A 93,738-nucleotide genomic window follows, 5' to 3' on the forward strand; every position below is an offset into this window, starting at 1 on the left:
GGGATTTGTTCAATCGCCGCCTTGTTCCTGAAAGCGGGTGCAAAGGTAAGGACTTTACCGGATAACTTCCAAATGTTTTTGGAAGTTTTTTCATTTTTCTTTTTAAAGGAGGACGTTTCGGATGAAACTGCTCATTTATGGAAGAAAAATGAAAGGCTTCTTACACCGTTTCTGTCAGAATGTCAATTCAACGCTGCCTCCGTTCCCGAAAGCGGATGCAAAAGTAGGGCTTTTGGGAATATGAACCAAATATACGGGAAGGTTTTTTACTTTATTTCCTGAAGGTTTTCCGTAAAAGGTTGATTGATAGGCATATCAGAGGGGATATTTTTTAAGGGGAAGGAAGGGCGGCGGTGGAGGGTACACATTATAGTATATAAAGGCGCACATGGAGGGCGCGAGCACGCGTTTCCATGTGCGGACGGGTAAAGGTGGGCGTCCGTACAAATCCGAAGGCGGACGGTGGCGCGGAGGTGTATGCAGGTATAGGCAATGGAGACACCCGGAGGGGAAAGGCAGGAGGGGAACAGGCGGAAAGAAGGAGGGGATGAGGAGGCATACGCTCTGCGGAAAAAAGGAATGACCGGAAAATAAGAAAGGGATGACGCTACGACTGGGATGCAATTGGAAGGCTTATAATAGGGGATTAAAAGCCTTTTAATACCATATTAGAAGCCTTTTAAGTATAAGACGACGTAGGAAAGAGGAGCGTTAAGAAAACAGGGAAAGGTACATGAAAAAGGAGGATTATCTGTCAAGGTACAAGCAACGCCGGGCAGGGCGAGGAAAGGATATGTCGGTTAAAGCATAACGGAAATGATATCCGGATAAAACATACCATAAAATGGACAGAGAATTACCCCCAAAAACGGAGAAGGGAGCAAAAAGGAGTGCCGGAATAAGATTTTACAATCATCCCGGCACTCCTGAAATCAATTCCGAAGGCAAATTCAGAACTTTATTCTATTACAAAACTTCCATGCTGCAAGTCCTGTTCTTGCGAACTTCTTCCCACCATAACATCGTACTTGCCTGCACAGACACGCATGGTATTGCTTTGGGTATCCCACCATTCCAATTCTTTATCGTTCAGACTAAATTCAACATCGACACTCTTTCCGGCAGGAATATAGACACGTTTAAAAGCACGCAGGGTCTTGACCGGTCCTTCGGCATCTTCCTGCTTTTTAAGATAAACCTGTACAACTTCTTCGCCGCCACGCTGACCGCTATTAGTAACGTTGACAGTCAGTTTCAGAGGTTCTCCCGACTTAATCCGGTCGTTGGCCAATACTAATTTTCCATACTCAAAGGTGGTATAGCTCAATCCGTAGCCGAAGGGGAAAAGTGGTTGCTGAGTCATATAACGGTACGTTCTGCCGGTCATATTATAATCTTCAAAATCCGGAAGCTGGGACATATTGCGATAAAAAGTTACAGGTAACCGTCCCGCCGGGTTATAATCGCCGAACAGCACCTCTGCCACGGCAGTTCCGCCTGCCTGGCCGGGATACCAAGCCTGCAAGATAGCTTCGCAGTTCTTCGTTTCGGGTTCCAGGGCAATGGGCGAACCGGAGCAATTCACCAGGATTATCTTCTTACCGGCACGGTGTAGCGCATTAATCAATTCGCGCTGTACGGACGGCAATTCGATATCCGTCCTGTCTCCTCCCTTGAAACCGGGAAGATTGACACCCATTTCCTCTCCTTCCAGAACAGGAGATACGCCGCTGGCAAAAATCACGACATCGGCATCCTTCACACGAGCCACGGAAGCGTCGATATCTACTTTCTTCTTGAAGCCGATATCGAAATTCAATTGGGCATCGCTCCTGAAATATTCAAAGTCGAGCTCAATTTCATAAGGAGTACCCGCCTTTACCTGCAATGTATAATTCAACGACCTGCCGCCGTGCGTATTGAAGAAACGCTTCACCTCTTCGCCATTAATGCGCAGGCGACCGGAACCGTATGTATAAATCTCGAACACCACCTCGCCCGACTGTTGGGGAGTGAGCACACTATTGTAGGTCGCGGAAAAGTCCGTCAGATTGACTCCCGGTGCAAAGACCGTGGCTCCCGATGTACAGAAGCGGAAAGGAGTGGTGACCTGCGTGGTGGTAACCGGGTCGCCCTCGCGCTTCACGTTGTTCCAGTAACGCGCAGTAAACCCTTGTCCGGCAGCGGACTTGCATTGGTTGAACACGCTTTGAATCAGCGTTCTTTCCACCCAACTGCAACCTTGCTCGTAAATCAGCTTATCGTCTGCACCCAGTGCGTTGCGTATTCCGTCCAGAATAGTGACTGTGTGCGAAGGCATTCCGTTATAATTGCCCCACTGCATTACGGAGTCGTTGGCGTTGGGACCCATAACGGCTACGGTGAGTCCACCACGTTTCAAGGGCAGGATGTCGTCTTTGTTCTGGAGCAATGTCATGGATTTACGGGCTATATCCAGCGCCAGCGAGTCGTGTGCGGCCGAGGCAACGACTGAGAAAGGTATCTTTGTCCAGGACACCTGTTCCGGGTCGTCCATTTCCCCCAAAGCGAAACGGGCTTCCAGCAGGCGTACTACTGCCTTATCAATGTCTTGCTCGTCAATCTTACCCTCGCGGACTGCCTGCACCAGCGCCTTATAGCTGGAACCGCATTCCAAATCCGTTCCGCTCAGCACAGCGGCTGCCGAAGCAGACCCGGCATCGGGAGATACCTTATGCCCATGCTCGTTATAGAAATCGGCAATAGCGCCGCAATCGGAAAGGACGATGCCGTCGAAGCCCCACTCACCACGCAAAATCTGCATCAGCAAACGGTCGCTTCCGCAGCAAGGCTTACCTTCGAAGCGGTTATAGGCGCACATCACCTCTTTTACCCCGGCTTCCTTCACCAATGCTTCGAAAGGCGGCAGATAGGTTTCATACAAATCGCGTGCGCTGAGGTCTTCCACATTGAAAGAGTGGCGGTTCCATTCCGGCCCGGAGTGCACGGCAAAGTGCTTGGCGCAAGCATGCAATTTGTCGTACTTGCCGTCATTGGTTCCTTGCAACCCCTTCACTACCATAACGCCCATGCGGCTGGTGAGATAGGGGTCTTCGCCATAAGTTTCGATGCCCCGTCCCCAGCGAGGGTCGCGGTAGATATTCACCGTAGGCGTCCACATGGTAAGTCCCTGGTAGCGCTCGTAGCTTCCCTGGGATGCGTAGTGTGCATTTTTTGCACGCGCCTCATCCGATACGGCATCGAATACTTCGTACACCGTTTCCGGCGAGAAAGATGCCGCCATGCCTATCGGCTGCGGAAAAACCGTAGCCAGTCCAGCACGTGCCACGCCGTGCAACGCTTCGTTCCACCAGTTATAGGGTTTGATGCCCAGGCGCTCCACCGGCTGGGAGGAGTCCATCATCAATGCTACTTTTTCCTCTAAAGTAAGTTCTTTCAGCAGAAGTTCCGCCCGTTTTTCCGGAGCCAGAGAAGTAGTCCGGTAGGTAGGCTGGCTACACCCTATCAGCAGTAAAAGAGGTAACCAATAGATAAGTTCCCGTTTCATGATTGTTGTTGTTTTTAATGATAGTAATCAGATTTATTTGTCCCACAAAGATACGGGGTTGCCCGGTATACTATTGTGCCGGATGTTTCATAAACTTTACCGGATGTTTCATTCTCTCCCTTATCCGCGGTTTCCATACCGCAACGGCAGGCCGTCAGAACTGGAAATAGATAAACGGCTGTATCTCCGAGCTCTTCATCTGCACCACAAGGTAAATTACGGCGATGAGCAGCAGCGCCTTCCCGATAAGCGGAAGGCGGATAACCGCCTTACAGCAGGCATGCTCCCAACTGTCCGGCACGAAATGGAGGAAGAATCCGAGCGACATCAAAGCGAACACCTCCCAATAGCCCGCTACCAGTTGCGGAAAGAGTTGGGGGCGGAAAGCGGTGAATAGCTGGTTCAGCATATCCAGCGAGGTAGAGAAATCGGCATTACGGAAGAATATCCAGCAGAAGCAAACGAAGTGGAACGTGATTACAATACCGAAGAAACGGCGGATGCCGTGACTCCGTTCTCCCTTCTTCCTACCGGTAATGCTCATCCAGAGTTTATGGGCTGCCAGAGCCACTCCGTGCAGCACTCCCCAGAAAACGAAATTCCAGGACGCGCCATGCCACAAACCGCCCAGAAACATGGTGATAATGAGGTTGGCATACTGGCGTATCTTCCCTTTGCGGTTGCCACCCAGGGAGATATAGAGGTAATCGCGCAGCCAGGTGGAGAGCGAGATGTGCCAACGCCGCCAGAATTCCGTTATGGATGCCGACTTATAGGGGGAATCGAAATTCATATTGAAGTGGAAGCCCAGCAGCAAGGCGATACCGATAGCCATATCGCTATAACCGGAGAAGTCGCAATAGATTTGCAACGCATAGCCGTAAATGCCCATAAGGTTTTCCACTCCCGAATACAAGGTGGGGTTATCGAAGATGCGCTCTACAAAATTGATGCTGATATAGTCCGAGATAACCGCTTTCTTGAAAAGCCCGCTTACAATCAGGAAGATGCCTCTTCCGAACATCTCGCCGGAAACGAACAGCGGACGGCGGATTTGCGGAATGAAGTCGCGTGCCCGCACGATAGGCCCCGCCACCAACTGCGGAAAGAAGGATACGTAGAACGCATAATCCAACAGATTGGTAAGGGGTGTTATCTCCTTACGGTACACATCGATTGTATAACTGAGCGACTGGAAGGTGAAAAACGATATGCCTACGGGGAGGAAGATATCTACTGCCGTGAACGTGCCGCCTGTAAGCGAAGCAAAGAAGCCGCCGAGGAAATTCGTATATTTAAAGTAGCACAGCATCCCCAGGTTTATCGCCAGGCTGGCTACGACCCACGCCTTACGCCGCCAGCGCACAGCGGTACGCTCCATGAACCGGGCGATGAAGAAATCGCTTACCGTAACAGCGGCAAGCAGGAAGAAATAAGTGCCGCTGCTTTTATAATAAAAATAGTAGGAGAACAGGGTGACGAACAACAGACGGGCGGTAGTGCGACGTTGCAGCAGCAGGTAGACCGCGATAAAAGCGGTGAACAGCCACAGGAAAATGCCGCTGCTGAATATCATCGGTGCGTGCGGGTCGTACACGAACAGTTCGTGCAGGCGGGTAAGGTCTATATTAAGTTTGTCCAGGAGTTCGTCAATAGTCCACATCGGTCGGTTTACGGTTTAATCGGATATGTGTATGTTCGGTTTATATCGCCAAGCAATCCGGAAGATATGCCGGCTGCTCAATTACCGGCTGCAATAGTCATTGTATGCCTTCAGCAGGGCGCAGTAGAACATCTCTCCCTGCAACGCATAGCCTTCCGGAAGATAGTGTATATGGTCGGGGCGCATCAGCCCTGCCGCCTGCCAGTTGAGACAGGCACGGCGGACGCCGCCGAAAACCTCGTACATATCCCACACCGCCAGTCCGTTGGCATCGGCGAAACGGCGGATAGACTGCACGGTGACGGAGGTATGGGGATTGACCTTATACGTGCGCCGGCGTCGCCGCTGGCGGAAGCTCTCGTACGAACCGGGCGGAGTGGTCATCAGTACCGGAACGCCGGGCAGCTTGCTGCGGAGCATACGCAACAGCTCGTTCATCTGCCGGTAGTGCAACAAGGGGTTGTATCTTCTGTTATGGCTCTCGTTCGTTCCGAAAGACAGGATGACGAGGTCGGGATGCAGGGCGGCAATCGCCGCCACACGCTCCGGACGGGTAAAGGTGGAGCAGAAAGCACCGTTTATCCCCATATCCGTATAAGACAGCGCACCGAAGGTCTGCCGGAGCAGCCCGCCCGTGGTTCTCGGAAAGACATGTCCGCGGATATGGCTGTCGCCCACATGCACGATACGTACCGTATCGGTGGCAGCGCCCAGGCGCAACATACGCATCTTTTCCCAAAAGGGATTCAGAATACCGACACTGTCTATCAGCTCGTTTTCTCCGATTTGCCGGAAGGCTTCCGGCAGGACGATGCAAGGAACGGGCAAGGTATCCGTACGCTGTCCGTAGACGATAAGGGTGTCGTAATCGGCCGATACTTCCTGAAGCCGGGGGCAACCGGGAAGCACGTCTTGGGCGCAGAGTCCCTGCACCGGATAGAATGAAAAGAAAAGCAGTACGGACAACGCGCAGCCAATCGTACACTGCAAGCCGTACGAGCCTGCCCTATGGTTCCGCCTCATAAGCCCGCCTCCTGTCGTATTGTTCCTTGCCATAAACCAATGCCTCATAAAGTAATCCCGCCAGGTGTTTACCTCCGCGGAAGTTGATATGCGTATAATCATAATTGGCTAAAGAGGGTTTGGCATGTACCATATCGGCCATACTGCCCTCGCCGCCCATTGCTTCGAACATGTTCCAGAAAGCCACGCCGCTCTCGGCCGCCAGGTTCTGCTGGTAGCGGACGAGGTTCTTAATGCCGGGCATGGTCAGCAAGTCGCCGGTTTCGGTCTTGTACTCGCGGTCGCCTACACCGACTATGAGGATGCCTGCCTGCGGAAAGGCTTTTTTCAGGTGGGCAATGGTTTCCAACATCCCGTCACGGTAGCGGTCGTAGTTCCGTCCGCGCTCCGTGGCGACGTTCAGTCCGTACTGGAGGACTATCAAGTCGTAAGGTCGCTGTTCGTTGAACTCGCGCAGCATCCGGAGGGGAAGGGAACGCAACGAAAGGCCGGAGCTGCCGCGCAGCGAGAAGTTATCGAGGACGATACCCTGCGTACCGTCCATAGCCAGCCCGTAGAATAAGGTGGAATCGGCACTTTCCACATCCCAGCGTACGGAACCGATATGCCCCGTTACCGCCATTTCTTGCAGTCCGCCGGTAGGAGGGAAAGTTTCGGTGTGCGCCTCGCCTTTGTTTACGGATGCCGAGAGGGTGACTTCGCCTTTGTTATAAAAGAAAATGGATGCCTGCCCGCAGGTGTCGAGCCGGGATGCATAGTTTTTCTGCCCGCGAAGCTCTACGTAAGCCCCGGAATGCGGAACGAAATAGTGCCCCGAGATGCCCAGCTTGCTGCGGTCGAAGTACACGGTGTCCAGTAGGGAATGGCTTTGCCAGCCGTTGAAACGATGCCGTACCGTAGGGCGGTAGCCGCTGGTCATGGATGTTATGGTTACGAAGCCTACCCCGCAACCGCCATACCGGTTTTGCAACATCGCACGCAGGTCGGCCGTAAGAATATCCGCTTCGATGAAGGAATCGCCGAAATAGGCGATACGCACCAGGCGGGGCTTTGCTGCCAGCCGGTCCAGCGCACGGTAGAAAGGTGTCATGCCCCGCAGGGTGGAGTCGCTGTAATCTTCGATACAGGTCATCCCGCTACGGCAGGTATCTACAAAGGCCGGTTTCACTTTTGGAGGGGGAAGCGGCAGGCTGTCCGGCTCGCTCACCACGTCCGGGGAGGGGCGCACATCGCCCAGTATGTCTACCTTCCTCAACACATAACCGCCTATCGTAACTCCCGGCAACAAACTCATCAGCAGAAGTACGGCCACTACGATAAGCATTAGCCAACCCGTATATTTCAAAACACTTTTTTCCATAATCAATCCGGGCGCTAAGATAGAGACAATCTCTGTATCTTCATAAAACAACCGGCCGTTTTCTACCCGTTTTCTGCGATATTACTGTCGGGAATCGTCTTTTTGCGATATTCGCGGATGAATGCTTCCAGCTCATGCGCCCCTTTCTCCGTAGAGATGCCCCGCAGAAAAGTAAACATGATAGATTCGTACACCTCGAGAAAAGAGTATTCCTTGCAGATGTCCGTATTCATCAGCAGGTCAATCTGCTCCCTTACCAGCAGATTGATTATGGCAAAGTTCACATCATCGCGGAAAATACCTTGCTTCACCCCTTCCTTAAAGAAGTTCACCGTTTCTTCCGAATCGCGGTTGTGCCGGCTCGTCATCAGCCCGTAGGCCTTGGGGTATTTCTTGAGGTCTTCGAAAAACTTCTTGTTGGTAGCATGGAATTTCTCGATACTGCGCTGGTAGCACTTCAGCAGGACTTCCAATACATTGCCGGAGGTGGCAAGTACGTTCTTCAGGAATTCGTCTCCCTCCCTCTGGCCTTTCAGGATGCACTCCTCCAGCAAGGTTTCCTTATCGGAAAAAACTTCATAAAGAGTACGCTTGGAAATACCCAATGAAGTGGCGATATCGTCCATTGTAATGCTCTTAATACCGTGCGTAGAAAATGCTTTTACGGCAGTCTCGATAATCCGTTCTCTAAGTTCCGGACGAGGAACAAAGTGCCTGGTATATTCGCTCATTGCTTTTCCTTTTAAAATTCAAAACTCTTAATTATCCATTTTTCGGAATAAAACAAAGCAAATATAGAAAGAAAACTTAATGAAATGATTAAGTTTTCTTTCTTTTATCGAACGGTTAATAAAAATTAGGGTTATGGTAGATTTTCCGGACAGTTTTCTTAATAATCGAACTTGGTACGGCTAAGGAATGCCACGGTTTTATGAATTTCCTTGTACATCACGATGTCGTCTTTCACGAAAGGAACTTCTTTACGGTACTCGTGCAGGAAACGTTCCAGAATGGGCGAGGTTTTCTGCGGACGGCGGAAATCGATGCCCTGCGCAGCATTCATCAGCTCGATAGCCAGGATGTGTTCCAGGTTGTCCATGATGCGGTAGAGCTTCGTGGCGGCATTGGCGCCCATGCTTACGTGGTCTTCCTGCCCGTTGCTGGATACAATGGAATCACTGCTGGCGGCATAACAATACATCTTGTTCTGGCTTACCATAGAGGCGGCAGCGTATTGGGGAATCATGAATCCCGAGTTCAGGCCGGGATTGGCAACCAGGAACTCCGGCAACCCGCGCAACCCCATAATGAGCTGGGCAACGCGGCGCTCGGAAATATTTCCCAACTCGGCAAGGGCGATGCCCAGGAAATCGTACGAAATGGCAAGCGGCTGCCCGTGGAAGTTTCCGCCGGAGATAATGAGGTCTTCGTCCGGAAAGATAGTGGGATTGTCCGTTACGGAATTGATTTCCGTCAGCAAGACCGAAGATACATAACGGATAGCATCCTTCGTTGCGCCATGCACCTGCGGCACACAGCGGAAAGAGTACGGGTCTTGCACATGCTTGCCGGGACGGGCGATGAGTTCGCTGCCTTCCAGCAGCTTGCGGAAGTTCTCTCCCGTCTCGATTTGTCCTTTGTGGGGACGGATTTGCTGGATGCAGTCCATGAAAGGGTCGATACGGCCGTCAAACGCTTCCAGGGAAAGGGCGGCTATCAAGTCGGCTTTCTTGGAGAGGCGGAATGCCTTGAGAATGGCAAAGACACCGTTGGCGCTCATAAACTGCGTACCGTTCAGCAAGGCAAGTCCTTCTTTACTCATCAGCTTAACGGGTTCCCAGCCAAACTCGTCGAGTACGCTGATTGCCTCGCGCTTCTGCCCTTTGTAATAGACATCGCCCACACCGATAAGAGGCAGGAAAAGGTTGGCAAGCGGCGCAAGGTCGCCCGAAGCGCCCAACGAGCCGCGGTCGTAGACGATAGGCATCACGTCGTTATTGAAGAAGTCGAGGATACGCTGTACGGTAATGACCTGCACACCGCTATGTCCCAGGGAGAGCGCATGCGCCTTAAGCAACATCATCAGCTTGATGATGACGGGGCGGATTTCTTCGCCCACACTGCAAGCATGGCTCTTGATGAGGTTCTCTTGTAGGGTTCCCAGCTCGTCCGGCGAGATGTTTTTGCTGCACAGGGAGCCGAAACCGGTGGTTATCCCGTATAGGGGCTCTGCGGACTCGGCCGTTTTCTTATCCAGGTAGTCGCGGCATTTCTGTATGCGTTCTTTGGCTTCAGGAGCCAACTCGAGTTTCAGATTCTCGTTGATGATGCGTTCGATAAGGTCGAAGGTCAACTCGCCCGAACCGACATAATAGACATTTTTCATACGCTGAGCTCCCTATTGATTTCGTCCAACAATTCTTTCTCTTTGGCGCAGGCAAGGCGTTCCAACTCGTCGGCCTCAGCTCGAAGTCCGGCTACGAATTCCTTGTCTTTCAGTGAGCCGAGGTTGATACGCACATTCATTAACGCCCCCAACACGGCCGAACGGGCGGACATCATCGCTACGCAAGCATCGGTCACGGCATTACGGTTGCCCAGGCGGGCTACATCTGCAATGACGGTCATCAGCCCGTAAGCGTTGCGGGCTACCTGCATGGGTACAAGGGCGGCAAACTTGGTGGCCTCCTGAATGGCGGCGCTGCGGGCAGCCTTTTCTTCATCGGTAGCCTTCGGCATCTTGAAGCAGGCGAACACGCTGTCGTATGCTTCGGAGTCGCGGTCGATATCCGCGATAAAGGTCTTGCCCTCCTGCAAAGCCATTTCAGAGATACGCTGCATCAGCTCCTCATGGGCTTCATAGCCTTTCTTGCCGACTGTGAGATTGGCAACCATTGCTGCCAAAGCCGAAGCAATGGCTCCATTCAATGCGGCGATGCTTCCGCCGCCGGGGACGGGCTCGCTGCCCGCCACTTTATTCAAAAACTCTTTGACTGTTAAATCGACTAACATGGAATTAAAATATTAGGTATTAAATATCAGGTTATCTGTTCTCTGTTAAAGCACCGGATAGAGCACACCTTCCTTCACCGTGGTATGTACGCAGTTCATGCCTACGTAATAGGGCAGGAAATGATAATTGTCCGTATTCAGCACGACGAAATCTCCTTTTTTCCCCACTTCGATACTGCCGATACTGCCGGCACGGTTCAGGGCGGCAGCCCCATTCAGCGTAAGGGCGGTAATGGCTTCTTCGATGCTCATCTTCATATAGATACATGCCAATGCAAAGGTCAACGGGATAGAGCCGGAGAAACAACTGCCGGGATTGAGGTCGGTAGCCAATGCCACGGCACAACCCGCATCAATCATTTCGCGCCCACGGGCATAGGGTTCTTTCAGTGCAAAAGCCGTAAGAGGGAGCAAGGTGGCAACCACTCCCCTATCCGCCATAGCACGAATGCCGGCATCGGAAGCGTGCAGCAGGTGGTCGGCAGAGACGGCGGAGAGTTCCGCAGCCAGTTCCGCACCGCCCAACGGTACGATTTCGTCGGCATGGAGTTTCGGCGCCAGCCCCATTTCACGGGCAGCGGCGAGCAAGCGGCGGGACTGTTCGACAGAGAACACGCCCTGCTCGCAAAAAACATCGCAAAATTCCGCCAGGCGGTTCTGGACGACGGCAGGCATTACCTCGCGGATAAGAAAATCGACATAATCGTCCGTACGCCCGTTGTACTCCGGCGGCACTGCATGCGCACCGAGAAAGGTGGAAACGATGTCCACCCGCTTGTGCTCGTCATGGTTCAGGCTGCGCATCACACGGAGTTGCAGCAGTTCGGTTTCTTTGTCCAGCCCGTAACCGCTTTTACCTTCGACGGTGGTGACGCCCATGATGCTCATTTGCCTCAAGAAGCCTTCCGCCTTGCCCCGCAACCGGATGAAATTGCAATCACGGGTAGCCTTCACCGTACTGGCGATACCACCGCCGCGCTCCATGATAGACATATAGCTTTCGCCCTTCAGACGCCAGGAAAACTCTTCGGCACGCTCCCCGCCAAAGACGAAATGGGTGTGCGAATCGACAAAACCGGGCAAAAGGCATTTGCCGCGGGCATTGTAATGCCAGTAATGCTGGTAATAGCCGTCGCGCTCCTCTCCCCGGTTGGTTCCGACATAGGTAATGATGCCGTCGGTAACTTCCACCGTAGCATTGTCCATGATGCAAAGCTCCCCCATTTCCCTGCCGCGGCGGGCGGAAAAACCGACAGGGGTTACTACACGGGCATTGAAAATGATAAGATTCTCCGTCATATTTATTGATTTCAGGATGAAAGGTCGGCTATAAAATCACTCCATTATCCTGGCTTCCAATACCTGCTGCATCGAGAAGTTCTCCAGCCCGAGGTAGTAGGAAGCCGTATCAATCAGCGCTTCCATAGGTACAAGCCCGATAATCTCACTGCCTACGATGCTGACACCGTAACGGCGCGCCTCGATGCGTACCAGCTCGAAAGCACGGTAAAGCGCCGTGCGGGTATAATCGGTCATATTGATAGACACCTGGGTAATCCCCCGGTCTTTCAGCTCTACCCCCATAGCCTTGCAGTAACGCAGGCCGCCGCCGATAAAGCGTATCTTCTTGGCGATATCGTGTGCAATCTCCAGGCTCGGCGTATTCAGGTTGATATTGTAGGCAACCAGCGGCATACGTGCGCCAACAGCTACCGTTCCCGCAGTAGGATGACGTTCGGCAGGGCCGAAATCGGGCTGCCATTCGGGAAGTTTTATTTTCTCTGCCATACCCTCGAACTCACCTTTACGGACAGCAGCAAGGTTCTCCCGGTGAGGGGCGGAAGCGGACTTCTCGTAAAGGAATACAGGTACGTTATAACGCTTCGCCACTTCCTCGCCCACTTCTTTGGAGAGCGCAACGGCTTCTTCCATTGTTACATTCTTAATAGGTATGAAAGGCACAACGTCCACAGCCCCCATACGGGGATGCTGCCCCTGGTGTCCGTTCAGGTCGATAAGCTGTACTGCTATACCGACCGCTTCGAGAACGGCATCGCGAAGCGGTTCGGGTTCGCCCACCACAGTAACTACCAGGCGGTTATGGTCTTCGTCGTTACTGTAATCCAGTAACTTTACACCTTGTTTGCCCCGGAACGGAGCTACAATCTTATCTATTTTCTGCAAGTCGCGCCCCTCGCTGAAATTGGGAACGCATTCTACGATTCGGTTCATAATGGTTATGTTTTTTAGTTCACCACGGAGGACACAGAGTTTTTCTTTTATATTATTTGCGGACGGATATATTATTCTTCGTGTTTTCAGGTATTCTTATGTTTTCAGCCAGAAGAACATAAAGACATAAACTATGCAGGCGGATGCCTACCGGACATTATGTGCAACTGTTAGATTAAGTCTTGACTAATTCGCATTATAAACGAATTTATTCTTTTAATATCAGACCTTTATGCCTTTTCGTCCTTATGCTCTTTTACCTTTTGTTCTTTTATCTTTATGGCTTTTCTGTTCTTTTGTTCTTATGTCTAAAAAACGAATTACATCCTATATCCAAACTCTTTACGCCTCTGTGTCTGCTGCGATGAGCCTGTTATTACTATTTTATATATTTATCAACCAGTTCTTCATCCGCCACGTAAGGCATCGTAATATGATAGCCTTCCGAATGGGTGCGGTTAAATTCTGCGCTGGTTTCCATGGCATGCTCGTTTCGTGCCCACGAACGGCGTGCCACACCGCCCATAACATCCCAAAGCATGGCGGAACGCAGGATTTCGTCTACCCGCTCGGAGCCGTCGCACACCATGCCGAAACCGCCGTTAATGGCTTTGCCGATACCCACTCCGCCGCCGTTGTGCAATGCCACAAGGCTCATGCCCCGCGCACAGTTGCCGGCAAAACATTGTACCGCCATATCCGCCATTACGTTACTGCCGTCCTTGATATTGGACGTTTCGCGGAAAGGAGAGTCCGTACCGCTGACATCGTGGTGGTCGCGTCCCAGCATAATAGGGCCTACCTCGCCGCGGCGTACCATTTCATTGAAACGCAGCGCAATCTTCATCCGTCCTTCGGCATCCTGATAGAGGATACGCGCCTGCGTGCCTACCACTAAGTTATTCTTCTCGGCATCGCGTATCCAATTGTAATTGTCCAAATCCTGGCCGCGACGGGTAGGGTCGATACATTCCATGGCGGCGCGGTCTGTCTTTACCAAATCCTCGTGCTTGCCACTGAGACATACCCAGCGGAACGGCCCGTAACCGTAGTCGAAAAGCTCCGGCCCCATAATATCCTCTACGTAACTGGGGAAGATGAAACCGTTCTTATCACTGCCGTCGCGCGCGATTTCGGGGACCCCGGCATCGTAAACGGCTTTCATAAAGGAATTGCCGTAGTCGAAGAAGTACGTACCCCCGCCTACGAGCTCTTTTATGGCAAGGAAATGGCGTTTCAGCGTAGCATCCACTTTACGGCGGAATTCTGCCGGATTCTCATGCAGCATCCGGGTACGCTCCTCGAAAGTCAGCCCCACGGGGCAGTAACCACCGTCGTACGCTGCATGGCAGGAGGTCTGGTCGGACAGCAAATCGATATGTATCTGTTCCTTTACGGCATATTCCAAAAGGTCTACCACATTACCGTGATAGGCGACAGAAATCGGCGTGTGGCTGTTCATCGCCTCTTTTGCCAATGCGAAAGCCTGCGGCAGTGAGTCCGTTACGTGTCCCACCCAACCCTGGCGATGCCGGGTTTCGATACGTGAGGCGTCCACCTCGGCTATGATAGCGGCTGCTCCCGACATCTCGGCGGCTTTGGGCTGGGCACCGCTCATGCCTCCCAAACCGGAGGAAACAAAAAGCCGCCCGCGCAAATCGCCGTCCTGGGGAATGCCGAGTTTCAGCCGTCCGGCATTCAGGAGGGTATTGAAAGTACCGTGCACGATACCCTGCGGACCGATATACATCCAGCCGCCGGCAGTCATCTGGCCGTAATTGGCAACGCCCATTTGCATCGCCGTATGCCAGTCCTGCTGGTTATCGTAAAGCCCTACCATTATCGCGTTCGTAATGATGACGCGCGGCGCTTCGGGCTTCGACTTGAAAAACCCCAGCGGATGCCCGCTCTCGATAACGAGCGTCTGGTCGCGGGTAAGGACTTCGAGATATTGTTTTATCAACCGGTATTGCATCCAGTTTTGGCATACCTGCCCCGTTTCGCCGTAAGTGACGAGCTCGTAGGGATAGAGGGCGATGTCGAAACATAGGTTATTGTCTATCATCACCTGAAAGGCTTTGCCCTCGATGCAGCACCCTTTGTACTCGTCAATGGGTTTTGCCTTGAGGTCGCCTTGCGGACGATAACGGTAACCGTAAATGCGTCCGCGCGTGCGGAGCTCTTCCATAAACTCCGGAGCAAGCGTTTCGTGCAGTTCTTTAGGGATGTAGCGCAGGGCATTCTTCAATGCCGTGGCGGTTTGTGCCGGGTCGAGGGTGTAACCGCGGTCGGGTGCCCGCCGGATACCTTCTACGAAGGTAGGATAAGGGGGCAGTGTTTTGCTTAAAGTAATCTCCATAGTATATTAAGGTGAATAGTTACAAATTGTCAGGATACACAGGCTTATATCTGCCGCAATATAAAAATAAATCCCGATATTCGCAATAGGACACCGGGAATTTTATCATTTAGTAAAGTTAGATAGTATATAGCTTATTCTCGATTACGGATTTTCATTTTAGTAACATCATTGCGATAATCCGGTATAACCCCGTACAAGATTAATCTTTCCGCTTCTTTTTCCAAAAAATCTTCTCGAAAACGATAGAGAGCGCCAAAGCGATAAGAGCAGCCCACCACCAATCCAAGTATTGCCCCAGCAGAAAAAAAGGACAGGCACAATAAGCGCCACCCACCCAAAGCTCAACCTTCGGATGCTCATAAAAGTACTGACGTACTCTTTTATTGAAGATTCCGACAACAAGCAGCAATACGAGCAATGCCGAAACAGTCCACAGGAATACTATCCCGCCGGCCCCTATCACCAAATCCATATTTCCCGTCATAAGCCTATATATTCAGAATTAATTTTCCGGTAAAGGCAGAATACGCCCCTTGAAACTGAAATTCCCTGCCATGTAAACTTTACTTGCCTGCACAGCCCCCCTTTAACCAGAATATTCTTCATGGCATAAAATTGAAGGGCTAATAACATCGTTTACAATATAAGAATAAACCCCGACACTCACAATAGAATACCGGGATTTCTTCCTCAAAGCGGCACTATCTTTCATAAAAAACCTATTATCGACATATTATCAGTAATATAATAGGTAGTATGGTACTATATAGTAGAAGCATAACATAAAACTTAACCGTCATACCCCGAAACGGCTAACTCCTTTCGCAGAAAATGTCATCACCAAAATCTCCGTTCTTTTTCACTTTATCTGCTACCGGCAGTAAGAAAACAAAAATATATCATTATTTTCGTAAAACAATCGACAAAGAACCTATGGAAACAAAATCATATAATTCATTCAGATTTTTTCGGGCATACTTCAATATTCCCCAAAGAATCAAGCTCGAATGGTGCATTATCAAAGAATGCCCAAGGAAAGAAAGGGCAGAGATACGCTTAGGCATAGCCCTGAACGAAAGACTGTACATCGATGTTGCAAACCGCCGTTTTTTCACTTGCCTGGATGCACCCTATCTGCAACGCAGCATTTATCCTGCCGACCGGATAAATGAAAAAGACCGTTATCGCTACCAATCGCGCGAGAACGGTATTTGTCTAACCTTGCCTAAAACTTTCATAGAGGATATTTATCGTTCATCTTGGTTCGATTCTGCTTTCATGCAGAGAGAACGGCTATACTGACAAAAGGCAACTCCAACAGTCTAAAGAGAAACTTTAGCCGTCTAAAGGGCAGCTTCAGCTCCCTAAAGAGCCACTTCAGCAAACTAAAGAGTTACTCTTCTTCATCGGCTTACCCTGGCTCGGGCTGATTCGGTGGAACAAGCCGGTTCAAGACCTTAGTTGCCTCAGATACTTTCCGATGACCTCCGCCGACTCGCTCGTTTCTTTTTCAAAAGCCTCTTTCAGTTCCGGATAGTCCGCCAGTAACTCCAGCATCTTATCCCTGCCCACAAACTCCGAGCGCCCCGTTTCCGGGTTCAGTTCATAATACACACGCGCAAAGACCAGTCCCGAAGCATTAATGGCATCCCCCACTTCACCACCCAGCTTCGCTGCATCGGGCGGAGTTGCAGTGCTCGCAGCAGCCTGCCCAACAGGTTGCGCGCAGAAGTAAATCTTTCCCTTCACCCACATGGCAGGTGCATACCAACCGCCGAAACGGTAACGTTTGTAACGCATCTTCTTGCAGTTGACGTAGAGCGATGTATCTATCTGTACGGCATAACAGCGGGATTTCAAATAACGGCACAGCCCGGGGTTATCTTCAGCCTCTATACGGTAATCCGCCCCGCCCATCAGATAAATCTGGTTCTTGGAACGCTTCTCCACTTTCAATATAGTAACCGTATCCCCGCGGTCTTCCACCAATTCTTTCAAGTTGGAATACATTATCTGCTGCGCCGGGCACGGCAAAGCCAATAATGCCAATATCCCTAACACCCAACTTCTTTTCATATCGCTATCCTTTCTTTTTGGAACTTTGCTTTCTTGAGCTAAAGGTACATTTTTTATCATTATCCGACAAATAAAAGGAGAAAATAATAAAACCGGAAGGTAGGTATTCCCCTAAAAACGCACCGGCGGATTACATTTCATTTACCGTTGCTCCTTCTTCTGTATGCCATTGGAGGAATGCCCTTGTGCTTCTTGAAGAACTTGCAGAATGCCGCCTGGTCCGAAAAGCGCAGCTCCTCCGCAATTTGCGATACCGGAATGCTGTCATCCTCGAGCATAACCATAGCCTGGTGAATCAGCTCGTTGCAAATGACCGTATGCGGCGTTTTACCCGTCATCTCCTTAACAACGCGCGTAAGGTGCTTTGCCGAGATACACAGGGACTCCGCATAAAACTCGATAGCATGCTCCTCCATGAAATGCCTGGACACAAGCTTCATAAAATTCAACGTGATGAAATCCCTCTTACTTATATAAGGTAAAGCGTCGTCGATGTTCTCCTCGTGGATAAACATGATATTTCCCAGCTCAAGGCTGAAACTCCTGAAATAAGTTTCCAGAAGCTCCTGCCGGTAATAATGCTTCGGATTGCCGAGAGTCTCTTTCAGCAGAAGCAGTTGCCTTTCAAGTACATCGCTTTCCTCCTGCGCAAGGTTCCATACGGGAAGGTACAGCCGTTCCAGCAAATGGTTCAGAGGGCCGGGACGGAGATTTTTCAGGGACTCGCTGGCAAACTCGAACGTAGTGAACAAGCACCACGCCCGCACCTCCGGAGCAATCCTGCTTATCCGGAACGTAACGGTATCCATGGCATCGAGCAGGGAGGGACCTTTCATTTCGTACGGTTTCCCGTTCAGCTCCAGTTCCAGCGTACCGGTACATACGAGCATCTGAAAACGGCTTTTCTCAATAATATTCCCTTCCAGCTTGCCAAACCGGTCGGGGGAGACAAGCAAAATCGAGCCGTCTCTATAAAAATCAGGAGGGAACAAAAGGGATAATTCTTTCTGTGTCATTTCAAATCCGTCGGTTTACATGCCGGTACAAAAGTATGGAAAAATGTCCCGGCCGAACAATTTCATGCGTCAAATAGACATACAATTTGCTAATGTTCTTTAATGCGGGGCAATCGGAACAAATCTCTGCACCATTTGTACAAATAAGACCGGCAATACCTCGTTTACTTTGCGGCGTAAAATAACAAAATTAACTAAAAATGAAGGTAAGAAGTCTTTTTGTATCGAGTTTATGCTGCATATCCCTGCTGTCCGGTTGCCGGCAGGATGCAAAGTTGCAGAATGAAGGAGAAAGTTATCCCCTTATGACACTGAAACCGGAAGACCGGCAACTCTCCGTCAAGTACTCCGCAGTGATAGAGGGAAAGCAGGATGTGGAAATACGTCCGCAAGTTTCAGGAACAATCACACAAGTATGTGTGGAAGAAGGAGCCCATGTCCGCAAAGGACAAGTGCTGTTCATCATAGACCAGATACCCTACAAAGCCGCCGTACAAAAGGCGGAAGCTGCCGTGGCAACGGCAGAAGCCAACGAAGCGATTGCCAGGCAGACGTTGGAAGGCAAGCAGTCCTTGTTTAAAGACAAGGTAATCTCGGAGTTCGAACTGCGCACCGCCCGCAACAACTACAAAAGCGCCCAGGCCGCCCTGTTGCAGGCACAAGCCGAAATGACGGACGCACGGAACAACCTCTCCTACACAGAAGTGAAAAGCCCCGTAGACGGATATGCCGGCATGACGCCCTACCGTATCGGAGCCCTGGTTAGCCCGTCCATGACAGATGCCCTTATCGACGTCTCGGACAATTCCGAAATGTATGTCTACTTCTCCCTGACGGAGAAACAAGTACTCTCGCTGACAGCCCGGTACGGCTCGCTGGACAAGGCACTGCAATCCTTCCCGGAAGTATCGCTGGAGCTGAACGACGGCACGGTGTACGAACAGAAAGGGAAAGTAGACGTTATCAGCGGTATTATCGACAAAACAACCGGAACGGTAAGCATGCGCGCCGTATTCGAAAACAAGGACAAACGCCTGATGAGCGGCGGGCAGGCCAACATCGTCATCCCCTACGACCGCCCGCACTGCATCGTCATCCCCCAGGAAGCCACTTATGAAATCCAGAACCGCATCTTCGCCTACAAAGTGGTAGACGGCAAGGCAACCTCCACCCCTATCAAAGTATTCGAAATCAACGACGGGGCAGAATACATCGTAGAAGAAGGATTGCAGGAAGGCGACGTAATCGTGTCCGAGGGTGCCGGCCTGCTGAAAGACGGCACAACCATATCCGCCGAAACAGAAAAACAGGAGGAATAGCGTATGAAACTGCAAAGATTTATAGACAGACCCATTCTTTCAATCGTTATCTCGGTCGTTATCCTGGTAGCCGGATTAATCGGGCTATACGCATTGTCCGTAGAGCAATATCCGGACATCGCCCCTCCTACTATCCGCGTTTCGACCACTTACAGCGGAGCCAATGCGGAAGCCGTGCAGAAAAGCGTTATCGTGCCGCTGGAAGAAGCTATCAACGGAGTAGAGAACATGACCTACATGACATCCACCGCCAGCAACACCGGCAGCGCCGAAATCACGGTTTACTTCAAGCAAGGCAGCGACCCGGACATGGCGGCGGTAAACGTCCAGAACAAAGTATCGACTGCCACCTCCCTGCTGCCGGCGGAAGTAACCAAAGTAGGCGTTACCACCATGAAGCGCCAGAGCAGCATGCTGAAGATTTTCGGCCTTTACAGTCCGAACGGTACATACGACGAAACGTTCCTCACCAACTACCTGACTATCAACGTAAAGCCACAGATACAACGCATCTCCGGCGTGGGTGAGGTTAACGTCATGGGAGGAGATTATGCGATGCGTATCTGGCTGAAACCGGATGTAATGGCACAATACGAACTGGAACCGGGCGATGTGGAGGCGGCATTGTCGAGCCAGAACATAGAAGCCTCCACCGGCTCTATCGGCGAAGATTCCGAGAACGTGTACCAATACACCCTGAAATACCGCGGGCGCCTGGAAACGGAACAGGAATTCGAGGAAATCGTTATCAAAGCTTATAGCGACGGCCGTGTCCTGAAACTGAAAGATATCGCCACCGTAGAGTTGGGAGCGCAAAGCTACTCCTACACCGGTACGGTAAACGGCGCTCCGGGAAGCACCTGCATGATTAACCAGACGGCCGGAACGAACGCCAACGAAATCATCACGAACATAGACGCATACCTGGACGAGCTGAAGGAAAACCTGCCGGAAGATATGGAAATCGTGGAGCTGATGAGCACCAAGAACTTCCTCGACGCCTCTATCGACGAGGTTATCAAGACACTGTTCGAGGCTATCGTACTGGTAATACTGGTGGTGTACGTATTCCTCCAGAACCCGCGCTCCACGCTGATTCCCACTATCAGCATCTTCGTATCCCTGATAGGCACGTTCGCCGCCCTCTACCTCGCAGGGTTCAGCATCAACCTGCTAACGCTTTTCGCCCTGGTACTCGCTATCGGCACGATAGTAGACGATGCCATTATCGTGGTCGAAGCAGTACAGACCCGCTTCGACGAGGGCTACCGTTCGCCCTACAAAGCATCCGTCGATGCCACGAACGGCATTTCATCAGCCATTGTCACATCCACGCTGGTCTTTATGGCGGTGTTCGTACCCGTATCCTTCATGGGCGGTACATCGGGCATCTTCTATACCCAGTTCGGCGTTACAATGGCGGTAGCCGTAGGCATATCGGCAGTTAACGCACTGACCCTCTCGCCCGCCTTGTGCGCCCTGATACTGCGTCCCAACGAGCTGTTGGTGGAAGGAAAGAAGCCGGAATTCTCCACCCGTTTCCGCATGGCATTCGACTCGGCATTCAGGCGCATCGTGCTGAAATACAAGACAGGAGCCAAGTTCTTCATCAAGCGCAAATGGCTGGCATGGGCATCGCTGGGACTGGCTACCGTGCTGCTGTGCTACCTGATGACTACTACCAAGACCGGCCTCGTGCCCTCGGAGGACACCGGCTCCATATTCGTCAGCCTAGATGCCCCCGCCGGAAGCACGTTAGCGGAGACGGCAAGCATCATGGACAAAGTGGAGAAAGAGCTGAAAGAGATTCCGCAAATAGACAACTTCAACAAGGTAGCCGGGTTCGGCATGAGCTCCGGCAGCGGTTCCTCGCACGGCATGTTCATCATCAAGCTGAAACATTGGGACGAACGGCAGGAAAAGGAAAGCAGCGTAGACGCCATTTCCGAGGAAATCTACCGGCGCACGGCACACATCAAGGATGCCAGCATCTTCGTTTTCTCGCCGCCCATGATTTCGGGATACGGCACGGGAAACAGTTTCGAGCTTTACATCCAAGACCGCGGCGGCAGGGGTGTCGAAGCCTTGAGCAAAGTAACCGGCGACTTTCTTGCAGAGCTGAACAAACGCCCGGAAATACAAATGGCCTATACATCGTTCAGCGCCGACTTCCCGCAGTACCGCGTGGATGTGGACGAGGCGCAATGCCAGCGCGCCGGCACTACCACCGATGAAGTGCTCAACGTGCTGTCCGGGTATTTCGGGAGCATCTACGCCTCCAACTTCAACCGCTTCACAAAGCTCTACCGCGTCATCATCCAGGCGCCGTCGGACAGCCGCAAAAGCATGCAGTCGCTGGACAATATCTTCGTGAAAACCAGCGGGGGAATGGCGCCAGTCAGCCAGTTCGTGAAGCTGACCAAGACCTACGGTGCGGAATCGCTGACACGCTTCAATATGTTCTCCTCTATCAACGTGCAGGGTATGCCTGCCGACGGTTACAGCTCGGGAGACGTCATCGCCGCCGTAACGGAAGTCGCCGCACAGACCCTCCCTACCGGCTACGGCTACGAATACTCCGGCATGACACGTGAAGAAGAGCAAATGGCGGGCTCGCACGACACCGTCATCATCTACGGCGTCTGCATCCTGTTCATCTACCTGATACTCTGCGCACTCTACGAGAGCGTGTTTATCCCCATGGCGGTTATCCTCTCCGTACCTTTCGGCCTAATGGGAAGCTTCCTTTTCGCCCGTATGTGGGGTATCGAGAACAATATCTACCTGCAAACAGGACTCATCATGCTGATAGGGCTGCTCTCGAAAACCGCTATCCTGATGACGGAATATGCAACCGAGCGCCGCCAAGCAGGTATGTCGCTAACGCAGGCCGCCATGAGCGCAGCCGCCGTCCGCTTCCGCCCTATCCTGATGACGGCGCTCACCATGATTTTCGGTATGCTTCCGCTGATGTTCGCCTCCGGGGTAGGAGCCAACGGCAACCGCTCCCTGGGCGTAGGCACAGTGGGCGGGCTGATTATCGGAACCATAGCTTTATTATTTGTAACACCCGCTTTCTTCATCGTATTCCAGTACATCGAAGAACGGGTAATGGGTAAACGAAAACAAGACAGACAATTATGAGAAAGATAATATACTTGCTGATGTCCGCCATTGCCCTGTGCAGTTGCCACATCTACACCGATTACCGGCGCCCCGCCGGACTGCCGGCAGACAGCCTTTACCGGGAAACGGGCGGCAACCGCACGGACGACTCCCTGACACTGGGCGACCTTCCCTGGCAGGAGATATTCCGGGACACCTTGCTACAAGAGCTCATCCGCTACGGGCTGGAGCACAATACCGACATGCAGACAGCCCTGCTGCGCGTAGACCAGGCAAAAGCGCAACTGAAAGCCGCCCGCCTGTCGTTCCTGCCGTCGCTCACCCTGTCTCCGCAGGGCGCGTTAACCGGTACGGACGGAAGCAAAACGGTAAAGACCTACGAGCTGCCCGTGCAGGCAAGCTGGGAGATAGACCTTTTCGGCAATCTGCGCAACGCCAAGAAAGGCGTCCAAAGCACCTTATTGCAGCAGAAAGCCTACCAGCAAGCCGTGCGCTCGGAGCTGATAGCGACCATTGCCAACGATTACTACTCGCTCCTGATGCTGGATGAGCAACTGGAAATCAGCCGGGCTACTCTGGAAGTATGGAGCGAGCAGATACGGACTATCGAATCGAAATTCAAGGTGGGTGAGGAAACGGAGAATGCCGTAACCCAGGCGCGTGCCAGCCTGTACGAGCTGGAAGCCTCGCACAACGACCTACTGCGGCAACAGCGCGAAGCGGAGAATGCGCTCTGCACCCTGCTGGGAATGACCTCGCGTACTATTCCCCGCGGCTCGCTGGCAGCGCAATACCTGCCGGAAAAGATAAATGCCGGCGTTCCCCTGCGGCTGCTGTCCAGGCGTCCGGACGTGGTGCAAGCTGAAATGGCACTTGCCAATGCCTATTATACAACGAACCAGGCGCGTTCCGCCTTCTACCCTAACCTTACGCTGGCCGGAAGCGCCGGCTGGACGAACTCCCTGGGGCAGGCGGTAACCAATCCCGGCGGCTGGATACTTTCGGCTGTCGCATCTCTGACGCAACCCATTTTCAACAGAGGGAAGCTCATATCCAACCTGCGCGTATCCAAAGACGACGAACAGATAGCGCTGCTCAACTACAAACAAGCCTTGCTGGATGCCGGGCAGGAGGTGAACGATGCCTTGTATGCCACGGAGTCGGTGCAGAGGAGCCTCGACAGCCACCAGCAACAGTGCAGGGAGCTGGAACGTACCGTACAGACTTCGGAAGCTCTGTACCGCACGGGCAATGCCACTTACCTGGAACTGCTCACGGCACGGCAGTCGCTACTGAACGCCCGGCTGAACGTGGTTTCTGACCGGTTTGCCCGCTGCCAGGCTGTTATCAACTTATATAATGCGTTGGGAGGAGGGTGCGAATGAAAACACTGGAACTGAAAGCAAGCTCTTATAGAATATTCCTATTGGTTTTCCTGGGGTTGCTCACGGCATTCGGCCCGTTTGCCACCGACATATACCTGCCGGCACTGCCGTCTATGGCAGAGCAGTTCGGCACTACCGCCTCAATGGTGCAGTTCAGCTTGACTTCCTGCATGGTCGGTCTGGCTGTGGGGCAGTTGCTATTCGGCCCCATGAGCGACCGGTATGGCAGAAAGCCGGTGCTGCTGTGGACTCTGTTGTTGTTTATCCTTTCCACCCTGCTCTGTCTGTTCTCCGCCGGCATCTGCCAGTTCGTCGTATTCCGCCTGTTCCAGGGGATTGCTGCGGCCGGCAGCATTGTCATCGCCCGTTCCGTATCGACGGATATGTTTTCCGGGCGGGAGCTTGCCGGAATCCTTGCCATTGTAGGCTCGATTAACGGTATAGCCCCGGTGCTGGCTCCCGTAATAGGAGGAAGCATGACCGAGGCGGGCGGCTGGGAAGGTATCTTCGCCGTCCTGTTGTTCATCGGCATGCTGTTGTCGGCAGCCAGCCTGTTCTTTCGTGAATCCTTACCCGTGGAAAGACGTGTTCCGTCCAGTCTCTTACGTTTACCGTCATACTTCATACCTTTATTGAGGAACCGTCCTTACACGGGTTATATGTTGCAGCTTGGGTTCGCCCAGGCTGCACTTTTCGCCAATATCGCGTCCGCACCGTTCATCATGCAGCAGCATTACGGCTTCACCCCGTTCCAGTTCAGCATGTGTTTCGGCATGAACGCGCTCGCCGTAGTGGTGTCGGCAGCCCTTGCCGCCAAGTTCAGGCGCATAGAGAACGGGACGTTGCTGGGAAGCGCCGGTCTGCTCGTTTTCTCGGTATGCGAGGCGGTGGCATTGTTTGCCGGTTGCGGCTTTCTTCTCTACGAGGGCTTTATGCTCGGCATCCTTTTCTCGCTGGGGCTTTGCTTCACCTCTTCCACGACGCTTGCCATGGACAAGGGAAGGGAGTCGTCCGGAAGCGCTTCCGCCTTGTTGGGAGCCGTTTCATTTGCGTTCGGAGGAGCCGTTTCGCCGCTGGTAGGTATCGGAAATACGCTGCAAGCCACGGGAATCGTGTTCGTGGTGTGCGCCGTATGCTCTCTCGCCTGTGTGTACATGGCGGGGGAAGGCGGTTTCCGCCGCAAGAGCCGCCGGCTCGTAAAGGCAGACCAATCAAGCGAAAGCCTCGACTGATATTATAGGAAAGGGGGATATTTATAGTTCCACCCTATCGGAACAAAGTGTTTCCATAGGGTGGAACAGTTTGTTTTACCTTAATGAAACAGTTTGTTCTCCCTTAACAAAACAGATTGTTTTTCCCTAGCGAAACAGTTTGTTTTCTCTTAACTAAACAGTTTGTTTTCCCTTAACTAAACAGTTTGTTTTTCCTTAGCGAAACAGTTTGTTCTTCCTTAGCGAAACAGTTTGTTTTTCCTTAACGAAACAGTTTGTTTTTCCTTAGCGAAACAGTTTGTTTTCCCTTAACTAAACAGTTTGTTTTCCCTTAACTAAACAGTTTGTTTTTCCCTAACGAAACAGTTTGTTTTTCCCTTAACAAAACAGTTTGTTCTCCCTTAGCAAAACAGTTTGTTCTCCCTTAGCAAAACAGTTTGTTCTCCCTTAGCAAAACAGTTTGTTCTCCCTTAGCAAAACAGTTTGTTCTCCCTTAGCGAAACAGTTTGTTCTCCGCGGTGAAACAGTTTGTTCTGCTCGTCGGAACAGTTTGTTTAACCCGGTAAAACAGTTTGTTTCGATGCACGGAACTGAAAGTTCCTAAGGGGAAACGGGTATTTGGTTATCTTTTTTGTTATCTTTGCAACAAAAGCGAAGATAAGCTGCACCTCGGCATAAAAAATGAACAAGTTCATTTTATTCCGCTCTCGGTTTGCATTATCTTTGCCCCCGACATAAAAACGTGGAGACAAATGGAGAATATCGAGCACATAAGCCAGACCTACCGGGATATTGCGGACGGGGCGCAGCAAGAGTTGAATAAAGTACAGAAACAGATTTACCGCATCGGCACGTTGCGGCTGGCGCTGTTCGTTGCCGGGGTAGCGGGAATTATTTATTTCTATACGGAAGGCTGGGCGGTACTGGCAGGAATTGCATTCGTTACCCTTCTGCCGTTCATTCTCCTGATAAAGTATCATAACCGTTTGTTCTACCGTAAGGATTACCTGGAAAAAAAGATAGAAATCAACCGGCAGGAACTGGCGGCGTTGGATTATGATTTTTCCTGCTTCGACGGCGGGGAGGAATTTACCGACCCGGCGCATCTGTATGCTTACGACTTGGATGTATTCGGCGCCCGCTCCTTATTCCAATATATCAACCGGACTTGTACCGAGCCGGGAAAGCGCCTGCTGGCCAGCTGGTTGGGGAAGCATCTCGAAAAGAAGGAGGATATACTGGAACGCCAGGAGGCTGTACGCTGCCTGGCGCCCGAACTGCACTTCCGTCAGCGCTTCCGCATCCTCGGCTTGTTGCACAAGGGAAAGGCGGCCGATGAAGCGGAACTGAAAGCGTGGGCGGCAAGCCCTTCCGTATTCCGTTGCAACCGGTTGCTGCGTGCTTTGCCGGCAATCATCACGGGTGTCAATATCTTATGCCTGCTCTCGGTTGCGGCAGGTTACTTGTCCGCGACTGCCTGGGGAGTACTATGGACGTGTTTCGTAACTGCCGGCTTTGCCTTTACCGGAAAGATTAGCAAGATACAAACCGTATATGGAAAGAAGCTGCAAATTCTGGGTACATATGCCGGTATGCTCGAGCTTATGGAAGCCCAGCCCATGCAATGCGGCTTACTGGAGGGTATCAAGAAAGAAATCGGCGGCGAGCACCGGAAGGCTTCTCTTTCTATCAGCCGGCTGAGTAAGCTGATGAATGAGCTCGACCAGCGTAATAATGTGTTTATGTATATAATCCTCAACGGTTTGTTCTTCTGGGAACTGCGGCAAATCATGCGTATCGAAGCATGGAAGGAGCAGTATGCCGGCGAACTGCCTCGCTGGCTCAACGCTCTCGGGCAAATGGATGCTCTCAACTCATTGGCAACCTTTGCTTATAATCATCCCGGATATGCTTATCCGGTTTTGCTCGATAAGGCGGATATGCTTTCCGGTATGGAGAATACCGGCGGCGGCTCCCGTTTCGTGCTCCGCGCAAAGGCGTTAGGGCATCCGCTGATGCACCGCGACCGTTGTGTCCGCAACGATATCGACATGCAGAAGCGTCCTTTCTTCATCATTATCACCGGCGCCAACATGGCGGGGAAAAGTACGTACCTGCGCACGATAGGCGTCAATTACCTGCTTGCCTGTACCGGTATGCCTGTCTGTGCGGACGAAATGGAAATATATCCGGCACGTCTCATCACCAGCCTGCGTACCAGCGACTCCCTGAGCGACAACGAGTCTTATTTCTTTGCCGAGCTCAAGCGTCTGAAGCTTATCATCGACAAGTTGCAAGCGGGCGAGGAGTTGTTCATCATCCTCGACGAGATTTTGAAGGGTACGAATTCCATGGACAAGCAGAAGGGGTCTTTCTCGCTTATCAAGCAGTTTATGGCTTTGCAGGCAAACGGTATCATCGCCACTCATGACTTATTACTGGGCACGCTTATCGACCTCTTTCCCGAAAATATCCGTAACTTCCGTTTCGAGGCGGATATTACCGGCGACGAGCTGACGTTTTCTTACCGCCTCCGCCCGGGGGTGGCGCAGAATATGAATGCTTGCTTCCTGATGAAGAAAATGGGGATTGCCGTTACCGACTAATCCCCTCTGAAAAGCTAAATTGATTGTATGTTTACGTAGGCTTATACTGCCTTGCATTTAGACAGGAAGGCCGAGACTGCCGCAGCCTGGCTGCCGGTAAAATAGTGTACGGAGGTTACTGGCGTATAGGTATAGGGCACGAACTGGAACAGTTGCAATGCGGCAAACTGATTGTCTTGCGAAATCAGGATGTCCATACGTACGTTACCGCTCGATTCGCTCTTTATCCCGGCTTCGCCGCCCAGCTTACCGTTTTCAATCATTTCGGTCAGCGTACCGATATGTTTCAAATCGAAGAACAGGCTGCGTTCTTTCGCCACGCTTCCCGTAGGAAGGTAGACTATTTCCCGCGATTTCCAGAACAAACGGAACACGCCCAGTAAAGCCAACGCCGTACCCAGCACCATTAGGAACATGCTGAGCGTGGAGGATTTGTCGTTCATCTCAAAGACAGAGAAAAACACAAGAATGCCTGCCGCCAGCATCACTGCCGAGATTATGAGTCCGGAAACACTGGTGCGTTTTGCTATATCGGGATGTGAAGACGCAAAAAGTGTTGCGCCGATAGTTTGAGTTGCCATAATATATATCGTTTTATGAATTAATAAAGTGTGAAATAGTGCATAGCGTATCTCCTCGTATATAAACGCACAGGTTCATATGCAAGGGAATAAGTCAGGAAAACGACAGGACACTAAATCAGAATTCGCCTTAGTGTGAAAATGTAGTACTCACACGCAGGCCGGCAACGACAGTAAGCGGTAACGTCGAAAAGTTTTTCTTTATGCAGGGACAGAACCGCTTCGCGCTGGGCAAGCTTTGCCACCCAGTCTTTTAATGAAAAGATATATTCAGTAATGTAAGAGCGTTGGACACGGGACATTACCAACGACTGTATGTGTCCGGTATTACTTGTCAGCTCTGCAACCGGCAGATAGGGCAATCGGGGGGAAGTGAAGCATGCCTCGTCCTGATGATGAACGGCGGTAGTCTGAATATCCGCAGCATCTCCTGTGCTTACCGAATTGCTGACGGTTGTATCATCCGAGGCTGGATTGCTTGACGGCGGGGTGGTTGACGTTGCATTTGGGTTGGTTAATGCTGCATCGCTTAATACCAGGGTGGTTGATGTTGCATTGGTTAACGACGGAGTACTTAGCGCAGCATTACTTAATACCGGGGTATTCAATACTGCATTGCTTAACGACGGAACACTCAGCGCAACATCACTTAATACCGGGGTATTCAATGCTACATTGCTTAATGACGAAGTGCTCAGCGCAGCATTACTTAATACTGGGGTATTCAATGCTGCATTGCTTAATGACGAACCGCTCAGCACAGCATTACTTAATACCGGGGTATTCAATGCTACATTGCTTAATGACGGAGTGCCCAGCACAGCATTACTTAATACCGGGGTATTCAATGCTGCATTGCTTAACGACGGAGTGCTCAGCACAGCATTACTTAATACCGGGGTATTCAATGCTACATTGCCTAATGACGGAGTGCTCAGCACAGCATTACTTAATACTGGGGTATTCAATGCTGCATTGCTTAATGACGAACTGCTCAGCGCAGCATTGCTTAACGTCATATCGCTTAACGCTGTGTTGCGCGATGCCGCATTACCTAACGCTGCACCATCCGGCGTTTGCCACAAGAACAACGCAAGTACCAGAAATCCTATAAGTTTTAGATATTTCCCCATAACTGTCTGCAAATATAACGGTTTATCCCATTGATTTGTTTTATACATACATCTTTTAATGTTTGTTCATGTAAATAAAAACATAAACAAAAAAGCCGCCCCAATCGCTGGGACGGCTTCCTATATATAAAAAGAATAGTTGAATTATTCAGCTTTTGCTTCTTCAGCAGCAGGAGTTTCGGCAACCGGTGCTGTTTCAGCAGCGGGAGCAGCTTCAGTAGTGGCAGCAGCCTTCTTTGAACGGCGGGTACGGGTAGCTTTCTTAGCAACTTTTTCCTTAGCCATGTTCTCGTTGTAGTCAACGAGTTCGATGAAACACATTTCTGCGTTGTCACCCAAACGGTTACCGGTCTTGATGATACGGGTATAACCGCCCGGACGGTCTGCAATCTTCACAGAGATTTCCTTGAACAACTCGGTTACAGCATACTTGTCTTGCAGATTGCTAAATACAACACGACGAGAGTTAGTCGTATCGTCTTTAGCTTTTGTAATCAAAGGCTCAACGAATTTCTTCAAAGCTTTAGCCTTTGCAACGGTCGTAGTGATTCTTTTGTGCTTAATCAAAGAACACGCCATATTAGCCAACATAGCGTTTCTATGAGAGGCAGTACGACCCAAATGGTTGAATTTCTTATTATGTCTCATTTTTTATTCTTTATCTAATTTATATTTAGAAATATCAGTTCCAAACGACAGATTCAGACTTTCCAGCAAATCATCAAGCTCGGTAAGCGATTTCTTTCCGAAATTTCTGAATTTCAGCAAATCCGTCTTGTTGAACTGTACCAAGTCGCCCAAAGTCTCTACATCGGCGGCCTTCAAACAGTTGAGGGCACGAACCGAGAGATCCATATCGACAAGCTTGGTCTTCAGCAACTGACGCATGTGCAATACTTCTTCATCAAACTCTTCATTGCCGTCTACATCGTTGCTTTCCAACGTAATCTTCTCGTCGGAGAAGAGCATGAAGTGATAAATCAGTATTTTTGCAGCTTCTTTCAGAGCTTCTTTCGGGTGAATGGAACCATCCGTAGTAATTTCAAGCACCAGTTTCTCGTAGTCTGTCTTCTGCTCAACACGGAAGTTCTCTACCTGGTACTTAACATTACGTATCGGAGTATAAATAGAATCGATAGGAATTACGTTCACGTCGGTGCAATATTCGCGGTTTTCGTCAGCAGGAACATAACCACGACCTTTGTTGATCGTAATATCTATCTGCATAGTTGATTTTGAATCTAAATGACAAATAACTAATTCAGGATTTAACACTTCAAATCCAGTCAAATACTTACCTATGTCACCTGCTTTAAATTCACTTGAGTTCTCGACCGTGATGCTTACTTTCTCGCTCTCGAATTCTTCAACTACTTGCTTGAACCTCACTTGTTTCAGATTCAAGATAATGTTAGTAACATCCTCTTTTACTCCCGGAACACTGGAAAATTCATGCTCAACACCTTCTATCTTGATAGTGGTGATAGCAAAACCTTCCAATGAAGAAAGCAGGATGCGGCGCAGTGCATTACCCACGGTAATACCGAAACCGGGCTCCAACGGACGAAATTCGAACTTTCCGAATTTAGAGTCCGCTTCCAACATTAATACTTTATCAGGTTTTTGAAATGCTAATATCGCCATGAAATTAATTATTATTTAGAATACAATTCTACAATCAAATGCTCTTTAATGTTTTCAGGAATGTCTGCTCTTTCAGGTACGTGCAACAACTTACCTACTTTAGCATTGTCATCCCATTCCAACCAAGGATATTTGCTGTGGTTAAAGCCTGCCAATGAGTTAGCGATAACTTCCAAAGATTTGGATTTTTCACGAACGCCAATTACCTGACCCGGTTTTACTGCATATGAAGGTATATTCACTACCTCGCCGTCTACAGTAATATGCTTGTGACTAACCAACTGACGGGCAGCGGCACGAGTCGGAGCAATACCCAGACGGAATACTACATTGTCGAGGCGGCCTTCCAGTAATTGGAGAAGTACCTCACCCGTAATACCTTTAGCTGTAGCTGCTTTCTCAAACAGATTGCGGAATTGTTTTTCCAAAACTCCATAGGTGTATTTGGCTTTCTGTTTCTCACGAAGTTGAACACCATATTCAGAAGTTTTTCTCTTTCTTGAATTACCGTGCTGTCCGGGAGGATAGTTCTTCTTTGACAATACTTTATCTGCTCCAAAGATACCTTCACCGAATTTACGGGCTATTCTTGATTTTGGTCCAGTATATCTAGCCATTTCTTTTTAAATATTTAATTGTTATTCATGAACTTAATTTGTTGCAGCCGCGATTGCAGAGAAGAATTTACAATCCAATAACAATATCAAGTTTCATTTTTATTAAAGGTAAATCTTAAACTCTACGTCTTTTCGGAGGACGACAACCATTATGTGGAAGCGGAGTCACATCGATAATTTCAGTGACTTCGATACCTGCACCGTGGATAGTTCTAATAGCAGACTCACGTCCGTTACCTGGACCTTTCACATATGCTTTTACCTTTCTCAAGCCAAGGTCGTATGCTACCTTAGCGCAGTCTTGAGCAGCCATTTGCGCTGCATAAGGAGTGTTCTTCTTAGAACCTCTAAATCCCATCTTTCCGGCAGAAGACCAAGAAATAATCTGACCTTCACTATTAGCCAGAGAAACAATAATGTTGTTGAAAGATGAATGAACATGCAACTGTCCATTAGCATCTACCTTTACATTTCTCTTTTTTGCTGCAACTGTTTTTTTTGCCATATCAACAATTATTATTTAGTAGCTTTTTTCTTATTAGCAACGGTTTTCTTTCTTCCCTTACGAGTACGGGCGTTGTTCTTTGTACTCTGGCCTCTAACAGGAAGACCGATACGGTGACGTACACCACGGTAGCAACCGATATCCATTAAACGCTTGATGTTCAATTGAACTTCAGAACGAAGATCACCTTCTACTTTATACTCTGCACCAATGATCTCACGAATCTTGGCAGCCTGTTCATCCGTCCAGTCTTTTACTTTCAGGTCTTTATCTACACCTGCTTTATCCAAAATCTTTGCTGAACTACTACGACCTATTCCATATACATAGGTCAACGCAACTTCACCTCTCTTGTTTTGAGGTAAATCGACACCAACTATTCTTATAGCCATATACTAAATTATTTTTTTTGCAAAAATAATAATATTATCCTTGACGTTGTTTATACTTAGGATTTTTCTTGTTAATAACATACAAACGGCCATTACGTCTAACGATTTTACACTCTGGCGTACGTTTCTTTAAGGATGCTCTTACTTTCATATCTTAATTTTATTTATATCTGAATACAATTCTTCCTTTCGATAAATCGTAAGGAGACATTTCAACTCTTACCTTATCACCCGGCAGGATTTTGATGTAGTGCATCCGCATCTTACCGGAAATATGTGCAGTAATCTCATGTCCGTTTTCTAATTCAACACGAAACATTGCATTAGACAATGCTTCAACTATAACTCCATCTTGTTCTATTGCAGATTGCTTTGCCATATTAACTTCTTAAATTGCTTTATCTCCTAATACTTCTTCAATGAATTCGAATGACGACAATATATCGGCTTCACCGTTTCTAACCGCTATGGTATGTTCAAAATGAGCAGCGCATTTACGGTCTTTGGTTCTAACCGTCCAGCCGTCGCGTTCCATTACTATCTGTCGGTTGCCTAAAGTAATCATCGGCTCGATTGCAATGCACACCCCCTGCTTCAACATCGTTCCGTAACCACGTTTACCGTAATTGGGAACCTGCGGGTCTTCATGCATCTCCTTACCGATACCATGACCGACAAACTCGCGCACTACTCCATAAGAATTAGACTCACAATGTTGTTGTATAGCATATCCTATATCACCCAACCGTTTGCCTTGGACTGCATTCTGTATTCCTATGTATAATGCTTCTTTAGTAACTTTCAGTAATTTGCGAACTTCCTCGTCAACTTCACCTACACAAAACGTATAAGCCGAATCGCCACAAAAGCCGTTCATGTATGTACCGCAATCAACCGAAACGATATCTCCTTCTTTCAGTACTACATCATCACCCGGGATACCGTGTACAACCTGTTCGTTTACAGAGGTACAGATCGAAGCCGGAAACGGATTACCGTATTGGTTGGGAAATCCCTTAAAAGTAGGAACAGCGCCATTATCTCTAATAAACTCTTCGGCTACTCTATCCAACTCCTTTGTAGTAACTCCCGGCTTTATAATCTTAGCTATCTCAGCCAACGTTTTTCCTACAAGCAAATTACTCTTACGGAGCAGTTCTATCTCATCTTCAGTCTTAAGAAATATCATTCTTCAAATAAGATTAATACGCAGCTACTGTACCGCTACGGCCTTTAATACGCCCGGATTTCAGCAAACCGTCATAGTGTCTCATCAACAAATGACTTTCAACCTGCTGGAGAGTATCGAGGACCACACCTACAAGAATTAACAAAGACGTACCACCGAAGAATTGAGCAAACTCGGCCTTTACACCGAATATACCGGCAAATGCCGGCATAATAGCCACCAAAGCCAAGAAGAAAGAACCCGGCAGAGTAATACGTGACATAATCACGTCAATGTACTCAGCGGTTTGCTTTCCCGGTTTGATACCCGGAATGAAGCCGTTATTTCTCTTCATATCTTCAGCCATCTGAGTCGGGTTAATGGTAATCGCAGTATAGAAATACGTAAACAGTATAATCAATACCGCAAAAATCAAATTATACCAAAAGCTTGTATGATCAGTTAACGCATGTATGAAACCGCTCGCATTATTTACATTCGAAAATCCTACGAGAGTAATAGGAATAAACATGATTGCCTGAGCAAAGATGATAGGCATCACGTTAGCTGCATTTACTTTCAAAGGAATGTACTGTCTTGCACCGCCGTACTGCTTGTTACCAACAATTTTCTTTGCATATTGAACAGGAATTTTTCTTGTACCCTGCACCAGAAGAATGGCAAATGCAATCACAAGCAACAAAACTACGAGTTCAATCAGGAACATTACCAAACCACCGGTCTTATCGGTCATACGGGAAATCAATTCCTGGAATAAGGACTGCGGCAAACGGGCAATAATACCCACCATAATAATCAAGGAGATACCATTACCGATTCCTTTGTCTGTAATTCTCTCACCAAGCCACAAAATAAACATACTTCCAGCCGCCAATATAATGGTAGAAGTAAGCATAAACAGAGTCCAATCTAATGAAGCATTTAAGGAAGGACCAGCCTGCATTTTAAGATTGAGCAAATAAGAAGGAGCCTGAACCAAAAGAATAATAATCGTTAAGTAACGAGTATACTGATTCATTTTTCTTCTGCCACTCTCACCTTCGCGCTGCAATTTCTGGAAATACGGTACCGCAATACCCAGCAACTGAATTACAATGGAAGCGGAGATATAAGGCATGATACCCAATGCAAAAATGGATGCATTAGAGAATGCTCCTCCAGAAAACATGTTTAACAAGGCTAAAAGACCCTCGCTTGTTTGTTGATGCAATTGTGTCAGCATCGACGGATTGATACCCGGCAATACAACATACGAACCGAAACGGTAAATTGCCACAAACAATATGGTAATGAGGATCCGTTGTCTCAGATCCTCAATTTTCCATATATTCTTTAATGTTTCAATAGCTTTTCTCATCGAATTAGAGTTTTACTACTTGTCCACCAGCAGCTTCGATGGCAGCAACAGCAGTCTTGGAGAATGCATGTGCTTGTACATCCAACTTAGCAGTCAAAGTTCCGTTACCTAATACTTTTACCAACTGGCTTGAAGAGATGAAACCAGCAGCGATAAAGTCATTGATACCTACAGTCTGCAGATTCTTAGCTTCAGCCAGTTTCTGAATCGTATCCAAGTTGATGGCCTTATACTCTACACGGTTGATATTTTTAAAGCCAAACTTAGGAACACGACGTTGAAGAGGCATCTGACCACCTTCAAAACCGATTTTCTTAGAGTATCCAGACCTTGATTTAGCTCCTTTATGACCTCTGGTAGAAGTACCTCCCAAGCCCGAACCCGGACCGCGTCCGATTCTCTTTCTTGTTTTAGTAGCCCCCTCTGCAGGTTTTAAATTACTTAAGTTCATATTGTAATTCGTTTTATATTCAACAAATAATTACTTAACAATGGTAACCAAGTGTTTAACCTTATCCACCATTCCAAGAATTGAAGGAGTGCATTCGTGTTCAACCACACGATTCAGCTTATGAAGTCCCAGTGCATCGAGAGTTCTTTTCTGATCAGCCGGAGCACCAATTCTACTTTTAACTTGTTTAATCTTTATAGTCGACATATTCTTCCTCCTTATCCTCTAAATACTTTTTCCATACTAACTCCTCTGTTCTGGGCAACCATACGGGCATCACGCATTTCGCTCAATGCCAAGATAGTAGCTTTCACCAGGTTGTGCGGGTTGGAAGAACCTTTTGACTTAGCCAAAACGTCCGTTACACCGACACTTTCAAGCACTGCACGCATTGCACCACCTGCCACAACACCAGTACCGTGAGAAGCCGGCTTGATGAATACTTCAGCACCGCCAAACTTAGCAGACTGTTCGTGAGGAACCGTGCCTTTCAAAACAGGCACTCTCGTCAGGTTTTTCTTTGCAGCTTCAACACCTTTAGCAATAGCTGCAGTTACTTCACCGGCTTTACCAAGTCCCCAGCCGATGATACCTTCTTCATTTCCTACTACCACAATAGCAGAGAAACTAAAAGTTCTACCACCTATGGTTACCTTAGTCACACGATTAATAGCAACCAGTCTGTCTTTCAGTTCTATATCGTTTGTAATTTTAACTCTATTATTAAGTCCTGCCATAATGATTAAAATTTAAGTCCACCGTTACGAGCAGCATCAGCCACCTCTTTTACTCTCCCATGATACAAGTAACCATTACGGTCGAAAACAACAGTAGTTATACCTGCTTCCTGAGCTTTCTTAGCAATCAGTTCACCTACCTTAGCAGCTTGCTCTTTCTTAGGCATCTTTTCAGTCATGCCCAAAGAAGAAGCGGCAGCTAAAGTCTTACCGGACAAATCGTCGATAATCTGAACATAAATCTGCTTGTTACTTCTAAACACACTCATACGCGGACATTCAGCTGTACCTGAAATCTTATTGCGTACTCTATATTTAATCTTAATACGTCTTTCTATTTTTGTTGTCATAATACTATCAATTTAAATGATTATTTAGCACCGGCCGATTTACCAGACTTTCTACGAATTTCTTCGCCAACAAACTTAATACCTTTACCTTTATACGGTTCAGGCTTACGGAAAGAACGTATTTTAGAGCAAACTTGACCGAGCAACTGCTTGTCGCAAGACTCCAAAATGATAAGAGGATTCTTATTTCTCTCAGACTTGGTTTCCACCTTGATTTCAGCAGGCAACTGAATAAAGATGCTGTGTGTATAACCCAAGTTCAATTCAATAATATTACCTTGATTGGAGGCACGGTAACCTACGCCGACAAGCTCCAATTCTTTCTTATATCCTTCTGATACACCAACAACCATGTTGTGAACCAATGAACGGTACAGGCCGTGAAACGCATGTTTCTGCTTCGGATTATCGAGCATTGCACTTTCATTCTCTGCCAAAACGACATGACCTTCTTCGATGGCAACATTGATAGCAGGATTTACATATTGGCTCATTTCGCCTTTGGGCCCCTTTACGGTAACCACATTATCCTTAAGAGTAACCGTTACTCCAGCGGGAATACTAATGGGTAATTTTCCTATTCTTGACATTGCTTATTCCTCCTATTAATATACATAACACAAAACTTCACCACCGATTTTCAAATCAGCGGCTTCTTTGTTGGTCATTACACCTTTGGAAGTAGATATTATAGCAATACCCAAACCATTAATAACTCGCGGCATATCTTTGTAACCGGTATATTTACGCATACCCGGAGAAGAAATTCTTTCCAGTTTCTTGATAGCGTTAACTTTGTTTACCGGGTCATACTTCAAGGCAACCTTAATAGTACCTTGAGGACCATCTTCTACAAACTTGTAATTAAGGATGTAGCCTTTCTCAAAAAGAATCTTAGTGATTTCTTTTTTCAAGTTTGAAGCGGGAACTTCAACCACTCTGTGCTTTGCTTGAATAGCGTTCCGCAACCTCGTCAAATAATCTGCTATTGGATCAGTCATATAAAAATAAATTAAATTAATCAGGACTGCCCTGACAATATTTAAAAAACAAAAATTACCAGCTTGCTTTCTTTACACCTGGAATAAGACCGTTGGATGCCATCTCACGGAACTGGATTCTGGAGATACCGAATTGACGGATATATCCTTTAGGACGACCTGTCAACTTACAACGATTATGCATACGAATCGGATTAGAATTCTTAGGCAACTCCTGCAATTTCTGTGCAGCTTCAAAAGCTTCGGCAGGGTCGCCTGTTCTAACGATTTGCTTCAATGCAGCTCTTTTCTCGGCATACTTGGCTACTAATTTGGCACGTCTTACTTCACGTGCTTTCATTGATTCCTTTGCCATATTATCAATCTTTTTTAGCGTTCTTAAACGGTAAACCGAATTCTTTCAACAAGGCATAACCTTCCTCATCTGTTTTCGCAGAGGTTACAAAGGTAATATTCATTCCGAGAATTCTGGTAATACTATCGATATTAATTTCAGGGAAAATGATTTGCTCCTGAATACCAAGGGTATAATTTCCTTTACCATCGAATTTACTTTCGATACCTTTGAAGTCGCGAATACGCGGCAGAGCTACACGAACCAACTTTTCAAGGAATTCGTACATTCTCTCGCGGCGTAAAGTTACCATAACACCAATCGGCATTTTCTTACGCAACTTAAAGTTAGCGATATCTTTACGAGAAATGGTTGCAACGGCTTTCTGGCCGGTAATAGCAGTCATCTCATTAATTGCCACTTCGATAATCTTCTTATCAGCAACGGCCATACCTAACCCCTGATTGATAACAATCTTCTTAAGTACGGGTACCTGCATTGAAGAAGAATACTGGAACTGTGATTTCAATGCAGGCGCAATACGCTCTGCATATTCTTTCTTAAGGCTAGCAGTATTACTCATTACTTAATCTCCTCTCCTGATTTTTTAGAATAACGCACTAAAGTGCCGTCAGCACTTAATTTTCTACCAACACGCGTTGCTTTGCCAGTTTTTGGGTCAACCGGGTTCAAGTTTGAAATGTGGATAGAAGCTTCCTGCTTCACGATACCACCTTGCGGGTTCTTTGCATTCGGTTTTGTGCTCTTAGACACCATGTTGATACCCTCAACGATTGCACGTTTTTTATCAACAAGAACCTTCAATACACGACCAGTCTTACCTTTGTCTTCACCAGAATTTACGTAAACTGTATCGCCTTTTTTAATATGTAATTTACTCATTACTTAAATCTTTTACAAAATTAAAGTACTTCAGGAGCGAGTGACACGACTTTCATGTTAGCAGCACGAAGTTCACGAGCTACCGGACCGAAAATACGACTACCTCTAATTTCACCTGCATTGTTCAGCAACACGCAAGCATTATCATCAAAACGTATATAAGAGCCGTCAGCACGACGGATTTCTTTCTTAGTACGTACAATCAAAGCCTTAGACACTGCACCTTTTTTAATATCACTTGAAGGGATAACGCTCTTTACAGAAACGACAATCACGTCCCCTACTGAAGCATAGCGACGACCTGTACCCCCTAAAACGCGGATACAAAGAGCCTCTTTTGCCCCACTATTATCACATACTGTAAGTCTGGATTCTACTTGTATCATAATTTCTTAGCTCTTTCAATTATTTCTACCAATCTCCATCTCTTAGTCTTGCTCAAAGGACGAGTTTCCATGATGTGTACAGTATCGCCGATATTGCACTCATTCTTTTCATCATGAGCATGGTATTTCTTCGTCTTACTAACGAACTTACCATATATGGGGTGTTTCTCCTTAAATTTAGCTGCAACGGTAATGGTCTTATCCATCTTATTGCTCAGCACAACCCCGGTTCTTTCTTTTCTTAAATTTCTTGCTTCCATCAAGCTCATCATTTATTGTTAAGTTCTCTTTGGCGTAATTCCGTTTTCATACGCGCAATAGTCCTGCGTAATTGTTTGATTTGAGCAGGATTATCCAAAGGAGAAATAGAATGATTTAAAACCATTTGGCTATAATTAGCCATTTCTGCTTCTACTCTCTCTACCAAGTCATTGGTAGTCATTTCTTTAATTTCTGCAATTTTCATACTTCTTACGCATTTTGATTTTGGATATCATAATCACGTCTAACCACAAACTTAGTTGTGATAGGAAGCTTCTGTGCAGCTAAGCGCAAAGCCTCTTTTGCGATTTCATAAGATACTCCTTCTGCTTCGATAATAATTCTACCCGGTGTAACAGGAGCAACGAATCCTTCCGGCGCACCCTTACCTTTACCCATACGTACATCAGCAGGTTTTCTTGTAATAGGTTTATCCGGAAAAATGCGAATCCAAATCTGTCCTTGACGTTGCATATATCTTGTCACTGCAATACGCGCAGCTTCAATCTGACGGCCTGTAATCCACTTCGTCTCCAAGGCCTTAATACCAAAAGAACCGAAAGCCAACTGGTTTCCTCTTTGGGCATTACCTTTTTGACGGCCTTTTTGTTGTCTTCTGAATTTTGTCTTTTTCGGTTGTAACATAATTCCTAAAAATCAAATTCGTTAGCGATTATTTTTCTTTCTTTTGAAGTTCTTTCCGCCATTGTTTCCGCTATTGCTTCCACGACCACTTTCTTTGCTTTGTGTAAAGTTCGGAGCCAACTCTCTCTTACCATAAACTTCACCTCTACAAATCCAAACTTTAATACCGAGAAGACCGACTTTAGTCAATGCTTCCGCATGACAATAGTCAATGTCTGCCCTGAAAGTGTGCAACGGAGTTCTTCCTTCCTTATACATTTCAGAACGGGCCATTTCCGCACCATTCAAACGTCCTGAAATTTGAATCTTAATTCCTTCCGCACCCATACGCATAGTATTGGCGATAGCCATTTTGATAGCGCGGCGGTAGGCGATTTTACCTTCTACCTGGCGAGCGATGTTATTAGCCACGATAACAGCATCCAACTCAGGTCTTTTCACTTCGAAGATATTAATCTGGATATCTTTATCGGTAACCTTCTTCAACTCTTCCTTCAACTTATCAACTTCCTGGCCACCCTTACCGATAATAATACCCGGACGTGCTGTACAAACGGTAATAGTCACGAGTTTCAGTGTACGTTCGATTACAATTCTTGAAACACTTGCTTTAGCAAGACGAGCGTTCAGATATTTACGAATCTTGCTATCTTCCAGCAAAGAGTCGCCGTAATTCTTTCCACCATACCAATTGGAATCCCATCCTCTGATAATTCCTAAACGGTTGCTTATTGGATTAACTTTTTGTCCCATTTACCTTAATTTTGATCTTCGTTATTACTTTTAGAACCAACGAACAACGTTACGTGGTTTGAACGTTTGCGGATTCTGTAACCTCTACCCTGCGGAGCCGGTCTCATTCTCTTGAGCGTAGCACCCCCATCAACAAAAATCTTGGTTACGAATAACTCGCCGCTTTCAGCTTTACGTTCGTTTTTCTGTTCCCAGTTAGCAATTGCAGAGCGCAGCAATTTTTCCACTCTGGCGGCAGCCTCCTTTGAGGAGAACTTCAAAACACCGAGTGCTCTGTTCACCTCCATCCCACGAATCATGTCAGCCACGAGACGCATTTTACGGGGGGAAGTAGGAACATTTTGCAATTTCGCAAAATACATGGTCTTAAGGGCTTCTTTTCTTTTTTCAGCCGATATTTTTTTTCTTGCTCCCATTATATTATTACTTTATTATTTCAGATAAATCCTGTTTTATTTCTTCTTGTTACCAGCGTGTCCTCTGAATGTACGAGTTGGGGCGAATTCGCCCAACTTGTGTCCTACCATATTTTCGGTAACATAAACAGGAATAAATTTATTTCCATTGTGAACTGCAACAGTATGGCCTACGAAATCAGGCGAAATCATTGAAGCTCTGGCCCAAGTCTTAACTACCACTTTCTTGCCCGATTCATTCATGGCAAGCACTTTTTTCTCAAGCTTAACGTTAATATACGGACCTTTTTTTAATGAACGACTCATAATTTACTCAATTAATCAGATTACTTCTTTCTTCTCTCAATAATATACTTAGACGATTGTTTCTTCGGAGCTCTTGTCTTAAGACCCTTAGCATACAATCCCTTACGAGATCTCGGGTGTCCTCCTGAAGCACGTCCTTCACCACCACCCATCGGATGGTCAACCGGGTTCATAACAACACCACGGTTACGCGGACGACGTCCTAACCAACGAGAACGTCCAGCCTTACCTGAACTTTCCAATCCATGATCTGAGTTACCAACGCTACCGATAGTAGCCTTACATGTACTGAGAATCTGACGAACCTCACCAGAAGGCAACTTGATAACGCAGTATTTACCTTCTCTTGAAGTCAACTGAGCGAAATTACCGGCCGAACGAACCAAAGCAGCACCCTGGCCCGGACGTAATTCGATATTATGAATTACAGTACCGACCGGAATATTCTGAAGCGGAAGTGCATTACCGATTTCCGGAGCAGCATTTTCACCAGACATTAAAGTCGCACCAACTTGCAATCCATTGGGAGCAATAATATATCTTTTTTCACCATCTGCATAAAACAACAGAGCGATACGTGCCGAACGGTTCGGGTCGTATTCAATTGTTTTAACCACTGCAGGTACACCGTCTTTATTTCTCTTGAAGTCTACGATACGAATAACCTTCTTACTACCGCCACCGATGTAGCGCATGGTCATTTTACCGGTATTGTTACGACCACCGGTAGATTTCTTACCAAATACAAGAGACTTTTCTGGTACTCGTGCAGTAATCTCTTCGAAAGTACCAATAATTTTATGTCTTTGCCCCGGTGTTGTGGGCTTAAATTTACGTACTGCCATTTCTTTTAAATATTACTATAAAAATCAATAGTATCTCCTTCTTTCAACGTAACAACAGCTTTCTTATATGCATTTGTACGTCCATTGATGATACCTGCACGTGTATAACGGCTTTTGTTCTTGCCGGCATAACGAATTGTGTTCACATCAACTACGGTAACGTTGTAAAGGGCTTCAACTTCGTTCTTAATTTCCAGTTTATTAGCTTCAGGACGCACGATAAAGCCGAAACGATTGTTCGCCTTATCAGTAATTGCAGTCATTTTCTCTGTCACTAACGGTTTAATAATAATTCCCATTATTTAAGCCTCCTTTTTACATTAAGATATTGTCGATAGCAGGAAGTGCGCTTTCAGTAAACACAACAACTCCGGCGTCCAATACTCTGTAAGTATTTAACCCTGAGATAGTCTGCACATTAGCACCTTTCACGTTACGAGCCGACAAATATACGTTTTTATTTGCTTCCGGTAAAATCATAAGCAGCTTTTTATCAGAAACTTTAAGATTTTTTGTCATAGCAACAAAATCTTTCGTCTTAGGAGCTTCAAAATTGAAGTCCTCCACTACAACGATAGCATTATTCTGAGCCTTATATGCCAAAGCCGACTTACGTGCCAAAGCCTTTACTTTCTTATTCAGCTTGAAGTAATAATCTCTCGGTTTCGGACCGAATACGCGTCCACCACCTACAAGTACCGGTGAGTTCATGTCACCACGACGTGCACCGCCGCCGCCTTTCTGACGACCGATTTTACGAGTAGAACCGCTGATTTCACTTCTTTCCTTTGATTTATGTGTACCCTGACGCTGGTTAGCCATAAACTGTTTAACGTCCAAGTAGATAGCGTGGTCGTTGGGCTCAATTCCGAAGATAGACTCGTTTAACGTAATCTTTCTCCCAGTGTCTTCACCTTTAATGTTATATACGTTAACTTCCATTATTTCTCAATTATTACGATTGAACCTTTGCAACCAGGAACAGAACCTTTAATTAAAAGAAGATTGTGCTCCGCGATTACTTTTAATACTTGCAGGTTTTGAACAGTTACCCTGTCTCCGCCAAGCTGTCCACCCATACGCATACCTTTAAATACCTTTGCAGGGTAAGAACAAGCACCGATAGAACCCGGCTTACGAGCACGGTTGTGCTGACCGTGAGTAGTCTGACCTACACCACCGAAACCATGGCGTTTCACAACACCCTGGAAACCCTTACCTTTAGAAGTACCTACAACGTCGACAAAATCAACGCCTTCGAACAACTCTACGGTAACAGTATCACCCAGATTCAACTCTTTCTCAAATTCTTTGAACTCAGCCAAGTGTTTCTTGGGAGTTACTCCAGCTTTCTTGAAGTGCCCCATGAGAGGCTTTGTAGTGTGTTTTTCCTTTTTGTCCTGGAAACCCAACTGAACAGCTTCATAGCCGTCCTTTTCTACAGTTTTCACTTGAGTAACAACACAAGGACCTGCTTCGATAACAGTGCATGGTACATTCTTACCCTCGGCACTGAAAACGGATGTCATTCCGATTTTTTTTCCTAATAATCCTGGCATTTCACTTAATTTTTAATACTTACACTTTGATTTCTACTTCCACACCACTCGGTAACTCCAACTTCATCAGAGCGTCTACAGTCTTAGCTGTTGAGCTATAGATGTCAATCAGTCTCTTATAAGAAGAGAGCTCGAATTGTTCACGCGACTTCTTGTTAACGAAAGTCGAACGGTTTACGGTAAAGATACGCTTATGCGTAGGAAGAGGAATCGGACCGCTAACGATAGCGCCCGTTGTCTTCACCGTTCTTACAATCTTCTCAGCCGATTTGTCAACCAAGTTGTGGTCGTAAGATTTCAGTTTGATTCTAATTTTTTGACTCATTACTGTCTTAATTATTAATAGTGTTATTATATAAGATAAAGTTCCGTAGGTTAAGAGTCATTCGCTAACCTACGGACTTCAGTTATTTTATCAGATTAAGTCTGTACGACCTTTCACTTCTTCCAATACTGCCTTAGCAATAGAATTGGAAACCTGGGCATGGTGAGAGTACACCATTGAAGAAGTTGCACGACCGGAAGTGATAGTACGCAACGCCGTTACGTAGCCGAACATTTCTGCCAGCGGAACCATTGCCTTCACGATACGGGCACCGGAGCGGCTCGATTCCATACCTTCCACCTGACCGCGACGCTTATTCAAGTCACCGATAACATCACCCATGTTTTCCTCCGGAGTAACAACCTCCAGCTTCATGATAGGCTCCATAAGTACCGGACCTGCCTTAGCACAAGCATTCTTATATGCCTGGATAGCACAGATTTCGAATGACAACTGGTCAGAGTCAACCGGGTGGAAAGAACCGTCAATCAGAGTCACTTTCAGTGAATCCAGCGGATATCCTGCCAATACACCGTTCTTCATTGCAGTCGTAAAGCCTTTCTGCACAGACGGGATGAATTCCTTAGGGATGTTACCACCCTTCACTTCATCGACAAACTGCAAGCCGCCCTGAGTAAAGTCCTCATCGACCGGACCGATGTTCACGATAATATCTGCAAACTTACCACGACCACCAGACTGTTTCTTGTAAACTTCGCGCAAGTTAACAGTCTTCGTAATAGCCTCCTTATAGTTAACCTGCGGCTTACCCTGGTTACATTCAACCTTGAACTCACGTTTCAGACGGTCGATGATGATATCCAAATGAAGCTCACCCATACCGGAGATAACCGTCTGACCTGTCTGTTCGTCAGTCTTAACCGTAAACGTCGGGTCTTCTTCAGCCAATTTAGCCAAACCGTTGGACAGCTTATCCATATCCTTCTGAGTCTTAGGCTCAACTGCGATACCGATTACCGGTTCGGGGAAGTCCATAGATTCCAATACAATCGGTGCAGTCTCGTCACACAGCGTATCGCCCGTATGGATATCTTTGAAACCTACCCCTGCACCAATATCACCGGCTCCAATCACCTCAACAGGATTCTGCTTGTTCGAGTGCATCTGGAACAGACGGGAAACACGCTCTTTCTTACCGGAACGAGAGTTGTAAATATAAGAACCTGCTTCAATCTTACCGGAATAAACGCGGAAGAAAGTCAAACGGCCTACATACGGGTCGGTTGCAATCTTGAACGCCAAGGCAGCAGTTTTCTCATCATCATCCGGTCTGCGGTCCTCTTCAGCACCCGTCTCAGGATTAGTACCTATGATATTCGGAGTATCCAGCGGAGAAGGCAAGAATGCACAAACATAGTCGAGCAATGTCTGTACACCCTTATTCTTGAATGAAGAACCGCACAGCATCGGAACGACTGCCATTTGCACGGTAGCATTACGGAGAGCTCTCAAGATTTCCTCCTCTGTGATAGTAGAAGGGTCTTCGAAATATTTCTCCATTAAAGCGTCGTCGAACTCAGCAACTTTTTCGAGCATCTTATCTCTCCATTCATTTGCTTCGTCTACCAGATTAGCCGGGATTTCTTCCACAGAATAATCAGCACCCATAGTCTCATCATGCCAGTAGATAGCTTTCATTTTGATAAGGTCAACCAAACCCTTGAAAGTTTCTTCTGCGCCGATAGGTATAACGATAGGGCACGGATTAGCTCCCAAAACATCCTTCATCTGACGAACAACCTCGAAGAAGTCAGCACCCGAACGGTCCATTTTATTCACGTAACCGATACGCGGCACATTATATTTGTCAGCCTGACGCCAAACAGTTTCAGATTGCGGTTCAACACCACCTACTGCACAGTAGGTAGCCACAGCTCCGTCGAGGATACGCAGAGAACGTTCCACCTCGGCAGTAAAGTCAACGTGTCCCGGAGTGTCAATCAAGTTGATTTTATAAGTATTACCGGCATATTGCCAACGAGTGGTAGTAGCAGCAGAAGTAATAGTAATACCACGCTCCTGTTCCTGCTCCATCCAGTCCATTGTAGCGGCACCGTCGTGAACTTCACCGATTTTGTGGGTCAAACCCGTATAAAACAAAATACGTTCAGAGGTTGTCGTTTTTCCGGCATCGATATGAGCCATGATACCGATATTACGTGTTAAATGTAAATCATGCTTTGCCATTTTCTAATTCCTTTTACTTTAAGTTTTTAATCTTTGATTAGTCAGTCTCTTATAGTATTAGAATCTGAAATGAGCAAATGCGCGGTTGGCCTCTGCCATTCTGTGCATATCTTCTTTACGTTTGAAAGCACCGCCTTGTTCATTGAAAGCATCCATGATTTCAGCAGCCAGCTTATCAGCCATTGACTTACCACCACGTTTACGGGCAAAGATAATCAAGTTCTTCATAGAAATTGATTCCTTGCGGTCAGGACGGATTTCAGTAGGAACTTGGAAAGTAGCACCACCTACACGGCGAGACTTTACTTCCACTTGAGGAGTCACATTGTCCAAAGCTTTTTTCCAGATTTCAAGAGCTGATTTCTCTTCATTCTGCATTTTGTTCTTCACTGTTTCCAAAGCAGCATAGAAGATTTCATAAGAGGTATTCTTCTTTCCGTCGTACATCAAGTGGTTCACGAACTTGGAAACTTTCACATCGTTAAAAACGGGATCCGGAAGGATAATACGTTTTTTAGGTTTTGCTTTTCTCATTTGTCTGAAAGAATAATGTTTTTCGTTTTTGGCTGTTTACTTCTGTTTTCTTCAACTCCCCCTCCGGAGAATTTACTCAACCTTTAGCATTTCCAACAAACTAAAACGTAAGTTATTACTTTTAATTTTACAGTTTTCAGTTTAGCCGCTTAATTATTTCTTCTTAGCGGGAGCAGCTTGTCCCGGTTTCGGACGCTTAGCACCGTATTTAGAACGTCTTTGAGTACGGTTAGCAACACCGGCGGTATCCAAAGTACCACGAACGATGTGATAACGTACACCCGGAAGGTCTTTCACACGACCGCCGCGTACCAATACGATTGAGTGCTCCTGCAAGTTATGGCCTTCCCCCGGTATATAAGAGTTCACCTCTTTACCGTTAGTCAAACGTACACGAGCTACTTTACGCATAGCTGAATTCGGTTTGTTCGGAGTGGTAGTGTACACTCTCACGCAAACGCCACGTCTTTGAGGACAAGAATCCAAGGCGGGAGACTTACTTTTCTCTACCAAAACCTCGCGTCCTTTTCTTACTAATTGCTGAATTGTAGGCATTTTAATTGTTTTTAATTATATATTATTGTTTATATTAATTCAAAACTATACACTTTTGGGCTGCAAAGATACTAATAAGTTTTGAATAATCAATGCACTACAAGTTTTTTTTTGATTTTATGCTTCACCCTTAATGTTGGGCAACGGCGGAAGCGGTTGTTCGTCCGGCATGCGGATGGGCCCGAAAGCACGCTCATATTTAACGATATTCTCTTCGAGTGCACGCAGCAGACGTTTGGCATGTTCGGGCGCCAATACAATGCGCGACTGTACTCCGGCTTTGGGCATACCCGGCATTACCCTTACAAAATCCACGATAAACTCCGCACTGGAATGAGTGATAATGGCAAGATTGGCATACGTACCCTGCGCCACTTCTTCTTTCAGTTCTATTTGCAACTGTCCGTTATTATTTTCCTGATTTTCCATATATGCATCATATTATAATGTAGGAAGCAAATATACGCCTTTCATGCAGAACACGCAAAATACTCCCGGACAAAAACAAACGCATAAGACGAAGAAAAAGAACCGGAGCCTGCAAAACAAACCTCTGCATCGAATTGCAACATCCAAATCCCATACCTTCACCCTAATGAAACTTAGATATACAAGAAACAAAAAAAAGAAGAGAACCTTTAACAAAGTCCTCTTCTTCCATTATAAAATTCACTGATTGTATTAACGCAGCATAATATTATTCCTCTACTTTATCATCAACAGCATAGTCGAGCACCGTTTTCTTGTTGGCTAGCATACGGTCGTACTCCTCTTTCGAACCGACAATAATCTTATCAAATTCACGCTGTCCCGTACCGGCAGGAATCAGGTGACCGCAAATAACGTTCTCCTTCATACCTTCCAGACGGTCTACCTTACCGTTGATAGCAGCCTCGTTAAGCACCTTCGTCGTTTCCTGGAAGGAAGCGGCAGACATGAAGCTCGAAGTCTGCAAAGCAGCACGGGTAATACCCTGAAGAATCTGTGTAGAAGTAGCAGGAACCGCATCGCGTACCGTAACAGGCTTCAAGTCGCGGCGCTTCAACATAGAATTCTCGTCGCGCAACTTACGGGCGGTAACAATCTGCCCCGGTTGCAGGTTCTGAGAATCTCCGGCATCCACTACCACCTTCTTGCCCCAGATACGGTCATTCTCTTCCATGAACTCGAGCTTGTCCACTACCTGTTGTTCCAGGAAGCGGGTATCGCCCGGCTCGTCGATTTCGACCTTACGCATCATCTGGCGGACGATGATTTCGAAATGCTTATCGTTAATCTTCACACCCTGCAAGCGGTAAACATCCTGTACTTCGTTCACGATATATTCCTGTACGGCAGTAGGACCTTTAATGGCAAGGATGTCGGCAGGCGTAATAGCACCGTCGGACAAAGGCGTACCGGCGCGTACATAATCGTTCTCCTGTACCAGAATCTGCTTGGACAGCGGTACGAGATATTTCTTAACCTCACCGCCCTTGGAAGTTACGATGATTTCACGGTTACCGCGTTTCACCTTACCCATTGTAACCTCACCGTCGATTTCGGAAACCACAGCAGGGTTAGACGGATTACGTGCCTCGAACAACTCAGTAACACGAGGAAGACCACCCGTGATATCACCCGCCTTACCGACGGCACGCGGAATCTTCACGATTACTTCACCGGCTTTTACTTTCTGCCCGTCCTCTACCACCACGTGGCCACCCACAGGGAGGTTATAAGTACGGATAAGCTCGCCGTCTTCGGTCATAATGTGTGCGGTAGGCACTTTCGTCTTGTCCTTGGACTCGATGATGATAATTTCACGCAAACCAGTAGACTCATCGGACTCTACCTTATAAGTAACGTTCTCGATAACACCCTCAAACTCAATCTTACCGGTAGCTTCGGTAATGATAACCGCGTTGAACGGGTCCCAACGGGCAATGAGCTTGCCTTTCTCTACCACTTCGCCGTCGGCCGCATAAAGCGTAGAACCGTAAGGAACATTGTGCGTAGAAAGTACGATACCCGTATTGACGTCTACGAAACGTACTTCAGCCAAACGGCCTACCACTACTTTTGCAGGTTCGCCTGCTTCGTCGATAACATCTACCGTACGGAGTTCTTCGAATTCCAGGCGGGAAGGATTCTTGGCAACGATACTTGCATTGGCAGCGATGTTGGCTGCCGTACCACCGGCGTGGAATGTACGCAACGTCAACTGCGTACCCGGCTCACCGATAGACTGTGCAGCGATTACGCCGACAGCTTCGCCCTTCTGAACCATGCGGCTGGTAGCCAGGTTACGTCCGTAACACTTGGCACAGACACCTTTCTTGGATTCGCAAGTCAATACAGAACGGATTTCGACGCTCTCAATCGGAGAGTCTTCAATCTTCTGTGCAATGGCCTCGGTGATTTCCTCACCACCTGCAACAAGTAACTCGCCGGTTGTAGGATGAACTATATCATGCACGGACACACGTCCCAGAATACGTTCGTACAGGGTGGCGATTGTCTCATCGTTATTCTTCAAAGCCGTACAAACCAATCCGCGAAGCGTACCGCAGTCTTCTTCATTAATAATCACATCGTGGGAAACATCGACCAGACGACGGGTCAGGTATCCGGCATCGGCCGTCTTCAAAGCCGTATCGGCAAGACCCTTACGAGCACCGTGGGTAGAGATAAAGTACTCCAACACGGAAAGACCTTCCTTAAAGTTAGAAAGAATCGGGTTCTCGATAATCTGGCCGCCTTCGGCACCTGCTTTCTGAGGCTTCGCCATCAAACCGCGCATACCGGAAAGCTGACGAATCTGCTCCTTAGAACCACGGGCTCCGGAATCCAACATCATGTATACGGAATTGAATCCCTGGTCATCGCTCGAAATGGTCTTCATCAGGATGTTCGACAACTCCGAGTTTACATGTGTCCAAATATCGATTACCTGGTTGTAACGCTCATTGTTGGTGATGAAACCCATGTTATAATTGTTGATTACCTGCTCTACCTCCTCGTAACCTTTCTGTACAAGCGCCTCTTTCTCCTCGGGGATGATAATATCGCCCAAGTTGAACGAAAGACCGCCCTTGAAAGCCATGTAGTAACCGAGGTTCTTGATTCCGTCGAGGAATTCGGCAGCCTCTGCCACACCACAAACTTTGATTACGTGGCTGATAATGTCACGGAGCGACTTCTTGGAGATAATCGTATTGATATAACCAGCCTTGGCAGGAACGATTTCGTTTACGATAACACGGCCTACCGAAGTATCGTGCATCATCTTGTCTACCACATTGCCGTTTTCATCGACATCTTTCACGATTACGCTGATAGGTGCATGGATGTCGCATTTGCCTTCGTTATAAGCAATCAGTGCTTCTTCGGGACCGTAGAAAGTAAGCCCTTCGCCCTTAGCTCCCTTACGCAACTTGGTGATGTAGTACAAGCCGAGTACCATATCCTGTGCAGGCACTGTAATAGGCGCACCGTTGGCAGGATTCAAGATGTTATGAGACTGGAGCATCAACATTTGCGCTTCCAAAATAGCTTCGTTGCTCAAAGGCAAGTGAACAGCCATCTGGTCACCGTCGAAGTCGGCATTGAATGCCGTACATGCCAACGGGTGCAACTGGATTGCCTTACCTTCAATCATCTTCGGCTGGAATGCCTGGATACCCAGACGGTGAAGCGTCGGAGCACGGTTCAACAACACCGGATGTCCTTTCATTACATGCTCCAGGATGTCCCAGATAACAGGTTCCTTGCGGTCCACAATCTTCTTGGCACTTTTCACCGTCTTTACGATACCGCGCTCGATGAGCTTACGGATAATAAACGGTTTGTAAAGCTCTGCCGCCATAAGTTTAGGAATACCGCACTCACCCATTTTCAGTTCCGGACCGACAACGATTACCGAACGCGCAGAATAATCGACGCGCTTACCCAGCAAGTTCTGGCGGAAACGTCCCTGCTTACCCTTCAAACTGTCGGAAAGCGACTTCAAAGGACGGTTGGCATCGGTCTTTACCGCACTCGACTTACGGGAGTTGTCGAACAATGAATCGACAGCTTCCTGCAACATACGCTTTTCATTACGCAAAATCACTTCGGGAGCCTTGATTTCAATCAATCTCTTCAAGCGGTTGTTGCGGATGATAACGCGACGGTAAAGGTCGTTCAAGTCGGAAGTAGCGAAACGCCCTCCGTCCAACGGAACCAACGGGCGCAGTTCGGGCGGGATAACCGGCACGATACGTACAATCATCCACTCGGGCTTGTTGCGTCCGCGCGATGCACGGAAAGATTCGACTACCTGAAGACGCTTCAAAGCCTCGCTCTTGCGTTGTTGCGAAGCATCGCTGCCTGCACGGTTACGCAGTTCGTAAGACAAAGAATCGAGGTCAATGCGCGACAGCAAATCGTAAATGGCCTCGGCGCCCATTTTAGCAATGAACTTATTGGGGTCTGAATCTTCGAGGTACTGATTGTCGTTCGGCAACTTTTCCAACAAATCCAGGTATTCTCCTTCTTCGAGCAAGTCGAACTGTGCCACCTCGTCGGACAACACGCCCGGCTGGATAACCACATAACGCTCGTAATAGATAATGGCATCGAGTTTCTTGGTAGGCAACCCCAGCAAGTAACCGATTTTATTGGGAAGCGAACGGAAATACCAGATGTGAGCTACCGGCACAACCAGTTGGATATGCCCCATACGCTCACGGCGTACCTTCTTTTCTGTCACTTCCACACCGCAACGGTCGCAGACAATACCTTTGTAACGGATGCGCTTGTACTTACCGCAATGGCACTCATAATCCTTGATAGGGCCGAAGATGCGCTCGCAGAACAAACCGTCACGTTCTGGCTTATACGTACGATAGTTGATGGTTTCAGGCTTTAAAACTTCACCACTCGAATTCTCAAGGATTTCTTCGGGAGAAGCCAAACCGATAGAGATTTTCGAGAAATTACTCTTTATCTTGTTATCTTTTCTAAAAGCCATACTTTTATATATATTGATAATTGAGAATTAAAAATTGAAAAATAAATGTTGATAAGTCGAGAACCGGGAGCCGAGAAACAATATGTTCCGACCCCGATTCTCAAATTTCAATTTATTCTAAGTTGATGCTCAAGCCCAAACCTCTCAACTCATGCAGCAATACGTTCAGCGACTCAGGAATACCCGGAGCAGGCATCGGCTCACCTTTGACAATTGCCTCGTAAGCCTTGGAACGTCCCACAACATCATCAGACTTGATAGTCAGAATCTCCTGCAGAATGTGTGCAGCGCCGAATGCTTCCAGCGCCCAAACCTCCATTTCTCCGAAACGCTGGCCACCGAACTGCGCCTTACCGCCCAACGGCTGCTGCGTAATAAGCGAGTACGGGCCGATAGAACGTGCGTGCATCTTATCCTCAACCATGTGGCCGAGTTTCAACATATATGTCACACCTACCGTAGCCTGCTGCTCGAACGCCTCGCCAGTACCGCCGTCGTACAAAGTAGTCTTGCCATAACGGGGCAGACCGGCTTTATCAGTCCATTCGTTCAAATCGTCCAGTGTAGCGCCGTCGAAGATAGGAGTGGCGAATTTGACACCCAGTTTCTTTCCGGCACGTCCCAAAACCGCCTCGAATATCTGGCCGATGTTCATACGCGAAGGCACACCCAACGGATTCAATACGATATCTACCGGAGTACCGTCTGCAAGGAACGGCATATCCTCCTGGCGTACCACGCGGGAAACGATACCTTTGTTACCGTGACGGCCGGCCATTTTATCACCGACACCGATTTTACGTTTCTTGGCGATGTAAACCTTAGCCATTTGAATGATACCTGCAGGCAGCTCGTCACCGATAGTGATAGCGAACTTCTTGCGCTTCAACTCCGCATCGAGTTCTTTATATTTCTTGATAAAGTTCATCACCAACGCACGAATCAGCCCGTTGGTATGTTCATCTTTCGTCCAGTTGCTCAACTGAATGGCGGTAAAGTCCATATCGCTAAAATCCGAAGCGGAGAACTTGGCGCCCTTACTGATAACCTCGGCTCCCATATAATCCTTCACACCCTCGGATGTGTAGCTCTCTGTGAGCTTCAAAAGCTTGTTCACCAGTATTTTCTTCAAATCGGCTACCTTACCGTCGAATTCATCATCAATTTTCGGCAGCAATGCTTTGTCTGCCAACTTGGAACTGCGTGTCTTGATAACGCGCGAGAACAAACGCTTGCCGATAATCACACCTTTCAAGGAAGGCGACGCTTTCAAAGAAGCATCCTTCACATCGCCGGCCTTGTCGCCGAAGATAGCACGAAGCAATTTCTCTTCCGGAGAAGGGTCGGACTCCCCTTTCGGAGTAATCTTACCGATTAGGATATCGCCCGGTTCGATACGGGCACCCACACGAACGATACCGTTCTCATCCAAGTCTTTGGTAGCCTCCTCGCTTACGTTAGGAATATCGGAAGTCAACTCCTCCATACCGCGTTTCGTTTCACGGACCTCCAAAGAATATTCTTCCACATGGACGGAAGTCAGAAGGTCTTCGCGAACCACACGTTCATTCAATACGATAGCGTCCTCATAGTTATATCCCTTCCAAGGCATATAAGCCACCAGCAAGTTCTTACCCAAGGCAAGCTCGCCCTGCTCGGTAGAATAACCCTCGGTAAGAATCTGTCCTTTCGTTACACGTTGGCCTTTTTCGCAAATAGGACGAAGGTCGATTGTCATGTTCTGGTTGGTACGACGCCACTTAGGAATAGTATATTCTTTCAGTGCAGGCTCGAAACTTACGAACTCCTCCTCCTCCGTACGGTCGTACAGAATACGGATAGTCGTAGCATCCACGAAATCGACTACACCTTCACCCTCCGCAGTAATCTGCGTACGGGAATCGCGTGCAAGCTGGCGTTCGATACCTGTACCTACAATCGGAGCTTCGCTCTTCAGCAAAGGAACCGCCTGGCGCATCATGTTCGACCCCATCAATGCACGGTTGGCATCATCATGCTCCAGGAACGGAATCAAAGATGCCGCAATAGAAGCAATCTGCTGGGGAGACACGTCCATTAATTCAACCTCGTCGGGAGCTACGACCGGATAGTCAGCATCCTGGCGGGATTTTACCCTGTCGCGGACGAAAGTACCGTCATCGTTCAGAGGCGCATTACCCTGGGCGATAATCTTTCCTTCTTCCTCCTCGGCGGTAAGGTAAACCAGCCCCTCGTCCGAAAGGTCCACCTTGCCGTTAGCCACCTTGCGGTACGGAGTCTCGATGAAACCGAGCTCGTTAATCTTGGCGAATACGCAAAGCGAAGAAATCAAACCGATATTCGGACCTTCCGGAGTCTCGATAGGACAAAGACGGCCGTAGTGAGTATAGTGTACGTCACGCACCTCGAAACCGGCACGTTCACGCGACAGACCGCCGGGACCCAGAGCAGACATACGGCGCTTGTGGGTAATCTCGGCAAGCGGGTTGGTCTGGTCCATGAACTGGGACAAGGCATTCGTTCCGAAGAATGAATTGATTACGGAAGAAATAGTCTTGGCATTAATCAAGTCAATCGGCGTAAACACCTCATTGTCACGGACATTCATACGCTCGCGAATAGTACGCGACATACGAGCCAAACCGATAGCGAACTGATTGGACAACTGCTCGCCTACCGTACGTACGCGGCGGTTGCTCAAGTGGTCGATATCATCGACATCCGCTTTCGAGTTAATCAGCTCAATCAGATATTTGATAATCTCGATAATATCCTCTTTAGTAAGAACCCGGATATCCATGTCCGTCGTCAGGTTCAACTTCTTGTTGATACGGTAACGGCCTACATCGCCCAGGTCATATCTCTTTTCCGAGAAGAACAGATTGTTGATAACCTCGCGTGCACTGGCATCATCGGCCGGGTCTGCATTACGCAACTGACGGTAGATGTAAAGCACCGCTTCTTTTTCCGAGTTACTCGGGTCCTTCTGCAGCGTGTTATATATGATAGAGTAGTCAGACTGGTTCGGTTCTTCCTTGTGTACGAGGATGTTCTGAACGCCCGACTCTAATATGATATCCACATGTTCCGGCTCGATTATGGTTTCGCGGTCGATAACGACTTCGTTACGCTCGATAGAAACCACCTCACCGGTATCTTCGTCTACAAAATCCTCAATCCATGTTTTCAATACACGTGCCGCCAACTTACGTCCCACAATCTTCTTGAGGTTCGTCTTGTTCACCTTCACGTCTTCCGCCAAGTTGAAGATTTCGAGGATGTCCTTGTCATTCTCAAAACCGATAGCCCTCAACAAAGTGGTAACCGGCAATTTCTTCTTACGGTCGATATAAGCGTACATGACATTGTTGATGTCGGTAGCAAACTCAATCCAAGACCCCTTGAACGGGATGATACGGGCAGAGTACAACTTAGTACCGTTGGCATGCACGCTTTGACCGAAGAATACACCCGGTGAACGGTGAAGCTGTGATACGACAACACGTTCCGCACCGTTAATGACGAACGTAGCTTTATCCGTCATATAAGGAATCGGACCCAGGAATACATCCTGGATAACCGTATCAAAATCTTCGTGGTCGGGGTCGGTACAATATAATTTTAATTTTGCCTTTAAGGGAACACTATAAGTAAGCCCTCGCTCTATACATTCGTCTATGGTATAACGCGGCGGATCAATATAGTAGTCCAAAAACTCAAGAACAAAATTATTTCTTGTATCGGCAATGGGGAAGTTTTCAGCAAATACTTTATACAGTCCCTCGTTCTTACGTTTCTCGGGCGGGGTATCCAGTTGTAAAAAGTCTTTGAATGACTTCAATTGTACTTCCAGGAAATCCGGATATTCCAGCGGATTCTTAGTCGAAGCAAAATTAACTCTTTGATTTACAGTATTTGAAGACATCTGTTAATGGATTTGTAGAACTTAATTTTAAATATATACACAAAAAGGTAAAGAACCCTTTTCACGAAGGGTTCCTTACCGAATTACCTGATTTACAGGCTAATGTTATTTAAGTTCAACTTCAGCTCCAGCTTCTTCCAATGTTTTCTTCAATGATTCTGCTTCGTCTTTAGCCAAACCTTCTTTTACTACGCTAGGAGCACCGTCTACCATGTCTTTAGCTTCCTTCAAACCAAGACCGCAAGCTTCCTTAACGGCTTTAACCACTTGAAGTTTAGCTGAGCCAGCGCTCTTCAATACTACATCGAAAGAAGTTTTTTCTTCAGCGGCAGCAGCACCACCAGCTGCGGGACCGGCAGCAACAGCAACAGCTGCAGCAGCAGGTTCAATACCGTATTCTTCTTTCAGGATAGTTGCAAGTTCATTAACTTCTTTTACTGTCAAGTTAACTAATTGTTCTGCAAAAGCTTTCAAATCTGCCATTTTTGTATGAATTTAATTGTTTAATTACTAAATAAATTGATGTTTTTTTGTTTCCGAAGTTACGCTTCGGGACGTTCACCGAGAGTCTTGAGAACTCCGTGAATGGTGTTACCACCTGATTGCAGAGCAGAAATAACGTTCTTGGCCGGCGATTGCAGCAAGGCAACGATTTCAGCAATAACTTCATTTTTACTCTTGATACTTACGAGAGCATCCAACTGGTCAGCACCAACATAGAAGCTTTCTTCCGCATATGCAGCCTTCAATCCGGGAATACCGTTCTTAGCTTTATCTTTCAGCAGTTTAGCAGGTGCGTTCGCCGTGTTGCAAAACATTACAGCCGTCGTACCTTTCAAGCAACCATAAAGCGGAGAATAATCCTCTTCCAGGCTTTCCAATGCCTTATGAAGCAATGTATTCTTAACCACCATCAATTTGATGTCGGCCTTGTAACACAAAGCTCTCAACGCGCTCGTATCGGCAGCGTTCATAGCAGTAGTATCAACCAGGTAGAAGTGACCGTATTCCTTAACTGTAGCAGCAATCTGCTCAATAATCGTACTTTTATCTTCCTTTCTCATTATTACTCCGTTTTATTAGATTTCTTCTACAGATTTCGGGTCAATCTTGATACCCGCACTCATCGTGCTAGAAAGATAAATACTCTTGATATATGTACCCTTGGCTGCGGTCGGTTTCAATTTATTCAAAGTAGAGATGAATTCTTTCGCATTGTCGCGAATTTGGTCAGCACTAAATGAAACTTTACCGATAGAAGTATGAACGATACCGCTCTTATCGACCTTGAAGTCGATTTTACCTTGTTTTACTTCTTTTACAGCTTTAGCAACATCCATAGTTACAGTGCCACTCTTGGGGTTCGGCATCAATCCACGAGGACCGAGTACACGACCGAGTGCACCAATCTTACCCATGATAGACGGCATAGTGATGATTACATCAATATCAGTCCATCCACCTTTGATCTTTTCAATATATTCGTCAAGACCAACATAGTCAGCTCCGGCTTCTTTTGCAGCAGCTTCAGCATCCGGTGTACAAAGCACCAAAACGCGTGTTACCTTACCAGTACCGTGAGGAAGTGATACGACACCTCTCACCATCTGGTTGGCTTTACGCGGGTCAACGCCCAAACGTACGTCAATATCCAGAGAAGCATCGAACTTGGTAAAAGTAATTTCCTTTACCAGCTGAGCAGCTTCTTTGAGAGAGTATGCTTTCCCTGCTTCAATTTTTTCTGCAGCCAACTTTTGATTTTTTGTCAGTTTACTCATTCTAATTGAAGTTTATTAGTTATTAACCGGGAACTCCCCTTTTACAGCGATACCCATACTACGAGCCGTACCGGCAACCATTTTCATGGCAGCTTCCACAGTGAAACAGTTCAAGTCAACCATCTTGTCCTGAGCAATCGTACGAACCTGTTCCCAAGTAATCTCGGCAACTTTCTTACGGTTAGGCTCAGCAGAACCACTCTTTACCTTAGCTATTTCAAGCAATTGAATAGCAACGGGAGGAGTCTTGATTACAAAATCGAAAGACTTATCTGCGTAGTAAGTGATAATCACAGGAAGAATTTTTCCTGCTTTGTCTTGGGTTCTGGCGTTGAATTGCTTGCAAAACTCCATGATGTTGATTCCCTTGGAACCCAAAGCAGGTCCAACGGGAGGTGATGGATTTGCCGCGCCTCCTTTAATCTGTAATTTGATTAGTCCAGCAACTTCTTTAGCCATTTTTTAATTGATTTATATATAAACATTAATAAAGAATACCACAGCGTAACACCTGCACTATTCTTTTTCTACTTGCATAAAGCCCAACTCGAGCGGAGTTTTCCGTCCGAATATCTTTACCATGACCTTCAGTTTCTTCTTCTCGGTGTTCACCTCTTCGATGATTCCACTGAATCCGCTGAACGGACCGTAATTCACTTTCACAGTTTCACCGACTACATACGGGATGTTCAGTTCTTCACCGGCATCCTGCAATTCGTCCACTGTACCAAGTATGCGATTCACTTCCGACTGTCTCAGAGGAACAGGCTTTTCCGACCCACCCAAGAATCCTATCACATTAGGAGTATTTCTCAGATGATGAGCAACCTCACCCACCAGAGCAGCCTCCACCAAAACGTAACCAGGGAGATAACTTCTCTCTTTCACAATCTTTTTACCATTGCGAACCTGATATACCTTTTCGGTAGGAATCAATACCTGAGATACATAATCACCAAGGTCGCTGTTTTTAATATCAGCTTCAAGGTACTCCTTTACCTTAGCTTCTTTTCCGCTAATAGCACGCAGAACGTACCATTTCTTTTCAATCTCAGACATTTCTCCTTCTTTTTAATGTGGATAAACAAATTCCATTAAATGTTGGAAACAGAAGTCCATCGCAAATACTACCAGCGCAATAAGCAGGGAAGCATATAAAACAACTACTGCACTGCTAGTAAGTTCAGAATACGTAGGCCACGACACTTTATGAACAAGTTCGTCGTAAGTTTCTTTAAAATAAGCTACTATCTTCTTCATTTTAAAAATATTAGCACGGGAGGAGAGGCTCGAACTCCCGACACCCGGTTTTGGAGACCGGTGCTCTACCAACTGAGCTACTCCCGTGTGAACATAATCAGTTCCCGGTAATAACTACTGGGAACTGATTAAGATATGGTTATTAGTCGATGATTTCAGTAATCTGACCAGAACCTACTGTACGACCGCCTTCACGGATAGCGAAACGCAGACCTACGTTCAATGCTACCGGGTAAATCAGTTCTACAGTGATTTCTACGTTATCGCCAGGCATTACCATTTCAGTTCCTTCCGGAAGAGTGATTTCACCTGTACAGTCCATAGTACGCAGATAGAACTGAGGACGGTATTTGTTGTGGAACGGAGTGTGACGGCCACCTTCTTCTTTCTTCAAGACATAGATAGAAGCCTTGAATTTAGAGTGAGGCTTAATCTGACCCGGCTTACAAAGAACCATACCGCGTTTGATTTCGTTCTTGTCGATACCGCGGAGCAGCAAACCTACGTTGTCACCAGCTTCGCCCTGGTCTAACAGTTTACGGAACATTTCAACGCCGGTTACAACGGACTTCTTGTCTTCACCCAAACCGAGGATTTCAACTTCGTCGCCTACATGGATAACACCGGCTTCGATACGACCAGTAGCAACAGTACCACGACCAGTGATTGAGAATACGTCTTCAACCGGCATCAGGAACGGTTTGTCGATATCGCGCGGAGGCAACGGAATCCAAGTATCGCAAGCATCCATCAGCTCCATAACCTTATTTTCCCATTTTTCAACACCGTTCAATGCGCCAAGAGCAGAACCTTGAATGAAAGGAGTGTTGTCGCCATCGAATTCGTAAGCTGAAAGCAGTTCACGCATTTCCATTTCAACGAGTTCCAACATTTCAGGGTCGTCTACCATATCGCACTTGTTCATAAATACAACCAGTCTGGGAACGTTTACCTGACGAGCCAGCAGGATGTGCTCGCGAGTCTGAGGCATCGGACCGTCGGTTGCAGCAACTACGATGATAGCACCGTCCATCTGGGCAGCACCCGTTACCATGTTCTTAACGTAGTCGGCGTGACCCGGACAGTCTACGTGAGCGTAGTGACGGTTAGCAGTTTCATACTCAACGTGTGAAGTATTGATAGTAATACCTCTTTCCTTTTCTTCGGGAGCGTTGTCAATCTGGTCGAAAGATTTCATTTCAGAAAGACCCTTCTTTGCCAACACGGTAGTGATAGCAGCTGTCAACGTGGTTTTACCGTGGTCAACGTGACCAATTGTACCAATGTTTACGTGCGGTTTGGTACGTTCGAATTTCTCTTTAGCCATAGCTTTACTTGTTATTTATTTGATTAATAATCAGCTTTTACATCTTTATGAGCTGTTACCGGGACTTGAACCCGGGACCTCTTCCTTACCAAGGAAGTGCTCTACCGCTGAGCTATAACAGCAGGGAAAAATCGGAATGTGGGCAAAGATGGATTCGAACCACCGAAGGCGTAAGCCAGCAGATTTACAGTCTGCCCCATTTGGCCACTCTGGTATTTGCCCGATATAATAAAATTCTTTCCCTCCCTCGTTGAAATTCCTGCGAAAACTTATTTTCCGAGGCATTTCGCTTTCTTTCGAGCCTCTTGTCGGATTCGAACCAACGACCCCGAGATTACAAATCACGTGCTCTGGCCAACTGAGCTAAAGAGGCAAGCTTAAAAAATGCAACCGTAACGTTCTATCGCGAGCGAAACGGCTGCAAATTTAGGCATTTATTTTTTACCCGCAAAATTTTAGCGGAAATTTATTTGCTCCGTTGTTTTTCCTTGTACTTAACCAGCTGTTTTTCCAACGCCTCCAAACAAAGGTCTACCGCCTCTTCAAAGGTATCGCAAACTTTGTTTGCATAAAACTCGTTGTTGGGAACGAGCACCTTCACTCCGGCTTCTTTATTTTCGGCTGTCTCCGGTTTAACTACCTTTAATGACACCTCTACTTTCTCTATATCGTCGTAAAATTTCTCCAACTTGGCAGCTTTTTTCTGAATAAAAGCCTGCAACTGCTCTGACGCATCAAAGTGAATCGATTGAATTCTAACTATCATACTGACCTCCTTTTCTTTAGGCCCGAGGGTGAGCCTGATTATACACTTTTTTAAGCTCCTCAAAAGTAGTATGCGTATAAACTTCCGTAGTCGCCAGGCTTTCGTGTCCGAGCAGCTCTTTTATCGAGCCCAAATCCGCACCGTTATTCAGCATAGCCGTTGCAAAGGTATGCCTCAAGACATGGGGACTCCTTTTTTTTACAGTTACTACCTTCGAAAGGTTTCGTTTCACAATATATGCTACGATACCGCGGTTAAGCCTCTCTCCGTTCTTTCGGATGAAAAATGCATCCGACCGTACCGGAAACGCCTCGTTCCGCACCTTGACATACTCTTGTATGGAACACCTTAACTCCTCGTCGAAAGGTATCAGACGTTGTTTGTTCCGCTTTCCTGTCACTTTAATGAGGGAAGCCGAAAAATCAATATCCTCATCATCCAACCCTATCAATTCCGAAAGCCGCATGCCGGTCGCATAGAACATTTCGATAATCATACGGTCGCGACACCCTTCGAACCCCTCTCCGAAGTCTATATCATCCAGCAGCCTATTCACCTCACCTTCCCTGAGAAAAACCGGAAGCGGTTTCTTTTTCTTCGGTCCCGTTACCTTCTGCAACGGGTCTGTAGCCACCTCTCCTCTCCGTAAAAGGTACTTATAATAAGTCCGGATAGAACTCAACTTTCGATTTATCGTACTGGAGGCACACCCCCTGTCCATTAAGGAAGCTATCCATTCACGGACAAGTTCCGCATCCACATCCGACGGAGTCAAATCTCCCAACAGCTCCTCACCGAATTCCTGCAACTCGAGAATATCCGCCCGGTAGTATTTCACAGTACCTTCGGAATAATTCCGCTCATACAAGAGATAGTCGAGAAAAGAATCTGTCAACAGCATATCGTCGCATCTAAATCATGCAACGAATGTATGAAAAAGAATCCAATAATTCAAAGGAATTTACGAATTATTAATCTTCTACTTGCTGAAGTTGCTGAACGTAAACTGCACGCTCTTTCTTAAGTCTTTTAATCACAGACGGTTTGTCGAACTGCTGTCTGCTTCTCAACTCTTTAACGATACCAGTCTTTTCGAATTTTCTTTTAAATTTCTTCAGCGCTTTCTCAATGTTTTCGCCTTCTTTTACAGGTACTACAATCATTTTTTTGTTTTTAGAATTTTAATGGTTTATAAAATCTCACGTTCAAATTGAGCGGCAAAATTACACATACTTTCTTTATTCACAAAACTTTCGGCAAAAAAATCTATTATTCAGGCACAAAACTCCCGTTCTTCCTGCCGGCAGTTATAGAAACCGTCCGTACGAAGCAAAAGTTTTGCCATACCCGTACGGATAAAACAGCAAAATTTACTCCATAATCGAAGTAAAGTAAGTATCTTTGAAAGCGCTTACCAATACCTTATACAGTATGAACCCTACAATAAACGAACGTATTGCCGCCCTACGGGCGTACATCGCCTCAAAGGACATACAGGCATTCATCATCCCCAGTACCGACCCGCACCTGAGCGAATATGTGGCCTCCCACTGGCAGTCGCGGGAATGGATTTCAGGCTTCACCGGTTCAGCCGGCACGGTAGTCGTTACGGCCGGAGAAGCCGGTTTATGGACAGACTCCCGCTACTTCCTGCAGGCAGCCCGGCAGATAGAAGGTACAGACATCGTATTATACAAGGAAATGTTACCCGGAACGCCGGACATCCCGGCCTTCCTGAACTCGCGTTTGCAGGAAGGCGACACCGTGGGCATAGACGGCAAAATGTTCTCTGCCGCAGCAGTGGAACACCTGCAGAAAGAGCTGGACAAAAGCCGCATTCATGTTAAAAGTATTGCCGACCCCATGCAACTGCTATGGAGCGACCGCCCTGCAATGCCGTCGGAACCGGCATACGTTTACGACACGAAGTATGCCGGCAAGAGTTTCGCAGAAAAGCTGGCTGCCGTCCGGAAAGAAATGAAAGCGGCAGGTGCGGAAGCCCTATTGCTGCCGGCGCTGGACGAGATAGCATGGCTACTCAACATCCGGGGAAACGATGTGCATTGCAACCCGGTTGCGGTGAGCTACCTGCTGGTCGAAAAACAGGGAGTACACTATTTTATCCAACCCCGGAAAGTCACAGCCGGGCTGGCTTCCTACCTCAACGCCAACGACATCTCGGTGCACGCATATGAAGAAATAGAAGATTACCTCCGCAACCTTACCTCCCGAAACATCCTGGTAAATCCTGCAAAAACGAATTACGCCATTTATTCGGCAATCCGTCCCGGATGCCGGATAATAGAAGGCGCCTCGCCGGTAACTCTGCTGAAAGCCGTCCGGAACGAACAGGAGATAGCGGGGCTTCATGCCGCCATGCAGAGAGACGGCGTAGCACTGGTCAAATTCCTGAAATGGCTGGAAGAAGCAGTACCCGCCGGCAGGGAAACGGAAATCAGCATAGACAGGAAACTGCACGCATTCCGTGCCGAACAGCCGCTCTACATGGGAGAAAGTTTCGATACGATTGCCGGCTACAAGGCACACGGAGCCATTGTGCACTACGAGGCTACCCCCGAAACGGATGCGGCATTGAAGCCGGAAGGCTTCCTGCTGCTGGACTCCGGTGCGCAATACCTGGACGGAACGACCGACATAACCCGCACTATCGCCCTCGGTAATCTGACGGAAGAAGAAAAGACGGATTACACGCTCATCCTGAAAGGACACATCGCCCTGGCAACCGCCGTATTTCCCGAAGGAACCCGCGGAGCGCAACTGGACGTACTGGCACGCATGCCGATATGGAAACGGCACATGAACTACCTGCACGGAACCGGGCACGGAGTAGGGCATTTCCTCAATGTACACGAAGGGCCGCAAAGCATCCGCATGAACGAGAATCCCATTGCCTTGCAGCCGGGCATGGTTACCTCCAACGAACCGGGAGTCTACAAAGCCGGCAGCCACGGTATACGTACCGAAAACCTGATGCTGACCATTGCCGCAGGCGAAGGGATGTTCGGCAATTACCTGAAGTTCGAGACGCTGACCCTTTGCCCTATCTGCCGGAAAGGCATTATCAAAGAGATGCTGACAGCAGAAGAAACCGGGTGGCTGAACGAATACCACCGTACGGTATATGAAAAACTGTCGCCGTACCTGGACAACGACGAGAAAGAATGGCTGAAAGAGGCATGCAAAGCAATTTAGTAATCATTAACCGCAAAACGAAATGGCATTAATAAAATCAGTAAGAGGATTCACTCCTGAAATCGGAGAAAACTGTTTCCTGGCAGACAACGCAGTTGTCATCGGAGATGTAAAAATGGGACGGGACTGTAGTATCTGGTTCAGTACCGTATTACGCGGGGATGTGAACTCTATCCGCATCGGGGACGGAGTAAACATCCAGGACGGGAGCGTGCTGCACACCTTATACGAGAAATCCACAATCGAAATAGGAGACCATGTATCCGTGGGGCATAACGTAACCATTCACGGCGCCACAATCAAGGATTATGCACTCGTAGGAATGGGCTCCACCATTCTGGACCATGCCGTAGTGGGCGAAGGCGCTATCGTTGCCGCCGGTTCGCTGGTACTCAGCAATACGGTGATAGAACCGGGAAGCATCTGGGGCGGCGTACCTGCCAAATTCATCAAGAAGGTAAATCCGGAACAGGCCAAGGAACTGAACCAGAAGATTGCGCACAACTACCTGATGTACTCCGATTGGTATAAGGAATAACGCGGTTCAGCCGTTTACTAAAACTCCGCCGACGATTTAGTAAATCGTCGGCGGAGTTTTAGTAAATCGTCCTCAAAGATTTACTATACTGTTCCGAAGCATGAAAAAGGGAGTAAAGGCAGGAGTCAAAAATTTATCATCCCCAACACCTTATCCGTTGCCCCCGCATGGCTGGTAACATAAAAACCGGCATTCGCTCCCGCCTCGTGCAAGAAGGCCTCATCTTCCAGCATACAGTCGAGCAATGCTTTCAGCTCCTCGTAGCTTTTGATAGAGAAACCGCCTTTCGCCTCCAAGAGCTGGATAGCCTCCTGGAATTTTTGGTATTTCGGACCGAAGATTACGGGAATGCCATATACGGCAGCTTCCAGCGTATTATGAATTCCTACCCCGAATCCACCGCCTACATAGGCAATCTCCCCATAGCGGTAGATAGAGGAAAGCAGACCGAAACAGTCTATAATCAGGCAATCCGCCTTGCGGACATTCTTTTCGTCGGCACGGGTGTAGCGCACATACGGGCGCTTCAACTTGCGGATAATCTCCACCAAATGGTTTTCGTCGATTACGTGCGGGGCAATTATCAGCTTTACCTCGGGATGCCGGTTGAAGTATTCGATAAACAAATCTTCGTCGGGTTGCCAGGAGCTTCCGGCAACAAAGGTCGTAGTGCCGTTCTTGAACAGTTCCACCAAAGGCAGGTCTTTCGCCTCTTCCCTGATTTGGAGCACACGGTCGAAGCGCGTATCGCCCACCACGGTTACCCGGTTGATGCCGATTTTCGACAGATACCGCTTGGAACGCTCATTCTGCACAAATATATGGTCGAAGTTGCGCAGCACGTTCCTGTACGTACCGCCGTACCATTTAAAGAAAACCTGCCCGCGGCGGAAAATGGAAGATACGCTATAAACGGGGATACGGCGTTTGTGCAGCTCGTCCAGGTAATTCTTCCAAAATTCGTACTTGATGAAGAACGCCATGCAGGGATTTACCAAATCGAGGAATTTCTTCACGTTGCGCGGCTTGTCGAAAGGCAGGTAGCACACGATATCCGCCCCCCGGTAATTCTTACGCACCTCGTAGCCCGACGGCGAAAAGAATGTAAGCAAAATACGATAATCGGGATATTTGGCACGGATTTTCTCTATCAGCGGCCGTCCCTGCTCAAACTCGCCCAAAGACGCCGCATGAAACCAGATATAGCGTACATCCTTCTCCAACTGTTGCCGGAGCAGCTCGTACACTACCCAGTGTCCTTTCATCATCTTACGCGGTTTACGGCTGAAGGGGGCAGCCAGATGCACCACAATATCGTAAATTATTATCGCTAAATTATAAAGCATACTTTTCTCCGGCTCAACTTATTTCAGGACATCTATGGCGCGCTGTATGCGGGCCAGCGTTTCTTCCTTGCCCAGCAATGCGGTAATATCGAACATATGCGGGCCTTTGCACTCGCCCACCACCGCCAGGCGGAAAGCATTCATCACATTGCCCATATGGTATCCTTTCTCCGCAATCCAGCCGATTACTATATCCTCGGACGGTTTCGACGAGAAATCTTCTATGCCGCGGAGTACCTCTATCAGCTCTGTCATGATGCGCGGGGTATCTTCCGACCAGCGCTTCTTCACGTCTTTCTCGGCATACCGGAGGGGGGCGACGAAGAAGAAACGTGCCTGCTCCCACAGCTCCTTTACGAAATTGACGCGTCCCTTCACCAACGAAACCGCCGCAGTAAGGAATGCGTCGCTATATGCGTCCGGGTCGATGCCATTCTCCCTCAACACGGGTTTGAAAAGCTTTGCAAGCTCCCCGTCCGATTTTTGCAGGATATATTCGTGATTGAACCATACACCTTTCTTATAGTCGAACTTAGCACCCGACTTACTGCAATGGCTCAGGTTGAACAGTTTTATAAGCTCGTCCATGGACATCAGCTCCTGGTCGTTGCCCGGATTCCAGCCCAGCAAGGCAAGGAAGTTGATAACGGCTTCGGGCAGATACCCCGATTCGCGATAACCGGAAGAAACCTCGCCCGTCTTGGGGTCGTGCCATTCCAGCGGAAACACCGGGAAACCGAGACGGTCGCCGTCGCGCTTACTGAGCTTGCCGTTGCCTTCGGGTTTCAGCAACAACGGCAGGTGTGCGAAGGCCGGCATCGTATCTTCCCAACCGAAAGCGCGGTACAGCAGTACATGCAACGGAGCGGAAGGCAACCATTCCTCGCCGCGGATAACGTGGGAAACTTCCATTAAATGGTCGTCCACGATATTTGCCAGGTGGTAGGTGGGCAGTTCGTCCGCCGATTTATAAAGTACCTTATCGTCGAGAATAGACGAGTTTATCACTACTTCGCCACGAATCAGGTCGTTTACATGCACATCTTCGTCCGGCTCTATCTTGAAGCGGACTACATACTGCCTGCCCTCGGCAATCAACGCATCCACCTCTTCTTTGGGAAGGGTCAGCGAGTTACGCATCTGCATACGCGTAGAGGCATCGTACTGGAAATTGGCAATCTCCGCACGCTTGGCGTCCAGCTCTTCCGGGGTATCGAAAGCGATATAGGCTTTACCGGCATCCAGCAGCACCTGCACATACTTCTTGTATATTTCACGGCGTTCGGACTGGCGGTACGGGCCATGCTCTCCGCCGAAACTCACCCCTTCGTCGAAAGGAATGCCCAGCCACTTGAAAGATTCCAGTATGTATTCTTCCGCTCCCGGCACAAACCGGTTAGAATCAGTATCTTCAATGCGGAAAATCAAATCCCCCCCATGTTGGCGGGCAAAGAGATAATTATATAATGCAGTACGCACACCGCCGATGTGCAACGCCCCCGTAGGACTCGGGGCAAAACGGACTCTGACTTTTCTTTCTGTCATAATCTATCTTACTTATGAATAAATTAGACGGCAAAATTAAACCTTTTTTTCCATACTATTGTTTTTTTTTGTACTTTTCGCAAAAATTTCAACCGATATGAGCTATTTCAAGGAGAAAAACAAAAAGTTCTCGTTCAGGGATTTGATATATAAGGCACTCATTTTCATAGGAACCGTCGGCATCATCGTTTACTTCCTGCCGAGGGACGGTAAGTTCAACTACCAGTTCGACATCGACAAACCCTGGAAGTACGGGCAGCTAATGGCGACTTTCGACTTTCCTATCTACAAAGACGACCGGGTCGTAAAAAAAGAGCAGGATAGTATCCTCGCCTCTTTCCAACCCTATTTCCAACTGGACAAGAGTGCGGAGAAGCAGGCTATCAAGAAGCTGAAAGATGATTACCAGGCGCATCTGCGGGGTGTCTTGCCTTCTACCGACTACGTCCGCCACATTGAAAAAATACTCTCCGAGGTATACCGGGCGGGTATCCTCTCTACCGAGGCGCTTGCCCGGCTGCGCAAGGACAGCACGGCCGCTATCATGGTGATAAACGACAAACTCGCCAACCAGCAGAGCGTCGGCAAGCTCTATTCCGTAAAGCAGGCATACGCCTATCTGCTTACGGCCGACACCGCACACTACCAGCCGAACATACTCCGGCAGTGCTCCCTCAACGAATATCTCTCTCCCAACCTTACCTACGACGCCCAGCGGACGGAAACTGCCATGAAAGAGGCTCTCGACAACTACTCGTGGGCAAACGGTATCGTGCTGAGCGGGCAGAAAATCATCGACCGCGGCGAGATAGTAGACCAGGAGACATACAATATCCTCGAGAGCCTGCGCAAAGAGTCTATCCAGCGCAGCGAGTCTATCGGGCAGAAACGGCTGATGCTGGCAGGGCAGGTATTGTACGTCAGTATCTTCATGCTCTGCTTCATGCTCTACCTCGACCTTTTCCGCAAGGAGTACTATAACCGCAAGGGCAGCCTTTCGCTGCTTTTCGCCCTTATCATGTTTTACTGTGTGGTAACGGCGGTCATGGTGGCAAACAACATATTCAACGTTTACATCATCCCTTATGCCATGCTGCCCGTCATTATCCGCGTGTTCCTGGACTCGCGGACGGCTTTCCTCACCCAAGTCGTCACGATACTTATTTGCTCTATCTGCCTGCGCTACCCGCACGAGTTCATCCTGTTGCAACTCACGGCGGGGCTGGCTGCAATATTCAGCTTGCGCGAACTGTCGCAGCGCTCGCAACTGTTCCGTACCGCCATTTTAGTAATCCTGACTTATGCGGCCGTGTACTTCGCTTTCGAGCTGATTACGGAGAACGACCTGTCGAAGCTGAACGGCAGCATGTACACCTACTTCGTGATAAACGGCGTGCTGCTGCTCTTTACCTACCCGCTGCTTTTCCTGGTAGAAAAGACTTTCGGCTTTACGTCGAACGTTACACTGGTAGAATTGTCCAACATCAACAATAACTTGCTGCGACGCATGTCGGAAACCGTACCGGGTACGTTCCAGCACTCCATGCAGGTAGCCAACCTTGCCGCCGAAGCCGCCAACCGCATCGGCGCAAAGAGCCAGTTGGTGCGTACGGGGGCTTTATACCATGACATCGGTAAAATGGAGAACCCGGTATTCTTTACCGAGAACCAGTCGGGCGGCGTCAATCCGCACAAGAACCTCAACTACGAGCAGAGTGCACAGGTCGTTATCAGCCACGTAACGGACGGCCTGAAACTGGCGGAGAAGAATAACCTGCCTAAAGTAATCAAAGATTTCATCACCACCCACCACGGGCGCGGAAAGACGAAATATTTCTATATATCATGGAAGAACGAGCACCCCGGTGAGGAGCCCGACGACGAGCTATTTACATATCCCGGTCCCAATCCGTTTACCAAAGAGCAGGCTATCCTGATGATGGCGGACTCCGTAGAAGCGGCATCGCGCAGCCTGCCCGAATATACGGAGGAGAGTATCAGCAACCTGGTAGACAAGATTATCGACTCGCAGGTAGAAGAGGGCTATTTCAAAGAATGCCCCATTACCTTCAAGGATATAGCAACGGTAAAAGCCGTATTCAAAGAAAAGCTGAAAACGATTTACCATACCCGCATCAGTTATCCGGAACTTAAAAAATAAACCTATGGAAGTAAGCGCCAAAGAACGACAAAGAGCAGAAAACCTGTTGCAAAGCCAACGGGTTCAGTTGCACCGGATTGAAAGTTTCAGTTTCATGGAACGGTATCGCCGTACATCGCACAAAGACACCCCGGCAGAAAAAGGCGAATACGGCCCGGGGATATTCGTCTTTCATCTGAAAGAGAAACAGGACAAAGTGCTGTATTTGCCTCCTTTCAGGCATCCGTCGTCGCTCGTCCGCTTCCTGGTATCCCAGGGTATATCTTTCGCCAACTATGTACCGCGGGAACGAAGTGCGGACACCCTGCCGGCAGAAACCTACCGGCGTCCCTCGCTGTATATGTTCTGGTTCTTCATACTGTTCTTCATGTTCCTGATACTGGGGTACTATGCTATCAGCAGCGATGTATGGTGGGGATTTATCCCGGCTATCCTGTCGTTCGGCCTGAGTCTTTTCTTTATCTGCATGCTCATGACACGGTTCTGTTACCTGGAGCTGGACAACGAGGCGCTCACCGTACACAGCGTAGGCAGGACAATCCGCTATCCTTATGCGGATTTGCGGAAAGTGAACTTCGACTTCGCCCGTGAGCAGGCATTCACGCATGTCATGGAACTGCTCGACAAGGACTACCGTTACCGTCTTTTCTACATCGGCAGGGTTTCAAGGAAAAAGCTGAACGAAATCGCCGGGCGGCTGCAACAGGCCGGAGTAGACGCAATGTGCAGCCTCAACGACAACAAGCGTTTTTACCAGGACGGGAAATATTAGGGGAGAACGGTTGTTAGCCAACTGCTTCAAGCAACCCGGCGCAGGCATCCTCCAATATATCGAGTACATATTCAAACCCTTCGGAACCGCCATAATAAGGGTCGGGAACATGGTCGGCATGGGTGAACTTCGTGCAGTATTCCGTCATACGGTGTATCTTTTTCCATTCTGCGACAGAAGGGGCACGGTCTTTCAAATCGTCGATATTACGGTCGTCCATTCCGATAATCATGTCGAATTTATAGAAGTCGTCCGTGCATACCGGGCGCGAACGGTGCGTCAGGTCGTAACCGCGGCGGGCGGCATGGGCGCGCATCCTGCTGTCGGGCAGTTCTCCCTGGTGATAGGACAGAATACCTGCCGAATCGATGACGAACTCATCCTCGCGTCCGGCCTGTTCTACCAAATGCCTCATCACTCCTTCCGCCGAAGAAGAGCGGCAGATATTACCGAGGCAGACAAACAAAATTTTTTTCTTATCTTTCATGCTGAATACGGGTTAAGCGGTTTTCAATCTTTAAATCCCGACGTATCACATCGGGTCTACATCATAATACACTATCAGCGACTTGAAGCGGTCTTCCATAACCATTTCCTTCTGTATCTGCAACAACAGTTCACGGACACGCGCCATAGGGGCTTTCGTCTCAATCTTCACCACGATTTTACGGATGAATAAAGTCTGCACACGCGCCACTGGCGGTTTGTCCGGCCCCAGTACCCGGTTGCCGAAGACGGCACGCAACTTGCCCGCCATAGCCTGCGCCATTAAATCGAGCAAGGATTCGTTACGGTTCTTCAGGTACACGTACACCAGGCGATAATAGGGAGGATAGTGGAACATCTGCCGCTCGGCAAGCTGCCCGTCCACCATGCCTTCATAGTCGTTGGCAATTACCTGGGGGATAATAGGGTGGTCGATGCTCTTGGTTTGCAGCACTACCCTGCCCCGGCGGTTCTTCCGGCCTGCACGTCCCGCCACTTGTGCCATAAGTTGGAAGGCACGCTCATAGGCGCGGAAATCCGGATAATTCAGCATCGTATCGGCATTGAGAATTCCCACCACACTCACATGGTCGAAATCCAGTCCCTTGGAAACCATTTGCGTGCCGATAAGAATATCCGTCTTTCCCCGCTCAAAGTCTGCAATGATACGTTCATAGGCAGCACGTGTGCGGGTAGTGTCCAAATCCATACGGGCAACAGCCGCCTCGGGAAACAGGAGTTTGATATCGTCCTCTATCTTTTCCGTGCCGAAACCGCGATTGCGCAAGTCCGTCCCTTCGCAAGCCGGGCAACTCCGGGGCAGTTGATAAGTGTATCCGCAATAGTGGCACGTCAACTGGTTAAGCCCTTTGTGGTATGTCAGGCTGACGTCGCAGTTCTTGCACTTGGGAACCCACCCGCACGTATGACACTCTATCATCGGAGCGAACCCCCGGCGGTTCTGGAACAAGATAACCTGCTCTTTCTGCTCCAACGCTTCGCGGATATACTGCAACAGCAAGGGAGAGAACGTGCCGTTCATCCGCTTCTTGCGCTGCAACTCCTTGATGTCTACCGGAATAATCTCCGGCAACTGTATCTCTTTGTATCTTTCTTTCAGTTCCACCAGCCCGTACTTGCCCGAAGTGGCGTTGTACCAGGTTTCTATGGACGGCGTCGCCGTGCCCAGCAGGGTCTTGGCACCATACAACGCAGCCAGGACAATGGCGGCATTACGTGCATGATAGCGGGGAGCAGGCTCCTGTTGTTTATAGGTATTTTCATGTTCCTCGTCTACGATAATCAGCCCCAGGTTACGGAAAGGCAGGAATACAGAAGAGCGTACCCCCAGGATGATGTCATATCCGCTGTCCGAAAGTTGCTTCTGCCAGATTTCCACCCGCTCGGCATCTGGAAACTTGGAATGATAAATACCGAGGCGCGAACCGAATACCCGTTGCAGGCGTTCGGTGATTTGCGTAGTCAGAGCTATCTCCGGCAGCAGGTACAACACCTGCTTTCCCTGCCGTACTGCTTCTTCTATCAGATGAATATAAATCTCCGTCTTTCCGCTGGAGGTGACCCCATGCAGCAAACAGACGTTTTTATCACGGAAACTTTCTACAATTCCGTCGTATGCCCGCTGCTGATGTTCGTTCAAGGGATTCAAAGGGAGCGTTTCTCCGGCAGAAGCGGTATTCAGCCTGCCGATTTCCTGCTGGTAAACCTCAAAGACGCCCCGTTCCACCAGCCTGTTGAACACGGCAGGGGTAGCGGACGCCCGCTGCAACAGTTCTTTCTTCACGACCTCCTTCGGCGTCTTTCCCAGGCAGCCGGAAAGTTCTATGTACTTCATCAACAAGTCCAGTTGCTTGGGAGCACGGCGTTGCAGTTCATCGAAGAAGAAGTGCAGGCGGCGTTCATTGCCTGCCGCCTCCGTAAGCCGCACACGGGTTTCCGTCTTGGGCTTATAAGTGCGTTTCAATTCTTCTTTTACGAAAATAGCCTCTTTGTCGAGCAGGGATTTTATCACGGACAAGATATTCTTGACTCCGCTCTCTTTCTCCAGTTTCGTCACGCATTGTTCCGGCTCTGCAGAGAGCAAGTCCAGTATTTTCCGTTCCCTTTCTGGCAGTTGCACCGCCGATTCGAAGTCGGGATTGTACTCCACGATTGTTTCGCTCTCCAGTTTCAGGCCGGAAGGAAGGGCTGCCTTATAGACATCGCCCTGCGTACAGAGATAATAGTCCGCCAGCCATTCCCAGAATTTAAACTGCCCGGGCAGCAGGATAGGATGCGCATCCAGCAAGGCGCTCACCTCCTTCACCTCATATTCGGTCGGCGCAGAATAGTGTATGTTCCGCACAATGGCCGTATAGTACTTCTTCCGCCCGAAAGGCACTACCACCCGGCAGCCAATCTGTACATCCCCGGCTATGTCTTCCGGCAACGAGTACGTAAAGCTGCTATGTAGAGGGAGGGGCAATATGACATCGACAAACTTTTCCATTACGGCGGCAAAGATAACGTAAAAAAATGGCGTTGCCAATCAAAATCGGCAACGCCATGCAACGTATGGTATCGGTTATCTTTTTTAGAAAAGGTAAGCGGCAGAAATCTGCCAAGTCTTATTCTTTGTGCCGATAGCCTCACCGGCACTCTTCAAAGTGAAGGAGTCGCCGCAGGGAATGGTATAATTGAAACCGATTTGCAAATGTTTAACCAGCTTCACACCGGCGCCTACATTGATGCCTACCTGCGTTTTCTTACTTTCCAGCGTTTCTCCACCGCCAAAATTCTTATCTCCTTTAAAATTGAAGAAGAAATCCGGACCGGCAGCTATATAAACACCCAGCATGCTGCCCAAACCGATAGAATATTTCAGATTGATAGGAATATCCAAACCGGATTGTTTCATATCGATATCCTCTATTTTATCGCCTCTTTGAGAATACAGCAAAGCGCCGTCTATTCCCAATCCTACAACGGGAATCGTAATTTCAGCCATAGGACCGAAAAAGAATCCGGTAGAATTATCTTTCATTCCTTCGAGTTTAAGCTTCGACAAATTCACACCACCTTTAACACCAAACTTAAGCAATTGAGCCTGAGCAGGCATAGCCACTGCCAAACAGCATATAGCTACCATAAAAACACTAAAGATTTTTTTCATAATTCAATATGTTTAAATTTTCGGGACAAATATATGTAAAATATCCCTAAAAAGAACAATGAATATTCCAAATTGTTCATAGTAACGATAACAATGAAACGCCAAATGTATTACCTTTGCAACAGCTAACGAAGGAAAGGTGCCGGAGTGGTCGATCGGGCCGCACTCGAAATGCGGTGAACGGGTAACTGTTCCCAGAGTTCGAATCTCTGTCTTTCCGCACAAGTTTATTAATAATCAGTTAGCTATAGAGATTAATCAGAAAATGGTTAATCTCTTTTTTTTGCTCAAAACACGCTATTTGTAAGGATGTTCTACGGAACTGTTTAGAAAGTGTTTGGAGAATTTATGCAAATGTTCAGAGAAAAACATGGCAATCTTTAAAGCATGCGTACAGAAACCTTTTACAACCGCTACCGACCAAAAAATATCGAATAAACAACTATCTTTGCATTCGGAAGGCATCCTCTTATCCGGATTCAGCCGATACAGCACTATGATAGAAATTAGAAAAACAGACATCGCAGAACTCGGTATCCTTATGGACATCTTCGAACAGGGTAAACGCATTATGCGCAAAGACGGAAACATGAAGCAGTGGACCGGCGGCTATCCTACCGAGGAGATTGTGAAACAAGATATTGAGAATGGAAACAGTTATGTATGCCTCGATGAAGCGCGGAACCTAATAGGGACTTTCGCCTTTATACAAGGAAAAGACCCTACTTATACGCACATCTATAACGGCGCATGGATAGACGATACGCGTCCCTACGGCGTTATCCACCGCCTGGCAAGTACGGAAGGTAGTAAAGGTGTAGCATCCGCCTGCCTGCAATGGTGCTACCGCCGGATACCCAATTTGCGTGCGGACACACACCGCGACAACCGCATCCTGCAACATATCCTCAAAAAACACGGTTTCCAGGATTGCGGCATCATCTACCTGCCGAATGGGGACGAACGGCTGGCTTTTCAGAAGTTATAAAAGCAGGATAAGTAAAATCAAATAATCATAATCTTTCAAACATTCCGCAGAGAATATTTGTAATAATATAAAAACCTTCCGCAACGGAAGATAAAAACTGTATTTTGTATGAAAGATTATAGAACAATGACAGTCGGCGATATCGTTGCCGACAATTTCGGTAACGCCGGAGTATTCGATAAGTACGGCATCGATTTTTGTTGTCACGGTTTCGTCCTCCTGCCCGAAGCCTGTCAAAAAGCGGGCGCAGATACGGACAAGGTTATCAAAGACATCGAAAACCTTGCCCTGCCAGCTTCCGAAAACATAGACTTCAAGAGCTGGCCGCTGGATTTACTCGTAGACTATATTTTGAAGATACACCACCGCAATATCCGCAGGGACGGGCCGAAGATACAGGAACTGCTCGACAAGGTATGCCGGGTACATGGCGAGGACTACCCTACGCTATACAATGTACAAGTATTATTCGGGCAATCGCTCTCCGACCTCAACCAGCATCTCGACAAGGAGGAACTGGTACTGTTTCCGTACATCTACGAAATGGTGAAAGCCGGACTCGACAATACTGCATTACCCGAATTCCACTGCGGCAGCATCCAAGCTCCCATATCCGTAATGATGTCCGAGCATGATGCCGAAGGCGAACGTTACCGCCACATCGAGAAACTGACAAACGGATATTCCAGCCCCAAAACCGCCTGCAACAGTTACCGCCTGGTGTTGCAACAGCTCAAGCAGTTCGAAGCGGCCTTGCATCAGCACATCCACCTGGAGAACAATATCGTGTTTCCACGTGCCATACAATTGGAAGCCGAACTGAAAGGACAGCCGTAGCGTAACATGGAACCGTACGGGTAAAGAAATACCGAAGATACTCTACGGAATACTGCAATGGGGAGATAGTTGCAACTATACGCGCATTTTGCAACATCTCCCTTTATCATATACGGGCTAACAGTTAATATATTTCTTTTTATTCATTCTGCTGTCAATCTTATAAAATCATCTTTTTTGAAATTCAACAGCTATCCTATATATAAGGTGTAAGTACTATTAATAAAGAGAATAACAGACCTGCCAAATCGCATCCACATAGGCTACAAGTTGATTTTTATTATTTAATTAAATTATATCTTTGTATATTAAGTTTGAATATATACTTTTGCAGAAAACTATATTTAAACTTAACATAAAATGAAGAAAACATGGAAACTTATCATGGCTTGCATGGCGATAGCATGTGCAAGTCTTGTAGTGGGATGCAGTGACGACGATGCCACCGACAACGGCGACGATACTGAAATCAACAACCCGGTAGAACCTAATCCGGAAGAACCGGACGGCAGCCTGCAAGAACCCGAAAAAGCCAAAGAAAAGCTGAACACGGTAGGTAAAGACCTGGTAGCCCTGGTAAATGCCGACGACTTCAAAGACTTGGCAACCGTGGCAGAAGCCTTATCGAGTTTGCTGGAAGAAGAAGATTACGACTACGGAAACGAGACACCGGATTACGGTCCTTATGCACAGAATATACTGGCAGCCGCACGCGGAAATATGGGGTCGCTCTATACAATGACCCGCGCCACACATCAAGCCTCCGAGTACTACGGCACTTATGAATATACCAACGGCGAGTGGGTATGGACAGAGAATCCGTCATCGGGTAAATTTATCGCCAGATTCCCCGTAGAAGGACAGAATGCCGAACTTACAGCAGCATGCAGTGGCGGTGAAACTGATTTCACCTACGACGGTGAAACCTTTAAAATTCCTGCCAAAGTAGAAGCGAATATCACTTGGAAGAACAATACACTGGCTAAAGTGGAAGTAACAACCGCCAACCTGAAAACCACCAGCCCCTACGAAGCCGAGGTCAATGCTACGGTAACAGTGGGAAGCAAGTACATTATCACTTCTTACGTTAAAGCCAACGCTACAACGGTGAATGCCAACAGCAAAGTCACGATAGACGGTAAAGAAGCTGTCGTAGGCAAGGCTGTAGTGGGCGGACAGAACATTACGGAAGACTCGGAAAAAGGATTCGAAGAAAGAGTGAATACCGCCGAAGGCCAGGTAATTCTTCTGGACGATGCGTACATTACACTGAAATGCGATGATGTGAAAGGTTTCTCTGCCATACTCGACGAGGAAGATGAGAGTTCAGAAATATTCCGTCCCGTTACCAAAGACGAGCAGATAGCTAAAGTAAAAAAGCACAACCAAGAAGAAATGGACGAAGCAGCCCAAACGGCTACCGACTATGCCAAATACCTGAAAGGGGATTTACGGTTCAAGAGCCAGACGGAGGCATCCGCCACTTTAGGTTTCCAGTCTTACAAAGACTATTCGTATGAGGCTTACTGGGAGCAATACAGAACCGATGCAAACGGAAATTTCATTCCTGGCTATGAGGGTTTCATTGAGTCCCACCCCCTCGGCATAGACTGGGAATACTGGGATGTAGAAACCATCGTTGTATTCAGCGACGGTTCGAAAATGAGCTTCGACGAGTTCGACGGCAACAGCAGCCCGCTCAAAGGCTTCATCGACAGCCTGGAAGACTTAATCGACTCATTCGGCAAACTGCTGGACTAAACAGATACTCCCCGCAAGAGTAAAGCAAATACCCGGGCACGGATTTCATGGAACCCGGCGTTCACTCCAAGAAAGAGCGCCGTATCGTCCGTGAAACCCGTGCCCTGATAGTAACCCTAAGCCCGCACAAAAGCGTGAGACACATCACCTGTATCCTTACAGCCATATTCCTTTTACAAACCGCCATTACAGTAGCACAGAACGACTCGCTACGGCAGAAAAACGCCCTGACCGATTCTATCTGGCAGATAGGCGAGATAGAGATAACAGCCCGGAAGAAAGTTCCCCTGCTGCAAGCCACCGCTATCGGACAATGGAACATCAGCCCCGAGGCCATGAAGCAGATACCCCACCTGCTGGGCGATACCGACCCGATGAAGGTTATACAACTGCTGCCCGGCATCGTCAATGGAGGCGAGCTGAACGGAGGCATATACATACGTGGCAGCGAACCGGGGCATAACCTCGTTACACTGGACGGAGCAACGATTTATAACCCCTCTCACCTGCTAGGGCTGTTCTCCGTATTCAACAACGACCATTTCTCGTCTTTCTCCTTGCAAAAATCCTATATTCCCTCTTCGCACGGAGGAAGGCTTGCCGGCTACCTGGAGATGCAGCCGCGGGATTCTATCCTGCCCGAAGCCGAAATTGCCGGAAGTGTGGGTATCCTTGCCTCGAGAGCAACCGCCGGCATCCCTCTGACACGTAAGAGCACGCTATACCTTTCCGCACGCGCCACATACATCAACCCTATTATACGGTTAATGGAACAAGGAATGGAGGAAAACACTTTCCTGCGCTACGACTTTCAGGACTATAACCTGACCTATGCATACCACCCCACAGAGCGCGACCGGATTGTGGTGAACGGTTACATCGGGAGAGACCTTATGACCCTAAAAGAACACCAGTACCAGGCTACCGGCCGGTTGCAATGGATGAATGCCGTCGGCTCCGCCCGTTGGCAGCACCGTTTTCGCCGTAATGGCAGCATGACGCACCGCCTGTATGCCAGTTACTACCACACGACATTGGATGCCAGGCAAAATAGCCTGTCTATCGCCTTGCCCTCACACATCACCGAAGGGGGATATAAAGGAGAAGCCGTATTTTATATCGGGAACACCCGCCTGCAAGCAGGCGGCGAAGCAAGTATCTACCGGTTGCTTCCCCAATATCCGGAAACCCGGAATGTGTTCGAAGGTATCAACCGGAACCGCCCGCAGACATTCAGGACAACGACTTTCGGTATATTCGCCGAGGCGGAACACCGTTTCGGAAACCTGTCGCTGAATGCCGGCCTGCGGTATAGCGGCAGCTACCAGCCTTCTTACCGTACCGGTAACTTCGACCCGCGCCTGCAAGCTACCTATAACTTGAAGCGCAAAGGAAAAATCTATACTTCATTCGTCACAGCACATCAATATATAAACCAGATTAATGTATCTACCGTAGGTTTTCCCCTCGACTTCTGGATGCCGGCTACCCAAGCATTGCCCGAACAGCGGGCTTACACTTGGAATATCGGGTATAGCCAGTCTTTGTGTAACGGGGATTATGAGTTCTCTGCCGAAGCCTATTACCGTACGCTGAGTAACCAGACTATCTTCAACGGGGGATTATACGATATGGTGACTCAGAATTACCGCATAGAAGATTACGTACTGACAGGCAAAGGAAGGAACTACGGCCTGGAACTATTCGTCAAGAAAAACCGGGGACGGTGGAACGGCTGGATAAGTTATACCCTGGCATGGGCCGACCGGAAATTCCCTACCTTGCGTAACAACGAATGGTTTCCTGCCAAGTACGACCGGAGGCACAACCTGAGTACTACGCTGTGCTTTACGCTAAACAACCACTGGGACTTCTCGGCAGTATATATCTATGCTTCGGGCAACGCCGTCACCCTGCCCGTAGCCCTTTACATGGCGGGCGAAAATGCGGTATGTATCTATGAGCCTTACAACAGCAGCCGTATGCCCTCTTACCAGCGTATGGACTTGTCCGCCAACTTCCACTTCGGAGCCAAACGCAACCAAAGCCTGAACGCATCTTTATACAATGTACTGAAACGGCATAACCCCATTTTCATACAAGTGGGCGTAAAACCGTCCAAAGACGGCACAAGCTTGCAAATCAAAAAACGGAACATGGCATTATACAGCCTTCTCCCTTCACTTAGTTACACTTTCAAATTCTAAGATAAATGAAACGAACCGCTTTTCTACTCTGCTTTTTCTTGTCCTGCCTCTCTTTCGCCTGCTGCGACCCCGAATGGGACTTTACCACCGACTATACTCCCCAGGTCGTGGTGGAAGGAAGCATCGAATCGAACGGATTTGCACGGGTGTACCTATCATACAGCAAAGCGTTGGGAAGCACGTGGGACAGTCTCAGCGTATCCGAAATACCGCTGACTACCGCCAAAGTAACCGTATCCGACGGCGAACAGACCGAAATCCTTACGGGACGGAGCGACAAGTACCGCCTGCCCTACTTCGTTTATACCGGCAATGTGCTGCGGGGAGTGCCCGGCAAGCGCTATACACTCTGCATTACCCACCGGGGAAAAAATATCACTGCCGAAACCAGTATACCCGCTCCTGTCAGCGTAGACAGTTTTTCCATATGTAAAAGCGAGAACAGCGATACGCTCTATCAGGTGACAGCTTATTTCCACGACCCTGAAAAAGAGAGCAATTATTACAAGATATTTACCCGTGTATATGGAAGGGACAGCAGTTACTACAATGCATTCATGGGTACTTTCTCCGACGAAATACTGTCGTCGCCCGTTGCAAAGGCTTCCGTGTACCGGCCTTTCCGACATACGGAGCTGAAAAAGTACACTCCTTTTTTCACGCCGGGAGAGCAAGTGGGCATCAAGTTCACCCAGATTACGGAAGAGGTATTCCAATACTGGAACAAGTACGAGAATGAAGTGGTGAACAACAGCAATCCCTTCTTTCCCAACACAAGCAACCTGCCGGGGAACATACAGGGAGGCATAGGAATATGGGCGGGATACGGCGTGAGCAATTACCGAATCCGCATCGGAGAGTGATGCGATATGCCTCCGGTATTCACTTGCCGATATATTTCTTTTTCAGCTCCTCTACGCTTGTCCCGGTAAAATACTCCTCTACAAAATCCCAGCGCTGCCCGTCCGTCAGGGTATCAGTACCGAAGAAAGAGGAAAACAGTTCTATCTGTTCCTCGAAGATGCGTTCGTTCGTATCCAGAATGAGGTTGCGGTACTCGCCAGAGTCTGCCAACTGTTGCAAAAGTTCCGGATCATTGAACCGTACATGTACGCAGGGTGTACCGCCACCCTCTACGCTGAACGAAAGGCAGTCGAGCATGGAAAGAAGATTGAGCAGCATATTCAGGTCGGAAAACGGAGTGCAGTAGAATTGTAAACGTTCGCCCTTATTGCCTGCGATGCGCTGGGCGAACAGCTTTTGATAACGCGACAAGAGCAGGTCGAACCCTTTCGTAACCGTAAACGAAAGCTCGTTCGACTCTTTCTTCTTGACACTGCTGATGTAGCTCACGCTGCGCCCCTCCTCGGTGCGGCTTTCCAGCAACGAACCGATAAATCGCTTGGCAGACGGTACATCCATGCCATGCTCGGCGAACACCGCACGCAGCTCTTCTTCATCGAAACGTCCTTTCGACTTAAATAAGGCTGTTTTCAGCATCGACACCAGGCTTTTGAACAAAGCATCCATACGCTGGCGGATAACCGCCGCATCTTCTTTCAACAACACTTCGTGCTTACCTACGGACACGGCGCGCGAGCCTTCCCAAAGCATGCCGCTATTCAGTTTTTGCTTGAATTCCCGATATCCCATTTCCGGGAACCGTTCTTCCCAAAGGGCATCCAGGCGCACCCGGTAAACTCCTTCCACACCTTCCACATCTGTAAGGTAGGCACGGAACTCGCGTGCAAAAGTATCGCCCGTCTTGTCCTGTACGTAACCCTCCGTCAGCAGATTTTGCGGGCTGACTTCCAGCAGATGCGTTCCGTAGCGCTGCGATAAATCATCTTCCAGCCACAATAGGGCGGTCTTGATGAGCTGTCCCAACTCGGACTCGTATTCCAGCTTGTTCTTCGTACGCGGCAGTTTTACCACAAACTCGAAGTCGGACAGCGATACAAGAATTTCTTCCTTCGCTCCTTTCATCCGGTACACCTCCATGAGCTTTTTCAGGATAAGCTCCAACTGCTCCTGCGCAATGCTGCCGGTCTGGTGCAGGCGCTTCATATAATAGAAGTCGCGTTCATGATAATCGGTGGCGGCAATACCCCGGACATCCGCATCGCGGGCGGCACGGCCTATCTCCTGAATGTAATCGACGAATGTGCTGGAAGGCGCCACATGGTACACGCGGTCGATATCGCTGATGTCCACTCCCATACCGAAAGCTTTCGTGGCGACAATCAGTCGTTTCGTTCCCTCCTTGAAGTCTTGTACGATAGCTGCTTTCTGCTCTTTGTCTTTCTTGCCGTAATAGGAGGCTACCAGATGCCAGCCGGCAGGGTGTACCCACGTCTTTATGCGCATGTCTATACTACCGGCAAAAGGGTAGTAAAGCAATGTCTTATGTCCGTCGAGGAATTCTTCCACGCGTCCGGATATGACGCGCTGCTTACCTTTGTCATAGGTCTCTCCTTCCTCCAGCGTAAGCCGGCGGATATCGAAACCGATATTCTTGCGCTTTACCGTACCTACATAGAGTACACAAGGCTCCATTTGAAGCGAACAGATAGTTTCGAATACCATATCGTTGCCTCCCCTGGGATTCCACACAGCAGTGGCGGTCAGTGCAAACAACGGGAACGTATAGCCGAGGTTCTGTTTCAAGGCGGTCAAGTAACGTCCCAGAAACCAATAGTCCACACGGAATTCCTTGCCCCAGGTAGTTACCGTATGCGCCTCATCGACGACCACCATACCTATACGGCGGTTACCGATAAAATGCCTGATGTCGTAAGACAGCAACAGCTCCGGCGAGAGGTAGAACAAATCTACTTCCCCCTCGCGTACCGCCCGGTAGACTTCCATTTTCTGTTCCGGAGAAAGGTCGGAGGATGCATACGTCACCCGCTCGTAACCCAAATCCTGCAAGCTTTCCACCTGGTCGACTATCAAGGCCTTCAAAGGCGAGACAACGATAGTAAGCAGTTTGTATTCCCTGCCCAAATAAATAGCTGGAAGCTGGAACAGCAATGACTTTCCCGAACCGGTAGGGGCGGTAAGCAGAATATTATCCGGCTGTAACTCTCCTTCTTGTGCCTTCTCCGCTTCACGGATTACATTTTCAATCAGCAGCCCTTGAGAAACACAGAGTGTCTGCCTGCCCTTAAACAGGTCGTCGTAAATTTCAAGGTCGCGGAACCGGTCGTAACCGTATATCTCTTTCAAAAGTCCCGTTACATCTTGCCGGCAGTTTTCAGGCAGACAGCGTGCTTTCAATCCGGGCAAACGGCGTGTTTCATCTGTTTGTGTCATCATCGATACAATGGGGGTTAAAAAGAAAAGAGATAGTCTTCCAACCATAGTAAGGGCCTTCGTACTACCTCTTTCTATAATTTTTGCCTTATCCGTAATAAATAAGCGGGTAAGTTCTCAATCAAAGCGTATTAATACTCCTCTTCGTTGAAGAAATTGTTTCATCCTTATTTTCAAGCTATTGTCTAAATTATATTGTTGTTTAGACAAACAAACCACGCTATCTAAAGCGGTCAAAGGCAAAGATAATGATTTTGAGACAAACAAATAATATTCACGATCTTTTATTTATTAACGACTATTTTCTCTTTATATCCAATAAATCCAAAATATCCTTTGTTAATTTAGAAAGAGGCCTATCTTCATACTCAGCATCCATCAAATGTCTACCCCATATAAAATCATACACTTGGCGAGGGTGATATCCAGCACCTTGAAAACTTTCCACCAAAGCTTTTCTCGCATAAGCATCATAAGCCATAGATTTATCAATTAGTTCCTTTACATAATCAGTATGCTTGTTGTATACATCTTTTAGCCCTAATACTTTTTCATTTATTTCTTCTGCAATGTCATTCCCTGAAAAATCTAATTTGATTTCTTTTTCCGTCAACTTATATATTTGAGATTTCGTAAGTTGACCTCCTCTTTTATCTGTTATAACAAACTTCCTTCCAAAAGCCCTAGAATAAGGATTTAAACCGATATTCTCTTCAGATTTCACATGGTTACAAGAATGACAAGCAGGAATAAGATTATAAAATGATAAACAAAAAAGCGGATAGATAGTTTTCGAATAAAAATGATCTAATTCCGGTCTCTCTGCTGCTCGTCCTTTAAAAGTATATATAAACTGTCTATTACAATATGGACATGTTTTTATATTTAATTTGTTCACCAAATCGTGCCCATATTTATTAGATAAAGTCTCGTAATATCTCACTAAGATATTAGATAATGCTCTCAATAATATAATGTCTCCTATTTTTTTCGTTTCCCATTTTTCTATTTGTGAATCCATAGAAGCAGGGCTAATCAATATGATATCATTAAGGTGTTGCCACCAATAATATAGTTTTCTCACACAAGCTTTTCTATGTTTTCTATTTTTGGCATATACAGAAATCTGACATAAACATTCGTATCTCAATTTGTGAGCATACGAAGCAAAATACAGTTTTTTACTAGATGACAATTTTATATATGGACGACAAGGATCATTAAAGAATTTCATTACCATGCCAAGCCATTCATCAGCAATCAGATTTACATATCTACCTCTCCTAATATCTATCATTGTACGTAAACTGAATAATGCATATTATATAATTTCATTAATTGTTCTCTTAGGTATGGTTCACCAACTCTCATAATATTTGAATAGAACCAATCCCGAAGTTCTCGATTGTTAGGATCCAATTTATATCCATTAAGTCTTTCAAATAGTTCGTTGATCTTATCGTAGGCAAACTCTCCCATTGGTAAGGATGGCAGGAAGAATCCATTCTTTAATAATCCATGAATATTAGATCCAAATGTATTCTCTTGAATCTTTCTAATTGCGGGTTTACCATCCTTTAAAAACAGAACATTACAAATTGGAATATCTGACAAGATAAATGGAGAATGAGTAACAAATATAACATTAACTCTTTTTATGTGATTAAAATCTATCTTTTGCAATTTTTCCACCAACATTTTTACTACTAGCCGTTGATATTCTGGATGAAAATACAATTCTATTTCTTCAAAAATCACATTTACGTTTTCGTATGATCTTTTTTTGTCTATTACAGAATCTATATTTCTCAAATGATAAATCAATGCCCCCAAATTATTTAATAACTGCTTTTCTCCTGAACTTAAATACTTATATGGAATATATGTATTCTCATCTTGTATAGAGTGAAAGAGAATTTCTGACTTATAAATAGGAGGAGGCAATAATTCTAACGGGAAAAGGTCTTTCTTATAATAAGATTTTAAATCATCAAAATTTACGACAAAGCCATATTCATATTCTTTTTTAAATTTCTGTTGCAGATTCACATTAGAAAGAATCTCAAAAACATTATTTTTACTCTTATTCAGTTGATCAATAAAATTCAAACACTGACGCAACTTTAAAGTAACATGTGTTTTATCTGCTTTAATTTGCTTTACAACATCATCAATAACAAAATTATCAAAAACGAACCCAATATTATTCCAACCTGAATCTTTACCATTAATAAAATCTCGATATTCCGGATAGATTGCACATATACTTATAGTCTTATAAACAATATAATGCTGACAACGCTCAATATCATCAAGTATCTCATATTCTTTAGTAAGAATGTCAATAGAGAAACCCCAGCTTCGTATTACCTCATATATGAACCTAACTCTTTTCAATTGTTGAATATTCATCTTGTCATATTTTTTATATTTGGTTGCAAACTGCTTATACGAAGCACCTTTATCAACAATATTACTTAATTTTTTCAAAGCATTCAAAAGTAGCCTCAAATCACTATTGCTTGAATACACCTGATGTTTATTACGCATCCATTCATAAAATATCTGCAAGAAATCTTTATATGATAAGTCCGTATTCATATAGGAATATTGATCTTTCTCTCCGATTAATAAATCAAGACACCCTTTTATGGGGGACCCAATATATTACTTAAAGCACCTTTAATCATCATATCATCAGCGTTTTTCCTCAATTCTTCTATATGGTTAATCTGCTTTGATAATAATGAACAAGATTTATTATCCTTAAAATATTGAACAACAGTTATTTCTTGAAGTTTTGAATATCCCAAATCGGTCAATTGTAGAAATTCAGCCTCCTTATTACCTATTCTTCTAAATGAACCGTCATTTTCTCTAGGATTAGGCTCCTGAATATACAAAGCCATCAGTCTCTGCATAGTTAATTCAACTTCCTTATTAATATCAATATTTCCCTCATATCTATATGGATGAATTGTTATTGGGGTTCTATAACCATCATTCTTATGAAATAAGTAATGTAGCCAACATTTCTTACAATCTTCCTCTGATTGTACTTTATCAGACCATTCTTCTCTAAAATCTCTTGTATTATATGCATAATGAGAATAGTTAGACACAATAGTATAAAACAACTCATTCATTCTACTGACGCTTTTAACTGGAGTCATTATTTTATTCCATTGCCGTACATCAGAGTCACTCATATCAGCACATTTCCACAGACTTGCATAGTTATCTTCTTTTGTCTCTTTTATACAATATACCACATTATCAAGTAAATAATACAACTCGGCTTTCACTCCATCTATTTGCAATAAGTTATCTTTATCTGCCAGTCTATAGTGTTTTGCGCAGTTATTAATCAAGCGCATTACCAACTCCATCAATGTACTCTTGCCATCACCATTCATACCAACCACAGCAGAAATATTTATCTGCAAAGTTGAAGTAGCGTCTAATGAGAAAAAATCATCTGGCAATAGTCTTATATATTCATCGCGAAGACATATACTATCATCAGTAATGTAGTAGTCATTATTAAAGTAATACATTTTACCGACACTCAAACATTTACATACCGACTTACGACATCCTTCCAATACCTTAACAGCTATTAATTTAAACATTTTGCAATAATTTAATTACCTATATTCTCCTTCTTATTATATATAACAAAAACAACCTTTAGAAAGTATAATTTCTTTTTTACCATCAAATTTAGAGATATCTGCTTCTTCTTCACATTTATAAAAAGATCGCACTTCAAACCCCATATTTTTTGACAGTTCATCCATTCTTTTATATTTTATCCAAAGGATATATGGATCATTCATAAATTTGAACAACATATATTCTGTTGCTATATTCAAGCTATCATCTTCATTAAAATACAATACTATTAGCCCCTTCAGAGTTTCAACAAAATTATTTACGTCAATATAGGGAATCTTACTATTCATAGAGACAGACAAACCTTTATTTAAGCTAGGAACATAATGTCTAGTAAATATATGACAAAAAGTATATATATTAATAACAAAATCAAACTCTTTAATTTTAAAGATTAAACATCGCTTATTATTCTCTTCAAATAACAATTTAGACTTATAATATATATAAAAAAATATGCCATAACAGTACCTTTCACGTGAATTATATTCATCTTCTGATGAACAAACACTTTTTAATTCTTTCAACTTCTGATAAAGCATGGGAGCAATGATTGATAAATATGGCCCATTACGTTCTTCTATTTGCTTTTTCCATATTGATAAATATTTATCAAAAAAAGCATGATCCTTACGTATTTCCTCATCCATCAATTTACCATGCGGTCCCATTATTGGCCCTTCAAATTTATCAATATCTTCTCCATATGTCAGGACTATATTAAAAAATATATACTCTTGTGCCTCAGTCTCCTCATATAAATCAAAAGCATGCTTACCTTGTTCATTATAAGATACACGCATCCAACCAAACAAATAATCTTTTTCATGTGGTTTAAGGCGTTTAAATTCTTTCTTTTGATTCAAATATTTATAGAGATATCTTTTTACTGCAATTCTATGATCAAAGCCTTTAGATACTAATTGTTTATTTGTGTATAACATAATATTAATATTTAAAAGTAACTAAAAAAGGATATATCTAAATTATTATAGAAAACAAAATAATAGCATCATTCTATACATTATATTCAATTTCCGAATCAGCAGCTATTGTGGGAGTTTCATATTTTTCTTTGTAATAGCTCACCCTTCTATCTTCCAAGAAAATATAAGAAAGTGTATATACTAATGATTCCAAAGTCTGCTGACGAACTCTAGGTTTCAACTGACATTCCCAAATGGTAATACAATGCCATCCCATAGATGCCAATTGGCGTTGTTCTTCCACATCTCGTTTTCGATTCCTTTCGATTTTAGCACTCCAAAACTCCACATTCGTTTTAGGAAGGACAAAATACTTGCATTCTTGATGCCCATGCCAAAAACATCCATTCACAAAAATCACGGTTCTATATTTGTGCAATACAATATCCGGATGTCCAGGAAGTCGAGGATGATTCAATCTATATCTAAATCCACGACTAAACAAGAACTTTCGCACCAACAATTCCGGCTTTGTATCCTTACATTTTATAGCTGACATACAACGATGTCTCTGTTCTTTGTCTAGTTTATCCATGCCAATATAGAAGACTTACATATCAATTGTCTGTCATATTCGATCAAAGAATCCTTCGTATTCTTCATCAATTATTTTCCATTCTCCCATTTTACGTCCACCTATACGAGTAATCTTCCCTGACTCTTGAAGTCGTTTAAGATATTTCTGAACCTGACGTGCAGATAGTCCCATACTCTCAGCCATCTGCGCAGCACTGATTTGTGGGTTTTGTGAAATTAGCTTATAAATCTGACGACCTGCTTTTACGAACTCTTTTGCGAACTTTGATTCTTCTTTTACGAACTCTTTTACGACCACTTCTCCAGACTCTTTTACGAACTCTTGTATCAAAGGAATGCCATTGGGTGTTATTTCTCCAACAACTTCATTCTCAAAATTCAAGTTCCATAGCGTTACATGAAACTCAGAAGCATTAGAAACAAATTCTGGAGTATGATAATTTAAAAGATGAATATATTTATTATATGCATCAATAATCTTCTTCATTCCACTTCCACGGCGTTCCATTAACCCCAAGCGGTTAAAAAAGTCTGCAAGTAACGGATTCCGTCTTTTGGATGGTACTTTCATAGGATCAAGCTGCTGAATAACTCTTCCATCCATCATTCCTCCTGGAGAATATACTTCCAAACGGTCATCATACATGTCAATATGAATCTCACTTCCCATCTGTAAGTAATCACGATGGATGATAGCGTATGTAAACAATTACATTATGTCAATATCTGCAACTATCCTAAGAGATGTGTCTTGATTATCAAAAGCATAGCCTCAGAACTTGACATAACGACTTTACATAATATATTATAGTGTCGGTCATCTCATTGACCACCTATATTATATGATACAGTCAAAACTGCCAGACATCAGGCTTCGTGTGGAAGCCTATCTGCGTACAATGATGTACAAGGATACATGTATCAAACGATACAACCACACATGGGATCATTTGGCCAGCTTTATGAAAGCCAATGGTTATGAACTATACAGTCGCGAAGTAGGCGATGCCTTTCTTAATGATTGGCATGGGAACAAAGCCTATAAGCAACTGACCCACCGTCAACAGGAGCGGGTCCGCCACATAGACGTGCTTAGCGACATGACGGATTATGGAGAGGTAAGACGAAGCCATATACTTCCCAAGGTTATAACTTACGAAGGAGAGTTGGGCAGTCCGTTCACCAGCTTCATCGAAGAGCAGAGCCACCTAAAGGCTCCGTCGAGCATCCAACGTTACAAGGAGCGTATATATACGCTGTATGCCTACCTTGCAGATACTCAGAAGACAATCAAAGAATTTACTGTCGCTGACGCAATGGCGTTCCTTGACATATTGGACAAGGCAAAGAATCCTATCGACAGAGACAACACGGTGATAACCATCCGTGTATTCTTCCGCTATCTTTGCACCAACGGCCTGTTGCCAGACAACAGGGAGTGCCTTTGGATGGATGTGTACAAACTGAAAGGGAGCATCCGTAAGAAACTTCCCTCTGTTTATACACAGGAGGAAGTCAATGCGGTAATCAATGCCATTGACCGGACCCACCCCCAAGGCAAACGCGATTATGCCATGGTGCTGCTTGCAGCACGATACGGGTTACGCATCTCCGACATCATCGGGTTGCGTTTCTGCAACCTTGAATGGGAAAGCAACCGTATATCCCTGATACAGCAGAAGACGGGGAAGAAGGTTGTGCTACCCTTGTCGGAAGAGGTGGGCAGTGCCATCATCGACTATATCCGTCATGGACGTCCGGACATCAAACTCCCATACTTGTTTATAAAGGCGCAAGCACCGTATGGGCCAATGAAGGCAAGCGGATTGGGTTCAAACCTCGCAGACTGGATGAGGGCTGCCGGCATAGACTCCACAGGAAGAAAGCATGGCCCCCATGCCTTGCGTCACAGCCTTGCCACCAATCTGCTTGGCGTGAACGAGCCGATACCTGTCATCTCAGAGATTTTGGGACACTCCACAGCGGAAAGCACTACTGTTTACACAAGGGTAAATGTGGATATGCTGCGCCAGTGTGCACTTGACGTGCCATTCGTTTCATCTTCATTCTACGACAATCTGTATGGCTAACCGTATTCCAAACCATGGCATTTATGCCGGGCTGATCTCGGAGTATGTCAGCCATAAGAGATCCCTCGGATACAAGATGGAAGAGACTGAAGAGCGTCTCAGGCGTTTTGACCAGCTTACAATCGAACGGGGCGAGACTGAGATAGGCATAAGCAGGGACCTGGCAGAGGCTTGGGCAGAGCCATTCCCGATGGAATCAGACAATGCCAGATATGGCCGCATCAGCATGCTGAGAGGCTTTTCTGCATACTTACAGAAGGTCGGCTATGCGTCATACGTGCCACAACTGCCAAAGTATAAGGGCAACTTCATTCCTCACATCTACACTAAACAGGAGATGGCCGCCATCTTCCGTGAATGTGACAAACTTACTCTGTCGAGACACTACATGTACTCCGTAAAATGCGTGATGCCCAGTCTTATACGAATGCTCTATGGAACAGGCATACGAATCGGAGAGGCATTGAAACTGAATCATGGTGATGTGAACTTTGAGCATGGAGTGCTAAAATTGCAAGGATGCAAGAACGGGCAAGACCGTATAGTCCCAATGTCGCTGTCCCTCAGGGAAGTGTGCAAGGACTGGGTGGCGTATAAGCAGAAACTCAGCCTTCCTGTGGAGGCCGACAATTCTTTCTTCACCTCCGCCGATGGCCGGAAGTTTACCGAATGTTCCGTCTATGAGATATTCAGACAAGTGTTGCAACGCGCCGGTATAGGGCATGGAGGCCGGGGTGTGGGGCCTCGCCTGCACGATTTACGCCACACATTTTGTGTCAATGCACTAGTGAAACTGACAGAAGAAGGCAAGGACCTCTATTGCGCCCTTCCTGTACTGATGACTTACATGGGGCACCAGTCGATTGAGGCGACCAACCGTTATGTACGACTCACGCAAGAGATGTACCCTCATCTGCTACTGAAGATGGACGAGGCTTACAAATGTGTGTTCCCCGATTTGGGGAAATCATTGGAGGATGCCGACTATGAAGACGACTGATTTTGCAAGGCATCTCACCGACTTTCTTGGCAGATACCTTACATCCGAATGCGGCTACTCCGCCAATACAGTGAAGACCTACAGTTACACTTTTACACTATTCATTGGATACATGGAGACTGAGGAACTTGTCCGGCCCGAGAATCTCACTCTTGCCGAGATTACGAAAGAGCGGATTATCCATTTTCTCGCCTGGCTTCAAAAAGAGCGCAAATGCAGCACATCAACACGTAATGCCCGTCTCGGTGCCATACACTCTTTTTTCGCGTACCTTCAATACAGGAATGTCGAAGGGCTCGCAAAATGGCAGGACATACTCTCAATAAAGTGCAAGAAAACATCTTCGCCGGAAATGGCATACCTGCAGATAGAAGCATTGAAACTGCTTTTGCGACAACCGGACTTGAAAACAGCCAAGGGAAGACGGGACTTCGTAATGCTCGGCTTGCTTTATGACAGTGGGTGTCGCGTCCAGGAACTATTAGACCTCACTCCTTCAGACCTACGCTTTGATGAGACATCTTCTGTGAAGCTTCATGGAAAGGGAGGCAAGGCCAGAATCGTGCCACTCTCGGCCACTCAGGTTACAAACCTAAAGCTGTATATGGAAGAAAAGCATCTGTATAGACCGGAAAACCAATGTCACCCATTGTTCCCGAATCCTCAGGGAAGCAAAATGAGCAGAATGGCAGTGCTGAACATCGTCAAAAAATACATCGCAAAGGCGAGGACAGTATATCCGGACTTGTTTCCTGACAACATAGGATGTCACAGCTTCCGGCATTCAAAAGCAATGCACATGCTTGAAGCAGACATTAATCTTGTTTACATCCGTGACTTTCTTGGACACTCCTCTACTACCACTACAGAAGTGTATGCGAGAGCAAGTGAAAGGATGAAACAGAGAGCCTTGTCCAAACTGAATCCGGGAATAGTACAAGAAGGTAAAACGTCTTGGCAAGACAACAAAAACCTTCTTGGCTATCTCAAAAGCTTACAGACCAAATACTAATACGCTCTGATATTATGTAAAGTCTGTCCAAGTTTTTATGTAACTAATTTGCTGAATAACAGCAATAACGTATATATGAACGACGACAGACTTTACATAATGAGGGACTTTACATACTGCATA

90 protein-coding genes, 5 tRNA genes and 2 pseudogenes are annotated in these 93,738 nt (G+C 46.9%); 20 read left to right on the plus strand and 77 right to left on the minus strand.

Annotation, left to right across the window (positions count from 1 at the left end; genetic code table 11):
* Window positions 1–282, plus strand: a 282-nt coding sequence (locus C233_RS24690; RefSeq protein ID WP_018667849.1) for a hypothetical protein, incomplete at its 5' end; no start/stop codon positions are given.
* Between the two features lie 676 nt (window positions 283–958).
* Here the strand turns inward: C233_RS24690 and xyl3A are convergent.
* From xyl3A to C233_RS0112150, 11 genes are all read right to left on the minus strand, one after another.
* Window positions 959–3,547 carry a xylan 1,4-beta-xylosidase gene (gene xyl3A / locus C233_RS0112100; RefSeq protein WP_018667851.1) on the minus strand — a complete coding sequence of 863 codons (2,589 nt, stop codon included), beginning with the start codon at window positions 3,545–3,547 and terminating at the stop codon, window positions 959–961.
* Between the two features lie 154 nt (window positions 3,548–3,701).
* Entirely contained in the window at window positions 3,702–5,210 is a 1,509-nt protein-coding gene (locus C233_RS0112105) for an MBOAT family O-acyltransferase (protein ID WP_018667852.1), read from the minus strand.
* 81 nt (window positions 5,211–5,291) lie between these two features.
* Window positions 5,292–6,266 carry an SGNH/GDSL hydrolase family protein gene (locus tag C233_RS0112110; protein WP_167321137.1) on the minus strand — a complete coding sequence of 325 codons (975 nt, stop codon included), beginning with the start codon at window positions 6,264–6,266 and terminating at the stop codon, window positions 5,292–5,294.
* Complete coding sequence (locus C233_RS0112115) at window positions 6,217–7,593, minus strand: SGNH/GDSL hydrolase family protein (RefSeq protein WP_018667854.1); 1,377 nt, start codon at window positions 7,591–7,593, stop codon at window positions 6,217–6,219. Before C233_RS0112115 ends, C233_RS0112110 begins: the two co-directional genes overlap by 50 nt.
* A gap of 62 nt (window positions 7,594–7,655) precedes the next feature.
* Complete coding sequence (locus C233_RS0112120) at window positions 7,656–8,324, minus strand: TetR/AcrR family transcriptional regulator (protein WP_018667855.1); 669 nt, start codon at window positions 8,322–8,324, stop codon at window positions 7,656–7,658.
* A gap of 158 nt (window positions 8,325–8,482) precedes the next feature.
* Window positions 8,483–9,979, minus strand: coding sequence for a histidine ammonia-lyase (hutH, locus tag C233_RS0112125; protein WP_018667856.1), 1,497 nt, complete (start codon window positions 9,977–9,979; stop codon window positions 8,483–8,485).
* The gene (locus C233_RS0112130; RefSeq protein WP_018667857.1) at window positions 9,976–10,605 is read right to left on the minus strand and encodes a cyclodeaminase/cyclohydrolase family protein; all 630 of its coding nucleotides are present in this window, start codon (window positions 10,603–10,605) and stop codon (window positions 9,976–9,978) included. Before C233_RS0112130 ends, hutH begins: the two co-directional genes overlap by 4 nt.
* 45 nt (window positions 10,606–10,650) lie before the next feature.
* Window positions 10,651–11,904 carry an imidazolonepropionase gene (hutI, locus tag C233_RS0112135; RefSeq protein ID WP_018667858.1) on the minus strand — a complete coding sequence of 418 codons (1,254 nt, stop codon included), beginning with the start codon at window positions 11,902–11,904 and terminating at the stop codon, window positions 10,651–10,653.
* Window positions 11,905–11,940: 36 nt separating this feature from the next.
* Window positions 11,941–12,837 carry a glutamate formimidoyltransferase gene (gene ftcD, locus C233_RS0112140; RefSeq protein WP_018667859.1) on the minus strand — a complete coding sequence of 299 codons (897 nt, stop codon included), beginning with the start codon at window positions 12,835–12,837 and terminating at the stop codon, window positions 11,941–11,943.
* Window positions 12,838–13,216: 379 nt separating this feature from the next.
* On the minus strand, window positions 13,217–15,196 hold the full coding sequence (locus C233_RS0112145; protein ID WP_018667860.1) for a urocanate hydratase: 1,980 nt from the start codon (window positions 15,194–15,196) through the stop codon (window positions 13,217–13,219).
* 202 nt (window positions 15,197–15,398) lie between these two features.
* Window positions 15,399–15,683: a hypothetical protein gene (locus tag C233_RS0112150; RefSeq protein ID WP_018667861.1), complete on the minus strand. Its 285-nt coding sequence runs from the start codon at window positions 15,681–15,683 to the stop codon at window positions 15,399–15,401.
* Between the two features lie 449 nt (window positions 15,684–16,132).
* On the opposite strand from C233_RS0112150, the gene C233_RS0112155 reads away from it, so the two are divergent.
* Complete coding sequence (locus C233_RS0112155; protein WP_025068801.1) at window positions 16,133–16,501, plus strand: hypothetical protein; 369 nt, start codon at window positions 16,133–16,135, stop codon at window positions 16,499–16,501.
* A gap of 147 nt (window positions 16,502–16,648) precedes the next feature.
* Here C233_RS0112155 and C233_RS0112160 read toward each other — a convergent pair whose 3' ends face one another.
* Together C233_RS0112160 and C233_RS0112165 are read right to left on the minus strand one after the other, a co-directional pair.
* Complete coding sequence (locus tag C233_RS0112160) at window positions 16,649–17,275, minus strand: DUF6563 family protein (RefSeq protein ID WP_025068800.1); 627 nt, start codon at window positions 17,273–17,275, stop codon at window positions 16,649–16,651.
* 137 nt (window positions 17,276–17,412) lie between these two features.
* A complete protein-coding gene (locus tag C233_RS0112165; protein ID WP_018667864.1) occupies window positions 17,413–18,291 on the minus strand; it encodes a helix-turn-helix domain-containing protein in 879 nt (292 codons plus the stop codon).
* Window positions 18,292–18,491: 200 nt separating this feature from the next.
* Here C233_RS0112165 and C233_RS0112170 point away from each other — a divergent pair, with 200 nt between their 5' ends.
* The 5 genes from C233_RS0112170 to C233_RS0112195 all read left to right on the plus strand — a co-directional run bounded on the left by C233_RS0112170 (window position 18,492) and on the right by C233_RS0112195 (window position 27,938).
* A complete protein-coding gene (locus C233_RS0112170) occupies window positions 18,492–19,610 on the plus strand; it encodes an efflux RND transporter periplasmic adaptor subunit (protein ID WP_018667865.1) in 1,119 nt (372 codons plus the stop codon).
* A gap of 3 nt (window positions 19,611–19,613) precedes the next feature.
* On the plus strand, window positions 19,614–22,754 hold the full coding sequence (locus C233_RS0112175) for an efflux RND transporter permease subunit (RefSeq protein ID WP_018667866.1): 3,141 nt from the start codon (window positions 19,614–19,616) through the stop codon (window positions 22,752–22,754).
* Window positions 22,751–24,121 (plus strand): efflux transporter outer membrane subunit, encoded by a 1,371-nt coding sequence (locus tag C233_RS0112180; protein ID WP_018667867.1) that lies wholly within the window; start codon window positions 22,751–22,753, stop codon window positions 24,119–24,121. The genes C233_RS0112175 and C233_RS0112180 overlap by 4 nt, the downstream gene beginning before the upstream one ends.
* On the plus strand, window positions 24,118–25,353 hold the full coding sequence (locus C233_RS0112185) for a multidrug effflux MFS transporter (protein ID WP_018667868.1): 1,236 nt from the start codon (window positions 24,118–24,120) through the stop codon (window positions 25,351–25,353). Before C233_RS0112180 ends, C233_RS0112185 begins: the two co-directional genes overlap by 4 nt.
* Window positions 25,354–26,084: 731 nt before the next feature.
* On the plus strand, window positions 26,085–27,938 hold the full coding sequence (locus C233_RS0112195) for a MutS family DNA mismatch repair protein (protein WP_018667870.1): 1,854 nt from the start codon (window positions 26,085–26,087) through the stop codon (window positions 27,936–27,938).
* 41 nt (window positions 27,939–27,979) lie between these two features.
* Here the strand turns inward: C233_RS0112195 and C233_RS0112200 are convergent, their stop codons facing one another.
* The 52 genes and pseudogenes from C233_RS0112200 to rpsU form a co-directional block, all read right to left on the minus strand.
* Window positions 27,980–28,519: a hypothetical protein gene (locus C233_RS0112200; protein ID WP_018667871.1), complete on the minus strand. Its 540-nt coding sequence runs from the start codon at window positions 28,517–28,519 to the stop codon at window positions 27,980–27,982.
* A gap of 113 nt (window positions 28,520–28,632) precedes the next feature.
* Window positions 28,633–28,974 (minus strand): annotated as a pseudogene (locus C233_RS23665) (hypothetical protein); the annotation flags it as partial.
* A gap of 822 nt (window positions 28,975–29,796) precedes the next feature.
* On the minus strand, window positions 29,797–30,300 hold the full coding sequence (gene rplQ / locus C233_RS0112215; RefSeq protein WP_025068797.1) for a 50S ribosomal protein L17: 504 nt from the start codon (window positions 30,298–30,300) through the stop codon (window positions 29,797–29,799).
* Window positions 30,301–30,303: 3 nt separating this feature from the next.
* A complete protein-coding gene (locus C233_RS0112220) occupies window positions 30,304–31,296 on the minus strand; it encodes a DNA-directed RNA polymerase subunit alpha (protein WP_025068796.1) in 993 nt (330 codons plus the stop codon).
* A gap of 11 nt (window positions 31,297–31,307) precedes the next feature.
* On the minus strand, window positions 31,308–31,913 hold the full coding sequence (rpsD, locus tag C233_RS0112225) for a 30S ribosomal protein S4 (protein WP_018667875.1): 606 nt from the start codon (window positions 31,911–31,913) through the stop codon (window positions 31,308–31,310).
* Between the two features lie 115 nt (window positions 31,914–32,028).
* Window positions 32,029–32,418 carry a 30S ribosomal protein S11 gene (gene rpsK / locus C233_RS0112230; RefSeq protein WP_005656474.1) on the minus strand — a complete coding sequence of 130 codons (390 nt, stop codon included), beginning with the start codon at window positions 32,416–32,418 and terminating at the stop codon, window positions 32,029–32,031.
* Between the two features lie 11 nt (window positions 32,419–32,429).
* A complete protein-coding gene (gene rpsM, locus C233_RS0112235; protein ID WP_018667876.1) occupies window positions 32,430–32,810 on the minus strand; it encodes a 30S ribosomal protein S13 in 381 nt (126 codons plus the stop codon).
* A gap of 34 nt (window positions 32,811–32,844) precedes the next feature.
* Window positions 32,845–32,961, minus strand: a complete 117-nt coding sequence (gene ykgO, locus C233_RS23670; RefSeq protein WP_002558051.1) for a type B 50S ribosomal protein L36 — start codon at window positions 32,959–32,961, stop codon at window positions 32,845–32,847.
* Window positions 32,962–32,970: 9 nt separating this feature from the next.
* On the minus strand, window positions 32,971–33,189 hold the full coding sequence (gene infA, locus C233_RS0112240; protein ID WP_002558052.1) for a translation initiation factor IF-1: 219 nt from the start codon (window positions 33,187–33,189) through the stop codon (window positions 32,971–32,973).
* Between the two features lie 9 nt (window positions 33,190–33,198).
* Entirely contained in the window at window positions 33,199–33,999 is an 801-nt protein-coding gene (gene map / locus C233_RS0112245; RefSeq protein ID WP_018667877.1) for a type I methionyl aminopeptidase, read from the minus strand.
* Window positions 34,000–34,012: 13 nt separating this feature from the next.
* On the minus strand, window positions 34,013–35,356 hold the full coding sequence (gene secY, locus C233_RS0112250) for a preprotein translocase subunit SecY (RefSeq protein WP_005656513.1): 1,344 nt from the start codon (window positions 35,354–35,356) through the stop codon (window positions 34,013–34,015).
* Window positions 35,357–35,360: 4 nt separating this feature from the next.
* Complete coding sequence (gene rplO, locus C233_RS0112255) at window positions 35,361–35,807, minus strand: 50S ribosomal protein L15 (RefSeq protein WP_018667878.1); 447 nt, start codon at window positions 35,805–35,807, stop codon at window positions 35,361–35,363.
* Between the two features lie 30 nt (window positions 35,808–35,837).
* Entirely contained in the window at window positions 35,838–36,014 is a 177-nt protein-coding gene (gene rpmD, locus C233_RS0112260; protein ID WP_004291222.1) for a 50S ribosomal protein L30, read from the minus strand.
* An 11-nt stretch (window positions 36,015–36,025) separates the two neighbouring features.
* A complete protein-coding gene (gene rpsE / locus C233_RS0112265; protein WP_018667879.1) occupies window positions 36,026–36,544 on the minus strand; it encodes a 30S ribosomal protein S5 in 519 nt (172 codons plus the stop codon).
* A gap of 5 nt (window positions 36,545–36,549) precedes the next feature.
* Window positions 36,550–36,894 carry a 50S ribosomal protein L18 gene (gene rplR, locus C233_RS0112270; RefSeq protein WP_025068795.1) on the minus strand — a complete coding sequence of 115 codons (345 nt, stop codon included), beginning with the start codon at window positions 36,892–36,894 and terminating at the stop codon, window positions 36,550–36,552.
* Window positions 36,895–36,914: 20 nt separating this feature from the next.
* Window positions 36,915–37,484 (minus strand): 50S ribosomal protein L6, encoded by a 570-nt coding sequence (gene rplF, locus C233_RS0112275; RefSeq protein ID WP_018667881.1) that lies wholly within the window; start codon window positions 37,482–37,484, stop codon window positions 36,915–36,917.
* Window positions 37,485–37,499: 15 nt separating this feature from the next.
* Window positions 37,500–37,895, minus strand: a complete 396-nt coding sequence (gene rpsH, locus C233_RS0112280) for a 30S ribosomal protein S8 (RefSeq protein WP_018667882.1) — start codon at window positions 37,893–37,895, stop codon at window positions 37,500–37,502.
* Window positions 37,896–37,950: 55 nt separating this feature from the next.
* Window positions 37,951–38,250 carry a 30S ribosomal protein S14 gene (gene rpsN / locus C233_RS0112285; RefSeq protein ID WP_025068793.1) on the minus strand — a complete coding sequence of 100 codons (300 nt, stop codon included), beginning with the start codon at window positions 38,248–38,250 and terminating at the stop codon, window positions 37,951–37,953.
* A 4-nt stretch (window positions 38,251–38,254) separates the two neighbouring features.
* A complete protein-coding gene (rplE, locus tag C233_RS0112290; protein ID WP_018667884.1) occupies window positions 38,255–38,812 on the minus strand; it encodes a 50S ribosomal protein L5 in 558 nt (185 codons plus the stop codon).
* The gene (rplX, locus tag C233_RS0112295) at window positions 38,812–39,132 is read right to left on the minus strand and encodes a 50S ribosomal protein L24 (protein WP_005656526.1); all 321 of its coding nucleotides are present in this window, start codon (window positions 39,130–39,132) and stop codon (window positions 38,812–38,814) included. The genes rplE and rplX overlap by 1 nt, the downstream gene beginning before the upstream one ends.
* 20 nt (window positions 39,133–39,152) lie before the next feature.
* Window positions 39,153–39,518 (minus strand): 50S ribosomal protein L14, encoded by a 366-nt coding sequence (gene rplN, locus C233_RS0112300; protein WP_005656528.1) that lies wholly within the window; start codon window positions 39,516–39,518, stop codon window positions 39,153–39,155.
* Window positions 39,515–39,790, minus strand: a complete 276-nt coding sequence (gene rpsQ / locus C233_RS0112305) for a 30S ribosomal protein S17 (protein ID WP_018667885.1) — start codon at window positions 39,788–39,790, stop codon at window positions 39,515–39,517. Before rpsQ ends, rplN begins: the two co-directional genes overlap by 4 nt.
* Window positions 39,787–39,984 carry a 50S ribosomal protein L29 gene (rpmC, locus tag C233_RS0112310; protein ID WP_018667886.1) on the minus strand — a complete coding sequence of 66 codons (198 nt, stop codon included), beginning with the start codon at window positions 39,982–39,984 and terminating at the stop codon, window positions 39,787–39,789. The genes rpsQ and rpmC overlap by 4 nt, the downstream gene beginning before the upstream one ends.
* Before the next feature lie 5 nt (window positions 39,985–39,989).
* Window positions 39,990–40,424, minus strand: coding sequence for a 50S ribosomal protein L16 (rplP, locus tag C233_RS0112315; RefSeq protein WP_004291234.1), 435 nt, complete (start codon window positions 40,422–40,424; stop codon window positions 39,990–39,992).
* A 21-nt stretch (window positions 40,425–40,445) separates the two neighbouring features.
* Window positions 40,446–41,177, minus strand: a complete 732-nt coding sequence (gene rpsC / locus C233_RS0112320) for a 30S ribosomal protein S3 (RefSeq protein WP_005656540.1) — start codon at window positions 41,175–41,177, stop codon at window positions 40,446–40,448.
* Between the two features lie 5 nt (window positions 41,178–41,182).
* A complete protein-coding gene (gene rplV / locus C233_RS0112325) occupies window positions 41,183–41,593 on the minus strand; it encodes a 50S ribosomal protein L22 (RefSeq protein ID WP_004291236.1) in 411 nt (136 codons plus the stop codon).
* 36 nt (window positions 41,594–41,629) lie between these two features.
* A complete protein-coding gene (rpsS, locus tag C233_RS0112330; RefSeq protein WP_002558070.1) occupies window positions 41,630–41,899 on the minus strand; it encodes a 30S ribosomal protein S19 in 270 nt (89 codons plus the stop codon).
* 20 nt (window positions 41,900–41,919) lie between these two features.
* Complete coding sequence (gene rplB / locus C233_RS0112335; RefSeq protein WP_018667887.1) at window positions 41,920–42,744, minus strand: 50S ribosomal protein L2; 825 nt, start codon at window positions 42,742–42,744, stop codon at window positions 41,920–41,922.
* A 5-nt stretch (window positions 42,745–42,749) separates the two neighbouring features.
* Window positions 42,750–43,043, minus strand: coding sequence for a 50S ribosomal protein L23 (rplW, locus tag C233_RS0112340; RefSeq protein ID WP_004291238.1), 294 nt, complete (start codon window positions 43,041–43,043; stop codon window positions 42,750–42,752).
* A 16-nt stretch (window positions 43,044–43,059) separates the two neighbouring features.
* Entirely contained in the window at window positions 43,060–43,686 is a 627-nt protein-coding gene (rplD, locus tag C233_RS0112345; RefSeq protein WP_018667889.1) for a 50S ribosomal protein L4, read from the minus strand.
* Window positions 43,686–44,303, minus strand: coding sequence for a 50S ribosomal protein L3 (rplC, locus tag C233_RS0112350; protein ID WP_025068789.1), 618 nt, complete (start codon window positions 44,301–44,303; stop codon window positions 43,686–43,688). The genes rplD and rplC overlap by 1 nt, the downstream gene beginning before the upstream one ends.
* A gap of 19 nt (window positions 44,304–44,322) precedes the next feature.
* Entirely contained in the window at window positions 44,323–44,628 is a 306-nt protein-coding gene (gene rpsJ / locus C233_RS0112355; RefSeq protein ID WP_004291244.1) for a 30S ribosomal protein S10, read from the minus strand.
* Window positions 44,629–44,718: 90 nt separating this feature from the next.
* Window positions 44,719–46,836, minus strand: a complete 2,118-nt coding sequence (gene fusA / locus C233_RS0112360) for an elongation factor G (RefSeq protein WP_018667891.1) — start codon at window positions 46,834–46,836, stop codon at window positions 44,719–44,721.
* A gap of 57 nt (window positions 46,837–46,893) precedes the next feature.
* On the minus strand, window positions 46,894–47,370 hold the full coding sequence (rpsG, locus tag C233_RS0112365) for a 30S ribosomal protein S7 (RefSeq protein ID WP_005656559.1): 477 nt from the start codon (window positions 47,368–47,370) through the stop codon (window positions 46,894–46,896).
* Between the two features lie 153 nt (window positions 47,371–47,523).
* Complete coding sequence (gene rpsL / locus C233_RS0112370; RefSeq protein WP_025068788.1) at window positions 47,524–47,925, minus strand: 30S ribosomal protein S12; 402 nt, start codon at window positions 47,923–47,925, stop codon at window positions 47,524–47,526.
* Between the two features lie 117 nt (window positions 47,926–48,042).
* A complete protein-coding gene (locus C233_RS0112375; RefSeq protein WP_018667893.1) occupies window positions 48,043–48,354 on the minus strand; it encodes a DUF3467 domain-containing protein in 312 nt (103 codons plus the stop codon).
* A 268-nt stretch (window positions 48,355–48,622) separates the two neighbouring features.
* On the minus strand, window positions 48,623–52,918 hold the full coding sequence (rpoC, locus tag C233_RS0112385; RefSeq protein WP_018667895.1) for a DNA-directed RNA polymerase subunit beta': 4,296 nt from the start codon (window positions 52,916–52,918) through the stop codon (window positions 48,623–48,625).
* A 112-nt stretch (window positions 52,919–53,030) separates the two neighbouring features.
* Window positions 53,031–56,843, minus strand: coding sequence for a DNA-directed RNA polymerase subunit beta (rpoB, locus tag C233_RS0112390; RefSeq protein ID WP_018667896.1), 3,813 nt, complete (start codon window positions 56,841–56,843; stop codon window positions 53,031–53,033).
* Between the two features lie 105 nt (window positions 56,844–56,948).
* Complete coding sequence (gene rplL / locus C233_RS0112400; RefSeq protein WP_004291279.1) at window positions 56,949–57,326, minus strand: 50S ribosomal protein L7/L12; 378 nt, start codon at window positions 57,324–57,326, stop codon at window positions 56,949–56,951.
* Between the two features lie 59 nt (window positions 57,327–57,385).
* The gene (rplJ, locus tag C233_RS0112405) at window positions 57,386–57,907 is read right to left on the minus strand and encodes a 50S ribosomal protein L10 (RefSeq protein WP_018667897.1); all 522 of its coding nucleotides are present in this window, start codon (window positions 57,905–57,907) and stop codon (window positions 57,386–57,388) included.
* A 15-nt stretch (window positions 57,908–57,922) separates the two neighbouring features.
* Complete coding sequence (gene rplA / locus C233_RS0112410) at window positions 57,923–58,621, minus strand: 50S ribosomal protein L1 (protein WP_005656564.1); 699 nt, start codon at window positions 58,619–58,621, stop codon at window positions 57,923–57,925.
* A 15-nt stretch (window positions 58,622–58,636) separates the two neighbouring features.
* Window positions 58,637–59,080, minus strand: coding sequence for a 50S ribosomal protein L11 (gene rplK / locus C233_RS0112415; RefSeq protein WP_018667898.1), 444 nt, complete (start codon window positions 59,078–59,080; stop codon window positions 58,637–58,639).
* Window positions 59,081–59,137: 57 nt separating this feature from the next.
* The gene (nusG, locus tag C233_RS0112420; protein WP_004291287.1) at window positions 59,138–59,680 is read right to left on the minus strand and encodes a transcription termination/antitermination protein NusG; all 543 of its coding nucleotides are present in this window, start codon (window positions 59,678–59,680) and stop codon (window positions 59,138–59,140) included.
* Window positions 59,681–59,692: 12 nt separating this feature from the next.
* Window positions 59,693–59,881, minus strand: a complete 189-nt coding sequence (gene secE / locus C233_RS23675) for a preprotein translocase subunit SecE (protein WP_081626120.1) — start codon at window positions 59,879–59,881, stop codon at window positions 59,693–59,695.
* 14 nt (window positions 59,882–59,895) lie between these two features.
* A tRNA-Trp gene (locus tag C233_RS0112425) sits at window positions 59,896–59,968 on the minus strand.
* A 55-nt stretch (window positions 59,969–60,023) separates the two neighbouring features.
* Entirely contained in the window at window positions 60,024–61,208 is a 1,185-nt protein-coding gene (gene tuf / locus C233_RS0112430) for an elongation factor Tu (protein ID WP_018667899.1), read from the minus strand.
* Between the two features lie 50 nt (window positions 61,209–61,258).
* Window positions 61,259–61,330: transfer RNA gene (locus tag C233_RS0112435), tRNA-Thr, on the minus strand.
* Between the two features lie 17 nt (window positions 61,331–61,347).
* Window positions 61,348–61,430 (minus strand) — tRNA-Tyr (locus C233_RS0112440).
* A 77-nt stretch (window positions 61,431–61,507) separates the two neighbouring features.
* Window positions 61,508–61,581 (minus strand) — tRNA-Thr (locus tag C233_RS0112445).
* 93 nt (window positions 61,582–61,674) lie between these two features.
* Window positions 61,675–61,974 carry a ribosome hibernation-promoting factor, HPF/YfiA family gene (hpf, locus tag C233_RS0112450; RefSeq protein WP_018667900.1) on the minus strand — a complete coding sequence of 100 codons (300 nt, stop codon included), beginning with the start codon at window positions 61,972–61,974 and terminating at the stop codon, window positions 61,675–61,677.
* 16 nt (window positions 61,975–61,990) lie between these two features.
* Window positions 61,991–62,875 (minus strand): site-specific tyrosine recombinase/integron integrase, encoded by an 885-nt coding sequence (xerA, locus tag C233_RS0112455; protein ID WP_018667901.1) that lies wholly within the window; start codon window positions 62,873–62,875, stop codon window positions 61,991–61,993.
* Between the two features lie 70 nt (window positions 62,876–62,945).
* Complete coding sequence (gene rpsU / locus C233_RS0112460) at window positions 62,946–63,137, minus strand: 30S ribosomal protein S21 (RefSeq protein ID WP_018667902.1); 192 nt, start codon at window positions 63,135–63,137, stop codon at window positions 62,946–62,948.
* A 268-nt stretch (window positions 63,138–63,405) separates the two neighbouring features.
* Here rpsU and C233_RS0112465 point away from each other — a divergent pair, with 268 nt between their 5' ends.
* Complete coding sequence (locus tag C233_RS0112465; RefSeq protein WP_025068785.1) at window positions 63,406–65,187, plus strand: aminopeptidase P family protein; 1,782 nt, start codon at window positions 63,406–63,408, stop codon at window positions 65,185–65,187.
* 22 nt (window positions 65,188–65,209) lie between these two features.
* On the plus strand, window positions 65,210–65,725 hold the full coding sequence (locus C233_RS0112470) for a gamma carbonic anhydrase family protein (protein WP_018667904.1): 516 nt from the start codon (window positions 65,210–65,212) through the stop codon (window positions 65,723–65,725).
* A 125-nt stretch (window positions 65,726–65,850) separates the two neighbouring features.
* Here C233_RS0112470 and C233_RS0112475 read toward each other — a convergent pair whose 3' ends face one another.
* Both C233_RS0112475 and gltX read right to left on the minus strand, forming a co-directional pair.
* Entirely contained in the window at window positions 65,851–67,071 is a 1,221-nt protein-coding gene (locus tag C233_RS0112475) for a 3-deoxy-D-manno-octulosonic acid transferase (RefSeq protein WP_018667905.1), read from the minus strand.
* Between the two features lie 18 nt (window positions 67,072–67,089).
* Window positions 67,090–68,616, minus strand: coding sequence for a glutamate--tRNA ligase (gene gltX / locus C233_RS0112480; protein WP_018667906.1), 1,527 nt, complete (start codon window positions 68,614–68,616; stop codon window positions 67,090–67,092).
* A gap of 97 nt (window positions 68,617–68,713) precedes the next feature.
* On the opposite strand from gltX, the gene C233_RS0112485 reads away from it, so the two are divergent.
* Window positions 68,714–70,777, plus strand: a complete 2,064-nt coding sequence (locus tag C233_RS0112485; protein WP_018667907.1) for an HD family phosphohydrolase — start codon at window positions 68,714–68,716, stop codon at window positions 70,775–70,777.
* A gap of 4 nt (window positions 70,778–70,781) precedes the next feature.
* Entirely contained in the window at window positions 70,782–71,549 is a 768-nt protein-coding gene (locus tag C233_RS0112490; RefSeq protein WP_018667908.1) for a hypothetical protein, read from the plus strand.
* A 13-nt stretch (window positions 71,550–71,562) separates the two neighbouring features.
* On the opposite strand, the gene C233_RS0112495 is transcribed toward C233_RS0112490, so the two are convergent.
* The 3 genes from C233_RS0112495 to C233_RS0112505 form a co-directional block, all read right to left on the minus strand.
* A complete protein-coding gene (locus tag C233_RS0112495; protein ID WP_018667909.1) occupies window positions 71,563–72,036 on the minus strand; it encodes a low molecular weight protein-tyrosine-phosphatase in 474 nt (157 codons plus the stop codon).
* Window positions 72,037–72,081: 45 nt separating this feature from the next.
* Window positions 72,082–74,544: a replication restart helicase PriA gene (priA, locus tag C233_RS0112500; RefSeq protein ID WP_018667910.1), complete on the minus strand. Its 2,463-nt coding sequence runs from the start codon at window positions 74,542–74,544 to the stop codon at window positions 72,082–72,084.
* Window positions 74,545–74,628: 84 nt separating this feature from the next.
* Window positions 74,629–75,207 carry a porin family protein gene (locus tag C233_RS0112505; protein ID WP_018667911.1) on the minus strand — a complete coding sequence of 193 codons (579 nt, stop codon included), beginning with the start codon at window positions 75,205–75,207 and terminating at the stop codon, window positions 74,629–74,631.
* Window positions 75,208–75,340: 133 nt separating this feature from the next.
* Here C233_RS0112505 and C233_RS0112510 point away from each other — a divergent pair.
* The 6 genes from C233_RS0112510 to C233_RS0112535 all read left to right on the plus strand — a co-directional run bounded on the left by C233_RS0112510 (window position 75,341) and on the right by C233_RS0112535 (window position 81,863).
* Window positions 75,341–75,427 (plus strand) — tRNA-Ser (locus C233_RS0112510).
* Between the two features lie 276 nt (window positions 75,428–75,703).
* On the plus strand, window positions 75,704–76,195 hold the full coding sequence (locus C233_RS0112515; RefSeq protein ID WP_025068784.1) for an N-acetyltransferase: 492 nt from the start codon (window positions 75,704–75,706) through the stop codon (window positions 76,193–76,195).
* A gap of 108 nt (window positions 76,196–76,303) precedes the next feature.
* The gene (gene ric / locus C233_RS0112520) at window positions 76,304–77,032 is read left to right on the plus strand and encodes an iron-sulfur cluster repair di-iron protein (RefSeq protein ID WP_025068783.1); all 729 of its coding nucleotides are present in this window, start codon (window positions 76,304–76,306) and stop codon (window positions 77,030–77,032) included.
* Window positions 77,033–77,392: 360 nt separating this feature from the next.
* Window positions 77,393–78,793, plus strand: coding sequence for a hypothetical protein (locus C233_RS0112525; protein ID WP_018667914.1), 1,401 nt, complete (start codon window positions 77,393–77,395; stop codon window positions 78,791–78,793).
* Between the two features lie 47 nt (window positions 78,794–78,840).
* Complete coding sequence (locus C233_RS0112530) at window positions 78,841–81,000, plus strand: TonB-dependent receptor plug domain-containing protein (RefSeq protein WP_018667915.1); 2,160 nt, start codon at window positions 78,841–78,843, stop codon at window positions 80,998–81,000.
* 5 nt (window positions 81,001–81,005) lie between these two features.
* Window positions 81,006–81,863 (plus strand): DUF4249 domain-containing protein, encoded by an 858-nt coding sequence (locus C233_RS0112535; RefSeq protein WP_081626121.1) that lies wholly within the window; start codon window positions 81,006–81,008, stop codon window positions 81,861–81,863.
* Between the two features lie 19 nt (window positions 81,864–81,882).
* Here C233_RS0112535 and C233_RS0112540 read toward each other — a convergent pair whose 3' ends face one another.
* From C233_RS0112540 to C233_RS22700, 7 genes and pseudogenes are all read right to left on the minus strand, one after another.
* Window positions 81,883–84,318, minus strand: coding sequence for a DEAD/DEAH box helicase (locus C233_RS0112540; RefSeq protein WP_018667917.1), 2,436 nt, complete (start codon window positions 84,316–84,318; stop codon window positions 81,883–81,885).
* A 295-nt stretch (window positions 84,319–84,613) separates the two neighbouring features.
* Window positions 84,614–85,612: a hypothetical protein gene (locus tag C233_RS0112545; RefSeq protein WP_018667918.1), complete on the minus strand. Its 999-nt coding sequence runs from the start codon at window positions 85,610–85,612 to the stop codon at window positions 84,614–84,616.
* The gene (locus tag C233_RS0112550; RefSeq protein ID WP_018667919.1) at window positions 85,609–86,916 is read right to left on the minus strand and encodes an AAA family ATPase; all 1,308 of its coding nucleotides are present in this window, start codon (window positions 86,914–86,916) and stop codon (window positions 85,609–85,611) included. The genes C233_RS0112545 and C233_RS0112550 overlap by 4 nt, the downstream gene beginning before the upstream one ends.
* 47 nt (window positions 86,917–86,963) lie before the next feature.
* A complete protein-coding gene (locus tag C233_RS0112555; RefSeq protein WP_018667920.1) occupies window positions 86,964–87,947 on the minus strand; it encodes a hypothetical protein in 984 nt (327 codons plus the stop codon).
* A gap of 36 nt (window positions 87,948–87,983) precedes the next feature.
* Window positions 87,984–88,934, minus strand: a complete 951-nt coding sequence (locus C233_RS0112560; RefSeq protein WP_018667921.1) for a hypothetical protein — start codon at window positions 88,932–88,934, stop codon at window positions 87,984–87,986.
* A gap of 73 nt (window positions 88,935–89,007) precedes the next feature.
* The gene (locus C233_RS0112565) at window positions 89,008–89,511 is read right to left on the minus strand and encodes a very short patch repair endonuclease (protein ID WP_018667922.1); all 504 of its coding nucleotides are present in this window, start codon (window positions 89,509–89,511) and stop codon (window positions 89,008–89,010) included.
* 33 nt (window positions 89,512–89,544) lie between these two features.
* A pseudogene (locus tag C233_RS22700) lies at window positions 89,545–90,210 on the minus strand (ATP-binding protein); the annotation flags it as partial.
* Between the two features lie 145 nt (window positions 90,211–90,355).
* Here C233_RS22700 and C233_RS0112575 point away from each other — a divergent pair.
* The 3 genes from C233_RS0112575 (at window position 90,356) to C233_RS0112585 (ending at window position 93,615) form a co-directional block, all read left to right on the plus strand.
* Window positions 90,356–91,603, plus strand: coding sequence for a site-specific integrase (locus C233_RS0112575; protein ID WP_039747134.1), 1,248 nt, complete (start codon window positions 90,356–90,358; stop codon window positions 91,601–91,603).
* A gap of 76 nt (window positions 91,604–91,679) precedes the next feature.
* Window positions 91,680–92,603, plus strand: a complete 924-nt coding sequence (locus C233_RS0112580) for a tyrosine-type recombinase/integrase (protein WP_241217659.1) — start codon at window positions 91,680–91,682, stop codon at window positions 92,601–92,603.
* Complete coding sequence (locus tag C233_RS0112585; protein WP_018665808.1) at window positions 92,590–93,615, plus strand: tyrosine-type recombinase/integrase; 1,026 nt, start codon at window positions 92,590–92,592, stop codon at window positions 93,613–93,615. Before C233_RS0112580 ends, C233_RS0112585 begins: the two co-directional genes overlap by 14 nt.
* The last annotated feature ends 123 nt before the right edge of the window (window positions 93,616–93,738 follow it).

The sequence above is a fragment of the Bacteroides gallinarum DSM 18171 = JCM 13658 genome (assembly GCF_000374365.1).
In the GTDB taxonomy this organism is placed as follows: domain Bacteria; phylum Bacteroidota; class Bacteroidia; order Bacteroidales; family Bacteroidaceae; genus Bacteroides; species Bacteroides gallinarum.

Coding starts and splice junctions, on each gene's coding strand:
- xyl3A (WP_018667851.1), bottom strand. CDS start 3,547: ATGAAACGGGAACTTATCTATTGGTTACCTCTTTTACTGCTGATAGGG.
- C233_RS0112105 (WP_018667852.1), bottom strand. CDS start 5,210: ATGTGGACTATTGACGAACTCCTGGACAAACTTAATATAGACCTTACC.
- C233_RS0112110 (WP_167321137.1), bottom strand. CDS start 6,266: ATGGCAAGGAACAATACGACAGGAGGCGGGCTTATGAGGCGGAACCAT.
- C233_RS0112115 (WP_018667854.1), bottom strand. CDS start 7,593: ATGGAAAAAAGTGTTTTGAAATATACGGGTTGGCTAATGCTTATCGTA.
- C233_RS0112120 (WP_018667855.1), bottom strand. CDS start 8,324: ATGAGCGAATATACCAGGCACTTTGTTCCTCGTCCGGAACTTAGAGAA.
- hutH (WP_018667856.1), bottom strand. CDS start 9,979: ATGAAAAATGTCTATTATGTCGGTTCGGGCGAGTTGACCTTCGACCTT.
- C233_RS0112130 (WP_018667857.1), bottom strand. CDS start 10,605: ATGTTAGTCGATTTAACAGTCAAAGAGTTTTTGAATAAAGTGGCGGGC.
- hutI (WP_018667858.1), bottom strand. CDS start 11,904: ATGACGGAGAATCTTATCATTTTCAATGCCCGTGTAGTAACCCCTGTC.
- ftcD (WP_018667859.1), bottom strand. CDS start 12,837: ATGAACCGAATCGTAGAATGCGTTCCCAATTTCAGCGAGGGGCGCGAC.
- C233_RS0112145 (WP_018667860.1), bottom strand. CDS start 15,196: ATGGAGATTACTTTAAGCAAAACACTGCCCCCTTATCCTACCTTCGTA.
- C233_RS0112150 (WP_018667861.1), bottom strand. CDS start 15,683: ATGACGGGAAATATGGATTTGGTGATAGGGGCCGGCGGGATAGTATTC.
- C233_RS0112155 (WP_025068801.1), top strand. CDS start 16,133: ATGGAAACAAAATCATATAATTCATTCAGATTTTTTCGGGCATACTTC.
- C233_RS0112160 (WP_025068800.1), bottom strand. CDS start 17,275: ATGAAAAGAAGTTGGGTGTTAGGGATATTGGCATTATTGGCTTTGCCG.
- C233_RS0112165 (WP_018667864.1), bottom strand. CDS start 18,291: ATGACACAGAAAGAATTATCCCTTTTGTTCCCTCCTGATTTTTATAGA.
- C233_RS0112170 (WP_018667865.1), top strand. CDS start 18,492: ATGAAGGTAAGAAGTCTTTTTGTATCGAGTTTATGCTGCATATCCCTG.
- C233_RS0112175 (WP_018667866.1), top strand. CDS start 19,614: ATGAAACTGCAAAGATTTATAGACAGACCCATTCTTTCAATCGTTATC.
- C233_RS0112180 (WP_018667867.1), top strand. CDS start 22,751: ATGAGAAAGATAATATACTTGCTGATGTCCGCCATTGCCCTGTGCAGT.
- C233_RS0112185 (WP_018667868.1), top strand. CDS start 24,118: ATGAAAACACTGGAACTGAAAGCAAGCTCTTATAGAATATTCCTATTG.
- C233_RS0112195 (WP_018667870.1), top strand. CDS start 26,085: ATGGAGAATATCGAGCACATAAGCCAGACCTACCGGGATATTGCGGAC.
- C233_RS0112200 (WP_018667871.1), bottom strand. CDS start 28,519: ATGGCAACTCAAACTATCGGCGCAACACTTTTTGCGTCTTCACATCCC.
- rplQ (WP_025068797.1), bottom strand. CDS start 30,300: ATGAGACATAATAAGAAATTCAACCATTTGGGTCGTACTGCCTCTCAT.
- C233_RS0112220 (WP_025068796.1), bottom strand. CDS start 31,296: ATGGCGATATTAGCATTTCAAAAACCTGATAAAGTATTAATGTTGGAA.
- rpsD (WP_018667875.1), bottom strand. CDS start 31,913: ATGGCTAGATATACTGGACCAAAATCAAGAATAGCCCGTAAATTCGGT.
- rpsK (WP_005656474.1), bottom strand. CDS start 32,418: ATGGCAAAAAAAACAGTTGCAGCAAAAAAGAGAAATGTAAAGGTAGAT.
- rpsM (WP_018667876.1), bottom strand. CDS start 32,810: ATGGCTATAAGAATAGTTGGTGTCGATTTACCTCAAAACAAGAGAGGT.
- ykgO (WP_002558051.1), bottom strand. CDS start 32,961: ATGAAAGTAAGAGCATCCTTAAAGAAACGTACGCCAGAGTGTAAAATC.
- infA (WP_002558052.1), bottom strand. CDS start 33,189: ATGGCAAAGCAATCTGCAATAGAACAAGATGGAGTTATAGTTGAAGCA.
- map (WP_018667877.1), bottom strand. CDS start 33,999: ATGATATTTCTTAAGACTGAAGATGAGATAGAACTGCTCCGTAAGAGT.
- secY (WP_005656513.1), bottom strand. CDS start 35,356: ATGAGAAAAGCTATTGAAACATTAAAGAATATATGGAAAATTGAGGAT.
- rplO (WP_018667878.1), bottom strand. CDS start 35,807: ATGAACTTAAGTAATTTAAAACCTGCAGAGGGGGCTACTAAAACAAGA.
- rpmD (WP_004291222.1), bottom strand. CDS start 36,014: ATGTCGACTATAAAGATTAAACAAGTTAAAAGTAGAATTGGTGCTCCG.
- rpsE (WP_018667879.1), bottom strand. CDS start 36,544: ATGGCAGGACTTAATAATAGAGTTAAAATTACAAACGATATAGAACTG.
- rplR (WP_025068795.1), bottom strand. CDS start 36,894: ATGACAACAAAAATAGAAAGACGTATTAAGATTAAATATAGAGTACGC.
- rplF (WP_018667881.1), bottom strand. CDS start 37,484: ATGTCAAGAATAGGAAAATTACCCATTAGTATTCCCGCTGGAGTAACG.
- rpsH (WP_018667882.1), bottom strand. CDS start 37,895: ATGACTGATCCAATAGCAGATTATTTGACGAGGTTGCGGAACGCTATT.
- rpsN (WP_025068793.1), bottom strand. CDS start 38,250: ATGGCAAAGGAATCAATGAAAGCACGTGAAGTAAGACGTGCCAAATTA.
- rplE (WP_018667884.1), bottom strand. CDS start 38,812: ATGAGTAATACTGCTAGCCTTAAGAAAGAATATGCAGAGCGTATTGCG.
- rplX (WP_005656526.1), bottom strand. CDS start 39,132: ATGAGTAAATTACATATTAAAAAAGGCGATACAGTTTACGTAAATTCT.
- rplN (WP_005656528.1), bottom strand. CDS start 39,518: ATGATACAAGTAGAATCCAGACTTACAGTATGTGATAATAGTGGGGCA.
- rpsQ (WP_018667885.1), bottom strand. CDS start 39,790: ATGATGAGCTTGATGGAAGCAAGAAATTTAAGAAAAGAAAGAACCGGG.
- rpmC (WP_018667886.1), bottom strand. CDS start 39,984: ATGAAAATTGCAGAAATTAAAGAAATGACTACCAATGACTTGGTAGAG.
- rplP (WP_004291234.1), bottom strand. CDS start 40,424: ATGTTACAACCGAAAAAGACAAAATTCAGAAGACAACAAAAAGGCCGT.
- rpsC (WP_005656540.1), bottom strand. CDS start 41,177: ATGGGACAAAAAGTTAATCCAATAAGCAACCGTTTAGGAATTATCAGA.
- rplV (WP_004291236.1), bottom strand. CDS start 41,593: ATGGGAGCAAGAAAAAAAATATCGGCTGAAAAAAGAAAAGAAGCCCTT.
- rpsS (WP_002558070.1), bottom strand. CDS start 41,899: ATGAGTCGTTCATTAAAAAAAGGTCCGTATATTAACGTTAAGCTTGAG.
- rplB (WP_018667887.1), bottom strand. CDS start 42,744: ATGGCAGTACGTAAATTTAAGCCCACAACACCGGGGCAAAGACATAAA.
- rplW (WP_004291238.1), bottom strand. CDS start 43,043: ATGGGAATTATTATTAAACCGTTAGTGACAGAGAAAATGACTGCAATT.
- rplD (WP_018667889.1), bottom strand. CDS start 43,686: ATGGAAGTTAACGTATATAACATTAAAGGTGAAGACACTGGGAGAAAG.
- rplC (WP_025068789.1), bottom strand. CDS start 44,303: ATGCCAGGATTATTAGGAAAAAAAATCGGAATGACATCCGTTTTCAGT.
- rpsJ (WP_004291244.1), bottom strand. CDS start 44,628: ATGAGTCAAAAAATTAGAATCAAACTGAAATCTTACGACCACAACTTG.
- fusA (WP_018667891.1), bottom strand. CDS start 46,836: ATGGCAAAGCATGATTTACATTTAACACGTAATATCGGTATCATGGCT.
- rpsG (WP_005656559.1), bottom strand. CDS start 47,370: ATGAGAAAAGCAAAACCTAAAAAACGTATTATCCTTCCGGATCCCGTT.
- rpsL (WP_025068788.1), bottom strand. CDS start 47,925: ATGCCTACAATTCAGCAATTAGTAAGAAAAGGACGCGAGGTTTTGGTA.
- C233_RS0112375 (WP_018667893.1), bottom strand. CDS start 48,354: ATGGAAAATCAGGAAAATAATAACGGACAGTTGCAAATAGAACTGAAA.
- rpoC (WP_018667895.1), bottom strand. CDS start 52,918: ATGGCTTTTAGAAAAGATAACAAGATAAAGAGTAATTTCTCGAAAATC.
- rpoB (WP_018667896.1), bottom strand. CDS start 56,843: ATGTCTTCAAATACTGTAAATCAAAGAGTTAATTTTGCTTCGACTAAG.
- rplL (WP_004291279.1), bottom strand. CDS start 57,326: ATGGCAGATTTGAAAGCTTTTGCAGAACAATTAGTTAACTTGACAGTA.
- rplJ (WP_018667897.1), bottom strand. CDS start 57,907: ATGAGAAAGGAAGATAAAAGTACGATTATTGAGCAGATTGCTGCTACA.
- rplA (WP_005656564.1), bottom strand. CDS start 58,621: ATGAGTAAACTGACAAAAAATCAAAAGTTGGCTGCAGAAAAAATTGAA.
- rplK (WP_018667898.1), bottom strand. CDS start 59,080: ATGGCTAAAGAAGTTGCTGGACTAATCAAATTACAGATTAAAGGAGGC.
- nusG (WP_004291287.1), bottom strand. CDS start 59,680: ATGTCTGAGATTGAAAAGAAATGGTACGTTCTGCGTGCTATTAGCGGA.
- secE (WP_081626120.1), bottom strand. CDS start 59,881: ATGAAGAAGATAGTAGCTTATTTTAAAGAAACTTACGACGAACTTGTT.
- tuf (WP_018667899.1), bottom strand. CDS start 61,208: ATGGCTAAAGAGAAATTCGAACGTACCAAACCGCACGTAAACATTGGT.
- hpf (WP_018667900.1), bottom strand. CDS start 61,974: ATGATAGTTAGAATTCAATCGATTCACTTTGATGCGTCAGAGCAGTTG.
- xerA (WP_018667901.1), bottom strand. CDS start 62,875: ATGCTGTTGACAGATTCTTTTCTCGACTATCTCTTGTATGAGCGGAAT.
- rpsU (WP_018667902.1), bottom strand. CDS start 63,137: ATGATTGTAGTACCTGTAAAAGAAGGCGAAAACATTGAGAAAGCGCTG.
- C233_RS0112465 (WP_025068785.1), top strand. CDS start 63,406: ATGAACCCTACAATAAACGAACGTATTGCCGCCCTACGGGCGTACATC.
- C233_RS0112470 (WP_018667904.1), top strand. CDS start 65,210: ATGGCATTAATAAAATCAGTAAGAGGATTCACTCCTGAAATCGGAGAA.
- C233_RS0112475 (WP_018667905.1), bottom strand. CDS start 67,071: ATGCTTTATAATTTAGCGATAATAATTTACGATATTGTGGTGCATCTG.
- gltX (WP_018667906.1), bottom strand. CDS start 68,616: ATGACAGAAAGAAAAGTCAGAGTCCGTTTTGCCCCGAGTCCTACGGGG.
- C233_RS0112485 (WP_018667907.1), top strand. CDS start 68,714: ATGAGCTATTTCAAGGAGAAAAACAAAAAGTTCTCGTTCAGGGATTTG.
- C233_RS0112490 (WP_018667908.1), top strand. CDS start 70,782: ATGGAAGTAAGCGCCAAAGAACGACAAAGAGCAGAAAACCTGTTGCAA.
- C233_RS0112495 (WP_018667909.1), bottom strand. CDS start 72,036: ATGAAAGATAAGAAAAAAATTTTGTTTGTCTGCCTCGGTAATATCTGC.
- priA (WP_018667910.1), bottom strand. CDS start 74,544: ATGGAAAAGTTTGTCGATGTCATATTGCCCCTCCCTCTACATAGCAGC.
- C233_RS0112505 (WP_018667911.1), bottom strand. CDS start 75,207: ATGAAAAAAATCTTTAGTGTTTTTATGGTAGCTATATGCTGTTTGGCA.
- C233_RS0112515 (WP_025068784.1), top strand. CDS start 75,704: ATGATAGAAATTAGAAAAACAGACATCGCAGAACTCGGTATCCTTATG.
- ric (WP_025068783.1), top strand. CDS start 76,304: ATGAAAGATTATAGAACAATGACAGTCGGCGATATCGTTGCCGACAAT.
- C233_RS0112525 (WP_018667914.1), top strand. CDS start 77,393: ATGAAGAAAACATGGAAACTTATCATGGCTTGCATGGCGATAGCATGT.
- C233_RS0112530 (WP_018667915.1), top strand. CDS start 78,841: ATGGAACCCGGCGTTCACTCCAAGAAAGAGCGCCGTATCGTCCGTGAA.
- C233_RS0112535 (WP_081626121.1), top strand. CDS start 81,006: ATGAAACGAACCGCTTTTCTACTCTGCTTTTTCTTGTCCTGCCTCTCT.
- C233_RS0112540 (WP_018667917.1), bottom strand. CDS start 84,318: ATGATGACACAAACAGATGAAACACGCCGTTTGCCCGGATTGAAAGCA.
- C233_RS0112545 (WP_018667918.1), bottom strand. CDS start 85,612: ATGATAGATATTAGGAGAGGTAGATATGTAAATCTGATTGCTGATGAA.
- C233_RS0112550 (WP_018667919.1), bottom strand. CDS start 86,916: ATGAATACGGACTTATCATATAAAGATTTCTTGCAGATATTTTATGAA.
- C233_RS0112555 (WP_018667920.1), bottom strand. CDS start 87,947: ATGTTTAAATTAATAGCTGTTAAGGTATTGGAAGGATGTCGTAAGTCG.
- C233_RS0112560 (WP_018667921.1), bottom strand. CDS start 88,934: ATGTTATACACAAATAAACAATTAGTATCTAAAGGCTTTGATCATAGA.
- C233_RS0112565 (WP_018667922.1), bottom strand. CDS start 89,511: ATGGATAAACTAGACAAAGAACAGAGACATCGTTGTATGTCAGCTATA.
- C233_RS0112575 (WP_039747134.1), top strand. CDS start 90,356: ATGATACAGTCAAAACTGCCAGACATCAGGCTTCGTGTGGAAGCCTAT.
- C233_RS0112580 (WP_241217659.1), top strand. CDS start 91,680: ATGGAAGAGACTGAAGAGCGTCTCAGGCGTTTTGACCAGCTTACAATC.
- C233_RS0112585 (WP_018665808.1), top strand. CDS start 92,590: ATGAAGACGACTGATTTTGCAAGGCATCTCACCGACTTTCTTGGCAGA.